General features: G+C 63.8%; 108 protein-coding genes (2 of these 108 running past the window's edge). 55 read left to right on the forward strand and 53 right to left on the reverse strand.

Features of this window, described 5'->3' with window-relative positions:
* Both DFR40_RS00285 and DFR40_RS00290 read left to right on the forward strand, forming a co-directional pair.
* Positions 1-1,396, forward strand: the 3' portion of a protein-coding gene (locus DFR40_RS00285; RefSeq protein ID WP_121456493.1) for a methyl-accepting chemotaxis protein. The gene continues 728 nt to the left of window position 1, outside the view; only the last 1,396 of its 2,124 coding nucleotides appear in the window; its start codon lies beyond the left edge, outside the window; it ends in the stop codon at positions 1,394-1,396.
* A gap of 19 nt (positions 1,397-1,415) precedes the next feature.
* Positions 1,416-6,797, forward strand: a complete 5,382-nt coding sequence (locus DFR40_RS00290; protein WP_121456494.1) for a hybrid sensor histidine kinase/response regulator — start codon at positions 1,416-1,418, stop codon at positions 6,795-6,797.
* Positions 6,798-6,835: 38 nt separating this feature from the next.
* Here the strand turns inward: DFR40_RS00290 and DFR40_RS00295 are convergent, their stop codons facing one another.
* The 14 genes from DFR40_RS00295 to DFR40_RS00360 all read right to left on the reverse strand — a co-directional run bounded on the left by DFR40_RS00295 (position 6,836) and on the right by DFR40_RS00360 (position 20,926).
* Positions 6,836-8,245 carry a cryptochrome/photolyase family protein gene (locus DFR40_RS00295; RefSeq protein ID WP_121456495.1) on the reverse strand — a complete coding sequence of 470 codons (1,410 nt, stop codon included), beginning with the start codon at positions 8,243-8,245 and terminating at the stop codon, positions 6,836-6,838.
* 82 nt (positions 8,246-8,327) lie between these two features.
* Positions 8,328-10,553, reverse strand: coding sequence for a PhoX family protein (locus DFR40_RS00300; RefSeq protein WP_121456496.1), 2,226 nt, complete (start codon positions 10,551-10,553; stop codon positions 8,328-8,330).
* Between the two features lie 79 nt (positions 10,554-10,632).
* Positions 10,633-11,343 (reverse strand): hypothetical protein, encoded by a 711-nt coding sequence (locus DFR40_RS00305; RefSeq protein WP_147431263.1) that lies wholly within the window; start codon positions 11,341-11,343, stop codon positions 10,633-10,635.
* Positions 11,340-11,840, reverse strand: coding sequence for a type II secretion system protein GspM (gspM, locus tag DFR40_RS00310; RefSeq protein ID WP_121456498.1), 501 nt, complete (start codon positions 11,838-11,840; stop codon positions 11,340-11,342). Before gspM ends, DFR40_RS00305 begins: the two co-directional genes overlap by 4 nt.
* The gene (gene gspL, locus DFR40_RS00315) at positions 11,837-12,982 is read right to left on the reverse strand and encodes a type II secretion system protein GspL (protein WP_121456499.1); all 1,146 of its coding nucleotides are present in this window, start codon (positions 12,980-12,982) and stop codon (positions 11,837-11,839) included. Before gspL ends, gspM begins: the two co-directional genes overlap by 4 nt.
* Positions 12,983-12,987: 5 nt before the next feature.
* A complete protein-coding gene (gspK, locus tag DFR40_RS00320; protein WP_121456500.1) occupies positions 12,988-13,941 on the reverse strand; it encodes a type II secretion system minor pseudopilin GspK in 954 nt (317 codons plus the stop codon).
* On the reverse strand, positions 13,922-14,467 hold the full coding sequence (locus tag DFR40_RS00325) for a type II secretion system protein GspJ (protein ID WP_121456501.1): 546 nt from the start codon (positions 14,465-14,467) through the stop codon (positions 13,922-13,924). Before DFR40_RS00325 ends, gspK begins: the two co-directional genes overlap by 20 nt.
* Positions 14,467-14,838: a type II secretion system minor pseudopilin GspI gene (gene gspI, locus DFR40_RS00330; RefSeq protein ID WP_121456502.1), complete on the reverse strand. Its 372-nt coding sequence runs from the start codon at positions 14,836-14,838 to the stop codon at positions 14,467-14,469. The genes DFR40_RS00325 and gspI overlap by 1 nt, the downstream gene beginning before the upstream one ends.
* The gene (locus DFR40_RS00335) at positions 14,835-15,320 is read right to left on the reverse strand and encodes a type II secretion system protein (protein WP_170160117.1); all 486 of its coding nucleotides are present in this window, start codon (positions 15,318-15,320) and stop codon (positions 14,835-14,837) included. The genes gspI and DFR40_RS00335 overlap by 4 nt, the downstream gene beginning before the upstream one ends.
* Positions 15,292-15,726, reverse strand: coding sequence for a type II secretion system major pseudopilin GspG (gene gspG, locus DFR40_RS00340; RefSeq protein ID WP_121456504.1), 435 nt, complete (start codon positions 15,724-15,726; stop codon positions 15,292-15,294). Before gspG ends, DFR40_RS00335 begins: the two co-directional genes overlap by 29 nt.
* A gap of 5 nt (positions 15,727-15,731) precedes the next feature.
* On the reverse strand, positions 15,732-16,934 hold the full coding sequence (gene gspF / locus DFR40_RS00345) for a type II secretion system inner membrane protein GspF (RefSeq protein ID WP_121456505.1): 1,203 nt from the start codon (positions 16,932-16,934) through the stop codon (positions 15,732-15,734).
* A gap of 11 nt (positions 16,935-16,945) precedes the next feature.
* Positions 16,946-18,442: a type II secretion system ATPase GspE gene (gene gspE, locus DFR40_RS00350; RefSeq protein ID WP_170160118.1), complete on the reverse strand. Its 1,497-nt coding sequence runs from the start codon at positions 18,440-18,442 to the stop codon at positions 16,946-16,948.
* Positions 18,439-20,451, reverse strand: coding sequence for a type II secretion system secretin GspD (gene gspD / locus DFR40_RS00355; protein ID WP_121456506.1), 2,013 nt, complete (start codon positions 20,449-20,451; stop codon positions 18,439-18,441). Before gspD ends, gspE begins: the two co-directional genes overlap by 4 nt.
* Positions 20,444-20,926 (reverse strand): type II secretion system protein N, encoded by a 483-nt coding sequence (locus DFR40_RS00360; protein ID WP_121456507.1) that lies wholly within the window; start codon positions 20,924-20,926, stop codon positions 20,444-20,446. Before DFR40_RS00360 ends, gspD begins: the two co-directional genes overlap by 8 nt.
* A 129-nt stretch (positions 20,927-21,055) precedes the next feature.
* On the opposite strand from DFR40_RS00360, the gene DFR40_RS00365 reads away from it, so the two are divergent.
* From DFR40_RS00365 to DFR40_RS00390, 6 genes are all read left to right on the forward strand, one after another.
* Positions 21,056-21,616 (forward strand): YqgE/AlgH family protein, encoded by a 561-nt coding sequence (locus DFR40_RS00365; RefSeq protein WP_121456508.1) that lies wholly within the window; start codon positions 21,056-21,058, stop codon positions 21,614-21,616.
* Position 21,617: 1 nt separating this feature from the next.
* On the forward strand, positions 21,618-22,043 hold the full coding sequence (gene ruvX, locus DFR40_RS00370) for a Holliday junction resolvase RuvX (protein WP_121456509.1): 426 nt from the start codon (positions 21,618-21,620) through the stop codon (positions 22,041-22,043).
* Complete coding sequence (pyrR, locus tag DFR40_RS00375) at positions 22,030-22,536, forward strand: bifunctional pyr operon transcriptional regulator/uracil phosphoribosyltransferase PyrR (protein ID WP_121456510.1); 507 nt, start codon at positions 22,030-22,032, stop codon at positions 22,534-22,536. Before ruvX ends, pyrR begins: the two co-directional genes overlap by 14 nt.
* Entirely contained in the window at positions 22,529-23,488 is a 960-nt protein-coding gene (locus DFR40_RS00380) for an aspartate carbamoyltransferase catalytic subunit (RefSeq protein ID WP_121456511.1), read from the forward strand. The genes pyrR and DFR40_RS00380 overlap by 8 nt, the downstream gene beginning before the upstream one ends.
* A gap of 4 nt (positions 23,489-23,492) precedes the next feature.
* Positions 23,493-24,737: a dihydroorotase gene (locus DFR40_RS00385; protein WP_121456512.1), complete on the forward strand. Its 1,245-nt coding sequence runs from the start codon at positions 23,493-23,495 to the stop codon at positions 24,735-24,737.
* Between the two features lie 144 nt (positions 24,738-24,881).
* The gene (locus tag DFR40_RS00390; protein WP_121456513.1) at positions 24,882-25,157 is read left to right on the forward strand and encodes a ComEA family DNA-binding protein; all 276 of its coding nucleotides are present in this window, start codon (positions 24,882-24,884) and stop codon (positions 25,155-25,157) included.
* 47 nt (positions 25,158-25,204) lie between these two features.
* Here DFR40_RS00390 and DFR40_RS00395 read toward each other — a convergent pair whose 3' ends face one another.
* From DFR40_RS00395 to DFR40_RS00410, 4 genes are read right to left on the reverse strand one after another with little or no spacing between them, the layout of a single operon-like run.
* Positions 25,205-25,495, reverse strand: coding sequence for a DUF167 domain-containing protein (locus tag DFR40_RS00395; RefSeq protein WP_121456514.1), 291 nt, complete (start codon positions 25,493-25,495; stop codon positions 25,205-25,207).
* Between the two features lie 7 nt (positions 25,496-25,502).
* Positions 25,503-26,036 (reverse strand): YggT family protein, encoded by a 534-nt coding sequence (locus DFR40_RS00400; RefSeq protein ID WP_121456515.1) that lies wholly within the window; start codon positions 26,034-26,036, stop codon positions 25,503-25,505.
* The gene (gene proC / locus DFR40_RS00405; protein ID WP_121456516.1) at positions 26,036-26,848 is read right to left on the reverse strand and encodes a pyrroline-5-carboxylate reductase; all 813 of its coding nucleotides are present in this window, start codon (positions 26,846-26,848) and stop codon (positions 26,036-26,038) included. The genes DFR40_RS00400 and proC overlap by 1 nt, the downstream gene beginning before the upstream one ends.
* On the reverse strand, positions 26,845-27,537 hold the full coding sequence (locus DFR40_RS00410) for a YggS family pyridoxal phosphate-dependent enzyme (protein ID WP_121456517.1): 693 nt from the start codon (positions 27,535-27,537) through the stop codon (positions 26,845-26,847). Before DFR40_RS00410 ends, proC begins: the two co-directional genes overlap by 4 nt.
* 56 nt (positions 27,538-27,593) lie before the next feature.
* On the opposite strand from DFR40_RS00410, the gene DFR40_RS00415 reads away from it, so the two are divergent.
* The 5 genes from DFR40_RS00415 to DFR40_RS00435 all read left to right on the forward strand — a co-directional run bounded on the left by DFR40_RS00415 (position 27,594) and on the right by DFR40_RS00435 (position 32,970).
* Positions 27,594-28,637 (forward strand): type IV pilus twitching motility protein PilT, encoded by a 1,044-nt coding sequence (locus DFR40_RS00415; RefSeq protein WP_121456518.1) that lies wholly within the window; start codon positions 27,594-27,596, stop codon positions 28,635-28,637.
* A gap of 28 nt (positions 28,638-28,665) precedes the next feature.
* Positions 28,666-29,802, forward strand: a complete 1,137-nt coding sequence (locus tag DFR40_RS00420) for a PilT/PilU family type 4a pilus ATPase (RefSeq protein ID WP_121456519.1) — start codon at positions 28,666-28,668, stop codon at positions 29,800-29,802.
* Between the two features lie 16 nt (positions 29,803-29,818).
* The gene (locus DFR40_RS00425) at positions 29,819-30,517 is read left to right on the forward strand and encodes a DUF4197 domain-containing protein (RefSeq protein ID WP_121456520.1); all 699 of its coding nucleotides are present in this window, start codon (positions 29,819-29,821) and stop codon (positions 30,515-30,517) included.
* 61 nt (positions 30,518-30,578) lie between these two features.
* Positions 30,579-30,896, forward strand: coding sequence for a hypothetical protein (locus tag DFR40_RS00430; protein ID WP_121456521.1), 318 nt, complete (start codon positions 30,579-30,581; stop codon positions 30,894-30,896).
* Between the two features lie 88 nt (positions 30,897-30,984).
* A complete protein-coding gene (locus DFR40_RS00435; protein WP_121456522.1) occupies positions 30,985-32,970 on the forward strand; it encodes a UvrD-helicase domain-containing protein in 1,986 nt (661 codons plus the stop codon).
* Between the two features lie 98 nt (positions 32,971-33,068).
* On the opposite strand, the gene DFR40_RS00440 is transcribed toward DFR40_RS00435, so the two are convergent.
* Entirely contained in the window at positions 33,069-33,512 is a 444-nt protein-coding gene (locus DFR40_RS00440) for a c-type cytochrome (RefSeq protein WP_121456523.1), read from the reverse strand.
* Between the two features lie 232 nt (positions 33,513-33,744).
* Here DFR40_RS00440 and DFR40_RS00445 point away from each other — a divergent pair, with 232 nt between their 5' ends.
* On the forward strand, positions 33,745-34,257 hold the full coding sequence (locus tag DFR40_RS00445; protein WP_121456524.1) for a CinA family protein: 513 nt from the start codon (positions 33,745-33,747) through the stop codon (positions 34,255-34,257).
* Between the two features lies 1 nt (position 34,258).
* Here DFR40_RS00445 and DFR40_RS00450 read toward each other — a convergent pair whose 3' ends face one another.
* The 3 genes from DFR40_RS00450 to ubiB all read right to left on the reverse strand — a co-directional run bounded on the left by DFR40_RS00450 (position 34,259) and on the right by ubiB (position 39,578).
* Complete coding sequence (locus DFR40_RS00450; protein ID WP_121456525.1) at positions 34,259-34,699, reverse strand: DUF302 domain-containing protein; 441 nt, start codon at positions 34,697-34,699, stop codon at positions 34,259-34,261.
* Positions 34,700-34,770: 71 nt separating this feature from the next.
* Positions 34,771-38,058 (reverse strand): DEAD/DEAH box helicase, encoded by a 3,288-nt coding sequence (locus tag DFR40_RS00455; protein WP_121456526.1) that lies wholly within the window; start codon positions 38,056-38,058, stop codon positions 34,771-34,773.
* On the reverse strand, positions 38,058-39,578 hold the full coding sequence (gene ubiB, locus DFR40_RS00460) for a ubiquinone biosynthesis regulatory protein kinase UbiB (RefSeq protein WP_121456527.1): 1,521 nt from the start codon (positions 39,576-39,578) through the stop codon (positions 38,058-38,060). The genes DFR40_RS00455 and ubiB overlap by 1 nt, the downstream gene beginning before the upstream one ends.
* A 176-nt stretch (positions 39,579-39,754) precedes the next feature.
* Here ubiB and DFR40_RS00465 point away from each other — a divergent pair, with 176 nt between their 5' ends.
* From DFR40_RS00465 to DFR40_RS00490, 6 genes are read left to right on the forward strand one after another with little or no spacing between them, the layout of a single operon-like run.
* Positions 39,755-41,257 (forward strand): GGDEF domain-containing protein, encoded by a 1,503-nt coding sequence (locus DFR40_RS00465; protein WP_121456528.1) that lies wholly within the window; start codon positions 39,755-39,757, stop codon positions 41,255-41,257.
* Between the two features lie 9 nt (positions 41,258-41,266).
* Positions 41,267-41,776: a DNA-deoxyinosine glycosylase gene (locus tag DFR40_RS00470; protein WP_121456529.1), complete on the forward strand. Its 510-nt coding sequence runs from the start codon at positions 41,267-41,269 to the stop codon at positions 41,774-41,776.
* A gap of 48 nt (positions 41,777-41,824) precedes the next feature.
* Positions 41,825-43,588: an arginine--tRNA ligase gene (gene argS, locus DFR40_RS00475; protein WP_121456530.1), complete on the forward strand. Its 1,764-nt coding sequence runs from the start codon at positions 41,825-41,827 to the stop codon at positions 43,586-43,588.
* A gap of 21 nt (positions 43,589-43,609) precedes the next feature.
* A complete protein-coding gene (locus DFR40_RS00480) occupies positions 43,610-44,188 on the forward strand; it encodes an SPOR domain-containing protein (RefSeq protein ID WP_245985554.1) in 579 nt (192 codons plus the stop codon).
* A 12-nt stretch (positions 44,189-44,200) separates the two neighbouring features.
* On the forward strand, positions 44,201-44,842 hold the full coding sequence (locus tag DFR40_RS00485) for a thiol:disulfide interchange protein DsbA/DsbL (RefSeq protein WP_121456531.1): 642 nt from the start codon (positions 44,201-44,203) through the stop codon (positions 44,840-44,842).
* The gene (locus DFR40_RS00490) at positions 44,843-45,616 is read left to right on the forward strand and encodes an SDR family oxidoreductase (protein ID WP_121456532.1); all 774 of its coding nucleotides are present in this window, start codon (positions 44,843-44,845) and stop codon (positions 45,614-45,616) included.
* Between the two features lies 1 nt (position 45,617).
* Here the strand turns inward: DFR40_RS00490 and DFR40_RS00495 are convergent, their stop codons facing one another.
* Entirely contained in the window at positions 45,618-45,815 is a 198-nt protein-coding gene (locus DFR40_RS00495; protein ID WP_121456533.1) for a hypothetical protein, read from the reverse strand.
* 85 nt (positions 45,816-45,900) lie between these two features.
* On the opposite strand from DFR40_RS00495, the gene thiS reads away from it, so the two are divergent.
* The 6 genes from thiS to DFR40_RS00525 all read left to right on the forward strand — a co-directional run bounded on the left by thiS (position 45,901) and on the right by DFR40_RS00525 (position 49,378).
* Positions 45,901-46,104, forward strand: a complete 204-nt coding sequence (thiS, locus tag DFR40_RS00500; protein ID WP_121456614.1) for a sulfur carrier protein ThiS — start codon at positions 45,901-45,903, stop codon at positions 46,102-46,104.
* 13 nt (positions 46,105-46,117) lie between these two features.
* A complete protein-coding gene (locus tag DFR40_RS00505; protein WP_121456534.1) occupies positions 46,118-46,900 on the forward strand; it encodes a thiazole synthase in 783 nt (260 codons plus the stop codon).
* Positions 46,897-47,685, forward strand: coding sequence for a tRNA (guanosine(46)-N7)-methyltransferase TrmB (gene trmB, locus DFR40_RS00510; protein ID WP_121456535.1), 789 nt, complete (start codon positions 46,897-46,899; stop codon positions 47,683-47,685). Before DFR40_RS00505 ends, trmB begins: the two co-directional genes overlap by 4 nt.
* Before the next feature lies 1 nt (position 47,686).
* Positions 47,687-48,649: a recombination-associated protein RdgC gene (locus DFR40_RS00515; protein WP_121456536.1), complete on the forward strand. Its 963-nt coding sequence runs from the start codon at positions 47,687-47,689 to the stop codon at positions 48,647-48,649.
* The gene (locus tag DFR40_RS00520) at positions 48,646-49,032 is read left to right on the forward strand and encodes a YchJ family protein (RefSeq protein WP_121456615.1); all 387 of its coding nucleotides are present in this window, start codon (positions 48,646-48,648) and stop codon (positions 49,030-49,032) included. Before DFR40_RS00515 ends, DFR40_RS00520 begins: the two co-directional genes overlap by 4 nt.
* A 109-nt stretch (positions 49,033-49,141) precedes the next feature.
* Positions 49,142-49,378, forward strand: coding sequence for a toxin-antitoxin system HicB family antitoxin (locus tag DFR40_RS00525; RefSeq protein WP_121456537.1), 237 nt, complete (start codon positions 49,142-49,144; stop codon positions 49,376-49,378).
* A gap of 25 nt (positions 49,379-49,403) precedes the next feature.
* Here the strand turns inward: DFR40_RS00525 and DFR40_RS00530 are convergent, their stop codons facing one another.
* From DFR40_RS00530 to DFR40_RS00550, 5 genes are all read right to left on the reverse strand, one after another.
* Positions 49,404-50,558 (reverse strand): iron-containing alcohol dehydrogenase, encoded by a 1,155-nt coding sequence (locus DFR40_RS00530; RefSeq protein WP_121456538.1) that lies wholly within the window; start codon positions 50,556-50,558, stop codon positions 49,404-49,406.
* Positions 50,559-50,615: 57 nt separating this feature from the next.
* Entirely contained in the window at positions 50,616-51,614 is a 999-nt protein-coding gene (locus DFR40_RS00535; protein WP_121456539.1) for an LLM class flavin-dependent oxidoreductase, read from the reverse strand.
* Positions 51,611-52,540 (reverse strand): DMT family transporter, encoded by a 930-nt coding sequence (locus DFR40_RS00540; RefSeq protein ID WP_121456540.1) that lies wholly within the window; start codon positions 52,538-52,540, stop codon positions 51,611-51,613. The genes DFR40_RS00535 and DFR40_RS00540 overlap by 4 nt, the downstream gene beginning before the upstream one ends.
* A gap of 63 nt (positions 52,541-52,603) precedes the next feature.
* Entirely contained in the window at positions 52,604-53,680 is a 1,077-nt protein-coding gene (locus DFR40_RS00545; protein WP_121456541.1) for an alkene reductase, read from the reverse strand.
* Between the two features lie 83 nt (positions 53,681-53,763).
* A complete protein-coding gene (locus DFR40_RS00550; protein ID WP_028993600.1) occupies positions 53,764-54,345 on the reverse strand; it encodes a TetR/AcrR family transcriptional regulator in 582 nt (193 codons plus the stop codon).
* Positions 54,346-54,517: 172 nt separating this feature from the next.
* On the opposite strand from DFR40_RS00550, the gene DFR40_RS16855 reads away from it, so the two are divergent.
* The 3 genes from DFR40_RS16855 to DFR40_RS00560 all read left to right on the forward strand — a co-directional run bounded on the left by DFR40_RS16855 (position 54,518) and on the right by DFR40_RS00560 (position 56,503).
* Positions 54,518-55,528 (forward strand): DUF3800 domain-containing protein, encoded by a 1,011-nt coding sequence (locus DFR40_RS16855; protein ID WP_147431264.1) that lies wholly within the window; start codon positions 54,518-54,520, stop codon positions 55,526-55,528.
* A 151-nt stretch (positions 55,529-55,679) separates the two neighbouring features.
* On the forward strand, positions 55,680-56,090 hold the full coding sequence (locus DFR40_RS00555; protein WP_121456542.1) for a YidB family protein: 411 nt from the start codon (positions 55,680-55,682) through the stop codon (positions 56,088-56,090).
* 29 nt (positions 56,091-56,119) lie between these two features.
* Positions 56,120-56,503 (forward strand): VOC family protein, encoded by a 384-nt coding sequence (locus DFR40_RS00560; RefSeq protein ID WP_121456543.1) that lies wholly within the window; start codon positions 56,120-56,122, stop codon positions 56,501-56,503.
* Here the strand turns inward: DFR40_RS00560 and hemW are convergent.
* From hemW to DFR40_RS00590, 6 genes are all read right to left on the reverse strand, one after another.
* Positions 56,500-57,714: a radical SAM family heme chaperone HemW gene (gene hemW, locus DFR40_RS00565; RefSeq protein ID WP_121456544.1), complete on the reverse strand. Its 1,215-nt coding sequence runs from the start codon at positions 57,712-57,714 to the stop codon at positions 56,500-56,502. The genes DFR40_RS00560 and hemW overlap by 4 nt on opposite strands.
* Positions 57,715-57,719: 5 nt before the next feature.
* Positions 57,720-58,829: a Fic family protein gene (locus DFR40_RS00570; protein ID WP_121456545.1), complete on the reverse strand. Its 1,110-nt coding sequence runs from the start codon at positions 58,827-58,829 to the stop codon at positions 57,720-57,722.
* 155 nt (positions 58,830-58,984) lie between these two features.
* Positions 58,985-59,572: an RdgB/HAM1 family non-canonical purine NTP pyrophosphatase gene (gene rdgB / locus DFR40_RS00575; RefSeq protein WP_121456546.1), complete on the reverse strand. Its 588-nt coding sequence runs from the start codon at positions 59,570-59,572 to the stop codon at positions 58,985-58,987.
* 70 nt (positions 59,573-59,642) lie between these two features.
* A complete protein-coding gene (gene rph / locus DFR40_RS00580; protein ID WP_121456547.1) occupies positions 59,643-60,359 on the reverse strand; it encodes a ribonuclease PH in 717 nt (238 codons plus the stop codon).
* 12 nt (positions 60,360-60,371) lie between these two features.
* Positions 60,372-61,289 (reverse strand): PP2C family protein-serine/threonine phosphatase, encoded by a 918-nt coding sequence (locus tag DFR40_RS00585; RefSeq protein WP_121456548.1) that lies wholly within the window; start codon positions 61,287-61,289, stop codon positions 60,372-60,374.
* Complete coding sequence (locus DFR40_RS00590) at positions 61,286-62,230, reverse strand: serine/threonine protein kinase (protein WP_121456549.1); 945 nt, start codon at positions 62,228-62,230, stop codon at positions 61,286-61,288. The genes DFR40_RS00585 and DFR40_RS00590 overlap by 4 nt, the downstream gene beginning before the upstream one ends.
* 77 nt (positions 62,231-62,307) lie before the next feature.
* Between DFR40_RS00590 and DFR40_RS00595 the strand changes: the two genes are divergently transcribed.
* Together DFR40_RS00595 and DFR40_RS00600 are read left to right on the forward strand one after the other, a co-directional pair.
* Positions 62,308-63,174, forward strand: a complete 867-nt coding sequence (locus tag DFR40_RS00595; protein WP_121456550.1) for a YicC/YloC family endoribonuclease — start codon at positions 62,308-62,310, stop codon at positions 63,172-63,174.
* 185 nt (positions 63,175-63,359) lie between these two features.
* Positions 63,360-64,637 carry a tyrosine-type recombinase/integrase gene (locus DFR40_RS00600; RefSeq protein WP_121456551.1) on the forward strand — a complete coding sequence of 426 codons (1,278 nt, stop codon included), beginning with the start codon at positions 63,360-63,362 and terminating at the stop codon, positions 64,635-64,637.
* Positions 64,638-64,664: 27 nt separating this feature from the next.
* On the opposite strand, the gene DFR40_RS00605 is transcribed toward DFR40_RS00600, so the two are convergent.
* From DFR40_RS00605 to DFR40_RS00625, 6 genes are all read right to left on the reverse strand, one after another.
* Positions 64,665-65,825: a hypothetical protein gene (locus DFR40_RS00605; RefSeq protein WP_121456552.1), complete on the reverse strand. Its 1,161-nt coding sequence runs from the start codon at positions 65,823-65,825 to the stop codon at positions 64,665-64,667.
* Between the two features lie 75 nt (positions 65,826-65,900).
* Positions 65,901-66,539 carry a hypothetical protein gene (locus DFR40_RS00610; protein WP_121456553.1) on the reverse strand — a complete coding sequence of 213 codons (639 nt, stop codon included), beginning with the start codon at positions 66,537-66,539 and terminating at the stop codon, positions 65,901-65,903.
* 78 nt (positions 66,540-66,617) lie between these two features.
* Entirely contained in the window at positions 66,618-67,112 is a 495-nt protein-coding gene (locus DFR40_RS00615; protein WP_121456554.1) for a siphovirus Gp157 family protein, read from the reverse strand.
* Positions 67,105-68,127: a hypothetical protein gene (locus DFR40_RS16860; RefSeq protein WP_147431265.1), complete on the reverse strand. Its 1,023-nt coding sequence runs from the start codon at positions 68,125-68,127 to the stop codon at positions 67,105-67,107. Before DFR40_RS16860 ends, DFR40_RS00615 begins: the two co-directional genes overlap by 8 nt.
* 2 nt (positions 68,128-68,129) lie before the next feature.
* Entirely contained in the window at positions 68,130-68,447 is a 318-nt protein-coding gene (locus DFR40_RS00620) for a type I restriction endonuclease subunit M (RefSeq protein ID WP_121456555.1), read from the reverse strand.
* A gap of 334 nt (positions 68,448-68,781) precedes the next feature.
* Positions 68,782-69,765: a helix-turn-helix transcriptional regulator gene (locus DFR40_RS00625; RefSeq protein ID WP_121456556.1), complete on the reverse strand. Its 984-nt coding sequence runs from the start codon at positions 69,763-69,765 to the stop codon at positions 68,782-68,784.
* Between the two features lie 80 nt (positions 69,766-69,845).
* Here DFR40_RS00625 and DFR40_RS16865 point away from each other — a divergent pair, with 80 nt between their 5' ends.
* The 11 genes from DFR40_RS16865 (at position 69,846) to DFR40_RS00675 (ending at position 85,452) form a co-directional block, all read left to right on the forward strand.
* Entirely contained in the window at positions 69,846-70,079 is a 234-nt protein-coding gene (locus DFR40_RS16865) for a hypothetical protein (RefSeq protein WP_147431266.1), read from the forward strand.
* A gap of 11 nt (positions 70,080-70,090) precedes the next feature.
* A complete protein-coding gene (locus DFR40_RS00630; protein ID WP_121456557.1) occupies positions 70,091-70,663 on the forward strand; it encodes an HD domain-containing protein in 573 nt (190 codons plus the stop codon).
* Positions 70,660-71,133 (forward strand): hypothetical protein, encoded by a 474-nt coding sequence (locus DFR40_RS00635; RefSeq protein WP_147431267.1) that lies wholly within the window; start codon positions 70,660-70,662, stop codon positions 71,131-71,133. Before DFR40_RS00630 ends, DFR40_RS00635 begins: the two co-directional genes overlap by 4 nt.
* Before the next feature lie 18 nt (positions 71,134-71,151).
* Complete coding sequence (locus DFR40_RS17205; protein ID WP_211329701.1) at positions 71,152-71,952, forward strand: NUDIX hydrolase; 801 nt, start codon at positions 71,152-71,154, stop codon at positions 71,950-71,952.
* Between the two features lie 94 nt (positions 71,953-72,046).
* Complete coding sequence (locus DFR40_RS00645) at positions 72,047-72,232, forward strand: hypothetical protein (RefSeq protein WP_121456559.1); 186 nt, start codon at positions 72,047-72,049, stop codon at positions 72,230-72,232.
* Positions 72,233-72,235: 3 nt separating this feature from the next.
* Positions 72,236-75,430 (forward strand): helicase-related protein, encoded by a 3,195-nt coding sequence (locus DFR40_RS00650; protein ID WP_121456560.1) that lies wholly within the window; start codon positions 72,236-72,238, stop codon positions 75,428-75,430.
* The gene (locus DFR40_RS00655; protein WP_121456561.1) at positions 75,427-76,203 is read left to right on the forward strand and encodes a DUF4391 domain-containing protein; all 777 of its coding nucleotides are present in this window, start codon (positions 75,427-75,429) and stop codon (positions 76,201-76,203) included. The genes DFR40_RS00650 and DFR40_RS00655 overlap by 4 nt, the downstream gene beginning before the upstream one ends.
* 3 nt (positions 76,204-76,206) lie before the next feature.
* Complete coding sequence (locus DFR40_RS00660) at positions 76,207-78,330, forward strand: GmrSD restriction endonuclease domain-containing protein (protein ID WP_121456562.1); 2,124 nt, start codon at positions 76,207-76,209, stop codon at positions 78,328-78,330.
* Positions 78,331-78,414: 84 nt separating this feature from the next.
* On the forward strand, positions 78,415-80,277 hold the full coding sequence (locus tag DFR40_RS00665) for an ATP-binding protein (protein WP_211329702.1): 1,863 nt from the start codon (positions 78,415-78,417) through the stop codon (positions 80,275-80,277).
* A gap of 12 nt (positions 80,278-80,289) precedes the next feature.
* Positions 80,290-82,197: a site-specific DNA-methyltransferase gene (locus DFR40_RS00670; RefSeq protein ID WP_121456563.1), complete on the forward strand. Its 1,908-nt coding sequence runs from the start codon at positions 80,290-80,292 to the stop codon at positions 82,195-82,197.
* Positions 82,198-82,365: 168 nt separating this feature from the next.
* The gene (locus DFR40_RS00675; protein WP_121456564.1) at positions 82,366-85,452 is read left to right on the forward strand and encodes a type III restriction-modification system endonuclease; all 3,087 of its coding nucleotides are present in this window, start codon (positions 82,366-82,368) and stop codon (positions 85,450-85,452) included.
* A gap of 33 nt (positions 85,453-85,485) precedes the next feature.
* On the opposite strand, the gene DFR40_RS00680 is transcribed toward DFR40_RS00675, so the two are convergent.
* Entirely contained in the window at positions 85,486-86,511 is a 1,026-nt protein-coding gene (locus DFR40_RS00680) for a hypothetical protein (protein WP_121456565.1), read from the reverse strand.
* A gap of 88 nt (positions 86,512-86,599) precedes the next feature.
* Between DFR40_RS00680 and DFR40_RS00685 the strand changes: the two genes are divergently transcribed.
* Together DFR40_RS00685 and DFR40_RS00690 are read left to right on the forward strand one after the other, a co-directional pair.
* Positions 86,600-87,865: a competence protein CoiA family protein gene (locus tag DFR40_RS00685; protein ID WP_121456566.1), complete on the forward strand. Its 1,266-nt coding sequence runs from the start codon at positions 86,600-86,602 to the stop codon at positions 87,863-87,865.
* A 22-nt stretch (positions 87,866-87,887) separates the two neighbouring features.
* Complete coding sequence (locus DFR40_RS00690; RefSeq protein ID WP_121456567.1) at positions 87,888-88,199, forward strand: integration host factor subunit beta; 312 nt, start codon at positions 87,888-87,890, stop codon at positions 88,197-88,199.
* 23 nt (positions 88,200-88,222) lie between these two features.
* On the opposite strand, the gene DFR40_RS16870 is transcribed toward DFR40_RS00690, so the two are convergent.
* Both DFR40_RS16870 and DFR40_RS16875 read right to left on the reverse strand, forming a co-directional pair.
* Positions 88,223-88,750: a PIN domain-containing protein gene (locus tag DFR40_RS16870; protein ID WP_147431268.1), complete on the reverse strand. Its 528-nt coding sequence runs from the start codon at positions 88,748-88,750 to the stop codon at positions 88,223-88,225.
* A complete protein-coding gene (locus DFR40_RS16875; RefSeq protein ID WP_147431269.1) occupies positions 88,747-89,466 on the reverse strand; it encodes a hypothetical protein in 720 nt (239 codons plus the stop codon). Before DFR40_RS16875 ends, DFR40_RS16870 begins: the two co-directional genes overlap by 4 nt.
* Positions 89,467-89,849: 383 nt before the next feature.
* Here DFR40_RS16875 and DFR40_RS00695 point away from each other — a divergent pair, with 383 nt between their 5' ends.
* A complete protein-coding gene (locus DFR40_RS00695) occupies positions 89,850-90,590 on the forward strand; it encodes a toll/interleukin-1 receptor domain-containing protein (protein WP_121456568.1) in 741 nt (246 codons plus the stop codon).
* A gap of 189 nt (positions 90,591-90,779) precedes the next feature.
* Here DFR40_RS00695 and DFR40_RS00700 read toward each other — a convergent pair whose 3' ends face one another.
* The 3 genes from DFR40_RS00700 to DFR40_RS00710 all read right to left on the reverse strand — a co-directional run bounded on the left by DFR40_RS00700 (position 90,780) and on the right by DFR40_RS00710 (position 93,353).
* Entirely contained in the window at positions 90,780-91,736 is a 957-nt protein-coding gene (locus tag DFR40_RS00700; RefSeq protein ID WP_121456569.1) for a hypothetical protein, read from the reverse strand.
* Between the two features lie 159 nt (positions 91,737-91,895).
* The gene (locus tag DFR40_RS00705; protein WP_147431270.1) at positions 91,896-93,065 is read right to left on the reverse strand and encodes a hypothetical protein; all 1,170 of its coding nucleotides are present in this window, start codon (positions 93,063-93,065) and stop codon (positions 91,896-91,898) included.
* A 9-nt stretch (positions 93,066-93,074) separates the two neighbouring features.
* A complete protein-coding gene (locus DFR40_RS00710; RefSeq protein WP_121456618.1) occupies positions 93,075-93,353 on the reverse strand; it encodes a helix-turn-helix transcriptional regulator in 279 nt (92 codons plus the stop codon).
* 407 nt (positions 93,354-93,760) lie between these two features.
* Here DFR40_RS00710 and DFR40_RS00715 point away from each other — a divergent pair, with 407 nt between their 5' ends.
* From DFR40_RS00715 to DFR40_RS00740, 6 genes are all read left to right on the forward strand, one after another.
* Positions 93,761-94,591, forward strand: a complete 831-nt coding sequence (locus DFR40_RS00715; RefSeq protein WP_121456571.1) for a hypothetical protein — start codon at positions 93,761-93,763, stop codon at positions 94,589-94,591.
* A 205-nt stretch (positions 94,592-94,796) separates the two neighbouring features.
* Positions 94,797-95,405, forward strand: a complete 609-nt coding sequence (gene gmk, locus DFR40_RS00720) for a guanylate kinase (RefSeq protein WP_121456619.1) — start codon at positions 94,797-94,799, stop codon at positions 95,403-95,405.
* A 20-nt stretch (positions 95,406-95,425) separates the two neighbouring features.
* Entirely contained in the window at positions 95,426-95,632 is a 207-nt protein-coding gene (gene rpoZ, locus DFR40_RS00725; protein WP_121456572.1) for a DNA-directed RNA polymerase subunit omega, read from the forward strand.
* A gap of 20 nt (positions 95,633-95,652) precedes the next feature.
* On the forward strand, positions 95,653-97,803 hold the full coding sequence (locus DFR40_RS00730; RefSeq protein ID WP_245985556.1) for a RelA/SpoT family protein: 2,151 nt from the start codon (positions 95,653-95,655) through the stop codon (positions 97,801-97,803).
* On the forward strand, positions 97,800-99,053 hold the full coding sequence (locus DFR40_RS00735; protein WP_121456574.1) for a D-amino acid dehydrogenase: 1,254 nt from the start codon (positions 97,800-97,802) through the stop codon (positions 99,051-99,053). The genes DFR40_RS00730 and DFR40_RS00735 overlap by 4 nt, the downstream gene beginning before the upstream one ends.
* Positions 99,050-99,808 carry a TatD family hydrolase gene (locus tag DFR40_RS00740; RefSeq protein WP_121456575.1) on the forward strand — a complete coding sequence of 253 codons (759 nt, stop codon included), beginning with the start codon at positions 99,050-99,052 and terminating at the stop codon, positions 99,806-99,808. The genes DFR40_RS00735 and DFR40_RS00740 overlap by 4 nt, the downstream gene beginning before the upstream one ends.
* A 79-nt stretch (positions 99,809-99,887) precedes the next feature.
* On the opposite strand, the gene rpoH is transcribed toward DFR40_RS00740, so the two are convergent.
* A complete protein-coding gene (gene rpoH, locus DFR40_RS00745; RefSeq protein WP_121456576.1) occupies positions 99,888-100,745 on the reverse strand; it encodes an RNA polymerase sigma factor RpoH in 858 nt (285 codons plus the stop codon).
* Positions 100,746-100,829: 84 nt separating this feature from the next.
* On the opposite strand from rpoH, the gene gluQRS reads away from it, so the two are divergent.
* Positions 100,830-101,777: a tRNA glutamyl-Q(34) synthetase GluQRS gene (gene gluQRS / locus DFR40_RS00750; protein ID WP_245985557.1), complete on the forward strand. Its 948-nt coding sequence runs from the start codon at positions 100,830-100,832 to the stop codon at positions 101,775-101,777.
* Here gluQRS and clsB read toward each other — a convergent pair.
* The 4 genes from clsB to DFR40_RS00770 are packed head-to-tail and all read right to left on the reverse strand — an operon-like array spanning position 101,755 to position 105,323.
* Positions 101,755-102,954 carry a cardiolipin synthase ClsB gene (clsB, locus tag DFR40_RS00755; RefSeq protein WP_121456578.1) on the reverse strand — a complete coding sequence of 400 codons (1,200 nt, stop codon included), beginning with the start codon at positions 102,952-102,954 and terminating at the stop codon, positions 101,755-101,757. The two genes, gluQRS and clsB, sit on opposite strands and share 23 nt — an antisense overlap.
* Positions 102,944-103,702 (reverse strand): endonuclease/exonuclease/phosphatase family protein, encoded by a 759-nt coding sequence (locus tag DFR40_RS00760; protein ID WP_121456579.1) that lies wholly within the window; start codon positions 103,700-103,702, stop codon positions 102,944-102,946. The genes clsB and DFR40_RS00760 overlap by 11 nt, the downstream gene beginning before the upstream one ends.
* 10 nt (positions 103,703-103,712) lie before the next feature.
* Positions 103,713-104,810 (reverse strand): quinolinate synthase NadA, encoded by a 1,098-nt coding sequence (gene nadA / locus DFR40_RS00765; RefSeq protein WP_121456580.1) that lies wholly within the window; start codon positions 104,808-104,810, stop codon positions 103,713-103,715.
* Positions 104,811-104,870: 60 nt separating this feature from the next.
* Positions 104,871-105,323, reverse strand: coding sequence for a rhodanese-like domain-containing protein (locus DFR40_RS00770; RefSeq protein WP_121456581.1), 453 nt, complete (start codon positions 105,321-105,323; stop codon positions 104,871-104,873).
* Between the two features lie 46 nt (positions 105,324-105,369).
* Here DFR40_RS00770 and DFR40_RS00775 point away from each other — a divergent pair, with 46 nt between their 5' ends.
* From DFR40_RS00775 to DFR40_RS00785, 3 genes are all read left to right on the forward strand, one after another.
* Complete coding sequence (locus DFR40_RS00775) at positions 105,370-106,524, forward strand: cation diffusion facilitator family transporter (RefSeq protein ID WP_121456582.1); 1,155 nt, start codon at positions 105,370-105,372, stop codon at positions 106,522-106,524.
* Positions 106,525-106,713: 189 nt separating this feature from the next.
* Positions 106,714-108,129 (forward strand): type I glutamate--ammonia ligase, encoded by a 1,416-nt coding sequence (gene glnA / locus DFR40_RS00780; protein WP_121456583.1) that lies wholly within the window; start codon positions 106,714-106,716, stop codon positions 108,127-108,129.
* 111 nt (positions 108,130-108,240) lie between these two features.
* Positions 108,241-108,681: a DUF4124 domain-containing protein gene (locus DFR40_RS00785; RefSeq protein ID WP_170160119.1), complete on the forward strand. Its 441-nt coding sequence runs from the start codon at positions 108,241-108,243 to the stop codon at positions 108,679-108,681.
* Between the two features lie 6 nt (positions 108,682-108,687).
* Here the strand turns inward: DFR40_RS00785 and DFR40_RS00790 are convergent, their stop codons facing one another.
* Both DFR40_RS00790 and DFR40_RS00795 read right to left on the reverse strand, forming a co-directional pair.
* Entirely contained in the window at positions 108,688-111,825 is a 3,138-nt protein-coding gene (locus DFR40_RS00790) for an efflux RND transporter permease subunit (protein WP_121456585.1), read from the reverse strand.
* A gap of 1 nt (position 111,826) precedes the next feature.
* Positions 111,827-112,349, reverse strand: partial view of an efflux RND transporter periplasmic adaptor subunit gene (locus DFR40_RS00795; protein WP_170160120.1) — the 3' portion only. 566 nt of this gene lie beyond the right edge of the window; the window shows 523 of its 1,089 coding nt (coding positions 567-1,089); its start codon lies off the right edge, out of view; the stop codon is at positions 111,827-111,829.

The raw sequence follows: 112,349 nt of genomic DNA on the forward strand, positions 1-112,349 counted from the left end.
CCTCCTCGGCAAGGATACCAACAACTTCCGCGACCTGATGCAGGGCCTGGCGCGTGCCGGCGATGCCGATTCGCGGGCCAAGGTCGAGGCGCTGGAAGCTGCCTTCAAGGACTACGAGTCGGCGATTTCCGGCATCCTCGGCAACATGCAGCCGCTGGTCCTGTCCAAGCAGGCCGGCTCGCGCATCTTCCGTGACAGCGAGGACCTGCTCAAGGCAACCGACGAACTGGCGCGCGGCTATCAGGAAGCGCTCAGCGGCCGGGCCCTGTTCATCGTCGCGATGATCGTGCTGATCGGCGCCGCCCTCAGCGTGCTGACGATGCTGGTGCGCGTCTACCGTGACGATGCCGAGCGGCGGACCCAGGAAGTCGAGAAGCAGCGCGTCGCCTCGGAAAACGCCAACCGCGAGAACCAGGACGCCATCCTGCGTCTGATGAACGAACTCGGCGACCTCGCCGACGGCGACCTGACCGTTACCGCCACCGTGTCCGAGAACATCACCGGCGCCATCGCCGACTCGATCAACTACACCATCGAAGAACTGCGCGTGCTGGTTGGCCGCATCAACGATGCGGCCAACCGCGTCACGGCGGCGACCGAAATTGCCCGTCAGACATCGGCCGAACTGCTCCAGGCTGCCGAGCGCCAGTCGAGCGAAATTCAGGAAGCCGGCCAGTCGGCGCTGGCGATGGCACGGTCGATGAACGAGGTTTCCGGCAACGCCAGCCAGTCGGCGCAGGTTGCGAACCAGTCGCTGATGGCCGCTGAAAAGGGGACGCTGGCGGTGCAGGACTCGATCAAGGGCATGAACGAAATCCGCAACCAGATCCAGGAAACCTCGAAGCGGATCAAGCGTCTCGGCGAAAGTTCGCAGGAGATCGGCGAAATCGTCGAACTGATTTCCGACATTACCGAACAGACCAACGTGCTGGCGCTCAACGCCGCCATCCAGGCGGCGTCGGCCGGCGACGCCGGGCGCGGCTTCACGGTCGTGGCCGAGGAAGTGCAGCGGCTGGCCGAACGTTCCGGCGAAGCGACCAAGCAGATCGCGGCGATCGTCAAGACGATTCAGACCGACACCCAGGATGCCGTCTCCGCCATGGAACAGTCGACTCAGGGCGTGGTCGAGGGCGCCAAGCTTTCCGATGCCGCCGGTCAGGCGCTGGCCGAGATCGGTCAGGTTTCGCGCAATCTCGCCGAACTGATCCAGAGCATTTCCAGTTCGACGCAGAGCCAGGCCAATTCGGCAACCCACGTCGCCCGCCTGATGCAGGACATCCTGCGCGTCACCGAGCAGACCACCGCCGGTACGCAGCGTACCGCCGAGGCGGTCGACGAACTGTCCGCGCTGGCTTCCGAACTCAAGGGCTCGGTTGCCGGCTTCAAGGTCGATTGAGCCATCCACGCGAGAGAGCATGAACGCGGCAACTGAATTCGATTTGGGCCCGCTGACGTGGGTCAAGGGCGAGATCGACCAGGCGCTCGGACGCGCCGAGGAAGCGCTGGCCGAATACGTGGCGACCGCCGACGCAACCCAGCTGAAGTTCTGTCGCACGCACGTGCACCAGGTGCACGGGGCGCTCGACATCGTCGGCCTGAACGGCATCACCGAACTCAGCGAATCGATCGAGGCAGCCCTGCTGGCGCTCGAGGAGGGCGGCCTGGCCGAACCCGCGACGGCGCCGACCGTCGTTCGCGAGGCACTGGGAGCCTTGCGCCAGTATCTCGACGACCTGATCGCCGGCGAGCCGCACCGGCCGCTGCGCATGTTGCCGACCTGCGCCCGCCTGGCCGAATTGCGCGGTTTGCCGCCGGTGCACCCGGGCGACCTGTTCTATCCCGATCTCAGCCTGCGGCCGCCGCGCTCGACGCTGGTGCCGCCGACGCTGGCGCCCGACGAAACCAGGAAGGTCCTGCGCAAGCAGCGGATGCGTTTCCAGAAGGGCCTGCTCAAGTGGCTGACCGAGCCCGAGCAGCGTCCGGCCGGTCGGGCGGCGATGGCCGAGGCGCTGGCGGCGATCGAGGCGATCCAGCCGACGCCGGGTGCCCGTTCGTTCTGGTGGGTGTCGCAGGCTTTCCTCGAGGCGCTCGATGATCCCGAGGTTTCTGCCGATCACCTAGCGCGCCAGCTGTGCGCCCGCATCGACCTGCAGATCCGCCGCCTGCTCGAGGGGTCCGGCAACCTTGCCGAGCGCGTCATGCGCGAGGCCCTGTACTACGTCGCCCGGACGCCGGCCCAGCCCGACTCGCTGATTGCCCAGGCCCAGCAGATCTTCGACCTGCCGGCCCAGCTGCCGGCGACGGCGCCGGTACAGACGCTGCCGAAGGCGCAGGAGCAGGCCTTGCGCCGGCTGCGCGAACTGCTCGTCGGCATCGAGGAGGTCTGGAACAAGTATTGCGCCGGCAGCCCGGCCAGTCTGGCCACCTTCGCCGAACAGGCAAGGGCCTGTGCCCAGGTCACCGGCGAACTCGGCCACACCGATCTCAAACGGCTCGGTCAGGCGCTCGCCGCGATCGCCGGCTGGCTGCAGGAAGATGCCGGCCGCTTCAACGATGGCGTGGCCATGGAAGTGGCGACGGCGATCCTGCTGCTGCAGAATGCGCATGAAAATTTCCGCCGGCTGGGCGGCGATTTCGCGCAGCAGGTCGACCTCATGGTCGATCGCATCCATGCCAGCATTGCCGGCCGTCCGGCAGCCGGCGGCGATGTTCCGCTGCTCGACGAGATGACCCGCCGGGCCCAGGAAAGACTGCTGATTGCCCAGGTCGGTCGCGAAATCCAGAACAACCTGGCGCAGATCGAACAGACGCTCGACGCCTTCTTCCGCAATCCCGCCAAGGGCTTCGAGATGCCCTTGCTGGAAGCACCGCTGAAGCAGATCAGCGGCGCGCTGGCGATGCTCGGGCATTTTTCCGCGGTCAACAGCCTCAAACGCACGATTTCCCGCATCGAGGCCTTTGCCGTCCCGGATTACCAGCCGGTCGACGGCGATTTCCAGGGCGTTGCCGACGAACTGTCGCTGCTCGGCTTCTTCATCGACTCGCTGCAGCATGGCGAGACCAGTTTCGATGCCTTCGTCCGCCGGATGAACGGTGACGAGGCCGGTGCCGCGGCGCTGCGCCAGGAAGCGCTCAGTGTCGAAGCCGAACTCGCGCAGCAGGCGCGCGAGACGCGGGCGCTCGCCGAAGCGCTGCGCGAGACGCCGGACGACGCCCGGTTGCAGGACGAACTGAAGCAGAATCTCGAAGCCATCCAGAAGGATGCCGATCTGGTCGCCGACCGCGAGCTCGGCGAATCGGCCAAGGCCGTGCTGGCGGCACTCGAATCCGGCGAACAGGTCGATGTCGCGCTTTCCGGCTTGCGCGTGCCGCAGGTCGAGGCGCCGCAGCCGTCGGCGGCGACCTTGCAGCTGGCTGGTTCGAGCCATGAGGAAATCGACGCCGAACTGCTCGCCATCTTCATCGAGGAAGGCCACGAGGTGCTCGCCGAGATGGCTCTTCAGAAGGAGCGACTGGCCGCCGATGCGCACGATCTCGAGGCGCTGACGACGATCCGTCGCTGCACCCACACGCTGAAGGGCTCCGGACGCATGGTCGGCCTGGTCGATTTCGGCGAAACCGCCTGGGCCGTCGAGCAGACGCTCAACCTCTGGCTGCGCCAGGATCTGGCGGTGACGCCGGAGTTGCTGGCCCTGATCGATGCCGAGCACGCACTGTTCTCGGCCTGGGTCGAACAACTTGCCAGCGGCAGCGGAACGGCGCCCGATGCCGGTGCCTTGATCGCGCTGGCCGCCAGCTTGCGCGGCCAGGGCGAGGCAGCCGAGGCGCCCCTGCCGGCCGCCGTGCCGACGCCGGTGACGGCGGAGGCGCTGTCCGCCCCGGCCCAGGCAAGCGTTGCCGAGGTCGCAGCGGCGTCGGTCGACGACGGTTTCCCGGAACTCGAAGGCGGATTTGAGCTCGACCTGCCGGAACTCGCCGCCGAGCCGTCAGTGGCAGAGGTGCAGCCAGCCGACGAAGCGTCGGTCGCCGACGAGGCGCCGGCCGACAGCGCCGCGCCGCAGACGCTCTACGACATTTTCCGCGATGAAGCGCGCGGTCACCTGCAGACGCTGGTCGACAGCTTCGCCGAACTCGAACATGCGCCGGCCCAGCCGACGACCTTCGAGATGACCCGGGCTGCCCATACGCTCGGCGGCATTGCCGCGACAGTCGGCCTGATGCCCCTCAACCACCTGGCGATCGCCCTCGAGCATGCGCTCTTGCGCCGCGACGGCGCCGCCCAGCCGGACAGCGTCGAAGGCCTGGAGACCGTGCGTCAGGCGATCCTGACGCTGGCCGAAATGTTCAACGGGCTGGTCGACCAGCAGGCGCCGGAAGAGCAGCCGCAACTGATCGCCGGGCTCGACGAGGTCTATCCCCCGGCGCCGGTTGCCGATGCGCCGGCAGCAAGCGGCGACGGCGAAGGCGGCGCGCGCATCATCCCGTTGCCCGGGCTGAAGCCGCTCGAAGCGGTGATCGACGAACTGCCGCCGGCCGCCGAGCCGCCGCGCCAGCTGACCGACGAGCTCGACGAGCAGCTGTTGCCGATCTTCCTCGAGGAAGCCGCCGACCAGGTCCGCGAACTGACCGAACAGCTGCGCGCATGGCGTGCCGCCCCCGATGACGGTGCACCGGCGCAGGCGATCGCGCGGCTGCTGCATACCTTCAAGGGCAACGCCCGGATGGCCGGGGCGATGAACCTCGGCGAGGCCACCCACTTGCTCGAGGCGCGCGTTCAGGAAGCCCTGCGCGCCGGCAGCGCCAGTGCGGCGCTGATCGACGAGGTCGAGGCCGGTTGCGATGCGCTGGCGCTGGCTGCCGAGCATCTGCGGAGCGGGCCGCCGGAATCGCCGCCGGCCGCGGTCGTCAGCGAGACGCCGGCTGCCGCGGTGCCGGCGGCGACGCCGCTGGCCGAGCCGGAGAGCGAGGCCGAAGGCCAGCGCGCGATGCTGCGGGTTCGTGCCGACCTGATCGATCGCCTGGTCAACGAGGCCGGCGAGCTGTCGATCGCGCGCGCCCGGATCGAAGGCGAGATGCGCAGCCTGAAGACCTCGCTGCTCGACCTGACCGAGAACGTCATCCGCCTGCGCCGCCAGTTGCGCGAGATCGAAATCCAGGCCGAAGGCCAGATCCAGGCGCGCGTCGCCCAGGCGCACGACGGCCAGGCCGAGTTCGATCCACTCGAGCTCGACCGCTTCACCCGCTTCCAGGAGCTGACCCGCTTCATGGCCGAGTCGGTCAACGACGTCGCCACGGTGCAGCAGAACCTGCTCAAGAACCTCGACGACGCCAATGCGGCGATCCTCGCCCAGGCCCGTCTCAACCGCGGCCTGCAGCAGGAACTGATGGGCGTGCGCATGCTGCCCTTCGCCAGCCAGGCCGAGCGGCTGTACCGGATTGTCCGGCAGACGGCGAAGGAGGTCGGCAAGCGGACCAATTTCGACATCGTCGGCGGCCAGGTCGAAATCGACCGCTCGGTGCTGGAAAAGATCATGGCGCCGATCGAGCACATGCTGCGCAATGCCGTCAGCCACGGCATCGAGGCACGTGAGCAGCGGCTGGCGGCGGACAAGCCGGAGACCGGCGAAATCGTCCTGCGTCTGGCCCAGGAAGCCAACGAAATCATCCTCAGCCTGAGCGATGACGGTCGTGGTCTCGACCGCGAGCGCATCCGTGCCCGTGCCGTCGAACTCGGGCTGTTGCCGGCCGAGCAGTCGGTGAGCGACGCGGCCCTGTTCGATTTCATCTTCCAGCCCGGATTCTCGACCGCTACCGAGCTGTCGCAGGTGGCTGGCCGCGGCGTCGGCATGGACGTCGTCAAGACCGCGGTCGCGGCGCTTGGCGGCCGCATCGAGATCGTCAGCGAAAATGGCCAGGGAACGACCTTCCGGCTCTACCTGCCGCTGACGCTGGCGGTCACGCAGACGCTGCTGGTCCGGGTCGGCAGCCAGCTCTACGCGGTGCCGTCGACGATGATCGAGCAGGTGCTCGAGCTCAAGGAAAAGGGCCTGGCGGCGATCCGCGATGCCGGCGAGGCCGAATGGCAGGGCCACCGTTACCCCTTCCACTTCCTGCCGCACCTGCTTGGTGATGCCGGCGCGTTGCCCGAGGCACATCGGCAGTACTGGGTGCTGCTGCTGCGTTCCGGTTCGCAGCGCGTCGCGGTGCTGGTCGATGAACTGCGCGGCAACCAGGAAGTCGTCGTCAAGAACATCGGCGCCCAGCTCGCCCGTGTCGTCGGCATCGCCGGCGCGACGGTGCTCGGCGACGGCCAGGTGGTGCTCATCCTCAACCCGGTGGCGCTGGCCAGCCGCGGCAGCCAGTCGGCGACGGCGAACGCGCCGGTGGTGCCGGTCGAGGCGGCAGCGGCGCCGGTGATTGCCCACCTGCCGACGGTGATGGTGGTCGACGATTCACTGACCGTGCGCAAGATCACCAGCCGCCTGCTGCTGCGCGAGGGTTACCAGGTGGTCGTCGCCAAGGATGGCGTCGATGCGCTCGAGCACCTGATCGACACGCTGCCCGACGTCATCCTCTCGGATATCGAGATGCCGCGCATGGACGGCTTCGATTTCGTCCGCAACCTGCGTGCCGACGAGCGCCTGCGCGACATCCCGGTGATCATGATCACCTCGCGTACCGCCGACAAGCACCGCAACTACGCGCTCGAGATCGGGGCCAACCACTACCTCGGCAAGCCCTACGACGAGGACGAGTTGCTCGGCCTGCTCGCCGGCTACTGCGGAAAAACCGCGTAAATCGGAGGTCGACCGCAAGATTTTGCGGTCGACTGCCGTCAAACCGCCTTTTTCACCACCGCGTAACGCGCCAGTGTCTGCTCGCGCGCCGCGGCGTGGTCGACGATCGGTCCCGGATAGTCGCGGCCGATGACGATGCCGAGCGCTTCCTGCTCGAGCCGGCCCATCGTCCACGGGGCGTGGATGAACTTGTCCGGCACCCGGGCCAGTTCCGGCACGTAGCGGCGGATGAACTTGCCCTCGGGGTCGAACTTCTCCGACTGGGTCACCGGGTTGAAGATGCGGAACCAGGGCTGCGCATCGCAGCCGCTCGATGCCGCCCACTGCCAGCCGCCGTTGTTGGCCGACAGGTCGAAGTCGTTGAGCTGGTCGGCGAAGTATTTTTCACCCAGTCGCCAGTCGAGGCCGAGGTCCTTGCACAGGAAGGAAGCGACGACCATGCGCAGGCGGTTGTGCATCCAGCCGCTGTGGTTCAACTGGCGCATCGCCGCATCCACCAGCGGGTAGCCGGTGCGGCCCTGCTGCCAGGCGGCCAGGCCTTCCGGCCAGTCGGCCCAATTGATGGCGTCGTATTCGGGTTTGAAGGCGCGGTCGACGACCTGCGGGAAGCGGTCGAGAATCATGAAGTAGAAATCGCGCCAGATCAGTTCGTTGAGCCAGCTGTCGGCCTGCTCGGCAAGCGCCGCGGTGACCAGTTCGCGGATCGAGATGGTGCCGAAGCGCAGGTGCACCGACAGATAGCTGACGCCCCTGATCGCCGGGAAATCGCGCAGTGCCCCGTAGCGGCGGATGCGGCCGGCGCGGAACTCGTCCCACAGCTGGCGGGCGCCAGCCATGCCGGGAACGATGCCGAGCTCGCCGAGATCGGTCGGCGCGAAGCCGAGGTCGGCCAGCGTCGGCAGGTTTTCCGGCACTGGTGCGAAGCGACCCGGCGCCGAGAGCGGCGCGTGGTCGGCGGCGCTCAGGCGCTTCAGCCAGGCGTTCTTGTAAGGTGTGAACACCGTGTACGGGCGGCCGGCGCCGGTGAGCAGCTCGTCGCGCTCGAAGATCGCCTGGTCCTTGAACAGCTGCAGGCTGCCGCCGCTTGCCGCCAGCTGCCGGGCGACGGCGGCGTCGCGCGCCTTGGCCGCCGGTTCGTAGTCGCGGTTGGCGTAGACCGCATTCACGCCCAGTTCGGCGGCCAGCCGGGGAAGCTCGTCGGTGGCGCGGCCGTGGCGGACGATCAGCCCGCCGCCGCGGCTGCGCAGCGCGGCGTCGAGTTGCTGCAGGCTGGCGTGGATGAAGTCGACGCGGCGGTCGTTACGCGTCGGCAGCGCGTCGAGGATGTTGCGGTCGAAGACGAAGGCGCAATGCACCGGGCGGCCACTGGCCAGTGCGGCGGCGAGGGCGGCATGGTCGTGGTCGCGCAGGTCGCGGCGGAACCAGACGAGGACGGGCGTGTTTTCCATCGGCCGATTATACGGGCCGCCGCGGTCGACAAAAAAAGGGCCGCGCCGGTCAGGCTGCGGCCCCTGCTGGCAGCGGCGGAGATCAGGCGCCGATCAGGCCGCCGTCGTTCTTGGTGATGACCACTGTCGTCGAGCGCGGCCGGGCAGTACCGCCGTCCGGCCAGTGGCTTTCGTAGTTGGCCGGGATCGCGATGTCGCCGGCGGCGGTGTTTTCACCCGGGTGCTGGATGTTGACGAAGATCGTCTTGCCATCCGGCGTCTCGGTGATGCCGGTGATCTCGCAGCCCTTCGGGCCGACCAGGAAGCGGCGCAGCGTCGCCGGCGTCGCGTCGGTGCCGGCGTAGGTCGTCACCGTCTGGTCGGCGCCGGCGTTGCTCGGCACCGCCACGTTGGTGACGCTGACTGCGCCGCCGTCGCCGTATTTGCCGGGGAGGGCGGCCAGCATCATGCAGTTGGTGACGTCGGTGTAGGCGCCGTCGTCGGTCTGCAGCCACATCAGGCCGGGGACCGCCTGGCTGAACCAGAGGCCGTCCGGGCTCGAGAAGTTGTTGTCGTCGGTCAGGCCGGAGATGTTGACCGAGGCATTGCCGAACTGGTCGTCCTCGGCGCCGAACAGGTAGACGTCCCAGTTGAAGCCGGTCGCCGACGGGTCGCCGCCGCTTTCGTGGATACGCACGATATGGCCGTTCGGGTTGCCGGTGCGGCCCTCGCCGTCGTTGTAGTAGCGCGGGTTGGCGGCGTCCAGGCCCTTCGACTTGCCGCCGGTGGACAAGCCGGTGGTGCCGCGCGACGAGTTGTTGGTCAGGGTCACGTAGATGTCGCCGGTGACCGGATGCACGTCGGCCCACTCCGGCCGGTCCATCGGCGTCGCGCCGACCGCGTCGGCGGCCAGGCGGCAGTTGATCAGGACGTCGGCCTGGTCGGCAAAACCGTAGGCGGCAGCGGCGATCGCCGGATTGGCGATGTTCAGCTCGGTCCAGGTGCCGGAACCGTCGGCGTTGAAGGTGGCGACGTAGAGCTTGCCGTCGTCGAGGTACTTGTTGCCGCTGGTCAGGCCGCCGTTGGCGTCAGCCGGGTCCCAGTTGGCAGTGGACACGTACTTGTAGATGTATTCGTTCTGCGCGTCGTCGCCCATGTAGTAGACGATCGGCTTGCCGGCAACGGCCTTGGCCGGCATCGCGCCCTCGTGGCCGAAGCGGCCCAGCGCGGTACGCTTGCGCGGCGTTGCGGCCGGGGCGAAGGGATCGATTTCGACGACCCAGCCCATGGTGTTGGCGGCGTTGCGGTAATCGGCGGTGGCGTCGGCGCCGCTCGGGGTGACATCCCAGCGGGTGTACAAGCCGACGCCGCTGGTGTCGCCACCGGCCGGGTTGGCCCAGCCGTAGCTGCCGTTGCTGGCGCCGGAACCCATGTAGCGGTTCTGTGCGGCGGCTGGCTTGGCGCCCAGCGTGGCGCTGGCCGGGCGCTTGAAGTAGCCGGCCCAGTTTTCCTCGCAGGTCAGGTAGGTGCCCCAGGGCGTGACGCCGTTGGCGCAGTTGTTGAGCGTGCCGCGGGTGGCGGTGCCGGCGTTCGAGTACGGCGTCACCAGCAGGTCGTCGCCGGCTGCCGGGCCGCTGATCGTCATCTCGCTGGCGGCGGTGTAACGGCGATTGAAGCCGGACAGCGTGTTGACCGAGAAGGTCGCGCCCTTGACCACCTCGATCACCGAAACGCCGTGCGCGTTAACTTCCTTGTCGATCTGGGCGACGACGCGGGCGGCCGAGTTGAAGCCGGCGGCAACGTCGGCGGCGCTGTGCAGGAAGATGCGGGTGATGTTCTCGTGGTTCATGCACAGCAGGCCACGCGCGGCATTGCTCAGGTCCTTGGCCAGGCCGCTGCTGTTGAGGCCGAAATAGGCCATGCCGTCGTGGTGGTCGCCGGCGCGGAACTGGAAGCTGGCGGCGCTGTCCGTGCCGTCGTTGAGGTAGGCGGCGGTGGTGGTGTTGATCGGGTCACCGAGGCGGTAGAGCGCGTTGGCGGTGTAGCCGGTGGGCACGCGCAGCAGGTCGTCGGTGCCGCGGGCGACGGCGGTGAAGCCGAGCTTGAAGGCGTTGCTCTTGTTGCTGCCGCCACCGCTGCTCAGGCAGCCGCTCAGGCCGACGCTCATGAAGCTGCCGGCGGCCAGGCCGAAGCTGCCCTTGAGCAGGTTGCGGCGGGACAGGCGGGCGTCGAGGATGCTGGCGAAATCCGTGTTGCCGGAGACGTTCCTGGAAACGTCGTCACAGCCGTTGGGCGAGTCGGGATGATGCTTGGTCAGTTGCTCGGACATGGGGCTTGCTCTCGATGGGTGGGTAGAAAAGAGGCGCCATTATCGGGAACGCAGATGACGCGCGAATGACCGGCTTGTTTCAATCCAGGCCCAGTGAGACTTTCCAGGCGTCCGGCCGGCCCGGCACCGGCTGGCCGAGCAGTCCGAGATAGGGGCCGAGCGTGCTGCGGACGGTGTCGTCGAGGCTGACCACGGCCTCGATCCGGCCATCGGCGATTTGTCCTTCGCCGGCGATCGCCGGCCGCCGGCCGCCGGCAAAATTGCCGCGCAAACCCTGTCGACCGTCAAATTCCCAGTCGAGCCGGTAGTCGCCGAGCGCCTCGCCGGCGAGCAGCGGGCTGGCCGCCTGCCGCCAGTCGACGCGACCGCCGGCCGCCAGCCTGGGCGGCCAGTCGGCGTCAAGCTGCAGGCGGGTCGGGCCGAGGCGCAGCGTGCCCTGCCATTCGCCAGCCGGCAGCTGCAGCGCCGGCTGGCCGAGGATGGCGGCAGCCGGCACGGCGATGCCGTCGATCTCGATCCGGCGCAGCGCCGGCCAGGCGATTTCGCCGCCGTCGAGGCGCAGGCGCAGGTAGGCGTCGGGGGCGGGCAGGCGCCAGTCGATGGCGCCGAGTGCGAACCAGCGTTCGCCGCTGCGCAGGAACAGCCGGCCGCCGCCGCGCCAGGCGCTGCCGTGGCTGTCGGCAATCCGGCAATGGCCGGCACAGGCCCGTTCGGCAACCAGGGCGACGATCTGTGCCGGCAGCGTCGCCAGCAGTGCCAGCCCGCCGAGCAGCAGCAGGCGCACTCTCATCGGGCGCCGTTGCCGCTGCGATAGACAGCCTCGATGCGGATCCGGCCACCTTCGCCGTGCACCTGGCAGCGCGCCAGGTGCAGCCGGTATTCCTGCTGCATGGCGGCGCTCCAGCGCAGCCACCGGGCCGGCTCGACGTAGCCGCTCAGGCTCAGGCTGCCATCGCCTTGCCAGCGCCCGACGACGTCGGCGCCGAGTTCGCCGAGGCGTGGCGCAAGCGCCCGCTCGACGACGTCGGCCCGGGGTGGCGGCGGGGCTTCGCCAATTTCCCGCCAGGCCGCGCCCAGTGCCGCGACGCGGGCGGCTTCGGCGGCCAGCACGGGGAGCCGGCGGGCCTGTTCGCGCCGGGCCGTGTCAAGCAACCACAGCAATTGCGCCGCGATCGCCACTGCCAGGACGGCGGCCAGGCGGCGCAGTGCCTGCTGTTCGCGCGGCGAGCGCTGGCGCCAGCAGGCACTGCCGCGCTGGCGGAGGGCGTTCAGCCAGGTGGCGTTCATGGCGTCGCTCCGCTCAGCGTGAATTCGCTGCGTCCGCCGCCGGTGCTCGCTTGCCAATGCTGGCCGCGGCGGGCGGCAGCGGCGGCGAGCATGGGCAGCGCCTCGTCGGGCAGCGTCAGGCTGCCGCTGAGGCGGCCGTTGTCGTAGCTCAGTGCCTGCACGCGCGCGGTTTCCGGCAGCTCGCCGAGCGTTGCCGCCAGCATCAGGAAGTCATCGTCGGCGAGCAGGCCGGCGCCCCGGCGCGCGGCGCCGACCGCCTGCGCCAGCTGGCGGGCCGGGTCGACCAGCGGTACGCCGGGCAGCACAGCGCGGAATTCGCTGGCGATCTGCTGGCGCAGTTCGCGGATCTGCCAGGCCTGCCACAGCCACTGGCCGGCGCCGAGGGCGATCACCGCGGCGCCGAGGAAGCCGGCCAGGCGCAAGGCCGGCCTGGCGTGGCGGGCGAGGATGCCGGGCGGGCGCGGCGGCGCCAGTTCGCCGTCGAGGAAACCGGGGCCGGGCGGCAGCTGCAGCGCCGGCGGCGGCCCGCCGATGGTCAGCAGCGGGTGGTCGGTGCCGAGTTCTGCCGCCAGCCGGCGGTCGCGTTCGACGTCGGCATCGAGAACGTGCACTGGCAGCGGGGCAGCGTTCGCCGGCCAGGGCCAGTCGGCGAGCGGGGTGTCGATCGGCAGGGCGATCCCGGGCAGATCGACGCTGTCGCCGCACAACCAGGCGGCCGGGGTGGCCAGCGCCAGCGCCAGCGGCCAGGCCGCCTGCGGTGACCAGCCGAGTTCGCGCAGCAGGCCGACCAGGGCCGCCAGCCGGGCGTGGGCGACGACGCCGACGGCCGTGCTCCCGGCATCCGTCGGGCCGAGCGCGAAGGCCAGCTGCTCGGGGGCTTCGAGCAGGGTTTCCTCGAGCGCCGCGCCGACCACCGCTGGCCGGCGTCCGCCCGGGCCGGGCGGCAGTCGGGCCGGATGCACGGCGACCTGATGGCCGGCGAGCAGCAGGCGGCAGGGGCGCGGGCCGGCCTCGACGGCGCCTGGCCAGGTGGCGGGTTCGCCGCAGCCGTGACGGAGCGGCTGGCCGTCGCCGGGGTCGAGCAGCCAGGGACAGTCGCGGCGGTGTTGCGGCCAGTCGGGCGGAATGATCAGCGTCAGCATCGAAGTCACAAGAGGGTTAGCCAGAGGAGACGGGGCAGCTCGCCGGCGGTGCGGCGGTGGACCAGGGCGAGCGCGCGGCTGCGGGCACGTCCACGGTCGACGCTGACCTGGAGCAGAAAATGGGCGCTGGCGGCGGCGATCGGCAGCAGGCTGCCGGGCAGCCCGGGGTCGCCGAGACGGTTGCGGAAATCGGCGCTGTCGCGGAAGGGCAGGCTGCGCCGGCTGTCGGCGAGGGCGCGCGCGGCGCCCGGCGTGAGGCCGGGTTGCAGCGCCGAGAGCACTTCCGGGCTGGCGGTGTTGACGTTGACCGGCTGCCGTCCGGCGAGCACGCAGACGTGCGGGCGCAGGCGGGCGAGCACGGCCGGGGTGTAGCCGCGCACCCGTTCGAGAATGCCCAGGCTGGCCAGCGGCCGGCCGCTGCCGCTGGCGTTCTCGTAATCGGCGGCCTCGGCGCCGGCGGCACGCCGACTGTCGTCGGCGTCGAGCCAGTCGGCGAGCGTGTCGGCGAGTTCGGGCGGGAGTCCGAGCACGGCCAGCAGGCGCAGGTAGGCGGCATAGGCCTGCAGATCGATGTCGCCGCCTTCGTGACGCAGGTTGTTGAGGTTGAAGCGGCCCTGCAGGTCGACGATGCGGCCGCGGATTTCGGCGCCCTCGTGGCGCAGCGGCGGCAGTTCGCGTGCCCAGTCCTCGAGCAGCGTGTCGGTGGCGCTGTTCGCGGCGTCGGCGGCGAGCAGGCGGCGGCCGTAGGCGATGCCGTTGCGCGCCAGTTCGCCGGCCTGGGCCTTGTCGCGGGCGAGCGCGACGTGCTCGATCCAGGCATCGATGGCGGCCAGCAGCCCGGCGGCGCTGGCGGCGACGATGGCGACCAGCAGCATGGCGCTGACCACGGCCGCGCCGTGTTGCGGTCGGCCGCCTGGCCGCGCGCTTTTTCGCCGCGCGTCAGTCGGCTGCGGCGACATCGAAGATCCTTTCGATCACGCCGCCCTCGGCCAGCGTCAGGCGCAGGCGCAGCGCCCGCGGCAGTCCGGCGCCGGCGGTCGGCGGCCACGCCTCGCGCCACTGGTTGCCGGCGTCGAGGCTGGCCAGCTCGAGGCCGGCGACGCCGTCGAGCAGGCGCCGTCCGGGCCCCGGCGCGGCAGCGTCGACGGCCGGCCAGGCGAGCAGTTCGAGCTGTTGTTCTTGCCAGCGGTAGGTGCTGCGGCGGAGCGCCGCGCCGTCGTCGGCGATGCTGTTCAAGCTCAGTTCAGCCGGTTGCCGCGTCTGGCGCCAGCTGTCGATGCCGGGCAGGACGACCGCCTGGCGGACGTCGCCGGCGATGCGGGCGAGTACCAGGTCGATTTCCTGCCAGCGTGCGGCCTGCTCGCCGAGGCGCGCGGCCTGGCGCGTCGTCGCCTCGAGGCCGCGATAGCCGAGGACGCCGAGCAGCGCCAGCAGGCTGACGGCGACGACGATCTCGATCAGCGTGAAACCCTGCTGGATGCGCATCAGGGACGCTCCAGGTGGCCGACGAAGGTGGCCAGCGGCGGGCCGTCGGCGGCCTCGGCCGGGTGCACGCTGATCTCGAAGCGGCGGAAATGCCCCTGTGCCGCCGGCCTGACCTGCAGCTGCCAGGCGAAGTCGCGGCCGGCCATGCGGCTGTTGCCGCGGTGCGTTCCCGGGGCCGGCCAGGCGCGCGTCGCGTGCAGCCAGGCGGCCTGGTTTTCCGCCACCCAGCCGGCCAGCTGGCGTTCGCGCAGGCCGGCGGCGCTGTCGGCGGCGGTCAATCCGGCCCGGCTGGCGGCGGCCAGACCGAGGGCGAGGATGGCCAGGGCGACGAGCACTTCGAGCAGCGTGAAGCCGCTGGCAGCAGTCTTCATGGCCGTGCCTCGAGGCTGATGCGGCCGCTCGGCTGGCCGGCGATGCGCCAGCGCCCGCCGGCGTCGGCCAGGTCGACGGCGAACAGCGGCGGGACTGCGGCGAAGACGATGCGGCGGACGCCGCCGCGGACCTCGCCGTCGATCTCGACGCGTTCGAGGCGGAAGCCCGGCGGCAGTGGCAGGTGGTTGCCGTCGCTGCCGCTCGCGGCGCGCCAGCGCCCGTCGTCGTCGACCAGCAGGCGGCCGCCGTCGGGCCCGATTTCCCAGGCCCACGGCCGGGCTTCGGTACGTGCCCGGCGCGCGGCGGTGGCGGCCTGCGCCTGCCAGGCCTGGACGGCGGCGCGGCGCTCGCCGGCACGCGGGTCGGGCAGGGTCAGCGCGACGCCGCCGGCGACGATGCCGATCACCGCCAGCGCCACCAGGACCTCGACCAGCGTGAAGCCGGTGTCGGGCCTACAGCGCCCAGTTGCCGATGTCCGCATCCTGGCCCTCGCCGCCGGCGACGCCGTCGGCGCCGAAACTGAAGACATCGATCTCGCCGCGCAGCCCCGGGTTGAGGTACTGGTAGGGCTGGCCCCACGGGTCGCGCGGCAGGCGTTCGACATAGCCGCCGGCCTTCCATGCCTCCGGCAGCGGGGCCTGGCCGGGTTTTTCGACGAGCGCCTGCAGCCCCTGCTCGGTGCTCGGATAGCGGCGATTGTCGAGGCGGTAAAGCTTGAGCGCCTGGAGCAGGCCGCCGATGTCCTGGCGGGCGGCGGCGACGCGGGCTTCGTCGGGCCGGCTCATCACCTTGGGGACGACCAGCGCGGCGAGGATGCCGAGGATGACGACGACGACCATGACTTCGATCAGGGTGAAGCCGGTCTGGCGGAGGTGGTTTTGGGACATGGCGTTCAGTGCAGCAGTTGGTTGATTTCGATGATCGGTTGCAGGATCGCCAGCACGATGAGCAGGACGATGCCGCCCATGGCCAGGATCAGCAGCGGTTCGAGCAGGCTGGTCGCGGTGGCGAGCCGGGCGCTGACCTCGTCGGCCTGCTGGCGGGCGGCTTTTTCGAGCATCTCGCCGAGTCGGCCGGAAGCTTCGCCGCTGCCGATCATGTGCACCAGCAACGGCGGAAAGAGGCGGGAGCGGCCGAGTGCCCGCTGCAGCGTCGCCCCTTCGCGGACTTCGCCGGTCGCGGCCTGCAGCGCCCGCCGCAGCGGCAGCAGCCAGACCACTGCAGTGCCCGCGTGCAGCGCGGTGAGCAAGGGCACGCCGCTGCCGGCCAGGATCGCCAGCGTCTGTGCCAGGCGGGCGCTGTCGAAGGCGACGGCCAGCCGGCCGAGCACCGGCAGCCGCATCAGGCGGGCCTGCAGCGTCTCGCGCCAGGCCTCGCGGCGCCAGGCGCGGCGTCCGCTCCACAGGGCCAGCGCGGCGCCGGCAACGAGCCCGGGCCAGGTCAGGCGCAGCAGGTCGCTGGCGGCGATCAGCAGGCGGGTGAGCAGCGGCAGTTCCTGCCGGCCGTTCTGGAAGACGGCGACCACCTGCGGCACGACGTAGAGCATCAGGGCGCCGACCACGGCGGCGGCGACGACGACCACCAGCGCCGGATAGATGGTCGCCTGCAGCACCTTCTGGCGCAGCGCGCCGCTGCTTTCGAGATTGTCGGCGAGGCGCAGCATGACGCGGTCGAGCTGGCCGCTCTGCTCGCCGGCCGCGACCAGCGCGCAATAGAGGCTGCCGAAGCTGTGCGGATGGCTGGCCAGGGCGCGGTGCAGCGGATGGCCGGCGCGCAGTTCGTCGCGGATGGCGGCGAGCAGCGTCCGCGTCGCGGCCTCCTCGCTCTGCTCGATCAGCGCCGCCAGCGCCGGCTCGACCGGAATGCCGGCGGCCAGCAAGGTCGCCCACTGGCGGGTGAGCAGCATCAGCGCCGCCGGACCAAGGCGCGGCGCCGTCGTCGCCTGACCGGCCCGCGTCTCGCCGGCGACCATCTCGTAGGCGACCAGGCCTTGCTGGCGGAGCTGGCTGCGGGCCTGGCGGGCGCTCTCGGCGTCGATGACGCCGGCGACTTCGCGCCCGTCGGGGGCGATCGCGCGATAGCGGAAGTGGCTCATCGGGAGGGTCCTCAGCCGGCGCGGGTAACGCGCAGCAGTTCCTCGAGCGAAGTTTCGCCGCTGCGCAGCCAGCGCAGCCCGTCCTCGCCGAGCAGGCGCAGGCGCCGTTCGCCGCGCTCGCCGGCCTGTGCCGCTGCGCGCAGCGCCGCCTCGCCGCGGGCCTGGTGGATCAGCGGGCGCAAGCCGTCGTCGACCTCGAGCAACTCGTACAGGCCGAGTCGCCCGAGATAGCCGGTGTGGGCGCAGGCCGGGCAGCCGACCGGATGCCACAGGCGTTCGATTTCCGGCGGTAAACCGGCGTCGACCGTCAGCGGCCCGGGTTGCCGGCAGTGCGGGCAGAGGCGGCGGACCAGGCGCTGGGCGAGCACGCCGAGCAGCGAAGACGATAGCAGGAAGGGCTCGATGCCCATGTCGGTCAGTCGCGTCGCCGCGCTGGCCGCGTCGTTGGTGTGCAGGGTGGCCAGCACCAGGTGGCCGGTCAGGCTGGCCTGGACGGCGATCTGCGCGGTTTCGGCGTCGCGGATCTCGCCGATCATGACGACGTCCGGGTCCTGGCGCAGGATCGCCCGCAGCGCCTTGGCAAAATCGAGCTCGATGCGGGGGTTAACCTGGGTCTGGCCGATGCCGGGCAGGTCGTATTCGACCGGGTCCTCGACCGTCATGATGTTCAGCCGGCGGGCGTCGAGCCGCGACAGCGCGGCGTACAGCGTCGTCGTCTTGCCCGAACCGGTCGGCCCGGTGACCAGCAGGATGCCGTGCGGCTGGCGGATCAGCCGGTCGACCCGGGCCAGCGTGTCGTCGGCCATGCCCAGCCGGGCCAGGTTGAGGCGGGCCGGGTCCTTGTCGAGCAGGCGCATGACCACCCGTTCGCCATGGCTGGCCGGCAGCGTCGACACGCGCACGTCGACGCCGCGGCCGGCGATCCGGACGCCGATGCGGCCGTCCTGCGGCAGCCGCTTCTCGGCGATGTCGAGGCCGGCCATGATCTTGATCCGCGAGACCATCGCCGCATGCAGCGCGCGCTTCGGCGAGACCACGTCGTGGAGCACGCCGTCGAGCCGGAAGCGCACCACCGAGTGGCGCTCGTAGGGCTCGACATGGATGTCGGAGGCGTTCTCGCGCGCCGCCTGGGTGAGCAGCGCGTTGATCATGCGGATGATCGGGGCGTCGTGCTGGCTGTCGAGCAGGTCCTCGACCGGCGGCAATTCCTCGACCAGGCGGGCGATGTCGAGGTCCTGGCCGATGTCGCTGGCGACCTCGGCGGCACTCTGCTCGCCGCCGGCGTAGGCGGCGCCCAGGCGGCGCTCGAACTCCTCGGCGGCGAGGGCGCGCGGGCGCAGCGCCCGGCCGCTGGCGCGGGCGATTTCGGCGAGCGCGGCGAGGGGCGGCCGGCCGTCGGCGGTGAGCCGGTATTCGACCTCGATCGCCTCGGGTCCGGCGACGCCGGCGAGCACGCCGGCGCCCCGGGCAAAGGCGTAGGGCAGGCGGAAGCCCGGCGTGCCGATCACGGACGCTTCCCCGTCGGTGCTGCCGGTTCGGGCAGGCGCGGTGCGTCGCGCTCGCCCCAGGCCGGCGGGTGGTTCTCCTGCTGGCGCTTCTGGGCGTCGAGCAGCTGGCTGTAGCGATCCTCGGTCAGGCCGTCGTAGTCGCGCTCGTCGCGGACGATGCGCGGGCGCAGGAAGACCATCAGGTTGGTCTTCTTGCGGCTGCGGTTCTCGTAGCGGAAGAGGTTGCGCAGCACCGGGACGTCGCCGAGCACCGGCACCTTTTCCTCGTCGCTGCCGAGGTTGTCCTCGATCAGGCCGCCGAGTACCAGCAGCCGCCCGTCGTCGACGAGCACGCTGGACTCGAGCGAGCGCTTGTTGGTCACCGGTCCGGACGCATTGCCGGCAGTGCCCGATTGCACCGAGGAGGCTTCCTGGTAGATCTGGATGTGCACGACGCCGCCTTCGGTGATCTTCGGCTTGACCTTCAGCGTCAGCCCGACATCGCGCCGCTCGTAGGTCTGGAAGGGCGTCACCGAGGTGCTGCCGGCGGTGGTGCTGTAGGCGCCGGTGACGAAGGGCAGGTTCTGGCCGATGACGATCTTCGCTTCCTCGTTGTCCAGGGTCATGATGCTCGGCGTGGACAGGATGTTGGCGCGGACCTCGCTCTCGAGGAAGCGGGCGAGCAGGCCGAGATTGGTGATGGTGCCCAGTCCGGGAACGTTGATGGTGCCGTTGACCACGCCGAAGTTGAGGCCGCCGCCGGTGTTGGCGATGCTGGTCGCGGCCGAGACGATGTTCTGGCCGCTGCCGCCGAACTTTGTGCCGCCGATCACGCGCACGCCCTTTTCGCCGAGTCCGCTGAGGTCCTGCCACTGGATGCCGAACTCGGCGGCGCGTTCGGCCGAGAGTTCGACGATCAGCGCTTCGATGTGCACCTGGGCGCGGCGCCGGTCGAGCATCGCGATGACGTTCTGCAGGTTGGCGAAGATGCCTTCCGGGGCGGTGATGATCAGCGAGTTGCTGGCCGCGTCGGCCTGGATCGTGCTGCCGGGGAGCAGCGCGCTGGCCGGGGTCGCCGGCGCTTCGGCCGCTTTTCCCTGCGTGCTGCTGCCCGGCGCAGGCGCGGCGGCTGCCGGCGCCGCGGCGTTGGTCGTTTCGCCGCCGAGCAGCGCCCGCAGCGTGTCGGCGATGCGCGTCGCGTCGGCGTGCTTGAGGTGGACGACGCGGATGTTGCCGAGTCCGGCTTCCGGCTTGTCCATGGTGGCGGCGATGCCCGCCGCACGCATCAGCAGGCCGGGGTTGTCGGCGCGCAGAAACAGTCGGTTGCCGCGCAAGTCAGTGCTCACCGCCAGCCCGCCGGCGCTGCCGCCGGGAAAGAGCTGCTGCAGGTTGCGGGCGACCTCGAGGGCGGAAACGTGGCGCAGCGTCAGCACTTGCGGATCGTTGGCCTGGGGCACGTCGATCGCCGCCAGGATGCGTTCGATGCGGCGCAGGTTGTCGGCCGATTCGGAAATCAGCAGCGTGTTGCTGGCGGCGTTGGCGGTGATCGACTGGTTGGCCCCGATCAGCGGCTTCAGGGCGTTGACCAGTTGCGGAGCCGATTCGTAGCGGACCTGGAAAACGCGGGTGATGATCTGCTCGCCGCCGTTGCCCGGGTCGCGCACCGGACCCGATTGCATGCGGGCGTCGGCTTCCGGCAGCACGCGCGTGACGTTGCGCCCTTCGACGACGGCGAAGCCTTGCAGGCGCAGGGCGGCGACCAGTGTCTGGTAGGCGACTTCGGGCGTCACCGGACTGCCCGAGACGATGTTGATGGTGCCCTTGACGCGCGGGTCGATGACGAAGTTGCGGCCGGTCATCTGGCCGATCGCCTTGATCGCCGACTCGACGTCGGCGCCGACGAAGTCGATCGCCATCGGTTCGCGCGGCGCAGCGGCGGCGAGCGGCAGCAGGCAGGCGGCGGCGAGCAGGCCGCCAAGCAGGCGGACGCGGGCGGCGGATGCGCGCCGGCAAGGGGAGGTTTCAGTCATCGGGGTGGGGGTCGGGGTTGGGTTGGGCGGCTTGCGGCAGGCTCAGGCGCTGCTCGCCGGCGCTGCCGGCAAGGATGACCTGGCCGCGCTCCACGCGCTGCAGGCGCAGACCGGGCATGATTTCGTCGCCGACCGCGGCGACCAGCAGCCGGCTGTCGCCTTCGCGCCGGAGCAGCGCCCGTGCCTGGGCCGGATCGCCGGAGGCGGCGGTGCCGACCAGCAGCAGGTTGCCCGGCGTCGCTGCGGCCGTCGCGCCGCCGGCGAACTGCAGGCGCTGGGCGAAGGTCTCGGTGACCGCCACCGGCCGGCGTTCGACCGCGACCGCCGGGGCCGGCGTCGGCGGCAGCAGGCCCCAGGCCAGGTCGGCCAGCAGCCAGCAGCCGGCAGCGGCAACCGCCAGCGTCGCCGCCCGGCCGGCGAGGCGGAGCGGCAAGTCGGGCCGGGCGACGAGACGGGAAACGAGGGTGGCAGGCATGGCGTGGGGCGGGGTTGGCGTCAAGCGCCGCAGATTAATGCCGATGCGTTACCGTTCTGTGACGGCGGCCGCCAACCGGGGATGTCGACGGTCGCCGGGGGCGCCGGGTTTTCCTTTAAAATCCCGGCCATGGACAACGTCAACCTGACCGACAACTTCCTGATCGCCATGCCGGCGCTGGAAGACCCCTATTTCGCCAATGCCCTCGTGTACATCTGCGAGCACAACGAGAACGGCGCGCTCGGGATCATCGTCAACCGGCCGATCGACATGGATCTCGCCGGCCTCTTCGAGAAGATCGAGATCAAGCTCGAGCAGCCCGGGCTGGCCCGTCTGCCGGTCTATTTCGGCGGTCCGGTGCAACTCGACCGGGGCTTCGTGCTGCATCGCCCGATCGGTCACTGGCAGTCGACGCTGGCGGTCAACGCCGAGGTCGGCCTGACCAGTTCGCGCGACGTGCTGGCGGCGGTCGCCAAGGAAGGCTCGCCGTCCGAGATCATCGTCTCGCTCGGCTATTCCGGCTGGGATGCCGGCCAGCTCGAGGACGAGCTGGCGCAGAACTCCTGGCTGACGGTGCCGGCCAAGCCGGCGATCCTCTTCGACCTGCCGCCGGAGGAGCGTCTGCCGGCGGCGATGCAGAAATTGGGCATCAGTTTCTCGCAGCTCTCCGACGTCGCCGGGCACGCCTGACGTGGGCACCGTGCTCGCCTTCGATTTCGGCGAAAAGCGGATCGGCGTCGCCACCGGCGAGACGCTGCTCGGCTCGGCGCATCCCTTGACGGTGATCCGCGCCGAATCGAACGACGAGCGCTTTGCCGCGATCGGCAAGCTGATCGCCGAGTGGCGCCCGGAGCAACTGGTGGTCGGGCTGCCGACGCATGTCGACGGGACACCGCATGAAATGACCCGTCTGGCGACGAAATTCGCCGAACGTCTGAAAAAAAGGTTCGATCTTCCGGTTTTCATGGCCGATGAGCGGCTCAGCTCGCTCGATGCCGAGGCGCGCCTGCGCGAGACCGGACGCAACGCCAAGTCGGCCAAGCCGCTGCTCGATGCGGTCGCCGCCCAACTCATTCTTCAAACCTGGTTCGAAAGTGCACCGCATGCATCCCAATGACCGCCTGCCCGATGCCGAAGCCCAGTGCCGGCAACTGGCCGACCTGATCCGTCCGTTGCTGCCGAAGAATCCCGTGCTGGTCGGGATCTACAGCGGCGGCGCCTGGGTCGCCGAGCGCCTGCGCGAGCTGCTCGGCCTGGCCGACGAGATCGGCCTGATCGACGTCTCCTTCTATCGCGACGACTTTGCCGAGAAGGGCCTGCACCCGCAGGTCAAGCCGACGACCATTCCCTTCGACGTCGAAGGCCGCCACATCATCCTGGTCGACGACGTGCTGTACACCGGCCGGACGACGCGGGCGGCGATCAACGAGCTGTTCGACTACGGCCGGCCGGCGGCGGTCGACCTGGCCGTGCTCGCCGACCGCGGCGGCCGCGAACTGCCGGTGGCGGCGACCTGGAAGGTCTGGGACGTCGCCCTCGAAACGAAGCAGAGCCTGGTGCTGGAAAAGCAGGATGACGGTCAACTCGCCTGGAGACTGGAAAATGCATAACCCGCAGTTGAACGACAACGGAGAGCTGACCCATCTGTTGTCAACGGAGGGGCTGCCGCGCGCAATCCTGACGCAGATCCTCGACACCGCCGAGTCGTTCATGGAAGTCTCGGCGCGCGAGGTGAAGAAGGTGCCGCTGCTGCGCGGCAAGAGCGTCTTCAACCTCTTTTTCGAGAACTCGACGCGCACCCGCACGACTTTCGAGATCGCCGCCAAGCGCTTGTCGGCCGACGTCATCAACCTCGACATCGGGCGTTCATCAACGGCCAAGGGCGAGACCCTGCTCGACACCATCGACAACCTCTGCGCGATGCACGCCAACCTGTTCGTCGTCCGCCACGCCTCCTCCGGCGCGCCCTACCTGATTGCCGAGCACCTCCGCCGCATCGGTCGCGACGACATCCACGTCGTCAATGCCGGCGACGGTCGCCACGCGCACCCGACGCAGGGCCTGCTCGACATGTACACCATCCGCCACTACAAGCAGGATTTCTCCAACCTGCGCGTGGCCATCGTCGGCGACATCCTGCACTCGCGCGTCGCCCGTTCCGACATCCACGCGCTGACCACGCTGGGCGTCCCGGAAGTCCGCGCCATCGGCCCGGAAACGCTGCTGCCCAAGCACCTCGACAAGCTCGGCGTGCATGTCTTCCACGACATGGAAGCGGGCCTGAAGGATTGCGACGTGGTGATCATGCTGCGCCTGCAGAACGAACGCATGACCGGCGCGCTGCTGCCGTCGGCCGGCGAGTACTTCCGCCACTACGGCCTGACCCCGCAGAAGCTGGCGCTGGCCAAGCCGGACGCCATCGTCATGCATCCGGGGCCGATGAACCGCGGCGTCGAGATCCATTCGGCGGTGGCCGACGGCGCGCAGGCGGTGATCCTGCCCCAGGTCACCTTCGGCATCGCCGTGCGCATGGCGGTGATGAGCATCGTTGCGGGGAACTGAAGCCATGAACATCGAAATCAAGAACGGCCGCGTCATCGATCCGAAGTTTGCGGTCGACCGCGAAAATACCTCGCTTTTCATCGTCGACCGTCAGATTGCCGCGCTCGGCACGGCGCCGGCCGGCTTCGTCGCCGAGCAGACGATCGACGCCGCCGGCTGCATCGTCTGTCCCGGCCTGATCGATCTCGGCGCCCGCCTCAACTCGATCGAGGCCGAACTGGCAGCGGCGGTGGCCGGCGGCGTGACCAGCGTCGTCGTCCCGCCGGATGCCGATCCGCCGCTCGACGAGCCGGAACTCGCCGACCGCCTGGTGCATCGCGGCGAGGAAATCGGCAAGGCGCGCGTGCTGCCGCTCGGCGCGCTGACCCTCGGCCTCAAGGGCGAACGCCTGTCCGAACTGGCCGGGCTGAAGAAAGCCGGTTGCGTCGCCTTCTCTCAGGCCAAGGCGCCGGTGGTCGACACCGAGGCCCTGCTGCGTGCGCTCGAATACGCCGCCAGCTTCGACTTCCCGGTCTTCCTGCACCCGCAGGACCACTGGCTGTCGCGCAACGGTATCGCCCACGACGGCGAAGTTTCGGCCCGTCTCGGCCTGGCCGGTATCCCGGTTGCTGCCGAGACCATCGCCATCGCCACCATCGTCCAGCTGGTGCGCGACACCGGCTGCCGGGTGCACCTGACCCGGCTGTCGTCGGCGGCCGGCGTCGCGCTGGCCAAGGCGGCGATCGGCGAAGGCCTGCCGCTCAGCTTCGACGTCGGCGTCCATCATCTGCTGCTGACCGAGAACGACATCGGTTTCTTCAACACCCATGCCCGCTTCGCGCCGCCGCTGCGTACCCACGACGACCGTGCCGCGCTGTCGGCAGCGGCGGCTGCCGGCGATGCGGCGATCTGCTCCGACCACACGCCGGTCGGCGCCGACGACAAGCTGGTGCCGTTCGCCGAGGCCAAGCCCGGCGCCACCGGCCTCGAGGTGCTGCTGCCGCTGACCCTGAAGTGGGCCGAGCAGGCCGGTGTCGGGCTGGCCGACGCGCTGGCCCGCATCACCTGCGCCCCGGCCGCGATCCTCGGCCTCGAGGCCGGCACGCTGGCGGTCGGTGCCGCGGCCGATGTCTGCATCTTCGACCCGGCGGCGAACTGGACGCTGACGCCCGACGCGCTCAGGAGCCGCGGCAAGAACTCGCCCTGGCTCGGCTACCCGATGACTGGCCAGGTGTGGCGGACGCTGGTGGACGGCCGCGTCGTCTACTGACGCTGGCCACCGGGATGCGGCCCTTGCGGCCGCATCTTTTTGTCGACGACGCCATTGTCATATTCCAATAGAATATTCCGGCGCACCGGAATGGGCCGGTGCGGCTGTCCCGAAAACGCAGCAATGTTCTGGAGGAATCCGCAGATGAAACGTCTCGCCACCTTTCTCGTCGGCATGCTTGCCGGCATCGGTGCGGCGCTCGCCGCCGTCAATCTCAACAGCGCCACCGTCGCCGAACTCGATGCGGTCAAGGGGATCGGCCCGGGCAAGGCCAAGGCGATCGTCGAGTATCGCGACAAGAACGGTCCGTTCAAGTCGGTCGACGAACTGGCCAACGTCAAGGGTTTCGGTGCCAAGAGCATCGACAAGCTGCGCGCCGAGTTGAGTGTCGGCAACCCGGCGCCGGCGGCGAAAAAATAGGTTTTTGCCGGGTCGACCGTCAGCGGCGGGAAATTCCCGCCGTTTTTTTATGGGGCGAAAGCCGCGATCTGCGCCGGCGTCGCGCCGCGCACCTCGACCACCTTGTGTCGCGAGGTCTGGCCGCTCTTCAGCGTGACCGCCGAGCGTGGCAGGTCGAGGCGGTCGGCGACGAAGCGCAGCAGCGCCTCGTTCGCCTTGCCATCGACCGGCGGCGCCGCCAGCCGGATTTTCAGCGCCTCGCCGTGCAGGCCGGCGCATTCGGTCTTCTTGGCGCCGGGCTGGACGTGCACCGTCAGCGTGGCGCCGCCGTCGGCGGCGATCCGGTACCAGTCGGCCAAGCCGGCCTCAGACGAACATCAGCACGACCTGCAGCAGCAGGATCGCCACCAGCGGCGACAGGTCGATGCCGGAAATGGTCGGGATGAAGCGGCGCAGCGGGTCGAGAATCGGCCGTACCAGCTGGTTGACCGTCGGCGCCACCGGTGAGTAGGGATTGACCCAGGACAGCACCGCCTGCAGGATCAGCGCACCGATCAGGATATAGACGGCGAGGCGGATCAGGCCGCGCACCGCCAGCATCAGGATCATCAGCAGGGTGCCGACGCTGTCGGCGGCGAGCTCGACGCTCGACAGCGAGAGGAGCAGGCCGGCCATCATCAGCTGCAGCCACAGCGCGGCGATCAGGCTGGCCCAATCGACGCCGGCGACGCCGGGAACGATCCGGCGCAGCGGCTTGACTGCCCAGTTGGTGGTCTTGACGACGAAATCGCCGATCTGGCCGGCGAAGGAAACGCGCGCCAGCTGCATCATGAAGCGCAGCAGGAAGAGCGTGCAGAAGAAGCTGACGACGGCGTTGAGCAGGAAGAAGACGGCTTGCATCACTGGCCTCCGAGCAGTTGACCGAGTTCGCGGCCGCGCGCCGCGGCGGCGTGGCAACCGGCGACGATGCCGTCCTTGACGCCGCGGGCGGCCATCGTCTCGAGCGCGGCGGCGGTGGTGCCGCCCTTGGAGGTGACGCGCTCGCGCAGGACCGCGGCCGGCTCGCTGGAGGCCGCGGCCAGGGCGGCGGCTCCGCTGACCGTCTCGATCGCCAGCTGGCGGCCCTGCTCGGGCGTGAAGCCGAGTTCGGCGGCGGCCTGCTGCAGCGCCTCGATGAACAGGAAGACGTAGGCCGGACCGCTGCCGGAAATCGCCGTGACGCCGTCCATCTGCGCCTCGTCGGCGATCCACACGGTGCTGCCGACGGCGCGCAGGACGCGCTCGGCCAGCGCCCGCCCGGCGGCATCGACGGCGGCGGCCGCGCACAGACCGGTGATGCCGGCACCGACCAGGGCCGGCGTGTTCGGCATGCAGCGGACCAGGCGCGGGTGGCCGCCGAGCCAGCGGCCGAGGGCAGCCATGTCGAGGCCGGCAGCGATGCTGATGACCAGCGCGTCGCCGAGCCGGCCGACTAGCGGCGCGACGGCTTCGCGCATCTGCTGCGGCTTGACCGCGAGGATCAGCACGTCGGGCGCGTCGGGCGCGGTTTTTGCGTCGGCGTGGCAGTTGACCGCGTAACTGGCGGCCAGTCGCTCGCGCGCCTCGCTGCCGGGATCGACGACGTGGATGTCGGCGGCCGCGAAACCCTGGCGGAGCATGCCGCCGATCAGTGCGTTGGCCATGTTGCCGCCGCCGAGGAAAAGAATCTTCATGGGGTGTTTCTTTCGCCAAAAATGGCCGTGCCGATGCGCACCAGCGTGGCACCCTCGGCGATTGCGGCCTCGAGATCGTGGGACATGCCCATGGACAGCGTGTCGAGGGCCAGCCCTTCGGCACGCAACTGGTCGAAGAGTTCGCGCAGTTGCCGGAACGGCCGGCGTTGCGCGGCGGCGTCGGCGGCCGGCTCGGGGATCGCCATCAGGCCGCGCAGGCAGAGCCCGGGCAGGCCGGCGACGGCGCGGCAGAGGGCTGCCGCTTCGGCCGGCGCGCAACCGCTCTTGCTGGCTTCGCCGGAGACATTGACCTGGACGCAGACGTCGAGCGGCGCCCGGGTCACCGGCCGCTGCGCCGACAGGCGCTCGGCAATCTTCAGGCGGTCGATCGAGTGCACCCAGTCGAAATGCTCGGCGACCAGGCGGCTCTTGTTGCTCTGCAGCGGGCCGATGAAATGCCAGATGATTTCACGGTCGACCGTCGTCGACAGCACTTTTTCGACGCCTTCCTGGACGTAGTTCTCGCCGAAGGCAAACTGGCCGGCGGCCCGTGCGGCAAGGATGTCGGCCAGCGGCTTGGTCTTGCTCACGGCGAGCAGCCCGACGCTGCCCGGGGCTCGTCCGGCGGCCCGTTCGGCAGCGCTGATGCGGCTCCGGACAGCTTGCAGGTTGTCGGCGATTACGCTCATAATCCATTGGGAATTTTTTCTCGCCGAAGTATACACGGGCTCCAAGGACCAATCGCATGGACATCACCGAACTGCTGGCCTTCAGCGTCAAGAACAAGGCTTCCGACCTGCACCTGTCGTCCGGCCTGCCGCCGATGATTCGCGTCCATGGCGACGTGCGCCGCATCAACCTGCCGCCGATGGAGCACAAGGACGTGCACGGGATGGTGTACGACATCATGAACGACGGCCAGCGCAAGGTCTTCGAGGAAACGCTGGAGTGCGACTTCTCGTTCGAGATTCCCAACCTGGCGCGTTTCCGGGTCAACGCCTTCAACCAGCAGCGCGGTGCTGCCGCCGTCTTCCGCACCATTCCGACCAAGGTGCTGACGCTCGAGGAGCTGAACTGCCCGAAGATCTTCAAGGACATCGCCGAATATCCGCGCGGCATCGTGCTGGTCACCGGGCCGACCGGCTCCGGCAAATCGACGACGCTGGCGGCGATGGTCAACCACGTCAATGAAAACGACTACGCGCACATCCTGACGATCGAGGACCCGATCGAATTCGTCCATGAATCGAAGAAGTGCCTGATCAACCAGCGCGAAGTCGGTCCGCAGACGCTGTCCTTCTCGAACGCGCTGCGTTCGGCGCTGCGCGAGGATCCGGACGTGATCCTGGTCGGCGAACTGCGCGACCTGGAAACCATCCGCCTGGCGCTGACCGCGGCCGAGACCGGCCACCTGGTCTTCGGCACGCTGCATACCTCGTCGGCAGCCAAGACCATCGACCGTGTCGTCGACGTCTTCCCGGCCGAGGAAAAGGAAATGGTCCGCTCGATGCTCTCCGAATCGCTGCGCGCGGTGATCTCGCAGACGCTGCTCAAGACCAAGGACGGCCAGGGCCGCGTCGCCGCGCACGAGATCATGATCGGCACGCCGGCGATCCGCAACCTGATCCGCGAGAACAAGGTCGCCCAGATGTACTCGGCGATCCAGACCGGCCAGTCGGCGGGCATGCAGACGCTCGACCAGTGCCTGCTCGATCTCGTCCGCCGCAACATCGTATCGAGCAACGAGGCGCGCCTGCGCGCCGCCAACAAGGACGCCTTCCCGGCCTGAGGCCCGGGGAGCGACGTCGGGGGAATCCATGGAACGCGATCAGGCAATGAAATTCATGCACGATCTTCTGCGCCTGATGGCGCAGAAGCGTGGCTCGGACTTGTTCATCACCTCCGGCTTCCCGCCGGCGATCAAGATCGACGGCAAGATCACGCCGGTCTCCAACCAGGTGCTGACCTCGCAGCACACCGCCGAGCTCGCGCGGGCGATCATGAACGATCGCCAGGCGGCCGAGTTCGAGTCGACGCGCGAGTGCAACTTCGCCATCTCGCCGACCGGCATCGGCCGTTTCCGGGTCAATGCGCTGGTCCAGCAGGGGCGCGTCGCGGTGGTCTGCCGGACCATCAACATGAGCATCCCGAGCCTCGACGATCTCGGCCTGCCGCCGGTGGTCAAGGACCTGGCGATGACCAAGCGCGGCCTGATCATCTTCGTCGGCGGCACCGGTACCGGCAAGACCACCTCGCTGGCGGCGCTGGTCGATTACCGCAACGAGAACAGCTACGGCCACATCATCACGATCGAGGATCCGATCGAATACGTGCATGAGCACAAGAACTGCATCGTCACCCAGCGCGAGGTCGGCGTCGACACCGACGACTGGGGGCCGGCGCTGAAGAACACGCTGCGCCAGGCGCCGGACGTCATCCTGATGGGCGAAATCCGCGACCGCGAAACCATGGATTACGCCATCGCCTTCGCCGAGACCGGCCACCTGGCGCTGGCGACGCTGCACGCCAACAGCACCAACCAGGCGATCGACCGGATCATCAACTTCTTCCCCGAGGAGCGCCGCCAGCAACTGCTGATGGACCTGTCGCTGAACGTCCGGGCGATGGTTTCGCAGCGCCTGCTGCCGAAGAAGGACGGCAAGGGCCGGGTCGCCGCGGTCGAGGTGATGCTCAACTCGCCGCTGATTTCCGACCTGATCTTCCGCGGCGAGGTCCAGGAGATCAAGGAAATCATGAAGAAGTCGCGCGAGCTCGGCATGCAGACCTTCGACCAGGCGCTGTTCGATCTCTACGACGCCGGCAAGATCAGCTACGAGGACGCCCTGCGCAACGCCGATTCGCTCAACGACCTGCGCCTGCAGATCAAGCTCAACGGCAAGGAAGCCCGCGACCGGGACCTGACTTCGGGTATCGGTCATCTCGACATCGTCTGACGCCACGGAGAATCCCATGTCCGCCCTGTTTTCACGTTGCCTGCCGGCGATTTTTGCCCTGTTTTGCCTGTTGACCGTAAACGGCGTCCGCGCCGCCGGCCTCGATGCCGTCTCCAATGCCGATGCCGGTACCGGCGTGCGCGAGGCGCTGGCCAAGGGCGCCGAGTTCGCGGTCGGCTCGCTTGGCCAGAAGAACGGCTTCCTCGGCAACGAGAAGGTCCGCATCCCGCTGCCCGGCGGCCTCGAGAAGGCCGAGTCGGCGCTGCGCATGCTCGGCCTCGGCAAGCAGGCCGAGGAACTGCGCGAGACGATGAACCATGCGGCCGAGAATGCCGTTGCCGAGGCCTTGCCGATCCTCAAGGATGCGGTGCGCAAGATGACGCTGCAGGACGCCAAGGCCATCCTCACCGGCGGCGACGACAGCGTCACCCAGTACTTCCGGCGCAGCTCGAGCGAGGCGCTGACGGCCAGGTTCCTGCCCATCGTCAGGAAGGCGACCGCCCGCCTGCAGCTGGCCGAGCAGTACAACAAGTTTGCCGGCAAGGCCGCCAGCCTCAGCCTGATCGACAAGAAGGACGCCGACATCGACAACTACGTCACCAACAAGGCGATGGACGGGCTCTTCCTGATGATCGCCGAGGAAGAGCGCAAGCTGCGCGAGAATCCGCTCGGTGCCGGCAGCGCGATCCTGAAGAAGGTCTTCGGGGCGCTCTAAGCGCCTGTCGCGATTAAAGTTTTCCGGCGGGGCTGCCGTAGATCGGGTCAGGAGCCCGATCATGAAAACGTCCCGCCTGATTTCGACCACGCAGCAGCACTCGCCGGAAGCGACGGCGCGGGCGATGCTGGCCCGGGCGCAGGCGGTGCGCCGGGTCGAGCCGATGGAGGCCGCCAGCAACGATCGCGAACGCTCGCTGCAACAGGATCTCAACGAGGTTGATCCGCGCTCGGTCGGACCCTATCAGGGCAACGAACGCCGCCAGGACGACGCCCGTCAGCTGGCGGCGCAACTCGCTGGTCTCGGGCCGCTCGGCTTGCTGCTGCTGAACATGAACACGCGCAGCCGGCGGCCGGGAAAAATCGACGAGCTGGCCTGAAGCCGGTCGACGGCTACGGTAAAATGCGCGGCCGTGTCGCGGCCGTTGCCCGACCTCCCGCAGCCACCGATCGGAAACCCCTGCCGCCATGTCCGGCCTCAATCCCCAGCAACGCGAAGCGATCCACTATCTCGACGGTCCCCTGCTCGTCCTGGCCGGCGCCGGCTCGGGCAAGACGCGCGTGATCACGCAGAAAATCGCCTACCTGGTCGAGGATTGCGGTTTCCAGCCGCGCAACATCGCCGCCATCACCTTCACCAACAAGGCCGCCAAGGAAATGCAGGAGCGCGTCGGCAAGCTGCTCTCGCCGGCGCAGGCCAACCAGCTGCAGATCTCGACCTTCCACTCGCTCGGCGTGCGCATCCTGCGCGAGGAAGCCAAGGCCCTCGGCTACAAGCCGCGCTTCTCGATCTTCGATGCCGCCGACTGCGCCGGCATCCTCGCCGATCTGGCGAAGACCGTGGACAAGGCGACGCTGTACCGGCTGCAGGCGGTCATCTCCAACTGGAAGAACGCGCTGGTCAGCCCGGAAGCCGCGCGGCGCCTGGCCGACAACGAGCACGAAGTCCTCGCCGCCGGCGTCTACCTGTCCTACGAGGCGACGCTCAAGGCCTACCAGGCGGTCGATTTCGACGACCTGATCGGGCTGCCGCTGAAGCTGTTCACCGAGCATCCGGCGATCGCCGAGAAATGGCAGAACCGGCTGCGTTACCTGCTGGTCGATGAATACCAGGACACCAATGCCTGCCAGTACCAGCTGCTCAAGCAACTGACCGGCTTGCGCGCCCAGTTCACCGCCGTTGGCGACGACGACCAGGCGATCTACGGCTGGCGCGGCGCCGACATCGACAACCTGAAGAAGCTGCCGGCCGAGTTCCCCAAGTTGAAGGTGATCAAACTCGAGCAGAACTACCGGTCGACCGTCAGGATCCTGAAAGCGGCGAACAACGTCATCGCCCACAACGAGAAGCTGTTCGACAAGAAGCTGTGGTCCGAGCTCGGGCACGGCGAGCCGATCCATGTCGCCCGCTACCGCGACAACGAGGACGAGGCCCGCGCCGTGGTCATGAAACTGCAGGCGCACCGCTTCGAGAACCGCGGCAAGTTTCGCGATTACGCCATCCTCTACCGCTCCAACCACCTCGCCCGGCTGTTCGAGACGCTGTTGCGCGACGACCGCATTCCCTACCTGCTCTCGGGCGGCCAGTCATTCTTCGACAAGGCCGAGATCAAGGACATCACCAGCTACCTGCGCCTGCTCGCCAACGAGGACGACGATCCGGCCTTCATCCGCGCCGCGACCACGCCCAAGCGCGGTATCGGTGCGGCGACGCTGCAGGCGCTCGGCACCTATGCCGGCGAGCGGCATGTCTCGCTCTACGCGGCCGCCTTCGAGGAAGGTTTCGCCCAGCGCATCCAGGCCCGCCAGCTCGAGCCGCTGCTCGAATTCTGCCGCTTCATCGAGCGCATGCAGCAGCGTGCGGCATCCGAACCGGCGCAGCAGACCTTGCCCGACCTGCTGGCGGCGATCGACTACGAAACCTGGCTCTACGATGCCGAAGAGGAGCGCACCGCGCGCACCCGCTGGGGCAATGTCTGCGAGTTTGCCGACTGGATCCGGCGCAAGGGCGAGGCCGACGGCAAGACGCTGATCGACCTGGTCCAGAGCATCGCCCTGATCAACATGCTCGACAAGCAGAAGGACGAGGAATACGACGCCGTCCAGCTGTCGACGCTGCACGCCTCGAAGGGGCTGGAGTACCACCATGTCTTCCTGGTCGGCGTCGAGGAGGGCATCCTGCCCCATCGCGAATCGCTCGACGCCGCCAAGCTGCAGGAGGAGCGGCGGCTGATGTATGTCGGCATCACCCGGGCGCAGTACTCGCTGCACATCAGCTACTGCCAGAAGCGCAAGCAGGGGCGCGACCTGATCGACTGCGAGCCGTCGCGCTTCATCGACGAGATGGGGCGCGACGACCTGCGTTTCTCCGGCGATCGCGACACCGTGCCGGACAAGGCCACCGGCAGCGCCCGGCTCGACGCAATGAAGGCGATGCTCGCCGGCAAGCGCTGATTTTCGGTCGGTTTTCACGGTCGACCGCAAGATTCGGCAGAAAACCAGGCAACAAAAAAGGGAGGCCTCGGCCTCCCCTTTTTTTCGCTGTCGGTCGCTTACTTGACCTTGCTCAGGATGTAATCGACGGCGCCCTTGATCTCGTCGTCGGACAGCGCGGCAGCGCCACCCTTCGGCGGCATCGCGCCCTTGCCGTTGAGTGCCGAGGTGTACAGTGCGGCGGCACCGGTGGCGACGCGCGGCGCCCAGGCGCCCTTGTCATCAAGCTTCGGTGCGCCGGCCGCGCCGGAGTTGTGGCAGGCGCCGCAGACGCTGTTGTACACCGTCGGGCCGTCCTTCGGCGCGCCGGCTTCGGCCGGGGCGGCCTTGGCCAGTTCGAAACGGGCGACCGGCTGGATGCGCAGTTCGGCCTCGTCGGCGCCGGTGGTGCTGCCGGCCGACTGGAAGGACTTGTTGGTCAGCGGAAAGATGATTGCGATCAGGACAGCGGCGACGATGATCGTCACCCACATGATGCTCTTGGAAGAGTGTTGCTCGGCCATGCTGAAGACCCCGTTTGCGAAATGGACAAAGTCGCCAATTATAGCGTTCGGCTTATAATTGCGCGCAAAAAAAACCCCGCCGGGGGGCGGGGTGGGAAATTCTCGAATGGGGGGTATTCGAGAGGAGGGGTTCAATGCCCTTGCAGTTTAGGTCTGCGGGCGCCAGGGGTCTGTCGGACTTTCGTGCCCGTTCTGTAACCGAATGTAGTCAGCATGGATCAGGATGTTGCCCATGGACGATCGCACCCGTTCTCTCGAACCCCTGGCCGCCCGGCTCGGGGCCTTGCTGCTCGACGGCGGCGCCTGGCTGGCGACGGCCGAATCGTGCACCGGCGGCTGGGTCGCCGAGACGGTGACCGCGATTGCCGGCAGCTCGGCCTGGTTCGACCGCGGTTTCGTGACCTATTCGAATGCCGCCAAGACCGAGATGCTGGGGGTGCCGGAAACGACCCTGGCCCGCCATGGCGCGGTTTCAGAAGCGACGGCGCGAGCGATGGCCCAGGGCGCGCTGGCGCACAGCCGCGCCGACTGGGCGCTGGCGATCACCGGCATCGCCGGTCCGGGCGGCGGCTCGCCGGAAAAACCGGTGGGCACCGTCTGCTTCGCCTGGGCCGGGCGCGAACGCGGCTGTTGCGCGCAAACCCTGCGGCTGGCCGGCGACCGGGCGGCGGTGCGGGCGCAGGCGGTGGCGCACGCGCTGCGCGTGCAGATCGACCTGCTCGCCGGGGCGCCGCTGAGCGCCTGAGTCAGCGCGCCGCTTCGTCGACGATGTCGCGGAGCAGCTTTTCCAGTGCGTCGGCGCTCTTGCCACCCGGCTTGCGATAGGCGATCCAGGTACCGCCGGGCGCTTCGGCCAGCGTATAGACGGCGATCGTGAACGGGCAGTTGACGATGTCCTGCGGGTCGGCCTCGACCATCTGCCGCGACAGGCTGGCCGAGCAGAACTCGACGACCTCGGCGTGGCGGTAGACGCGGCGGGTGGCGCCGAGGTCGCCGGCGGTGCGCTCGAGCATCTCGCCGATGCGGCCGGTGTAGTTGATCACCAGGCCGCGGTTTTCGATCGCGGTGACGACCGCGTCGCGGGCGTCGGCGAAATTGTCGGCGGTCGGGCGGGCACTGCGCCAGTCGGCGGCCTGCAGCGGCAGGGAACAGGCGATCAGCAGGGCGGTCAGGAAAGGCAGGCGCATGGGTTTTTCCGGTAGGGAGGACGGCGCATTGTACGGTCTGACGGTCGACGGCCGGAAACGGGCAAAAATGCTCAGTCCGGGAGCGGCGCGAACAGCGCGGCGAGGTCGTCGTCGCCGAACTTGACCTCGACCCCGCTGTCCTCGGAGAGGATGCCGGCGGCCAGTTCGGCCTTGCGTTCCTGCAGCGCCAGGATCTTTTCCTCGATGCTGCCGCTGACGATCAGCTTGTAGACGAACACCGGCTTGTCCTGGCCGAGCCGGTGGGCGCGGTCGGTGGCCTGGTTCTCGACCGCCGGGTTCCACCACGGATCGTAGTGGATGACGGTGTCGGCGGCGGTCAGGTTGAGGCCGACGCCGCCGGCCTTCAGGCTGATCAGGAAGATCGGGACTTCGCCTTCCTGGAAGCGGCGGATCGGCGTCTCGCGGTCGACCGTGTCGCCGGTCAGCTTGGCGTAGGGCAGGCCGGCGACGTCGAGTTCCTGCTCGATCAGCGCGAGCATGCTGGTGAATTGCGAGAAGAGCAGGATCCGCCGGCCTTCGTCGACCAGTTCCGGCAGCATCGCCATGAGCAGGTCGAGCTTGGCCCGCTCGCTGACCTTGCGCGCCGACGTGGCGCGGACCAGGCGCGGGTCGCAGCAGACCTGGCGCAGCTTGAGCAGGGCGTCGAGGATGACGATCTGGCTGCGCGCGAAACCGCGCTGGGCGATCTCGTCGCGGACCTTGGCGTCCATCGCCGCGCGTACCGTCTCGTAGAGGTCGCGCTGGCCGCCTTCGAGTTCGACGCTGCGCACGATCACCGTCTTCGGCGGCAGCTCGCGGGCGACGTCTTCCTTCTTGCGGCGCAGGATGAAGGGGCGGATGCGGCGGGCGAGCAGTTCGCGGCGGTCGGTATCGCCCTGCTTCTCGATCGGCGTCCGCCAGTGGCGGGTGAACTGCTTGCTGCTGCCGAGGAAGCCGGGGAGCAGGAAGTCGAACTGGCTCCACAGTTCGCCGAGGTGGTTTTCCAGCGGCGTGCCGGTCAGGCACAGGCGATGCCGCGCGTCGATCTTGCGCACCGCTTCGGCGCTGCGGCTCTGGGCGTTCTTGACCGTCTGCGCCTCGTCGAGGATGAGCAGGTGGTAGCTGTGCTGCATCAGCTCGTCGGCGTCGCGCCAGAGCAGCGGATAGGTGGTCAGGACGACGTCGTGGCTGGCGATCTCGGCGAAGCGCTGCTTGCGCTCAGGGCCGTGCAGCGAGAGCACGCGCAGGTCGGGGGCGAAACGCGCCGCCTCGCTCTTCCAGTTGAAGATCAGCGAGGTCGGCAGGATCACCAGCGCCGGCCGGTCGAGGCGGCCGCCTTCCTTTTCCAGCAACAGGTGGGCCAGCGTCTGGGCCGTCTTGCCCAGGCCCATGTCGTCGGCGAGGATGCCGCACAATTTCTGCTCGCGCAGGAACTGTAGCCAGGCCAGGCCTTCCTTCTGGTAAGGGCGCAGTTCCAGGCGCAGGCCCTGCGGCGGCGCGATGTCGACGATGCCCTGTGCCGCCTGCAGGCGCTCGGCCAGGGCCAGCACGTCGTTCTGGCCGCGGAATTCCCAGCGGCTGGTGTCGGTCAGTTCGCTCAGTCGTGGTGCGTCGAAGCGCGACAGGCGCAGCGTCGGGCCGCCGCCGAAGCCGTCGAAGAGGTCGATCAGCGTCATCGCCAGCGGCTTGATGCGGCCGGCCGGGACGCGCAGGCGCTTGCCGGCCGGGGTCAGCAGTTCGATGCCTTCGTCGTCGGGAATGCGTGCCAGTTCACCGCCTTCGAGCCAGCGCGGGTCGCGGCGGAAGAGCGTGGCCAGCAGCGGCGCCAGCGGCAGCCGCTGGCCCTCGACGAGGATGCCCATGTCGAGGTCGAACCAGCCGTCCTCGGTTTCGATCAGTTCGGCGTCCCAGGCGTCGACTTCGACGACGTGGTGACGGAAGTCCTCGGGAAACTCGACTTGCCAGCCGGCCGCGCGCAACTGGGCGAGGCCGCCCTGCATGAAGGCGACCCAGGCGTGCTCGTCGGCCAGGCCGTGGATGCCGTCAGGCGGGCTGCCGAAGGTGTTCAGGGTGTTCGCCGGGATCTTCTGCAGGCCACTGCCGGCGAGCGCGGCCAGGGCTCTTGCCTCTTCCTCCGGGCGGCGCTGGATGCGCACCGTTTCACCTTCGGGCAGGGTGACGAACTCGTTCTTCTCGTCCGGCCGCAGGTCGGCATCGCCATAGCGGAAGATCACGTGGGCGACGTCGAAGGGGCCGCCGCCGAAACTGTACGGATAGCCGCGCCAGGGGCGGTGGCCGTGGGTGTGCAGGGTTTCCAGCTGGAGCACCGGCTGCAGCGGCGTCGCGATCAGGCGCAGGCGGGCGCCGGCATCCTCGGCTGGCAGCGGCAGATCGGGCGCCAGTTCGGAGAGCGCGTCGGCAACCACCGCGGCTTCCTTGGCCGACAGCGGCGGCAGGCTGAACAGGCGATTGACCACGGCCGGGTTGCCGGTCACCGTCAGCGGCCCGCATTCACCCTCGTTCAGATCGACATACCACGGCGGGTCGACCGCGATGATCAGCTCGGTCGGCGGCTCCGGCTTCAGGTAGGGGCGCTGGAAACCCTGGCTGTCGATCTGCCAGCCGACACCGGCCGGGCGGGCGTCGCCGGCGTGCAGCGGCAGGGTCAGGTCGGCTTCCGGATAGAGGCGATGGGTTTCCGCCATCCGCGCCAGGATTTCGGCACCGTGCTTCGGTCCCAGGCCGTAGGCGCGCAAGCCGCTGTCGTGGCCGCGCTCGGCCCAGATCAGGCGGAGGATGCCGAGGTCTTCCTCGGTGACGAACTGCGGCGGCGTCACCAGCGCGCGGTCGACCTTCCACCATTCCTCGGCGCTTTCCGGGTACTTGCCCTTGCGCAGCTCGATGCCGAAGCGGCGCCGGTCGGCGGTCCATTTGAGGATGTAGTAGAGCTGCTGGCGGGCGCTGGCCGGGCGTGCCTTCTTCTTGGCGACGGCGATCGAGGCGCGGCGCAGGTCTTCGACCCAGGAAAGGACGCTGCTGCTGACCCGGACCTTCGGATTGCGCTCCTCGATCCCCTTCAGCAGCAGCGCGGCGATGTGCTTGCAGCGTTTGCCGACCGGGCAGGTGCAACTGGCAATCAGCTGGCCGCCCTTGCCCTTGCCCTGCGGCGCGATCAGCGCCTCGACGCGGTACGGCTGGCGGGCCGAGCCGGGGACCAGGGCACGCAGTTCGCCGGCCTCGACGGTGAAGTCGCGGATCAGGTCGACATAGGGTCGGCCCTTGGTGATTTCGGCTTCGCCGAGCCAGTCGGCGATGTCGTCTTCGCTGTAGCTCTCGGCCAGATCGATTGGCGTGCGCATCAGAAGTAGCGGCTGGCGAAGAGCAGCACGAGTGCGGCGCTGATCGCGGCCAGCCAGAGGTTCTGGCGGCGCTGCACGGCGATCAGGCGTTCGAGTTGCGGCTGCAGGTCGGGCGCTGGCGGCGCCGCCAGGCGTTGGTGCACCAGGCGCGGCAGTTGCGGAATGCTGCGCGCCAGGTAGGGCGCTTCCTGCTTGAAGGTCTTGAGCAGGCCGCGCCAGCCGACCTGTTCGCTCATCCAGCGTTCAAGGAAGGGCTTGGCGGTCTTCCACAGGTCGAGTTCGGGGTCGAGCTGGCGGCCGAGGCCCTCGATGTTGAGCAGGGTCTTCTGCAGCATCACCAGCTGCGGCTGGATCTCGACGTTGAAGCGGCGCGAGGTCTGGAACAGCCGGAGCAGGATCTTGCCGAAGGAAATGTCCTTCAGCGGGCGGTCGAAGATCGGTTCGCAGACGGCGCGGATGGCCGCCTCGAACTCGTCGACCCGCGTTTCCTTGGGCGCCCAGCCCGATTCGATGTGGGCTTCGGCGACGCGCTTGTAGTCGCGGCGGAAGAAGGCGAGGAAGTTCTGGGCGAGGTAATTCTTGTCGCTATCGGTCAACGTGCCGACGATGCCGAAATCGAGTGCGATGTAGCGGCCGTCGGGGGCGACGAAGATGTTGCCGGGATGCATGTCGGCGTGGAAGAAGCCGTCGCGGAAAACCTGCGTGAAGAAGATCTCGACGCCGGCGGCAGAGAGTCGCGAAAGGTCGATGCCGGCGGCGCGCAGGCGCTCGGTCTGCGAGATCGGCGTGCCGTGCATGCGCTCCATGACCATCACGGTCGACGTGCAGAAATCCCAATAAACCTCGGGCACGATGAGCAGCGTCGAATCGGTGAAGTTGCGCCGCAGCTGCGAGGCGTTGGCCGCCTCGCGCATCAGGTCGAGCTCGTCGCGCAGGTATTTGGCGAATTCGGCGACCACCTCGCGCGGCTTCAGGCGCTTGCCGTCGGCCCACAGCTTTTCCAGCAGCAGGGCACCGCTGTCCATCAGGGCGAGATCGTGCTCGATCACCGAGAGCATGTTCGGGCGCAGGATCTTCACCGCCACCTCGTGGCCGCCGTCTTCCGGCTTCAGGCGGGCGAAATGCACCTGCGCGATCGACGCCGAAGCGACCGGCACCGGATCGAATTCGGCAAACACCTCGCTGGCCGGGCGGCCGTAGGCCTTCTCGATCTCTGCCAGGGCCAGCGCCGAGTCGAAGGGCGGCACGCGATCCTGCAGCTTGGCCAGTTCGTCGGCGATGTCGGCCGGCATCAGGTCGCGGCGGGTGGACAGCACCTGGCCGAACTTGACGAAGATCGGCCCGAGCGCCTCAAGCGCCAGGCGCAGCCGTTCGGCACGCGGCGCCGAGAGGTTGCGCCAGAACTGCAGGGCGTTGGCCAGCCGGGCCAGGCGGCCGGACGGCTCGTGTTCGAGCACCATCTCGTCGAGCCCGAAACGGCTGGCGACGGCGGCGATCTTGAGCAGGCGGAAGAGGCGCATCGGGGTGTCCGGCCGGGATTTGGTCAAACGGGCATGTTAACACGGCAGGACGACGGCGGTGGCGGGCGCGTTCGCAATGCGGCATTTACTTCACGGCGGGTCGGGCGATTCGGATACACTTTCCTCATAATTTAGCGGCACGCCGATGTGTCGCCAGAACGATCGTCAATGCACACATGGCCGAGACAAGAAATCCTTCCGAGATCGCCAGGGAAGCCCTGAAGCGGCTGGCCGAGCGGCATCTGGCGCCGACCCCGGCGAACTTCCAGGCCTGCTACAACGAGATCGCCAACCTGCCCAACATCGCGGCTTTTCCGGAGCCGCCGCTGCGGCAGCTGGCGGCCAGCCTGAGTCCGCGCGGCGAAGCCCAGGGCGTCCACCTGGCGCGGCTCGATGCGGCGATTTCCGGGCGTACCTGGCAAGGCGTCCAGGAGTCGCTGCTCGCCTTCATCGCCGCCGGCACGCCGGCGCCCGGTAGTGGCGGCCAGTTGCCGCACGAAGTCGCCGCCGCGCTGCGGCAGCTGCTCGAGATCCTGTTGCCGGCTTTCGGCCGCGACGATGCCAGTTTTGCCGCCGCGGTCGACGAATTGCTGGCCGCCCTGCGTGTCGCGCCCTGCGAGTTCGCCCGCCTCGAGACCGTGCTCGCGCAGTTGTCGGCGCTGGCGCCGGCGGCGGTCGACGAGCAGCTGGAAATCCGCGATTCGCTGCTCAATCTGCTGCACCTGATCATCGCCAACATCGGCGAACTGAGCATCGACGACGCCTGGTTCAAGGGCCAGATCGACGGCCTGCTCGCTGCCGTCGAGCCGCCGCTGACGCTGCGCCATCTCGACGAGATGGAGCGCCGCCTGCGCGACGTCATGGAAAAGCAGAGCCGGGCGCGGGCGCGTTCGGTCCAGGCGCAGGAGGAAATGCGCCAGATGCTGGCGATGTTCATCGAGCGCCTGGCGTCGATGAACGAATCGAGTTCGGTCTTCCAGGGGCGGATCGAGGACAGCGCGCGCCAGATCGAGAAGGTCGAGCGCATCGAGGACCTGGCGCCGCTGCTCCGCGGCGTCGTCGATGCGACCCACGCGATGGCCGAGGAAACCTCGCGTTCGCGCGAGCAGCTGCGTTCGCTGCAGGACAAGGTGCTGGCGACCGAGGCCGAGCTCATCCAGCTGCACCGCGAGCTCGACAACGCCAGTTCGCTGGCGCGCCACGATCCGCTCACCGACACGCTCAACCGCAAGGGCCTGGACGAGGCGCTCGAGCGCGAGATCGCCGCGATGCGCCGGCGCAATTCGGCGCTGTCGCTGTCGCTGCTCGACATCGACAACTTCAAGCGGCTCAACGACCGCCTCGGCCACGAGGCCGGCGACAACGCGCTCATCCACCTGGCCCGCATCGCCCGCTGCTGCATGCGCCCGACCGACACGCTGGCGCGCTACGGCGGCGAGGAGTTCGTCATCCTGATGCCGGACACCACCGTCGACCAGGGCATCGAGGCGATGGTCCGGCTGCAGCGCGAGCTGACCAAGGCCTTCTTCCTGTCGGGCAAGGACAAGGTGCTGATCACCTTCAGCGCCGGCGTCGCCCAGCTCGGCGAGCACGAAACCGGCAGCGAGGCGATCCGCCGCGCCGACCTGGCGATGTACCAGGCCAAGCGGGCCGGCAAGAACCGCGTCTTCGGCGCCTGAGCCGCGCCGATGTCGGCCGTCCAGGGCTTTCCGCCGGTGGCTGCGGCCGATGCCCGGCTGCTCATCCTCGGCAGCATGCCCGGCTGCGCCTCGCTTGACGCCGGCCGTTACTACGCGCACCCGCGCAATGCCTTCTGGCCGATCGTCGGCGAGCTGCTCGGCTTTGCGCCGGAACTGCCTTACGTGCAGCGCCTGCAGGCCTTGCAGGCAGCCGGCGTCGCGCTGTGGGACGTGATCGCCGCCTGCGAACGGGCGGGCAGCCTGGATGCCGACATCGTCGCCGGCAGCGTGCACGCCAACGATTTTTCGGCTTTTTTCGCGGTTCACCGTCAGATTCGCGATGTTTTCTTCAACGGTGCCGCTGCCGAGCAGGCCTTTCGCCGCCATGTCCTGCCCGGGCTGGCGCTGCCCGGCCTGCGCCTGCACCGGCTGCCGTCGACCAGCCCGGCGCATGCCGCGCTCGACCGGGCGGCCAAGCTCGCCGCCTGGTCGGCGATTGTTGCGCTGCCGAATAAATAGGCATCGGCAGCGTATAATCCCGCTTTTGCTAATTTCCGCCGCAGATCCATGGCCCAAGACGTCAAGACCCAGCTGACCGCCCTGTTGCAACAGGCGCTGGCCAGCGTCGCCCCGAGCGCAACCGACACCACCATCCAGCTCGAACGCCCGCGCGACCCGTCGCACGGCGATTTCGCCACCAACCTGGCGATGCAGCTGGCCAAGGCGCTCAAGAAGAATCCGCGCGAAATCGCCCAGCAGCTGGTCAACGAGCTGCCGCCGTCGCGCCTGGTCACGGCGGCGGAAGTCGCCGGCGCCGGCTTCATCAATTTCCGTCTCGACGCCGGCACCAAGACCGATGTGGTCAAGGCCGTACTGGCGGAAAACGAGAATTTCGGCCGGTCGACCGCCGGCGGCTGGCAGAAGGTCCAGGTCGAGTTCGTCTCGGCCAATCCGACCGGCCCGCTGCACGTCGGCCACGGCCGCGGCGCCGCCTACGGCGCCTCGCTGTCGAGCCTGCTGACCTTCGCCGGCTGGGACGTCACCCGCGAGTACTACGTCAATGACGCCGGCCGGCAGATGGACATCCTCGGCCTGTCGACCTGGCTGCGCTATCTCGAACAACACGACGTGGTCGTGCCCTTCCCGCCCAACGCCTACCAGGGCGCCTATGTGCGCGAGATGGCGGCGCAACTGAAGGCAGCCCATGGCGACAAGTACGTGCGTGCCGCCGACGCGGTATTGGCCGGCACGCCGGGCCTGCCGGAAGCCGGTCGCGCCGACGACGAGGCCAAGCAGCAGCGCGAACTGCATCTCGACGCGCTGATCGCGCGTGCCAAGGAACTGCTCGGCGCCGACTGGGACTATGTGCACCAGCACGCGCTCAACGAACAGCTGGCCGACTGCCGCGACGACCTCGAGCAGTTCGGCGTCGAATTCGACGTCTGGTTCTCCGAGAAGGCGCTCTACGACACCGGCCTGGTTGCCCGCTGCGTCGACCTGCTCGAGAAGAAGGGCCACCTCTACGTCCAGAACGGCGCCCGCTGGTTCCGCTCGACCGCCTTCGGCGACGAGAAGGACCGCGTTGTCCAGCGTGAGAACGGTCTGTACACCTACTTCGCCTCCGACATCGCCTACCACCTGAACAAGTTCGAGCGCGGCTTCGACAAGGTCATCAACATCTGGGGCGCCGACCACCACGGTTACATCCCGCGCGTCACCGGCGCGATCAAGGCGCTCGACCTCGACAGCGACAAGCTGCAGGTGGCGCTGGTCCAGTTCGCCGTGCTCTACCGCAACGGCCAGAAGGCCTCGATGTCCACGCGCTCCGGCGAGTTCGTCACCCTGCGCGAGCTGCGCGGCGAAGTCGGCAACGACGCCTGCCGCTTCTTCTACGCACTGCGCAAGTCGGACCAGCACCTCGATTTCGACCTCGACCTGGCCAAGAGCCAGACCAACGAGAACCCGGTGTATTACATCCAGTACGCGCACGCTCGCATCTGCTCGGTGGTCAACCAGTGGGCCGGCGACATTGCCAGCCTGACCGACGCCGACCTCTCGCTGCTGAGCAATCCGCGCGAACTGGCGATCGCCAACCAGCTCGGCCAGTTCCGCGAAGTCATCGAGACCGCGGCGCGCGAACTGGCGCCGCACATGATTGCCTTCTACCTCAAGGACCTGGCTGGCGAATTCCACGGCTGGTACAACGCCGAGCGCATGCTGGTCGACGACGAGAAACTGCGCGACGCCCGCGTCGCCCTGGCGGCAGCAGTGCGCCAGGTGATCCGCAACGGCCTGGCGATCCTCGGCGTCAGTTGCCCCGAATCGATGTAAGGAATGACCATGAGTCGCGACATGAAACCCCGCAAGCCGGCCCCGGCGAAGAAGAAATCCGGCGGCGGCACGCTGGTCGGCATGTTCATCGGGCTGGTGCTCGGCGTCTGCATTGCCGCCGGCGTCGTCTGGTACATCAACAAGGCACCGCTGCCGTTCAACGCCAACGTCCAGAACACCGAGGCCAAGCCGGCGCCGGTGCAGCCGGCACAGCCGATGGCGCTGCCGGGCAAGCCGGGCGACCCGGTGCCGGAGAAGCGTTTCCAGTTCTACGACATCCTCCCGGGCAAGGCCGACGCCGTCCCCGACAAGGCTGCGACCGCGCCGGAACCGGCCAAGGCCGAGCCGGCCAAGGAAGCCGCCAAGGAAAGCAAGGCACCGCTCTTCCTCCAGGCCGGCTCCTTCAGTACTGCCCAGGACGCCGACAACCAGAAGGCCAAGCTCGCCTTCATGGGCATCGAATCGGCGGTCCAGCAGGTGATGATCGAGGATCGCACGCTGTACCGCGTGCGCATCGGGCCGTATTTCAAGCTCGAAGAATTGAACAAAGTCCGCTCCGAGCTTGCCAAATCCGGCATCGAAGCTCAATTGTCCAAGTAAAAGGAGTCACGCATGGAATTTGATCGTCGGCGTTTCGTTTCCGCCGCCCTTGCCCTCGGCGCTGCTGCTGCCGCCGGCCCGGTTGCCGCCCAGTCGGCTGGCCGCGAGTTTGCCGTCCTCAACCAGGCCCAGCCGACCGACGAGCCGGGCAAGGTCGAAGTGCTCGAGTTCTTCAGCTACGGCTGCCCGCACTGTGCCGATTTCAATCCGCTGCTGACGCTGTGGGCGGCCAAGCTGCCTGCCGACGTCGTCCTGCGCAAGGTCCCGGTCAGCTTCGGCCGCGCTGCCTGGGGTAATGCCGCCAAGCTGTTCTACGCGCTCGAAGTCACCGGCGACCTGAAACGCCTGGAAGCCGACGTGTTCAAGGCGATCCACCAGGAACGCACCAACCTTTTCGACGAGAAGACGATCACCGCTTGGGTGACGGCACGCGGTGTCGATGGCAAGAAATTCACCGAGGCCTTTGGCTCCTTCGGCGTGCAGAGCAAGCTGCGCCGCGGCGACCAGCTGGCCCACGCCTACAAGATCGAAGGCGTGCCGGCGCTGGCCGTCGATGGCAAGTTCCTGATCGCGACGCTGCCTTTCGACCAGCAGCTGGCCGTCGCCGACAAGCTGATCGCCCGCGCGCGCAGCGAGAAAGCCGGCAAGAAGTAATTGACGCTGAAGGTCTTCATCACGGGCGCCTCGTCGGGTATCGGCGAGGCGCTTGCCGTTTACTACGCGGAAAACGGCGCCCGGCTCGGCCTCGCCGCGCGCCGCGCGGATTTTCTGGCGGCGCTCGATGAACGCCTCGGCGGCGGCCACGCCTGCTATCCGCTCGACGTCACCGATGCCGCGGCGCTGCAGGCAGCGGCCGCTGATTTCATCGCCCGTTTCGGTGCTCCCGATATCGTCATCGCCAACGCCGGCGTCTCGGCCGGCACCTTGACCGAGTGTGCCGAGGACCTGGCCGTCTTCCGCCGGGTCATGGACATCAACGTCTTCGGCATGGCCGCGACCTTCGCCCCGTTCATCCCGGCGATGAAGGCGGCCGGCGGCGAGCGCCGCCTGTGCGGGATCGCCTCGGTCGCCGGCATCCGCGGACTGCCTGGGGCGGAAGCCTATTCCGCGTCGAAGGCGGCGGCGATCGCCTACCTCGAGAGCCTGCGCCTGGAATTGCGCCCGCAGGGGATCAAGGTGGTGACCATCGCGCCGGGCTACATCGAGACGCCGATGACCGCGGTCAACCCCTACAAAATGCCATTTTTGCTGCCGGCGCCGGAAGCCGCCCGGCGCTTTGCCGCGGCCATCGCGCGCGGCGTCTCGTACACCGTGATCCCGTGGCCGATGGGCGTCGTCGCCAAGCTCTTGCGGCTGCTGCCGAACTGGCTCTACGACCGCTTGTTCACCGCGGCGCCGCGCAAGCCGCGCGGGCTGCTGCGCGACTGATTCAGTGCGTGCCGGCGTGCAGCAGGATGTCGGCGGCTTCGGCGCTGACGCCGCTGTGCTCGGCAAAGCAGCCGTCGAGCGGACACTCGCGGCCGGGCGGGCAGTCGTGTTCGCGGGCGCATTCGCCCTGGGTTTCGTCGGTCAGGACCATTTCGCGGACGGCTTCGCAGCGGGCGATCGGGGCATCAAAGATGGACATGGCGGTCTCCTCGTGAGCGTTATGACTTCAGTATAGACAATGCGTCGCCGAATCCCAGCCGGACAGTCCTGTTAAAATGCCGGCCATGCCCGAACTCAAGATCAACGGCGAAAGCCGCCATTTCCCCGACCCGCTGACCGTTGCCGGCCTGATCGAGCAGCTCGGCTACGCGGGCAAGCGCATCGCCGTCGAGCGCAACGGCGAGATCGTTCCGAAGAGCCAGCACGCCGCGACCGCTCTGGTCGCCGGCGATCAACTCGAAATCGTCGTCGCCGTCGGCGGCGGCTGAACCGGAGAACTCCATGCATCAACTGACCATCGCCGGCAAGGCGTACCGTTCCCGTTTACTCGTCGGCACCGGCAAGTACAAGGATTTCGCCGAGACCCGCGCGGCCATCGACGCCTCCGGCGCCGAGATCGTCACCGTCGCCGTGCGCCGCGTGAACATCGGCCAGGACGCCAGCCAGCCCAGCCTGCTCGACGCCGTGCCGCCGTCGCAATTCACCATCCTGCCCAACACCGCCGGCTGCTATACCGCCGACGACGCCGTGCGCACGCTGCGCCTGGCGCGCGAGCTGCTCGACGGCCACCCGCTGTGCAAGCTCGAAGTCCTCGGCGACCCGACCAACCTCTTCCCGAACATGCCGGAAACGCTGAAGGCTGCGGAAACCCTGGTCAAGGAAGGTTTCGAGGTGATGGTCTACTGCGCCGACGATCCGATCCAGTGCAAGATGCTCGAAGAGATCGGCTGCGTCGCGGTGATGCCGCTCGCCTCGCTGATCGGCTCCGGCATGGGCATCGTGAACCCGTGGAACCTGCGCCTGATCATCGACAACGCCAAGGTGCCGATCATCGTCGATGCCGGCGTCGGCACCGCGTCGGACGCCACCATCGCCATGGAACTGGGCTGCGACGGCGTGTTGATGAACACCGCCATCGCCCATGCCAAGGACCCGGTGCTGATGGCCAGCGCCATGAAGAAGGGCATCGAAGCCGGCCGCGAGGCTTTCCTGGCCGGCCGCATGGCCCGCAAATACTACTCGGCCGACCCCTCGTCGCCGACCACCGGACTGATCGGTTCATGAGCGACGACCTGCTGATCCACCCCGCCGCCGAAGGCGACGAAGGCGAATACACCGCCGGCCGCCACGGCCACATCAAGAGCTTCGTCCGCCGCGCCGGCCGCATGTCGGAAGCGCAGCAGCGCTACTACGAAACGATGCTGCCGAAGATCGGCATTGCCTATCAGCCGTCGAACATCGACCTGACGGCGGTGTTCGGCCGCAACGCGCCGAAGATCCTGGAAATCGGTTGCGGCATGGGCGAAACCACGGCGCGCATCGCCGAGGCCCACCCGGAAAACGACTACTTCGGGCTGGAAGTGCATGTGCCCGGCGTCGGCGCGCTGTGCAAGCTGATTGCCGAGAAGAACCTCAACAACCTGCGCATCGGCAACCACGACGCGGTCGAAGTGGTGCGCGACATGCTGCCGGAAGGCTCGCTCGACGGCATCCACATCTTCTTCCCGGATCCCTGGCACAAGACGCGGCACAAGAAGCGCCGCCTCATCCAGTCGCCCTTCGTCGCGCTGCTCGCCTCGCGCCTCAAGCCGGGCGGCTATTTCCACTGCGCCACCGACTGGGAAAACTACGCGCTGCAGATGCTCGATGTGCTCGGTCGTGAGCCCAGCCTGGACAACAGCGTCGCCAATCCCGCGCCCGAGGCGCTGGCGACCGCGCTGGAAGCCGATACCGCCGCCGGTCTGGCCGGCTTCGCCCCGCGTCCGGATTACCGGCCGCTGACCAAATTCGAGAACCGTGGCCTGCGTCTGGGCCACGGTGTCTGGGATCTCGTATTCAGGAAACGCTGACATGTGGTTCAAGAACCTGCAGATCTACCGCCTGCCGACGCCGTGGGCGATCGACCTGGCCAAGCTCGACGAGCAACTGGCGCGCGGTGAATTCACCCGCTGCCCGTCCAACCAGCCGATGTCCCGTGGCTGGGTGTCGCCGCGCAAGGACGGCGCGCTGATCTACGCCAACAACCGCCAGTGGCTGATCGCACTGGCCGTCGAGCAGCGCCTGCTGCCGTCGTCGGTGGTCAATGAAACGGCGCAGGAACGCGCCGAGCAGATCGCCGACCAGCAGGGCTACCCGCCCGGCCGCAAGCAGATGAAGGAAATCAAGGAGCGCGTCACCGAAGAGCTGATGCCGCGCGCCTTCACCCGCAAGCGTACGAGTTTTGTCTGGATCGACCCGACCAACGGCTGGTTTGTCGTCGACGCCGGCAGTATCGCCAAGGCCGAGGAAGTCATCGAACACCTGCGCCACTGTCTCGACGAGTTGCCGCTGAAGGCGCTGCACACGCAACTCTCGCCGCAGTCGGCGATGGCCGACTGGCTGGCCGGCGGCGATGCGCCCGCCGGTTTCACGGTCGACCGCGATTGCGAGCTGAAATCGGTCGCCGAGGAAAAGGCCGCCGTGCGCTACGTCCGCCATCCGCTCGGCGACGAAGTCGGTGCCGAGATCAAGGCCCACCTCGCCGCCGGCAAGCTGCCGACGCGCCTGGCGCTGACCTGGGACGAGCGCATCTCCTTCGTCCTCACCGAGAAGCTGGAGATCAAGCGGCTGGCCTTCCTCGACATCCTCAAGGAAGAAGCCGAGAAGAGCGCCGAGCGCGCCGACGAGCAGTTCGACGCCGATTTCGCGCTGATGACCGGCGAACTGGTGCGCTTCCTGCCGCAACTGGTCGAAGCCCTGGGCGGCGAACAGGTCGAAGCCGAGACGCCGGCTGCGGCCCCGGTCGCCGCCGGCACCCCGCCGTGGGAAGCCTGAAGCCCAGCGACGCCTGTCCCTGCGGCAGCGGCAAGCCTTACGCCGCCTGCTGCGGGCCCCTGCACGCCGGTGAAAAACCGGCGCCGACGGCCGAGGCGCTGATGCGCTCGCGCTACGCCGCCTACGTCCTCAAGCTCGAAGACTACCTGCTGGCGACCTGGCACGCGTCGACGCGGCCGAGCGAACTCGACCTCGCCGCCGACGACAGCAAATGGCTAGGCCTGGAAGTACGCGCTCACCAACTTCAGGACGAGACGCACGCGACGGTCGACTTCGTCGCCCGCTACCGCATCGCCGGGCGCGGCCACCGGCTGCACGAACTCTCCCGTTTCGTCCGCGAGGACGGGCGCTGGTACTACGTGGACGGCGAGTTCCTGGCCTGAGGGCGCAGCGCTACGAAATACGGCCGGCAAGCTTGCGCAGCGATATCATGCAAGTTGTTCTGGATTCCAATTTGCCGGCCGCATGCCTGCTCCTGAGGGAGGAGACACCATGAGCCAACTTGCCCTGCGCCTGCCCGATTCCCTGCACGAACGCGCCCGCCTGCTCGCTCAGCGCGACAACACCTCACTGAACCAGTTCATCGCGCTGGCGGTTGCGGAGAAAGTTTCCGCGCTGGAAACCGCCAGTTTCTTCAGCGAACGCGCAGCCCGGGGAAACCTGGACGAGCTGCGCGCGATTCTCGACAAAGTGCCTGACGTCGCGCCGCAGGCCGGCGACGAACGCTGAATCCGTCCCGGCACCCGGCGCAGTTTCAGGCGCAAGCCGCGCGCACGATCCTTTCCGTCTTCGCTTCGTCGATCCCGGCATGGCCGCCGAGCGCCATCTTGCCGTGGGCGCGCAGGCCGGCGAGCACCCGGTCGGCGGCATCGGCTTCGTTGATGCCGGCGTCGCGCAGGTGCAGCGGCATGTTGACGCTGCGGTAGAAGGCTTCCATGGCGGCGATGGCGTCTTCGGCGCTCGGCGCGTTGAGGCCGAAGACTTCGCGGCCGAATTGTTCCAGCTTGTCCCGCTTGTATTCGATCAGTTCGCGCAGCAGCGCCGGCTGGATGATCGCCAGCGTGCGGCCGTGGTCGATGCCCCACAGCGCGGTCAGTTCGACGGCGATGCGGTGCGTCGCCCAGTCCTGCGGCACGCCGACGCCGATCACCCCGCACAGCGCCTGGTTGGCCGCCCACATCAGGTTCTGTTGCCAATCGGGCTCGGCGTGCCGGTCGAAAGTCGCGCCCAGCTTGACCAGCGCCTTCATCACCGCCTCGGCGTAACCGTCCTGGACCAGCGCGCCGACCGGGTAGGTCAGGTATTGCTCGCAGACGTGGACGAAAGCATCGACGATGCCGTTTTCCAGTTGGCGCAGCGGCAGGCTGCCCATCACTGCCGGGTTGAGCACGGCGAAGCGCGGCCGTGCCGGCGGCACGAAGAAGGCGCGCTTGTCCTGTGTCGCGGTGTTGGTGACCACCGAGCCGGCGTTCGATTCCGAACCGGTGGCCGGTAGCGTCAGCACGACGCCAACCGGCAGCGCCTGCTGCGGCTGGTGCTTGCCGATCACGATGTCCCAGCCGTCGCCGTCGTAAAGCGCAGCGCAGGCGACGTACTTGGCGCCGTCGGCGACCGAACCGCCGCCGACGCCGAGGATGAAGCCGATTTTTTCGCGTCGGACCAGGTCGACCGCCAGATTCAGCGTCGCCAGCGTCGGGTTGGCCTCGACGCCGCCGAACTCGACCACGTCGCGCCCGGCCAGCGCGGCGCGGATGCCGTCGTAGACGCCGTTCTTCTTGATCGAGCCGCCGCCGTAGAGGAGCAGCACGCGCGCCTCGGCCGGCAGCAGCGCCGGCAACTGGGCGAAGCTGTCGGGGCCGAAGACAATGCGCGTCGGGTTGTGGTAATCGAATGCGAACAGGTGGCTCATGCTTGTCTCCGTTTTGGCTTCAGTTTTGCGGTCGACCGCAGGATAGGCGGAAAAATCTCAGGCGCAGGCAGCGGCGGCGATGTCGAGCGCGCGCAGGCGCAGCGCCGGGTCGAAGATGTCGCAGACCAGCATCAGCTCGTCGGCCTGCGTCGCCTGGCGCAGCGTGCTCAGTCCTTCGCGCACGCGGTCCGGCCCGCCGATCACGGCGGCGCCGAGGAAATCGCCGATGCCGGCTTTCTCCTGCATCGACAGCCCGGCGAGGAAGCCGGCCACGGGCGGCGGCAACGGCCGACGGTCGCCGCGCAGGATGCCGAGCACGCGCTGGAAGATGCTGGTGGCGAGGAACTCGGCCTCGTCGTCGGTTTCGGCGGCGACCAGAGGCACGCCGACGATCACGTAAGGTTGGGCCAGCGTCGGCGACGGCCGGAAATTGCCGCGATAGACGGCCAGCGCCTGGTGCAGCAGGGCCGGCGCGAAGTGCGACGCGAAGGCGTAGGGCAGGCCGCGCTCGGCGGCGAGGCGGGCGGAGAACAGGCTGGAACCGAGCAGCCAGATCGGCACCTCGGTGCCGGCGCCGGGCATGGCGACCAGCGGCTGGCCGGGCTGGGCCGGGGCGAGCAGACGCTGCAGTTCGGCGACGTCACGCGGGAAATCGTCCTCGCGCTCGATACGCTCCCGGCGCAGGGCGTGCATGGTCAGACGGTCGGTGCCGGGGGCGCGGCCGAGGCCGAGGTCGATCCGCCCCGGGTAGAGTTCGGCAAGCGTGCCGAAGGCCTCGGCGACGACCAACGGCGCGTGGTTGGGCAGCATGACGCCGCCGGAACCGACGCGGATGGTCTGGGTGGCGCCGGCCATGTGGCCGACCAGGACGGCGGTGGCCGAACTGGCGATGCCCGGCATGTTGTGGTGCTCGGCCAGCCAGTAGCGGGCAAAGCCGAGCTTTTCGGCGTGGCGGGCGGCGTCGGTGGCGATCCGCAGCGCCTCGGCCACGCTGCCTCCCTGGCGCACGGCCGCCAGGTCGAGCAGCGACAGTTTCACATCGGCGAGCGGATTCATGCCTTTTCCTCCTGCAGACGTTGATTGATGGCGGCGACCGCCGGGCGTCGGCTGGCGATCCAGCCGAGCAGCGAGAGTAGCGCCAGGCCGCCGCCGATGAGCAGGATGCCGGCGACTTCGGCGCTCTTGAAGGCCTCGCCGAAAGTCAGCCGCGACGACAGGATGGCGACCACCGGCGTGCCCAGCACCGACAGGCTGGCTTCCCAGGCCGGTACGCGGTCGAGGATGTAGATCCACAGCCACCAGCAGAGCGCCGTGCTGAACACCGCCATGAAGCCGAGGATGCCGGCGTAGCTCCAGGTCCAGTCGGTCGGCCGTTCCGGCACGACCAGCGCCAGGATGACCAGCGGAATCGAGCCGAGCGCCATCTGCCACGCGGTCAATGTCAGCAAATCGACTGGCGTCTGGCCGCGCAGGCGCTTGACCAGGATGGTGCCGATTGCCCAGCAGATGGCGGCGCAGAGGCCGAGCGCCGGGCTCAACAGGCCGCCGTGCATTTCCCACGGTTCGATGATCAGCAGCAGGCCGATCAGTGTGCACGCGGCGGCAATCCACTGCGTGCCGCGCACCCGTTCGCCGAGGATCGGCCAAGCCAGCAGCAGCGTCCAGATCGGCATGGTGAAGATCAACACCGCCGTCTTGCCCGGCCCGCCTTCGACCAGTGCCCAGGTCTGGAAGATCATGAAGCCGGCGACCTGGGTCAGCGCGATGCCCAGCGTCGCGCCGGGGGCGGTCAGCGTCAGCTTGCGGCCGGTCAGGCGCAGCGCGATGAACAGCGCCGCAGCGCTGCCGATGCAGCGCTCGGCGGCGAAGGCGAAGGGCGGCGAATATTCCAGCCCGTGCTTGGCCAGCACCCAGGTGTAGCCCCAGATCGAGGAAAGGACGATCAGCGCCAGGATCGGACGCCAGCGGTCGGAAGCGTTCATTGTTTTCTCTGTCTGGCGCGGCGGCATCTGCGCACCGCCGCGCCCGGGGTTGGGCGTGGGCGCTTACGGCAGCGTCGGATAGTCGGTGTAACCCTCGGCCCCGCCGCCGTACAGCTTGTCGGCGCGCAGCTCGTTCCACGGCGCGCCTTCGCGCAGGCGGCGGACGAGGTCCGGGTTGGCGATGAAGCCGCGACCGAAGGTGACCAGGTCGGCGCCGCCGTTGGCGATCACCTGCTCGGCCAGCGCCTTGTCGTAGCCGTTGTTCACCAGCCACGGCCCCTTGAAGGCGCGGCGGGCGGCGGCGTAGTCGAAGCTGGCCGCCGGCGTGCGCGTGCCGCCGGTTTCGCCCTCGATGATGTGCAGGAAGGCCAGGCCGTAGCCGGCCAGCTTGTCGACGACGTAGCCGTAGAGCGCCTGCGGGTTGCTGTCGAGCGGCGCCGTGAAGGTGGTCAGCGGGCTCAGGCGGATGCCGGTGCGGCCGGCGCCGATCTCGCCGACGATGGCGTCGACCACCTCGAACAACAGACGGGCGCGGTTCTCGATGCTGCCGCCGTAGGGGCCGCTGCGGTCATTGACGCTGTCGCGCAGGAACTGCTCCAGCAGGTAGGTGTTGGCAGCGTGGATCTCGACGCCGTCGAAGCCGGCGGCGATGGCGTTGCGTGCCGCCTGGCGGTAATCCTCGACCAGACCGGGCAGCTCGTCGTCACGCAGGGCGCGCGGCGCCGATACCGGCACGAAACCGTCGCGGGTGAAGGTGCTCGCTTCGGCGGTGCGGGCGGTGGCGGATACCGGTGCGGCGCCGTCCGGCAGCAGCGACACATGCGAAATGCGGCCGACGTGCCACAACTGCAGCACGATCTTGCCGCCCTCGGCATGCACCGCGTCAGTCACGGCGCGCCAGGCGGCGACCTGCTCGGCCGACCAGATGCCCGGGGTGTCGAGGTAACCCTGCGCCATCGGCGAAATCGGGCTGGCTTCGGCAATGATCAGGCCGGCGCTGGCGCGCTGGCGGTAATACTCGACGGTCAGCGGGCCGGGGCAGTTGCCGGCAACGGCGCGATTGCGCGTCAACGGCGCCATCACGATACGGTTGGCGAGGGCGATGTCGCCGATCTGGATCGGTTCGAACAAAGTGGGCATGTCGATTCTCCTAGGGTTGATTAGACCGGTCGTCTAGTTTCTTGCGTCAAAAAATGGCCGTCGACGGACGGCCCGGAAATCAATTAGCGGCTCAACAACTGCCGGGTGAACTGCAGAGCATTCTCCAGCGGCTGCGCCTGGCGCTGCAACTTCGCCAGCAGGCTGGCGCCCAGCCACAACTGGTACAGCGTCTGCGCCGTCGCGGCGGCATCGAGCGGCGGGATCGAACCGTCGGCCATGCCGGTTTCGAGCAAGCGGGCAATGCGGCTGACGATCTGCCCGGTGCCGTCGCGCAGCGTCTCGCGCATCGGATCGGACAAATCCGCCACCTCGCCGCCCAGCTTGACCACCAGGCACTGCTGCTCGGCACACGCCGCCTGCTTGTCCAGCCAGCGCTGCCAGTAACACGCCAGCCGCTCCTGCGCACTCAGCGCCTCGGCCGCAAACAGCGCATCGAGATCGGCCAGGTAACGCGCGAAGTAATCCTCCAGCAAGGCCTGCCCGTATTGCTCCTTGGACTCGAAGTAATGGTAGAACGACCCCTTGGGCACCCCGGCCGCAGTCAGAATCTCGTTCAACCCGACACTGGCAAAGCCCTTGCCAGCAATGATGCGCTGGCCGGTTTCAAGGACATGCTGGCGGGTGTTGTCGTGACGGGTTTTCATGGGGAGGGATTGTGCGCTTGATTAGACCGGTCGTCTAGTGGTTTTTGATGGGGCTGCAGTTCGGCCTTTGCGGCCATTAGCTTATTGGCGTAAGTCGGTCGGCAATGCACTCATCACCTACCGTCAACATTTTGCTAAACACTTTCCGTGGTTGTCGTTAGCATATCCGTATATGTTCATCTTCCTTGACGAATCCGGGACCTTCCTTCACTCACCTGTGCGAGACTCATGGTGTGTAGTTGCGGCTTATGTAATTCCTGAACACCTACGGCGCAAAGTTGATGCTCTCATGCTCCGCGTCCGCAGAATGGGCAACAACGGCGCGGAAACGAAGCTAAAACATCTCTCAGACGAACAGTACGTTTGGTTTCTGTCTGAACTGAAAAAGCTGGGAGGGGTGGCCTTTGCGGTTGCCGTAGATGTCGGCCTCCACAGCCCTTCGGAAATTGAACGCCACAGAAATGGGCAAGCAGACAAAATCGTCGAACACAGGGAAAAGATGATCCATGAAGCAGCAAGGCAAGGTCTAACAGATTTATCGAACCAGATTCGGTCGTTGCCATTGCAGCTATACACACAACTTAGGTGTCAGTTGCAGATTTTTCACAAGATTATTGCAACAGCTTCTCTGTATTTCGTGCAAAGACATCCACCGGCTCTGGGCCACTTTAGATGGCGTCTGGATCAGAAAGCGAGAGTTCCGACTGCCTATGAAAACGCCTTTCGCAAAATTCTTCCCGCCATCCTCCAAACGATTTCGCTTGAAGAGCCGATGATCATGCTAAAGGGAGGAGACTACTCTCACTTTGAGCGGTTCAATTACCCAACGGGAGAAGAGCCTACATACCTTCAGGATCATTACGGTATTGAGGCTCGGGGTGGTGGTGATGTGATCAACATTGGACAAGTCGTGAGAGAGGATTTTGAGTTGGTTGATTCCGCTGGATGCGCTGGTGTTCAGGTGGCCGATCTACTATCCAGTGGGCTGCGCCGTCTTCTACGTGGCGGCTTTTCTAATCCAGAAACTGTTGCCCAACTACTTGGGAGCAACATGGTGCAGGAAGTGAGGAATCAAGTCCCTGTGATGTTGGTTAGCCTCGACAAAACAGCAGATGTGTCTAGTGGCGTGGCACATCTCCTACGGATAATTTCGGCTTCTACGCGGCCCATGCTGACACAATAGCTGTCTGCATTGAACGGAAGTATTGGCCGACGAGCAGCCCCTGAAACGTACGCATAGCTGTTTTCGACTGGTTCCGTCACCACATCACAATTCTTAACCCACTCTCTACCCCTCCTCGGTACGATGACCTTTTCCCCCTCAGGAGCAAATCATGGGTCTTCTCGATCAGGTAGTCGGCGGGCTGGCCGCCAATGCACTCGGTGGCAAGGGTAACGGGCTGGCCGAGATGGCCATGCAGTTGGTCAATCAGTATCCGGGCGGCCTCGGCGGTCTGGTGCAGGCTTTTCAGCAGGGCGGGCTGGGCGAGATCGTCAATTCCTGGGTGTCGACCGGGCAGAACCTGCCGGTGTCGGGCGATCAGTTGAGTTCCGTGCTTGGCAGCGACTTCCTCGGCAAGCTGGCCGGGCAGGCCGGGGTGGCGCCGCAGGAGGTGGCGAACGGGCTGGCCGATTTTCTGCCCGGGCTGGTCGATCAACTGACGCCGGGCGGCAAGCTGCCGGAAGGCGGCGACCTGCTCAGCCAGGGGCTGGGCATGTTGAAGAAGGGCGGGCTGTTCGGCTGAGGCCGGGCGGCGTCTGCCGGGAGCGTCCGATGAAATTCGGCTACACCATCCTTTACGTCGACGACGTCCGCCGGACGCTCGACTTCTACGTTGCCGCCTTCGGGCTGAGCGTGCGCTTTCTGCATGAGAGCGGCGATTTCGGCGAGCTGGAGACCGGCGGCACGGCGCTCGCCTTTTCCTCGCGGGCGCTGATGCGCCAGCTGGGCAAGCAGCCGTCGGCGCCGGTCAGCGGCGCGCCCAGTTTCGAGATTGCTTTCGTCTGCGACGATGTCGCGGCGGCGGTCGACCGCGCGGTGGCGGCCGGGGCGCGCCTGGTGCAGGCGCCGGAGGCGATGCCCTGGGGGCAGACGGTGGCTTACGTGGCTGACCAGGAGGGTTTCCTGGTCGAGCTGTGTACGCCGGTCGGCGGCTAGAGGAAGCGTTCCAGCAAGACGTTGAGGAAGCGCCGGCCCTTGGCGGTCGGCGCGATCTTTTCCGGGCCGATGTCGAGCAGACCGTCGGCCTGCGCCGCCTTGAGTTGCGGCAGGATGGCGGCGAGCGGCCGCGAGGTGCGCAGTTCGAACAGGCTGGGGGCGAAGCCGTCGGCCAGGCGCAGCGCGTTCATCATGAATTCGAAGGGTAGTTCGGCGGCGGCGACGTTGTGCTCTTCCTGGATCGGCCGGCCAGCGCGGACGTTTTCCAGATAGGCCTTGGGGTGCTTGTGGCGCATCTGGCGCAGCACGCGGTCGTGCAGCGTCAGCTTGGAATGGGCGCCGGCGCCGATGCCGAGGTAGTCGCCGAAATGCCAGTAATTGAGGTTGTGCAGACACTGCCGGCCGGGCTGGGCGAAGGCCGAGGTCTCGTAGTTGGCATAGCCGGCGGCGGCCAGCCGGGCTTCGATGGCTTCCTGCATGTCGGCGCACAGGTCGCCTTCGGGCAGGTCGGGCGGGAAGGCGGCGAAGTGCGTGTTCGGCTCCAGCGTCAGCTGGTAGCAGGAGAGGTGCGGCGGCGCGAAGGACAGCGCGGTGTCGATGTCGGCGAGCGCTTGCTCCTGCGTTTGATAAGGCAGGCCGTACATCAGGTCGAGGTTGAAGCGCTCGAAGTGTTCGCCGGCCAGTTGCGCCGCGCGCTTCGCTTCGGCGCTGCCGTGGATGCGGCCGAGCGCCTTGAGGTGCTCGTCGTTGAAGCTCTGGATGCCGAGCGACAGCCGATTGACCCCGGCGGCGCGAAAGCCGGCGAACTTGCCGGCCTCGACCGTGCCGGGATTGGCTTCGAGCGTGATTTCGGCCTCCGGCGACAACATCGCCAGCGCCCGGAAGGCGCCGATCAGCTCGTCGATGGCGCCCGCCGACAGCAGGCTGGGCGTGCCGCCGCCGAAAAACACCGTCTGCACCGGCCGCCCCCAGATCAGCGGCAGCGCCGACTGCAGGTCGGCGATCAGCGCATCGACGTACTCCCGCTCGGGAATCTCGCCGCCGTTCTCGTGCGAGTTGAAGTCGCAATACGGACACTTGCGCACGCACCACGGGATATGGACGTAGAGCGAGAGGACCGGGGATTTGCGGAATTCGAGCGGATTTTCGGGGTTTTGCACGGTCGACCGTGAGGTTTCGGCAAAAATCGGGATGGTGCGGGGTGGGGGCATGAGGTTCAGTCGGTTTCGCCTTGGGAGAGCAGGTCGACCAGGGGAACGTTGATGAAATAGAGATGCTTGCCCTGGCTATGTTCGCGGACCAGGCCGGCGTCCGCCAGTTGGCGCAGATAGCGGGCGGCGGTCTGGCGGGTGACGTTGAGGTCGCGCTGCACGAACTCGATGCGCGTGTATGGGTGGCGGAAGAGGTTGTTGAGCAGGTCCTGCGAGTACAGCTTGGGCAGCTCGCGGCGCATGCGCTGCTTGGTTTCCGCCATCAGGCTGCGCATGTCGCCGACCAGGCGGACGGCGCGGCGGGCGGTTTCGGCAACGCCCTGCAGCATGAAGCTGACCCAGGCCTGCCAGGCTTCGCCATTCGGTGTTTCGTCGCGTACCGCTTGCAGCAGGCGGTAATAGTCGCCCTTGTTGCGATTGATGTAGCGCGACAGGTAGAGCACCGGCGAGTCGAGCAGGCCGGCCTGGACCAGATGCAGCACGCAGAGGATCCGCCCGATGCGGCCGTTGCCGTCGCTGAACGGGTGGATGCTCTCGAACTGGTGATGGATCAGCGCCATCCTGACGATGGGGTCGAGATCGTCGCCCGCGTCGTCGTTGATGAAGCGCTCCAGCGCCTGCATGTGGGCCTGCACGCTGCCGCCGTCCTGCGGCGGGACGAACACGGTTGCCCCGGTGCGCTCGTTCTTCAGCACCGTGCCGCCGCTGGTACGAAACGCCTCGCTGCTGTTCTTGAGTAACTGGAACATCGAAATCAGCGTGCCGTTGCCGAGAATGCCCTGCTGCTGGCGCATGCGCTCGTAACCGTGCATCAGCGCCTCGCGGTAGCGCGCGACTTCCTTGGCCGATGGCGAAATCCATTCGGCGATGTGGAGGTCGGCCTGGAACAACTCGTCCTGCGTCGTCACGTAGCTTTCGACTTCCGAACTGGCCTTGGCTTCCTGCAGTGCCAGGGTGTTGATCAGGATCGCCTGGTTCGGGATGCTGGCTGCGCAGCCCTTGAGTTCCGCCAGGTGCCGATGTGCCGCAACCAGCGCCCGCAGCAGTTCCGGCGTCTGAAAATTGACGCCGGCCGGAGGCAGGTCTGGAATTTGATAGTGCGTTTGCAGACTCATGACGAGACTTTGAAATTCAGGTGGCGAAATAACACGACCGTGATGTCGTGTTAAAAAAACGCTCTATTTTTAACACGACATCACGGTCGTGTTAAAAATTTCTCAACTCCGTGTCGCTTCGTTGGTGAAGCGTTGGGATGCTCCCTGGGGAGACGTCAGAGTTCCGGCAGCCGCTCGATCAGTTTCTGCATCGCCCGGCCGCGGTGCGAGACGCGGTTCTTCGTGTTGGCGTCGAGTTCGGCGGCGGTTTTTCCGAATTCCGGTACGAAGAACAGCGGGTCGTAGCCGAAGCCGCCGTCGCCGCGGTATTGGTCGACGATTTCGCCGTGCCATTCGCCTTCGGCGATGATCGGTTGCGGGTCGTCGGCGCTGCGGCAGAGGACCAGGCAGCTGACGAAGTGGGCGCGGCGGTCAGCCTTGCCGGCGAGGTCGGCGAGCAGCTTTTCGTTGTTGCGGGCGTCGGATTTCGGTTCGCCGGCATAGCGCGCCGAGATCACGCCGGGGGCGCCGCCGAGGGCCTTGACGCACAGGCCGGAGTCGTCGGCCAGCGCCGGCAGGCCGCTGTGCTGTGCGGCGTGGCGGGCTTTGGCCAGCGCGTTCTCGACGAAGGTGCAGTGCGGTTCTTCGGCTTCCGGGATGCCGAGCTGGCCTTGCGGGATGACTTCGAAGCCGAGCGGCGCGAGCAGCGCGTTGAGCTCCTTCATCTTCTTGGCGTTGTTCGAGGCGAGGACGAGTTTTTGCATGGCGGGGGAATCCGGGCGTCGGAAATGGGCGGAATCTGACGGTCGACCGTCAGATTCCGGGAAAAACAGCTCAGCTGGCGAGCGCGCTTTGCTGTTCGGCGACGAGTTGGCGGATGCCCATCTGGGCGAGGTCCATCAGCACGTTCATCTGTTCGCGGGTGAAGGGTTCGCCTTCGGCCGTGCCCTGGACTTCGACGATGCCGCCCTGGCCGGTCATGATGACGTTCATGTCGGTGTCGCAGTTGGAGTCTTCCGGGTAGTCGAGGTCGAGCACGGCGCTGCCTTCATAGATGCCGACCGAGATCGCGGCGACGTGGTCCTTGACCGGGTTGGCCGCCAGCTTGCCGGCCTGCACCAGCTTCTCGCAGGCTTCGTAGAGGGCGATCCAGGCGCCGGTGATCGAGGCGCAGCGGGTGCCGCCGTCGGCCTGCAGGACGTCGCAGTCGAGGGTGATCTGGCGTTCGCCGAGGGCCTTGAGGTCGGTCACGGCGCGCAGGCTGCGGCCGATCAGGCGCTGGATTTCCTGGGTGCGGCCGGTCTGCTTGCCCTTGGCGGCTTCACGCGACGAACGGGTGTGCGTGGCGCGCGGCAGCATGCCGTATTCGGCGGTGACCCAGCCCTGGCCCTTGCCGCGCAGGAAGGGCGGCAGGCTTTCCTCGACCGAGGCGGTGCACAGCACGCGCGTGTCGCCCATTTCGATCAGCACCGAACCTTCGGCGTGACGGGTGAAATTGCGGGTGATCTTCACGGTGCGGAGCTGGTCCGGCTGGCGTTGGCTGGGGCGCATGGGGTGTGGTCCTTATTTTTTCGGGTTGTATTTGTCGATGGCGGCGCGGATTTCCTCGATCGCTGCCTCGATCTCGTCGTCGGAGAGGTCGCTCTTGTAGCTCGGATTGCGGCCGAACTCGTCGAGCTTGGTGGTGACTTCGCCGACCGGCATGGTCTGGGTCGAGATCGCGCTGCTCGCTGCTTCGACGTAATTGTCTTCCCAGCGCACCGCGACCACCGACAGGTTGTCGCCGTGGGCGCCGCCCTTGACTTCGGCCTGGGCGACCAGCATCGGCACCGCCTGCAGCAGGTTGGCGCCCTTCAGCGCGACCGCCATCAACTCGCCGGAAACCACGCCCCACAGGCCGTCGGTACACAGCAGCACGATATCGCCGTGCTCGAGCGGCGTCTTGCGCGAGAAATCGATTTCCGGCGTCGCCGGGCTGCCCAGGCAGCTGTAGATCTTGTTGCGGTCGGGATGGCGCTCGGCCTGGGCCTCGGTGATCAGGCCCTCCTCGAGAAGCAGGCGGATGCGCGAGTGATCCTTGGTCTGGGCAATGACCCGGCCGTTGCGCATCAGGAACAGCCGCGAATCGCCGGCGTGCGCCCAATAGGCGACGTTGTCCTGGATCACGCAGGCGACGCAGGTGGTGCGCGGCGAATCCTCGAGGCGGTGGCGGGCGGCGTAGTCGAGGATGGCGTGGTGGGCGTTGCTCATGCCTTTCTGCAGGAAGCGGAAGGGGTCGTCGAGCTGCGGCCTGGCTTCGCGCTGGAAGGCGTTGGCCAGCGACTGGACGGCGATCTGGGCGGCGATCTCGCCGTGGTGGTGGCCGCCCATGCCGTCGGCGATGACCATCAGCAGGGCATCGCGCGAATAGCAGTAGGTGGTGCGGTCCTCGTTGTTGTCGCGGCCGCCCTGGCGGCTGTCCTGGTAGATCGTGAATCTCATCGCGGGCTGCTCCGGAAGCGGTCGACGAAGCGCCCGATCCAGCCGCCGCTGCGCACGTGCGGCGGATGGATGTCGGCCACCAGCGCCTTCTGCAGGGTGAATACGCTCTGCGGGCGGTAGAGGTGGTTGAGGTTGAGGCACCAGTCGATGATCTCCAGCAGGCGATCCGAGAACTGGCCTTCCCAGCGCACCATCGCCGGCGTCAGCGTGTCCTTCTTCAGGCGCTCGTCGGCCGGCTGCGGGGCCGAGCCGGCGAGGCAGGCGTACATCGAGGCGCCGACGCTGTAGATGTCGCTCCACGGCCCGAGTTCCTTGCGGTTGCCGTAGTGCTCGGGCGAGGCGAAGCCGGGCGTGTACATCGGCTTGAGCATCGGCTGGTCGCTGGCCAGGGTCTGGCGGGCGGCGCCGAAGTCGATCAGCACCGGCGAGTTGTCGCCGCGCAGGTAGATGTTCGACGGTTTCAGGTCGAGGTGCAGCAGCTTGTGCGAGTGCACTTCGCGCAGGCCGTTGAGCATGCGCGTGAATACGCCGCGGATGAAACGTTCGGAAACGTGGCCCTGGTGCTTGTGGATGAATTCCTGCAGGGTTCTGCCGCGCTCATATTCCATCACCATGTAGACGGTTTCGTTGGCGCGGAAGAAATTGAGCACGCGGATCACGTTCGGATGCGACAGCCGGGCCAGCGCGCGGCCTTCCTCGAAGAAACATTTCATGCCGTAGCGGAAGGCCCCGAGATGCTCCTCGCTGATGATCGGGCGGACGTCGCCCTTGGCGCGCAGGGCCAGGCTGTTGGGCAGATATTCCTTGATCGCGACCTGGCTGCCTTCGGGATCGTGGGCGAGGTAGACGATGGAAAAACCGCCGAGCGAGAGCTGGCGTTCTATCGTGTATTCCTCTAGCTGGTGGCCGCCAGGCAGCGGGTGGTTGGCTTGTTGCGCCATCGATCTCGCGGTTATGATGCAATCGCAGGCATTGTCGGGCGTGTCGTCCGACCTGTAAAGCTGGAGAAGAAGCCCCGATGATTTGCAGCATGACCGGATATGCAGTGAAAACCCGCGACCTGGCGCGCGGTACGCTGCAATTGGAAGTAAAAAGCGTCAATTCCCGCTATCTGGATTTCCACTTTCGCATCGTCGACGACCTGCGTGCGATGGAAATGCCGCTGCGCGAGCTGCTCGCCGCCCGCCTCAACCGCGGCAAGGTCGAATGCCGGCTCTCCTTCCACCCGGCGGCGGCTCGTGGCGATCAGCTGCAGCTCAACGGCGAACTGCTCGGCGCGCTGCGCGAGCTCGGCGCCCAGGTCCGCGCCAGCCAGCCCGACGCGGCGCCGCTGTCGGTCAATGAAATCCTCCGCTGGCCGGGGATGTTCGGCGAGCAGGGGATCGATTTTGCCGCGCTCGGTCCGGACGTGCTGGCGCTGGCCCGCGAGGCCCTCGACGACTTCACCGCGACGCGGGCCCGCGAGGGTGAAAAACTGGCGGCGATGATCGTCGACCGTGTCAATGCCATGCGCGCCATCGTCGCCGACGTCGCGCCGCGCATTCCCGAAGCCCAGGCCGCCTTCGCCGACAAGCTGCGGCAGCGCCTGCAGGACGCCCTGGGCAACGCCAGCGACGACCGCATCCTGCAGGAAGTCGCCGTGTTCGCCACGCGCATCGACGTTGCCGAGGAACTGTCGCGGCTCGGCGCCCACCTCGGCGAAGTCGAGCGGGTGCTCAAGGCCGGCGGCGCCTGCGGCAAGCGCCTCGATTTCCTGATGCAGGAGCTCAACCGCGAAGCCAACACGCTCGCCTCGAAGTCGGCAGTGACCGAAGTCTCGCAGGCTGCGATGGAGCTCAAGCTGCTGATCGAGCAGATGCGCGAGCAGATCCAGAATCTGGAATAGTGCATCACGTCATTTCATGTGATCTCATGGCATCACGCCACCCTTCAACGAGCCGCTATTCACGCGGCTTTTTTATTTTATGGCGTTGCAGGTTGTCGCATGAAAGCGCAGAATTTGTGTGCACCCCTCTGTGAACACCGGGGTGCACATAGGCACAAAATAGGGGTGCACACGGAGAGGGATTCATGGGCAAGCTGACAGATGTACAGATCCGGTCTTGGATCAAGCTGGGGGAGCGATTCGAGCAGCGCGGGGATGGGGATGGTTTGTACCTCTGTTACCGCGAGAGCTATGCCATCCCTGTCTGGAAATTCCGCTACCGCCTGGCAGGAAAGCAGCGGATCATGAATATTGGCAGCTATGGTCAGCTATCACTGGCGGATGCTCGAAAAACCGCAAAGGAAATGTCGGCGCGTGTCGCCCTTGGGTATGACGTGGCTGGCGAAAAGCAGGACCGCAAGCGTGAGGCCATCGCTAAAATTGAGGCGGAAAAGAACGCTTGGACTGTTGCGAAGCTGGCCGACGAGTATTTCGAGCGAGTCATCTTGGGGCGCTGGAAACACCCCAACATCGTGCGGTCTAGGATCGAGAACGACATCAAGCCGGTCCTCGGTAAGAAAAAAGCGGAAGATGTTCGGCCCCGTGACATTGACGAGATGCTTCAGATCATTATTAAGCGGGGGGCTCCGACCATAGCAAACGATGTTCTCCGGTGGTGCAAACGGATGTTTGACTTCGGGATCAAGCGACATGTCCTTGAACACAATCCCGCTGCGGCGTTTGACCCATCAGATGCAGGCGGCAAGGAGGTTGCGCGTGACCGTTGGCTGAACCGTGAGGAGATTGCTGCTCTTTTCCAGGCCATGAGAGAAAAAGCAGGCGCTTTCACCATCGAGAACCACTATGCGGTGCGTCTTCTCTTGCTGCTTGCGGTACGAAAAGAAGAGTTGATTGCTGCGCCGTGGCGCGAATTTGATCTGGAGAAAGGGGTTTGGCATTTGCCGGAGGAGCGAACTAAAACGAGCGTGGGAATTGATATTCCTTTACCTCCGCTGGCATTGGAAACCTTGCATGAATTGAAGCGGTTGGCTGGTGGTAGTGCTTATGTATTCCCCGCGCGCAAAATGCAAAATCGGATGATTCCGCACATCGACCTGAACACACTTAACGCCGCTCTTTCCAAGCACATCAAACCGAAACTAAAGGATGTGCCGAACTTCACTATCCACGACTTTCGTCGGACTGCACGGACCCATCTTGCGGCATTGGGTGTTGATCCGTTTGTCGCCGAACGTTGTCTTAATCATAAGCTGAAGGGGGTAGAAGGGATCTATAACCGACATGATTATTTTGATGAGCGGAAGAAGGCTTTAGAGATGTGGGCGCGACTCCTGTCGGCTTTAGAGGATGGTCGCGCTGATTACAATGTTGTGCCTTTGAAGAAAGAGATTGCCGCCGCCTGAATCGGAGGGGCTTTGGGCGGCAGGATTTTATAAAAGGGGGTTGTTGTCCTGAGGCTTAATCGAAGGGGGACTGCGTCTCAACCCCTTGACTGCCCCCCTAACCAGCTGAGTTACCCATTCAGCCAGTTCAGCAATCGTCATCGGCGGCGTCATCTTCATGTCTTCCTGCAAGTCGAGGCTGGCAAAAAAATATGGCTCGTTCGATGCTTCCCAGTGCTGCTCGGTCAAGTTTTCCTGAAGCTTCTGAAACAGCGGTAATGGCAAGGACGTTTCGTGCTGAATCAGCATTTCAAGCTGCAGTCCTTTCTCCCACGATGACTGGCGAATACTGGCCGACGTTGTTCCTGGTACGGTTTCACCAAATAACGAACGATCCGGGAGAATCATCAATCCCGCTTGCTCGAATCTAAGCCGTTGCCGCTCGTCGAGGATCAGTTGCCAGTTGAACTCGCGCAACACTTCCTCCCTGAGTTTTGCTTCCAGTTCGTTCTTCAGCATGTTCCAGGCAATCAGGCGAAGCTCAGGGTTGTCGTCGGTCGCCATTGCCAGCTTTTCGTAGTACCAGATCGTCACGTCGATGGTGCTCAGTGATTCACCCACCAGCGGTGAAATCCTGCCAAACGTATCGACCAGTACCTTTTCAGAAATACGTTTGCCGACGACGCGCTTGGCAAAGTTGATGACCCAGACGTCGGGCTTCAGGGCATCAATGCCACACCGGATTCTGAGCCATTCCCAGACGGCAATTCCTAGCCCTTTCACCTTACCCTTGAAATCACCCTCAAATGTGGCTGTCTTGATCCAGGCATGAAGGGAGGGTTGGTCGGTAACGCCAATCGACTCGAAGAAATCCAGCAGTCGTCGCAGCAGCTCAATGCGTGTCCAGTGCCGGTTGGACCAAAGAAACATCGCGGCTGCTTCATTGCCGTTCCTGTCGTTGGGAAACTTGGCAAGCAAGGCTTTCAATTGATGGTGGTCATTGATGTGCTGCTGCCTTTGCACCTGCAACTGAAAGAAATTCAGCGCATTGATGACCACAGGCTCCTGAATATGAAAGTTCAGCACGGTGTGCATCACGTCTTCAAGATAGTCGGTTTCCCATTTGGTTGGTCGTATGAACGGCAGGCCCGCAACGGCAACTGCCAGCTTGGTAAATTCATCATCAGTCAGTTCGATTTGTTTTTTCATTTTTAAGACTCCAGATAAGGAAACGGCCAGCGCGATGGCTGGCCGAGTGGTTCAAGGGTTATTGAGAGGAATTGATTAGTCGAGAATGGCTACCGCTTCACGCATGGTCGGTATCAAGCACAGGGCATCACACAACAGGACTTTCATGGCGGTGTTGGCTGACTCGTAGCGAAGCCAACCCCGTCGACCTGCATTGAGTGTGATGGTCGCGTTCCAGGGCAGCATCGGCAGTGGGGGTATGGCAGGATCGAGCAGCAATAGCTTTTCCTCGGTGTTGCCTTCGCGTTTGCCAATACCCACGGCCAGCGCCCAGTGATCCAGGCTGAGTGCCGGGTTCTGAATGCCAACAATGCACAGGCCGTCGACATACAACGTGGCCGCTACATCGTTAGCCGGGTGCTTGTTGATGACCGTGCACGACACATGGTCTCGATAGGGCTTCAGGAAGGATGCTAAACGATGCGGTTTGCTGCCTTTGAAGTAGTAGGGCGATGCAGATCGCCAGAAACTGCCCAAAGCATTTTTACGCTTGGCTTTGCTCAAACCCAATTCCTTGCGATGTACCAGGCCCAATATCATCAAGGCCATCAGCATTGAGTGGTGGCCGCAAGCACCGTCCAAATCGCTTTGCTGCAAATGCAGCGGTGCATCATCGACCATGGGGCCTTCTAGGGTGGCCGTGAGCTTCGGATGCCACCGATAAACGTGGCTCATTGACGTTTCTCCAGGCAATAAAAAGCCTCGGCACCAACGAATGGCACCTTGGCCTTCTGAGTTGTTAAGGGATTGCTGCTACTTGATGGACAGCCGCCGACCACGCTCCAGGTGAGCGCCGGGAATGATTTCGCCATCGAGCAGGGCTCTGCGTACTTCGTCCTTACGAACGCTGATGATGGTTTCCTCGACTTTGAAAGTGTTGGGAATGGCATCCTCATCATCGAGTACAGCGCGTGGAGGGCAGTCACACACTTTGACGACGAACTCAGGCGACGACACTTCCGAAATGCCTGTCGCCAGCAAGTTCGACAACAAGTACTGCCGCATCCATTCGAGACGGTTTTCGAGGCTTTTGCGTCTGACGCTCATGCGTTTTTCAGCAGCACGAACCATGTCAGTTTCCCCCTCGAACTGGAGAATCATGGCGGCAACGTTCCATGCTTTTTCTTCGATTTCACCGGAGGCACCTTCGAGCGTATCGGCAATCACTTCGTCGGGAAGCTCCTGGTCGACCATGGCTTTGGCAAGAGCCAAATATTCGTCGGCCAACCTGTATAGGGGCTTATTCATTATTTCCTCCCTGAGCGTTGGCAAATGTTTTTTCAGCTTCTGCCCAGCTTTCGAGCCGTTTCAGTAGGGTCAAACATTGTTTGCCGGAAAGCTCATCAAGCTGAGTGACATTGCCTTTGGTGGTTTTGTATAACCACGCCAACACACGCTTCTCGGAGAACTTGAATTTGGCGATTTGCTGTCGCAATGCAGCAAGTTCCTCACGGCTGATGGTTGTATCGGTTGCAACAGTTGCAGTCGTTGCTACGTTTTCCGCATTCGGCTGCAACGGTGGTGGTGCTTCGTCAACCAGTGGCTTGTCCTCAAGGTCCTGGGAGTAGCACTCCGATAATCCTGCAAGCCTGAGCGTTGCGTCTATGTGGGCACTTTTCTCCACCATCTTTAGCGTCTTATTTGCATCCCCATAATCCTGGCTGAGATTACGCGCACCGACACCTTCTGCAACAACGCGACCTTGGGCATCTCTCAGTTCGCAGCGCAACATAACGGTGGTTAGCGTCGTACCGTTCAACACAGCTTGCTCGTAGTCGGGTAGCGATGGGTAATGCACGGTCATGCCCAACATGCCGGTGATTTTCTCGGCGCCCGGCTTGAATAGCGATGGATTTTTCGACCAGTGATTTGGATCGCCACAATCCTTGAGCCTGCCTTGCTTGGCGAAGGAACAGCGATCCTTGCTGACCACATGAATACGGCCATAGTCGACACCATCCACAAGTGCTGACCGTAGCCATTCCATTAGTAGTTCGCGGTTTTGTTTGCGCCGTTCCAACCCTGCCGCAAAATGTTCTGCTGGCAAATCTAACGGCGAAACCGTGATGACACCATGAGTAGTTGAGCGTGGCACAGCGGCCGGGGCTGGCAATTGCTCGATGACCACGGGCTCCTGCTCGACGGCAATCGGTGTTTCATCTTCATCAGCAAGACGACGAATCACACGTCGGCCATTTCGACTGGCTTGTTGAGCAGCAGCGGCTTGAACATGACTATCACGAAGTTTGTCTGCAATCGCCATGGCTAATACTCCTCCGGAAGTAAAAGCGTTGTCGTTGACCGATCCGCTTCGGTGATGATCCAAAGCTTCTGACTGGAACCGATTTCATAGCTAGACAGCAAACGGTAGCCATATCGCAATGCTGCTACATTGGCTTGCACGTCCTCTGGGTCGAGATCGCCCCAATCCCCTTGCCAGTGACGCGCAATGAACTCGAAGGGGGATAGTTCCAGTGCCTGCAGTAGGGCTACTGCGCCGGGTGTGGCATACGTTTTACCGAGCGGGAAAAGTGTTTTCTCGGGTCGGCGATTGATAAAGCTGGGATGGCAAATGGCGGCCATGGTAGCTTCTCCTTGTGGTGAGGCTTCATCACACGGTTCGCACGAATGACCGTCGCCAAACTGAAATTCGTGCGAACCACCAGCACATGCTGCCCCCTGCCGACGAGCGACATAGCGTTGAAGCGAAGGAATGAAGCAAAACCAACCGGCGTGACTTGACCTGAGCGGTATTGCTCATGCTTGAAGTCGGTGAATTGGCTTGTTTCGGGGGGATGCCGACAGGTCGGCTAGAAGTAGCAAACGCCTTTGCGAAGGCGTCCATTGACAGCGATGTGCGTTTTTAGCTTAGCGCCAACACATTCGATTTGTCAACTAATCGTTTGAAATCAGTCTTTTACTGACATTCTGTATTGGCATACACGGAAGACATTCGTTCTGTTTCGGCACGGACTTCATTTCTAAGGAATGCGGGTTCAATGACTTCCACGTGATGTCCCAAACGGAGAATATCCATGGCGATTTCCCTGCTATCAGAGAAAGGCACTCGCAACGTGTAGGTGCCATCGGGATCAAGTGATCCAACCTGATTAGGATGCCACTCCTCATCCGCCACCCAGCGGCTCGACGCCTCAGAAAACCTGAGTACGGCGATTTGCACATCCTTGCCACCATAGATGCCGTATCCGGCATCAAACTGCTCATTTAGGTCATCCTGGCTAATGTCTTGAGCATCTTGACCGAGCAGTTCCACCGTTTCAAACGCATCAACCGAAAACCTGCGAAGGGCTTGCCGAGCATGGCACCATGCTTCCAGGTACCAGTTGTTTCGGTAGAAAACGAGGCGTTGAGGTGAAAGCAGCCGATCCAGGCGCTCATCCTTTTCCCTGGAATAGTGCAGAACCTTGATTCGCTTTCGTTCAAGTAGTGCTCTCGAAATCAGGCTGAAGTATTTGCTGCCTTTACGTCGGATGCCCGTACGTACCAACCGAATCCGTTGCGTCACTTGATTGAACGACTGTTGATCTCTGCCCAAGATTGCCTCCAGGCGGGAAAGCAGCGGCTGAACATGCGGGGTAAGAAATCCTGGCTCCAATTCGGCCAAGAGGCTGTGCATGGTCAGGAGCGCACAGGTTTCCTCGGCGCTAAACCACAAGCCAGGTAATTCATAGGCTGGACCAGTATTTGGTGTGCTGAAACGATAGCCGCCCGCATCGCGGTCATAAACAATCGGTGCATTGAAACGTTCTTTGAGAAACGCTAGGTCGCGCTTCAGTGTAGCCCAGGAGATTTGCAGTGCGTCGAGTAGCTGCTGGCGCGACATGATCTTGTTGGACTGAAGCAACTGGTCGATTTTGTAAAAGCGTTCTGTCTGGCTCATATGATTTCCTGGGCTCACGATATGAGCCTTTCGGCTGTCATACTGCCTACTGAATTTTGGTAACACAAGGAGGGAATTCGATGACGACTACGATCCTGCTTGCCGCTGCATCTTGTTTGATGATTAGCAATCCAGACCAACGGGCCTACTGCAAAGCACTGGAGTCAGGACGGCAAACCGATTGCACGGCCATTGCCGATTACGCCCTGAGAACGCGATGCAAAACCAAACTCGGCGGCGAACCGGCCAACTGCTACACCATTTCGGATACCGAGCAGCGAACACTCTGCTTGGCAAAAGCAAAACGAAGCTGAAAGGAACCTCGATGCTGACTGAAAAATTCGCCGCAGCGGTCAATATGGCAGCGACCGCCCATGCCAAGCAGGTTCGCAAGGGTAGCAATACCCCTTACATCGCCCACCCACTCGGTGTTGCCTCGTTGGTATTGGAGTTTGGTGGCGACGAAGAGCAGGCGATTGCTGGGTTGTTGCACGATGTGATCGAGGATGGTGGCCCGCAATTCATTGAACCTATCCGAGAGCAATTTGGCGAGCGGGTTTTGTCGATGGTCGAAGCATGTACCGATGGCATCCCCGATGCAAAAGGGGTGAAAGCCCCATGGCGAGAGCGTAAGGAAAAATATCTGGATCACCTTGGGGCAACCGCTACCGATGCCCTGCTGGTCTCCGCGGCTGACAAGCTCTATAACGCTCGGGCCATCCTGGACGATTTGCTTGATCCATCTGTCGGACGAGCCGTTTTTGAACGTTTTTCGGCCAGCAAGGAGGAAACGCTGTGGTACTACCGTGAACTAGGAAGGATTTTCAGTGATCGGCAAAGCCCTGTAGCGCATCGCCTGAATGCAACCGTGATCGAAATTCAACGATTGGCCGCTTGAATATGGATCACTGTTCGCACTGCCACGCCATCCTTGGAGAGCAGCGGGTACTGCTGGATCGGCGTATCGAGGTCATGACTTTCTCGGGTGACATACCCAAGGCAACCGTCCTGGGTTGTGACGATGGCTACGCTTTCTGTAGCCAGGACTGCTGGCACAAGCATCAGCCGACCATTATTGAGCAGTTGAAGCTGACACAAACCTACCCCGTATTCGATGTGCTCAGCGACTGCTGCCGCTGTGGTGCCCCGGTTGATCGCCGACAGGCATACGTGATGTATGCCTTGATGGAAGCAACGCTGGAATCGAAACCTTGGCTCAAGAGTTGTTCTGTTGAGTCAGACGAGGAGTTTGCGGTGTTGTGCCAGCAATGCGAGTTTCCCAATTTCGATAGTGCGGAACATGACACCGAGGAATGTGGGCCTGAGTTGATTACTGCTGGCAACGTGGTGTGCGAGAAGACTGAATAATCTTGGGAGGATAAGAATATGTGGCTATTCACTACCATCGGCTTTTTCAGCGCCGTTCAAAAGCCTGGCACAGATTTCATCACGATCCGTGCTCGGGTTCGCAACGATCTGGATAATCTGCGAGAGAAGTATCTTCCCGATCTATCTCCGACCATTGCCAAGGCTGGGACAGATTACCCATGGAGGGCAACAGTTGCTCATGCCAAGTTCGCCGAAGCCCTCAGCAAAATTGCCTTGGATATTGACTACGGCAACTTCAAGGATGAGGTTGCCAAGCAACAAGGAAAATCACGCGCCCATCGCTATGGCAAGGTCTGGTCAGCTTTGTACGACATGCTGGAAGAAGCGCCCAAGAAGGTGCTGAACTGGAGTAACCCGATTCCCCCTGGAAAGAAGGTGGCCTACGGTGGTGTGGTGTTCGATAGCAAAGGCAATGTGTTGTTGCGCGAGCCCAAAAACCACTACGACGGTTATGTTTGGACCTTCCCAAAGGGGCGTCCTGATCCTGGTGAGACGCCTGAGCAAACTGCACTACGGGAAGTGAAGGAAGAAACCGGCGTCGATGCAACGATAGTTGGCATCCTGCCTAGCGATTACCTGGGCGGTACGACGGTCAATCGCTACTTCATCATGCGCGGCCCTGATGGGGCAGGGTTTGTTGCCGCCGATGACCCTGAAACTGCCGCTGTGAAGTGGGTCGGAATTGATGAGGCTGCTGATTGCATCAATAAGACAAGCAACCTTACTGGCAGGGCTCGGGATTTGAACGTGCTCGCAGATGTTCGGCAATTTAAAATTGCTGAGAAAGCAGGAGATTAACTACAGCCATATTGCTACTGTCCGATGAATTTATTTGGCATTGTTTGTTGTTTCAAATGGCAGTACATTGGCAGTCTTGCCAACGAGGCCCGCCATGCCACGCCAAAAGAACGAAACGCTGACTATCAGGACGACTGCCGAGATTAAAGACTTGTTGCGTCAGGCAGCGGAGCGCGAGCATCGCTCCCTGGCCTCCATGATCGAGGTGCTGGTTAGGGATTACTCCAAGAAGGCCAAGCTGCAACCGTCTGCGGCATCGCAGAACGCAGGGGAGAACTAGCTCATGCGGTTGCTCAAAAACACAGGCGCTGATCGCGTCATCGACCTGCTTGATCCGAAGCTGCAGAAGGACGGTCAACTCGATATTGTGACCCCGGAGTTCTCGCTGTTCGCGTTCTCGGCGCTGCAGGCCAAACTGGCGACAATCAGGCAGAGCAACATCGTTATTCCTTCCATTGATGGCGAACTAAGGTTGATGGGTAACGAAGCAGACCGACCGGCCAGGAACCAGTTGTTGTCGCGTTGGCTGGCGAAGCGATGTGCGGAGTGGGCCAAAGGAAAGGCCGAGATTCGCGTTGCCAGAGGCAAGGTGCCGCAAGGTGTGGCGGTCGTTCGTGACTCGAATGGCGCTGCCCAGCAAGTGGTGATGGGCTCCTTCGGGCTAACCAGCGATGGCCTGGGAATTACCCCCGGTAACCCCCTTAACCTCATCCAGGCATCCGATACGGCTGATGAAGCTGCGATGTTGAGCCAATGGTTCGACATGCAGTGGAACAGCCTCCCTCACGATGAAGCCAGCAAGCAGGCGTTTATCGAGTCGTTGGAAACGCTGGCTGCGGACTGCCCGCCATTTACGCTCTACGCGCTGATTCTTTCCCATCTCTTCAGCCATGCCGAAGATGAAATGGATGAGGAGCGCATCGTCAAATCGGCCACCGGCATCCGCAATACGCTGGTCTGGAAGAAGCTGTACAAGTTCCAGCGTGATGGCGTCGTCGGTGCCATCGATAAGCTGAACCGGTTTGGCGGCTGCATCATTGCCGACAGCGTTGGTTTGGGGAAAACCTTCGAGGCCTTGGCAGTCATCAAGTATTTCGAGCTTCGCAACGACCGGGTGCTGGTGCTATGCCCGAAGCGTTTGCGCGACAACTGGACGCTCTACAAGGCCAACGACAAGCGCAATGTACTGGCTACCGACCGCTTTAATTTCGACGTACTCAACCACACAGACCTTTCGCGGGAAGGTGGAACGTCGGGCGATATTGACCTTGCCCATGTGAATTGGGGTAACTACGATCTGGTGGTCATCGACGAGTCGCACAACTTCCGCAATAAGGCCACGCACAAGGGCCGCGAATCCCGCTATGACCGACTGATGCGCCGGATCATCCAGGAAGGCGTCAAAACTCGTGTGCTGATGCTGTCGGCCACGCCAGTCAATAATCGCCTTGCAGATCTGCGAAACCAGATCGCCTTTGCCACCGAGGGCGACGACACGGCATTGATGGAACATGGCATCGCCAGCATCGAGGCCACGACGCGTAAGGCGCAAGCGCAGTTCAACCGCTGGCTAAGCCTCGATGACGAGGAGAAAACACCCAGTCGCCTTGTTGAAATGCTGGGTTTCGACTACTTCACGCTGCTGGATCACCTGACCATTGCGCGCTCTCGCAAGCACATTCAGAAATACTACGGCACGACGGAGACTGGCTCCTTCCCGGTGCGACTGCCTCCGATCAACATCAAGCCCGATGTGGATCGTGCTGGCGAATTCCGCTCTATTCGTGACATCAACCTGGAGATTCGTCGGCTGAATTTGGCGGCCTACGCACCACTTCGCTACGTTCTGCCGCACAAGCAAGCTGACTACGACGCCAAGTACAGCACCCAGATTCGGGGCGGCGAAAGCTTCTTCCGGCAGGTTGACCGTGAAGAAAGCTTGATCCACCTGTTGCGCGTCAATGTCCTGAAGCGCATGGAAAGCGCCGTGTCGTCCTTCACGCTCACTGTTCAGCGGCAACTCAAGGATGTGGAAGCTACGCTGGCACGTATCGAGGCCCACGATCCCGAGATAGAGGAACTGGACATTGCCGATGTGGATATCGACGATCCTTCGTTTGAAAGCCTCCTGGTTGGTCGCAAGGTCAAGGTGCTGCTGACTGACGTTGATCTACTGCGCTGGCGGCATGACCTGATCGAAGACCGCAATCGCCTCGCTGCTCTTTATGCAGCAGCCAAGCAGGTTGATGCGGCTCGGGATGCCAAATTGACCGCTTTGCGCGAAGTCATAGCCCACAAGTGCCAGCATCCAACCAATGCAGGCAACAAGAAAATCATCATCTTCACGGCATTTGCCGATACCGCAACCTACCTGTACGAACAGCTATCGGCCTGGGCTAAAGCTGATCTTGGCATTGAAAGTGCCTTGGTGACTGGCTCAGGACGGAACCAGACCAGCCTGCCACATCTCCGCAAGGATCTTGCGTCCATCCTGACCGCCTTCTCGCCACGATCCAAGGAGCGCCCCGCCGATCTGGCGCACGAAGGCGAGCTGGACTTGTTGATCGCCACCGATTGCATCAGCGAAGGCCAGAACTTGCAGGACTGCGACTGGCTCATTAACTACGACATTCACTGGAACCCGGTTCGCATCATCCAGCGGTTTGGCCGTATCGACCGCATCGGTTCGCCCAACGAGCGTATTCAACTGGTGAATTTTTGGCCGAACATGGAGCTGGACGAGTACATCAATCTCGAACAGCGGGTCAGCGGTCGTATGGTCTTGCTCGACATTTCGGCAACCGGCGAAGAAAACCTGATTGAACAGCAGTCCGGCAACCCCATGAACGACCTGGAGTACCGCCGTAAGCAACTGCTCAAACTGCAAGACACGGTGATTGACCTGGAAGATCTGTCTTCCGGCGTGTCGATTACTGATTTGACGCTGACCGACTTCCGTATCGACCTGGCGCAGTACCTCAAAGCACATCCCGGTAAACTCGAATCCCTGCCACTGGGTGCTTGCGCCGTAACCACCAGCATGGATGCTGACATTACGCCAGGTGTTGTTTTTTGCCTGCGGGCCGAAGGGGCCGCCGCACAGAAGATTACCGATGCGGGCTACCCGTTGGCCCCGCATTTCCTCGTTCATGTCAGCGAAGCGGGATCAGTTGAGCTTCCCTACACACAGGCAAAGCGCATCCTGGATTGGCTCAAGCGCGTCAGCCTGGGCCGTGACACCCCTGACTCGGCGGCCATCCACCGCTTCGACAAGCAGACCAAGCAGGGTGCAGACATGGCTTCTGTGCGGCAATTGTTAGCGGCTGCCGTAGCCTCGATTGTCGGCAAGAGTGAGGAACGGGCGATAGCCAGCCTGTTTTCGCCGGGTGGAACCCATGCCTTGAAAGGTGAATTCGCTGGCAGTAACGATTTTGAGGTTGTTGCCTACATGGTGATCCTGCCGGAGCAGTTGGCTTGACCGTCAGTTTCGATCTTCCTCGTCTCGTTACAGCTTTGGGCTACCCAGAGAGTGCTGCGGTCAACCAGCGTATTCCCAAGAAAATGCTGGTCGAAACGGGGGTAGCGGCGGCAGCGGATAAACGCGCCATTACCGACGGCATCGACGAGATTCATTGGTTGGCAGCACTGAAGCCGGTAACGGTTGGGATACCGGCCTATCAGGATGAGGCCCGTGATTACCTCGAAATTGCCATCCTGAGCATCAAGCTGCGCCCGGAAGCCAAGGCCAGCCGTATCGCCGAACTGGTCCATCGTGCCATTCCCTATCCCACATTCCTGATGGCGCACTCCCAGGGTGGTATCAGCATCTCGCTGGTGCATAAACGCTGGGCGCAAAACGAAGCTGGGAAGACTGTGCTGGACGGCGATGTACTTGAGGCCAACCTGCGTTTTTCAGACCGACCCGGCCTGGTTCAAAGCTTTTTCGATGCCCTGTCGCTGGAAAAGCAGCCGCGCCTGTCTCTTCACGCGCTTTATCAAGGCTGGATAGACGCATTGATAGCTTGGCAGGCTTCAGCTTTAACGGGGTGTTTTGAACTGAGCACTTCCGCCGCTCACGCAGCTATGCGCCGTGCGGCCCTACATCAGTTCCGCGAACTGGACGCGAAGATTGCGAGCTTGCGCTTGTCAGCCAGCAAGGAAAAACAAACTGCCCGCCAAGTGGCTGCCAACCTCGAAATTAAAGCGTTGCTGGCCGAGCGCCAGCGTGTTGCCGACAATATTAAGGGATAAAAAATGAAGGCTACTGAAGCCAATTTGCTGACGTTTTTACAAAAGTCGCCTCAGTTTGCGATACCGATCTATCAGCGTAATTACTCATGGACCAGCGCCCAGTGCCGCCAACTTTGGGCCGACCTGCTACGTGCAGGGCGAAGCGCCAACATTAATGCCCACTTTATCGGGGCAGTGGTTTATGTCAAACGAGGTCAAGAAAATGTGGTGGCACAAGAACCGCTGATGGTTATCGATGGGCAGCAACGTTTGACGACCAGCACATTGCTGATTACTGCCCTAGCCAAGCATTTTGAAGACAAGGGCATTCCAGAGTTGTTGGAAGCCTTTTCAGCCAAAAAGCTCCGCAACTACTATCTGCTCAATCCCTACGAAGACGGAGAGCGTCACTACAAGCTGATCCTTTCGGAGACCGATAAAGACACGTTGCTGGCGATTTTGAATAATGCGCCGATGCCTGCTGAAGCTAGTCACCGTATTGTCGAAAACTACGAACTCTTCCAGGAACTCATCGACGCGCACCACTCTGAACTGGAAGCCATTTGCCGAGGTCTTTCCAAGCTGGTGATTGTGGATGTTTCACTTGACCGCTCACAAGACAACCCGCAGCTAATCTTTGAGAGCATGAACTCCACCGGACTGGAACTCAGTCAGGCGGATCTTATTCGCAACTACATCTTGATGGGGCTTGAGCAAAAGCTGCAAACGGACCTATATAGGACGTACTGGCGACCCATGGAGAAAGCATTCGGGCAGACAGCCTACGGAGTGCATTTTGACCCCTTTATGCGTCATTACTTGACCGCAAAAACTGGGGAAATCCCAAATGTGCGCGAGGTCTACACCGCATTCAAAAGCTTTGCGGCCAGTTTTAAAGGCGATATCACCAGCCTCGTCGCAGACATCCACTCATACGCCACTTATTACTGCGCCATGGCCTTGGGTGCAGAGCAAGATAACGCACTCAAGCAAGCCTTCCATGACCTCCGCGAGTTGAAGGTTGATGTAGCCTATCCTTTCCTTCTCGATGTCTATCATGATTTCAAGCAGGGGCGGCTGTCCGCTGAAGAAGTGCTTGCCATTGTGCGACTGGTAGAAAGTTATGTGTTCCGGCGAGCGATTTGCGCGATACCCACAAACTCGCTGAACAAGACATTTGCGGGCATGAGCCGCACCCTGAAGAAAGACCGTTATTGGGAAAGTGTGAAGGCTGCATTTCTTTTGTTGCCTTCCTATCGCCGCTTCCCCAGTGATGAAGAATTTCAGCGCGAAGTTAAGTTGCGTGATCTGTACAACTTCCGCAGCCGCAGCTACTGGCTTCGCCGCCTTGAAAACCATGGCCGCAAAGAGCGAGTGGTGGTTGAAGACTACACCATCGAGCACATCATGCCGCAGAACGAGGCGCTATCGCCCGAGTGGCAAGCCGAGCTTGGAACCGAATGGCAGCGAGTACAGCAAACATGGCTACATACCCTGGGCAACCTTACCCTGACGGGCTACAACAGCGAATACAGCGACCATTCTTTTGCCTACAAGCGCGATCAGGTCACAAGCAAAGAGGGTAAGAAGATCGGTTTCAAGTACAGCCCCTTGAATTTGAACGAAGGGCTTGGGGCTGTTGAAAAGTGGGATGAAGAAGCTATCAAGGCCCGTGCAAGCAGATTGGCGGGTGAGGCAGCCAAGGTTTGGACTGCACCACAATTGGCTGCTGATGTGCTCGATGCTTACCGCCCCGTGGCGGGAACAGTGGGGCAGCAATACACCATTGCCGATCACCCACATTTGCTTTCCGGCGCGATGCAAGGGCTCTTTGACGCTCTCCGCAAAGCAATCATTGCGCTTGACCCTTGTGTGAGCGAGGAGTTCTTGAAGCTTTACGTGGCTTACAAGGCAGAAACCAACTTTGTCGATGTGGTTCCACAAGCCAAGCGTTTACTGCTTGTGCTTAATCTGGGCATTGAAGACATCGAAGACCCCAAGAAGCTGTGTCGTGATATTTCAAACATTGGCCGGTGGGGCAATGGTGACGTAGAGGTTGGTCTGTCCAACATCGACGATCTGCCTTACGTGATGGGTCTGATTCGCCAATCGTTCGATCATCAAATGGGCGGGCCGCAGGATGCATGACTTCGCTATTGCACGAAATGCAACTTCAATCTGCTCACGAACAACTGTAAAGACTGCTTTTAGAGCAGAAATAGCGAGCAAAAAATGATGCGAAGTGCAGAAGACCTCTTACAGGAACTGATTTCCCTCGATGAGTCCCACCGAATCGAGGCCAAACGCTGTACGCAGGTGGATCGTTCGGTGATGGAAACGGTTTGCGCCTTTTCCAACGAGCCGGGGCTGGGTGGTGGCTACCTATTGCTTGGTGTGGTTCGTGACGAGCAAGATTTCTTCAAGAACGCCTATACCGTTTCCGGCATCAGCAACCCAGATAAAATCCAATCGGATCTGGTCAGCCAATGCGCCAGCGTGTTCAACAGGCCAATTCGGCCACGGGTTTCTGTTGAGGAGCTGAATGGAAAAACGGTGGTTGTGGTGTATGTACCTGAAGCTGCCGCCACCGATAAGCCCGTTTACCTGACGAACTTTGGTCTACCGAGAGGCGCATTCCGCCGCATAGGCCCAACCGATCAAGAAGGCTCAGAGGACGATCTGATCGCCCTGTATAGCGGCCACCAGATGGACACCTATGATGGGGCTGTCCTGTCGGATGCCGATTTGGACGACATTGACCCTCAGGCTTTGGAGGATTACCGCGCTCAGCGCAAGCAAATCAATCCGGATGCCGAAGAATTGTCCTGGTCCAATGGGGATTTGTTGCGATCTCTCGGGTGTGCCAAAAAAGAAGGGGAAGTGCTGAAGCCAACTGTGGCGGGTATTCTCCTGTTCGGTACGTCCATGGCGTTGCGGCGTTGCTTCCCGATGATGCGTATCGACTATATCCGCGTTCCAGGCAGAAAGTGGGTGGAGAACCCCGAACACCGTTTTGACACGCTGGAAATTCGTGCGCCGATGTTCACGGCAATTCGCCGGGCGACGAATACCGTGCGCGATGAACTACTGCAATCCTTCTCTTTGCCCGAAGGTGCATTAGCTAGAGAGGACGAATCAACGCTGCCCCAGCGGGTGATTCGTGAGGCGATTGTTAATGCGGTCATGCACCGCAGCTACCGGATTCACGGTGCCATCCAGATTATTCGCTACGCCAACCGGCTTGAAATCCGGAACCCCGGCCATTCGATCAAGGCAGAGGAACAACTGGGGGAACCCGGCTCAGAAACACGTAATCCACGTATCGCCGCCGTGCTGCATGAGGTCAATATTGCGGAAACCAAGGGCAGCGGTATTCGTGCCATGCGTGAAATGATGCTGGCGAATGATCTTTTGCCTCCCACATTTGAATCGTCACGACGCCCCGACCAGTTTGTCGCCACCTTCCTCTTCCATCATTTCCTTGGGCCGGATGATTTGGCTTGGCTGCGTCGTCTAACCACTGAAGCCATTTCAGACGAAGAGGCTCGTGCGCTGGTTTTTGTCCGGGAGCTTGGAGCTATCGACAATGCGGCTTACCGGGCCATCAACAGTACGGACACCCTAAATGCATCGGGCCATCTTCGCCGCTTGCGCGACTTGGAACTGTTGCAGATGAAGGGTAGCGGTAGCCGGACTTATTACATTCCCGGCCCGAAATTTGTGGCCAACCAAACGCCCAGCAGTGACAATACACACCAGCTCGCAACGAATACACACCAGTCGTTGGCCAATACACACCAGCTTTTGCAAAATCCACTCCAGGGTAATGCAACGCCTTCCGAAGATCTGATGGCTCGTATTCGTAGTGCAGGTAGCAAGCCACGCCGGGACGTACTCAGGAGCATCATCGTTGATCTCTGTGCTTGGCAGCCATCCAGTGCTCGTGAGTTGGCTGGTTGGTTGGGACGTACTGACCACAAGCACTTGGTGCGTGAACATCTGACACCGATGGTCCGTGATGGGCTACTTGAATACACCATTCCGGAAATGGAAAACCATCCGGATCAACGCTACACCACTGTCAACGATGAATAAGCCGTGAATACCATGCAAAAAATCGAAGCCAATAGCCCCGAAGCACAGTCGGCCAATATCGTCGCCGACAACCTGGCCCAACTGAAAGCCCTGTTTCCCGAACTGGTGACGGAAGGCGCGAATGGCCCGGCGATCAACGTCGATGTGTTGAAAGCATTGGTGGGCGATCAAGCCGTGACTGATGCCGATGAAAAATACGGTCTGAACTGGCATGGCAAAAAGAAGGCACGGCAGATTGCGCTGACCCCAAGCACCGGCACCCTGCGCCCCTGCCCGGAGGAAAGCGTTGAATGGGAAACGACGCGAAACCTCATGATTGAGGGCGACAACTTGGAAGTGCTGAAGCTGCTGCAGAAGAGCTATGGCAACAATGGCGGGCAGGTCAAACTCATCTACATTGACCCGCCGTACAACACCGGCAAAGACTTTGTTTATCCCGATAACTTTCAGGACAACATCAAAAACTACCTTGAGTTGACCGGGCAAACGAAAGACGGCGCGAAGCTCACCACCAATACCGATGCCAGTGGCCGTTTTCACACCGATTGGCTGAACATGATCTATCCGCGCTTAAAGTTGGCGAAGAATTTGTTGCGTGACGATGGTGTTGTGTTCGTCAGTATTGCCGACCACGAAATACACAATCTCCGGGCAGTGATGAATGAGGTATTCGGTGAAGAAAATTTCGTTGCAGCAGTAATTTGGCAGAAGGTTTTTTCACCCAAGAATTCGGCACGGCACTTTTCAGAAGATCACGATTACATCGTTGTTTATGCGAAAAACGCAGAGACTTGGACTCCACGACTGCTTCCGCGTACTGAGGAGATGGAAGCGCGGTACGCAAACCCAGACAATGATGAGCGTGGCCCGTGGACTTCTGGTGACCTTTCTGCACGAAATTTCTATGGTGAAGGGACATACCCAGTTACCTGTCCATCAGGGCGCGTAATTGATGGACCTCCTCCTGGAACATATTGGCGTGTCTCCAAAACGAAATTTGAGGAGATGGATCGTGATGGACGGATTTGGTGGGGGGCAGATGGCGGCAATATGCCCCGTCTGAAGAGATTTCTCTCAGAGGTGAAATCGGGCAGGGTTCCCCAGACATTATGGACTTACGAAGAGGTTGGTCACACGCAAGAAGCCAAAAAGGAATTGATTGCCACTGTCAATTTTCCAAATTCCGATGTGGTATTCGATACGCCGAAACCCACCCGGCTACTGCGCCGTATCCTGCAGATTGCAACTTCACCAGAGAGCAATGACCTGATCGTTGATTTCTTTGCTGGTACGGGCAGCACTATGGATGCGGTGTTTCAGCAAAATGCCGAGGACGGCGGAAATCGTCGCTGCATCCTCGTTCAACTGCCTGAGCCTTTGCCTGGGGCTGAGAGTGCTGGTTGGATCTCGATTGCCGACATTACCAAGGCCAGACTCATAGGAGCTGGCAAGCGGGTCAAGGAAAACAGTCCGCTGTTCAAAGGTGACGTGGGGTTCCGCGTTTTCAAACTCGACACCTCCAACATCCGCGCCTGGAATCCCACGGTCAACGACCTGAAATCCTCGCTTTTCGACCATCTCGAACACCTTGAGGCTGGCCGAAACAGCGATGACATCCTCTACGAAATCCTGCTCAAGCTGGGCCTGGACCTTTGCGTTCCCATCGAAAAGCGTGAAATCGCCGGCAAACAGGTCAATAGCGTCGGCGCGGGTGTGCTGATGACTTGCCTGGTCGAAAGCATCAAGGCAGTCGAGGTAGAAGCCCTGGCGCTGGGCATGATGGCCTGGCGTGAGGAACAGGGGACGGTCGGTGATACCACGGCGGTCTTCCGCGACAGCGCCTTCGAGAACGATGTCGCCAAGAGCAACCTGGCCGCCATCCTTGAACAGTACGGCATCAAGCAAGTGCGGAGTCTGTAGTGATTCAGTTGTTCGGTTTTTCCGAACAACTGCCGTGCGACACGAGGTGGCGCATAGCTAATGGTGCCTTGGTTTTAGACAAGGATTTAGACGGAAAACGTCGTAGCCAATTGATTTATGTGTTGTCTAGGATCGACACGACAAGTTGAAATTAGACAAGGACGCTGCATGAAACTGCATTTTGAATCTGATCTGCCCTACCAAATCGAAGCTATCGAGGCCGTCTGTGACTTGTTCCGGGGCCAGGAGGTTTGTCGTTCCGTTTTCACGGTCACGGCCCAAGCCTTGAGCGGTGAAGGCACTCAGCAAAGCTTTGAAGGCAAGCAATTCACCGAAAGCGGTGGTATCGGCAATGCCCTGCAACTGATCGTCGATGAGGAATTGAATGAGAACCTGCAGCAGGTGCAGCTTCGCAATGGCTTGCCGCCCTCGTTGCCGCTGGAATCCAAGCAACCGCTCGATTTCACGGTGGAAATGGAAACAGGCACGGGCAAGACTTACGTCTACCTTCGGACCGTGTTCGAGTTGAACCAACGGTATGGCTTCACCAAGTTTGTGGTGGTGGTGCCGTCAGTGGCGATCAAGGAAGGTGTGAACAAGACGCTGCAGATCACCCGCGAGCATTTCGAGGGGCTGTACCCCAGCGCCAAGGGCTACGAGTTCTTTCGGTATGATTCCGACAAGCTTGGCCAGGTCCGTAACTTTGCCACCAGCCCGAACATTCAGATCATGGTCATCACGGTCGGGGCGATCAACAAATTCGGTGACGAGGCGGCAGCACAGGCGGAAGAGTCTGACGAGAGTAGGCGCCGTGAGAAGTCGAAGAACAAGATGTACCGGGCCAGTGAGAAAACGGGCGGTGAGCGCCCCATCGACCTGATTCGGCAGACCAGCCCGATCCTGATCGTGGATGAGCCGCAAAGCGTTGACGGTGGTATCGACGGCAAGGGAAAGAAGGCGTTGGCGCACATGTTGCCGCTTTGCACCCTGCGTTATTCAGCGACGCACGTGGAAAAGCACAACATGGTGTTCCGTCTGGACGCCGTGGATGCCTACGAGCAGCGGTTAGTGAAGCAGATCGAGGTGGCTGCGGCCACCGTGCAGGGCGGTAACAACAAGCCCTACGTGAAGCTGCTTGCGGTCAACAACAAGCGAGGGGTGATTTCAGCCAGCATCGAAGTTGACCGTGAGAACGCGGCTGGTGTGGTGCGTCGGGACGCGATTACCGTTCAGGATGGTTTCGATCTGGAGCAGGAAACCGGGCGAGCCTTGTATGCCGGCATTCGCATCGGGGAAATCCGCGCCGGTAGCGGCAAGAAAAGCAGCGACCAGTTTCTGGAACTGAAGGTGCCGGGCAACGAGGTATTTCTGCGTGTCGGCGAAGCCTGGGGCGACGTGGATGCCAGCGCCGTGCATCGGGAGATGATTCGTCGCACCATCAAGGAACACCTGGACAAGGAAAAGCGCCTGCGGCCCCTGGGGGTGAAGGTGCTGAGCCTTTTCTTCATCGACGAAGTGGCGAAATACCGGCAATACGACGAGCAAGGCAACCCGGTGAAGGGCGAATACGCCACGATCTTCGAGGAAGAGTACAAGCGTTGGGCGCGTCACCCCGATTACCAGAGTCTGTTTGGTGAAATCGACCTGGCGACGGCTGCCGATGAGGTGCACAACGGTTATTTCTCCATCGACAAGAAGAAAGTCGGCGGTAAAACGGTCGAAATGGTCAAGGACACGAGCGGCACAACGGCTGCCGACGACGATACCTACAACCTCATCATGCGCGACAAGGAAAAATTGCTCTCCTTCGAGTCGCCGCTGAAATTCATCTTCTCGCACTCCGCGCTGAAGGAAGGTTGGGATAACCCGAACGTCTTCCAGATTTGCAACTTCTCAACCCGCGAAACCGAGCGGTGGCGTCGGCAAACGATTGGCCGCGGGCTGCGCCTGTGCGTCAATCAGAAGGGTGAGCGGCTGCGTGGTTTCGAGATCAATACGCTGACCGTCATTGCCACGGAAAGCTATGAGCAGTTTGCCGAGAACCTGCAGAAGGACATTGAAAAAGACACGGGGATTCAGTTTGGCGTGGTGCATGACCACGAATTCGCCGGGATTCCTGTGACTGCTGATGGCGGAGAAGTGTCGCCCTTGGGCTTCGAGGCATCCAAAACCTTGTGGGGCCACCTCCAGGCGCAGGGTTATATCAGCGACAAGGGCAAGGTCCAGGATTCGCTGAAAACAGCGTTGAAAACGGGCGGCCTGCAACTGCCTGCCGAATTCGAGGCGCAACGCCATCAGATCGTGGCGGTACTGAAAAAGCTTTCCGGCAAGCTGGAGGTCAAGAATGCCGATGATCGCAAACCGATTGCGGTCAGAAAATCGGTACTGCTCAGCCCGGACTTCAAGGCCCTGTGGGATCGCATCAAACACAAGACCACCTATCGCGTTCAATTCGACAACGAAAAGCTGATCGAACGCTGTATCCAGGCGCTGGATGATGCCCCGCCAGTTTCCAAGACCCGCCTGCAGTGGAAAAAAGCAGGGATGGCGATTGGCAAGGCAGGTGTCGATGCTTCGCTGTTGTCGGTATCGGAACCGATCGCCTTGTATGAGTCCGATATTGAGTTGCCCGATGTGCTGACGGAACTGCAAGACAGAACCCAACTGACACGCAAGACGATTGCCCGAATCCTGACCGAGAGCACTCGGCTGAACGATTTCAAGCGAAATCCTCAGCAGTTCATCGAACTGGCCTCGGACGCAATTAACCGTTGCAAGCGCCTTGCCTTGGTCGATGGCATTAAATACCTGCGCCTCGGTGACGAGCACTACTACGCTCAGGAGCTATTCGAGTCGGAAGAGGTGTCTGGTTACTTGCAAAACATGGTGCTCAATACCGAAAGGTCGGTGTACGAGCATGTCGTTTACGACTCGGCCATCGAGCGTGACTTTGCCGAGTCTCTTGAGAAGAACGAGGCGGTCAAGGTCTATGCCAAGCTGCCCGGCTGGTTCAAGGTGCCGACCCCGCTAGGGACTTACAACCCCGACTGGGCTGTGCTGGTGACGCTGGACGGGCAGGAGCGCCTGTACTTCGTCGTCGAAACCAAGGGTAGCTTGTTTGACGATGAACTTCGGGATCGGGAAGGGGGCAAGATCAAGTGCGGTGCCGCGCACTTTACGGCTCTGGCGAGCGAGGCGGATGCTGCGCGGTATGTTGTTGCCCGCTCGGTCGAGGATGTATTTGCCAAGGTATGAGCGATCAGGCTAAGGTTTCCGGAAGAAAGCTTGTTAGTCCAGCCTTACCCCTTGCTTGGTCGCACGATCAAACGAAAACACATGTTCTCGCGGATTTTCTTCGCAGCGTCCGACGATCCGCTTGGGATGGGTTGGCTCTCCCCGCTCCAGTTTGACCATCCATCCACAGATTGGGCATGTAGCAGAATATCGGCTGACATGAATCGTGCTCGCCGTATCGGGGTCTCTGGCTCGGTTGATTTCGATGGTCGCCCCGAACTCCTTCCAGGCCAGTGCCCAATCGGGTGCAATCACGATTCGATCCTCGAATAGCTGAAAAATACCGATGAAGTGCCGATAGGCAATCCACGGGAAGCCAATACCGAGGGCGACTAGCAAAAGGTCTTGGCCGGTGACAGGCTGCGTCCGATACCAAAGCACCAACCATATCAAGAACTCAAAGCAAACGGCGATTATCAGGAATAGGAGCTGCCAAGTGAGGTAGCCATACCGTTTCGATGGCGTCCATTTCAGACCTTTGGCAAACAGGAATTGGCCGAAGGTGGAAAGTTTCAGCGATAAGTCGCGCTTGTAATGAATGCCGTCCGCCTGTGCAGGGATCGCTGGCATGACTTCTGTCATCGCACTACCTGAGGTCTCGGGCAGTGGCCGGGATGCCATTCGGTAATACGCCGGTTTCCCATTCTCTTTCTGGACGATGGGATAGGTATCCAGTCCTGCATTCCGGCTCATTTCGATGAGGGCTGGCTCGATCTCCGGGAGGTAGCGGGTTTCGATTTCCTTCCAGATCGGGCTCAACCATTGCGATGGCTCCTGGTTCGGATTACCACCCAGATCGGTATAGATTGCCTTGGTGCTTACTCGGGATAGCTTGTTTTCCTGGGACGCAGAACGCAGAGCCTCCTGCGCCAGGTAGGCCATGATTTTGCCTGCCCAAATCTGCCGTCTATCTTCCGGGATCGCTGCGATGAGGATTTCGGCGAGTTGCTTGATGTGATTGATGCTGCCTTCCTCAGAATTTTCCTCAAGCAATTGATCTATAAGCTTATTGCCCACCATAAAGCGACCCTCAACTTACCCTTTCTGACTGCAGAAATACGCTGCTCAAGCCTAGCTTGGCTCCTGTCACATCAGGAGGCTGAGCAGAATGAGCAAAGAAAGCAACGGGAAGCATGGTATTCCATTTGGTTGGCATGTGCCGACTCAACGCATGGTTACAGCCCGCGAGGTTGCCAATGGACGTGGCTGCAACTGCGTTTGCATTGCCTGTGGAGCACGGCTTCAAGCGCGACAGGGGGAAATCCGCATTTGGCATTTTGCTCACGATAGCGAAACACAGTGCCAGGTTGCTGCTGAGGCGGCGATTCATCACATGGCAAAGCAATTGATCGCTGAGCGAGGCGCAATTTATCTACCCCACAGGGAGAGATCGAAGGAAATCCACGGGAAGCGAAGAGTTTGGTCCGAGACTATTTGCACCGATGTACAGCAGCCGGGTTTGCACCGCCTGGACGGCTGCCAAGTTGAGAAAACAATCGCCATTCCAGCAGCGCCAGGAGCGACGCTTCGCCCAGACCTGCTTGCAATACTGAACGGCTTACCCCTTGCAATAGAAATCCTCAACACCCATGCCGTGGAACCTGAAAAAGCCACCTGGTTAGAAGAGCATGGATATTCAGTGCTCGAAATCGACGTGCACGACATCGGTTTGCTGCCCCCGGATCAAATGCTGAATGCCCTTGAAGTTCGCTTGTTCGAGACTGCGGACTATTCCTCCTGGCTTTGTCACGCGGCAGATCAGGAAGCAATTCAGACCTTGCAGGACATTGAGGCTGAAGTCCGTGCCAAAAGACAGGCAGAGGAAACGATCCTGCTGGCTCAACTTGAAGCAGCAGAAGCAGCCCAAAAGCGCAGGGAGGAGTTCCTTCGTCAAGTACGCGACATTGATGCCCTGAAGATTCGTGTTGGTGGCTGTACGGTTCGGATCGGCAGGAACTTCGAGCGAGTTTCGCTGAAAGTGTATGGATACGCATCGGATGAGGTTTTTGAAGCAACGAAATCACTGGCCCGCGAGCATGGGGGCCGATTCAACCCGAAAGCCAGATGCTGGGAATTTTTCCGAGACGCAGAAACAGAAAGCTTCTTCGATCAGCTATGTGAGAAGGCACAACAACGCCTGGTTGGTTCCTTCTGGGTCTCTGAGCCGCCCAAGCAGCAAGCAGTAGCCAAGGAAACGATCACTCCCCTGGCTGAACGTCCGTTACCAGTTTTTTTTGATGATCCCGCACTGCAAGAAGCATTCGATGAGCGGGCGGCAATTCTGGAGTTCGATGCTGGCTACGAGCGGCAGCTTGCCGAGCAAATAGCTTTCACTGAGGTCAAAGCTTCTACTACCGCCATGAACCGACCATGAAGGGCTAAAGTAAAATTCGCGGATGACCCGATCCGAATTGACTGCCGCACTGGCCCAGCGTTTCCCTCAACTTGTGCAGAAAGATGCCGAAATGGCCGTCGCAGAGATCCTGGGAGCGATTGCGGCGGCGTTATCAGCAGGAAATCGGGTTGAAATTCGCGGCTTTGGCTCTTTCTCCCTCAACTACCGGCCTCCGCGTACCGGCAGAAATCCGAAGACAGGTGAAAAAGTGGCTGTCCCTGGCAAATACGTGCCCTACTTCAAGGCTGGCAAGGAATTGCGTGAAGTGGTGATTGCAGCGTCGTCAGACAGGACTGGCAAAGTGATTAAGTGATCCAGTTGATCGGCCAGAACGAGTTATTTATTTGTAACTACTAATTCAAGTTTGGCCTGCTTAGCACTTTCCGGTAGTTCAAGGTCCTGAACTCTCTTGGCATCCATCCCAACGCGAAGAGCATTATTGCGGACACCTTCATCTCCCGAAATTACCAAGGTCGCACCGTTCGCTTTCCCAATAGCGACAATCTGCCGGTCGATTTTTACCTTCTGCCAAGGGGAGATACTGCCGTCTTTTTTGTCCCCTCCGCCAAGTGCTGCACGATCAAGTAAGGCACATTCAAAAGCAGATGCTCTATCAAACGGAGCAACATACACAAATGTTTTGCGCTCTAAACGATTAAAGCTCTCTACACCAGCCATATCCGCACCTACGAGATATTCAGCAGCGGCAGGCATCGGAATTATGATTCGCGATTTGGATTTCTCCGCCAATGAGAATAGGTGCTCAATACGGCTCCTGTCATCATCTGATGTGCTCGGGTGCACATAGGCAACTAAAAAGTTGGCATCAATTAGAAAACACTTATGAATCCCTTTTGCGCTCACTGTAGGCCCCGTAATTCCGTCCACTCCGTTTGAGGGTCTGCAAACTCCAGCCAGCCATTGTCTGGTACTTCAGCGATATACCGAAAAACCTCAGAAGGCACCATGTCGTCTAGGTCTTCAAAACTGGTAACGATGCATTTGCCGGATTCTGGAATCCAACCAGAGTCAGTTCGTACCCACTGCCCGTGAAGGTTCAATCGAACCGAGCCTTGCCGGAAACGAAGTACCAACTCTCTCGCCAACGCCTCATCTCGAATTACTAGGCGCATATCCCGATCAAAGTAATCGCGAAGATGAAGATGCATGGTGTCATCAGCACCAACGAGACCTGTAACGATCCCATCTATGGAGCCGTGTTGAAAAACCCTCGATACCTGCTCACTGTCCGCAGGGTTCCCCTTGAACAGGTAAATAACCTTTGACGACGAATCAAGCAACTCGGCTTCAGGTATCCCATCTTCACCCAACAGATTTTGAATTCCTTGAAGGACTTTCGCGGCACGGCTTTTGGGGTCGCTTTTAGCTTGAACAATTCGTGCGAAGGTATTGTTGGTTCGGTTTTCAGGGATGGCTGCTCGAATCCCAACACTGGCGTTCTTAATGCCCTTAAAAACGGGCATATTGTCTTGTCCAAGAAGTTCGGCAAATTGACGAATATATTCACCCAACCGATCCATAGGGAAGCGGTGGGGGTTTCGCTGCGGAATACGCAGCATGTATGTCCAATTTACACGTGGCATATTTTCATCATACCTGATCGAAATTTGCTGTCACCCCCTGAAGCCCGCAAGTCGACGGCGATGGCTCTAGCCTAGGCACCTTGAGGTCAGCGGCAGTAAGGCTGGAAAGCCCTTGCAGATGAAAATGGAACGGCTATCGCCGAGCTACACCACAGCACTGGAAAGTGCTGCCGGCGGTGAGTGCGAGGTAGAGCTGAGGGACGGCAATCGGCCACTGAGGTCATGCAAGCCCGCTGCCGGACTGACCGCAACATATCGAAAAGCGGTCGCAGGACTAGGGGAACTGTTCAATTCCAAAGCGCGAGCGTCGGCCAACTGTGATTGATAGGGTAGACTGCTCAACTCTAGGGGGAATCAGCATGACCAAGCCATACCACGTATTCATTTCCTATGCGACGGAGGATGAGGCATATGCCAATGAGCTGGCCGGTACGCTCCAGTGGCTAGGCTTGTCGGTTTGGTTCGCGCCCATTGCGTTAGAGATTGGTGGCAAGTTGCTGGATTCAATCAACGCAGGCCTGATGGCCTCGCAATACGGCCTGTTGCTCCTCTCCCCAGCGTACGTATCCAAGAAGTGGACAAGCTACGAGTTGGATGTGTTGCACCGTCAGCACATTGAGGAGGATAAGAAGCTACTGCCTATCTGGCATGGCGTAGACAAGGCGCAACTGGACAGCTGGAACCCTGGTCTGTCAGGGATCGTTGCGTTGCGGAGCACAGAAGGCCCGAGCACCATCGCCAAGAAGGTTGCCAACGTGGTCTATCAAGGGTGCCCCATCGTGGGCGTTGATCCGTCCTATGAAAATCCACAATGGCGATTTCTTCAGGGGCGTGGAGAGCTTTACTTGAACAACCGCGATGGCGGTGCGTTCAATATCTTCCATGCCGCCACATTTCCTGACAGTGCCTACCCGATCCACGTCCATGAACGTCCACACAGCCGCCGAGATATTGTGCTGGCGGTCGCTAAAGCCTTGTACTACCGCAGCTACGATGAGTTGAGCCTAATGGATGGCGACCGCGAACGCATGAAGGCCATCTGCAAGCAGCACGGCTTTGACCTCGACGCACCAGGATTTGACCCAGCGATCTACGGTTAGCTTCTGAAAGGAAGATGCCTGCTCTCGAAATCCTCAAGCGTCTGCTCCTGGCCTAATGGCGGTCAGTCGGGAGTAGTGCCAAGTCGACCGCTTGTTGCAGTTGTTGCATGAATTGCAGCCATTGAGTGCAACAAAGAAAAAGCCGCCGTTAAGTGAATAACGGCGGCTTTGCATGGCAGTTACTGGCCCTTAAATATTCTCTCCCATACGCTGTAGCATTGCGGTGGCAGTATGGCGGTTGAACGCCAGTGGCTTAAGCTTTTCTGGCAAGACTGGCTGACTAGTGAGTTTGAAGTTGTTCATCTGATGATTTCCGATCCTCAGTTCCCGCAACAATTGCTTACCCCAATATCCATACATATTCCTTCCTGGCAAATCCCACACGAGAGGGTTGTGCATGGTGCCCGTCTTCAGGTTCTGGTCGAACAACTCAATCTCAACCACAAGCGTAGTCCTGGCGTGTTCGAGAAGCTGATCGCTGATTCGCTCCCGCTCAAAGACTTCGTTATCGTCGTCGCCAAAGTCAAACAAGCAAGGGTCATCCGGGACAAAGAATCGAACCCTCATCCCGCTGTAAAGACGGATCTCCCAAATCATGTCACGCAAACTTCCGGAGCAGGTAGGGGTGGAATAGCTCCGTCCGATGCCCTCCCCTGAGTGAACATTGCTGTCCAGATGATTTACAAGAGTGAACATGGCGTCTCGGGCAGCGTCATGCGTATCAAAAGTAGCGTGAAGCACCTGTTTTACGTGATCCAGCTTAGCGTGATACGGGTTAAACAAGTGGATGAAAGGATCGTTTTCGTAGCTTTCATACCAAGCTTGGCGTAGGGCCTCGAACGCAACTCGCCGTGACGTGTCCATATCATTCCCAGTCAAGATGGTGTGGCCAAACAAGTACTGCGACGGTGATAGGGATACCCGAAATCCCTTGAACTCCCACCCGTTGCTGTTTTTCGAGAAGCTAGGCCGAACCTTATAAATGGCCTCCGTATCGGGTGAGCGGTAATCATCAGGGTCAAAGCCAAACGTCGGCCGCTCCTTTTCGTTGCCCTTTGTGGCGAGTACTCGCTGCAACTGGTACTGGAATTCGTCGACAGTGAATTGTTCAATATTCGGGGAAAACGTAATGTTGATTTGCTTCATGAGTTTTATCCTTCGGAAGGCCAAGCCTGCTGTGCAGGGATGGCTTGGCATTGGTGTTCATTAATGGCTGTAGAAGTCGTTTGAGTCAGCCCATCAGATCGGAAATTTCGCTGGTTTCGTCTTCCGACTCCTTCCTGCGACTAGCCATTGAGCTTTTCGCTATGCCTGGTTTGCCACCTGGAGGTAAGCCGGTTCGTTCAACAGTTTGCAAGGGGCAAACAGGGGGTGGCTGGCAAGCCCGATAAGGAACTCCACCCAGTGTTTCTCCGGCTGCCACCAAGAACAGGGTGGGGCGACGAGGTGTCCTTTAAGGCAATCCTGCAAGGTCTTATCGCCAATCAGTTGAAGTACCGCAGTTGCTCCAACATAGGCAGTCAACGCTGTCGCAATCCTAAGAAAGTCATCCTGCTCAGCATCCTTGGGGAGTTCGGCAATGCTGAGCATCCGCAAGGGGTTCTCATAGGCGGGTAGCTCTGCCAGCGTTGTTACCTCTTCGCCAAGCTTGCGCCGCACCCTGGGCTTGGCCTGCACTTCGACACGAGTAACGTCTTCGCTGCCGCTTACACCGATGACTTCAGATCGTTCGTCAGCCTTGTCGTAGACGGTGGCGTGTTTCTCGCTGGTGTTATGTCCGACATATTCGGTACCCTGCTGGTATAGGCGAGTCAGCCCTTTCTGAAAGAACTTCAAAAAGAACCCTGACTGGGTTGCCCTGCTGGGGACAGGAATGATGCTGGCGATGTTGATGCCGTGAACGTCTACGGCAGCATCGAACATGCTGGCCTTGGCCCGGCCCACAAACGAACACCACGGCTCACCCAGCAGGTAGGAGACCAAGCCTTGAATCAGTTGGCTCTGGCCCGAGTCAAGCTTGCTCGGATTCACGTGAAGGAGGAAATACCCGGCATTCCCAATGGGCTTGTATCGAATTTGCGCGATAGCCTTGTCGCCGTCGTAAATTACCCGGCCCTGTCTATACGGCATCATCTTCGGGGCATTCTTCAACTTCAGTGGGCCTGAGTATTTCATCAGGCGACTCTCGAATTCGATTTGATCCGACTCGTCAATATGTGCCGTTAAATTCAAGCCATCACATACAACTGTGGTTAATACAGTATGTACTGCATTAGCAATCAGTGATGAATCATGGCTAATGCCAGTGTTGATATATTCGGTATTGCTTACATTGCTATGGCTAGAATTGGTTATATTGATTGAGTTGACTGGCTTATTAGTACGACACGATTCGCTATCGCCACTACGCTGCTTGGCAGCCCTATTGCTGATGTCAATCTGCTGACCGTGTTTAATTGATTGCTTCATATTCATGGCAGCTCCTTAAGCAGCCAAGCTGGCACGAAGTTCACCAACGTTCCAGGCGGTGACACGCGATCCGAACTTGCGCGGCACAGGCACTGCTCCCGTTTTCACGTTGCGCCAAACGGTTGCTGCTGAGCAGGCGTACAGCGCCATCACTACGGGGAGGCGAACGTGAGCCTCGTTAGGGAGGCGACTGAACTGTTCCAACAGTTGATGAACGATTGCCCGCCGTGCTTCCGCACGTTGACGAGCCACCAGCTTCTCTTCCTCGGCGAGGACTTTTTCCTTGTTGACCATCACGGCCATCTCCTAAAAGAAGTTAGCCAGCGACCAGCGTTGTGCCTGTCGATCTAGCTGCTGGTTGTTCACAGCTAGAAAAATCGACTAGATGGCCCTGACGGCCAGATGCATCCAGCCCCTCAAAAGAATGCATTCTTGGGCTAAACTTTTTCAAAATAGGGAGGAAATGGGAGGATGGTTGTGTAAGATTTCAGGAGGCGCGATGGACTTGTTTGATCGCTACACGAATGCGCTGGAAAGGGTGATTCGTGTGGGGTCCCACGTGACTGCCGCTAAAGCAGCATGTGGGGGGCTACGAGAAGGCCCGCAGGTTTAGCAGTGACTCAAGGGACTGTTTCCTGCCTGAGTGACGTAGGGGGATACAGGGCGCTTACGACTATCAGGACGAAGGCAGGGTTGGTTCTATGGCGAACAAGTCAAAAGTATTTCCACTCGATTTCGACGCGCAAGAATGGACTTTAGAGGCGGCTTTGCCGTGGGTTTTCTTTGGTGACTTCAGAGACAAGGAGTCCTGGACGGATCTTACCGATTTCGCCATCAAGTTCATGGTCGGTGATGTTGATGAGCGGTCAAACAGCATACACCTCAAGCCGTACACCCGAGAGTTACAGAAGCACTTCAGAGAACATGGAGTGATGCGGCGTCATACAGCTTTTTCCCCTTTGGTTTGGTGCCGACTAGCAATTCAGTTCTGGTTAAAACTCGGTGGTCGTCAGGAGGCTTTCATGTCAGCAATGACCAAGTGGGTTAGAAAGCAGAATAAAGGGGGAATGGCGTTCGTCGTTTATCGCTGTGCCAGTACTGGCAAGAAAAGGAGGATGCCGATGGAGGCTTTCCTTTTCGGCAGGGAGCTCCCCGACCTAATGTCAACCGAATGGGAGTACAAGCAGAAGGCCGTCAGCTCCCCCAAGCTGAATGGGAAATCCTTGTGTAAGGGGGCGCGTATTGATGAGGATAAGGTTGGTGCCAACCTTCTTGGGGCACTGAGGTCTGCCGTCGCTGATTTGGCAAAGGGGACAAGGAATAAATCTTCGCTTCTCCGTCGCCTTGATCCAGAGACAGGGAAGTATAGGTACCGAGGGGGACGTGAGGATTTGTTGGGTGAAGTCTGCCTTCAAGAAGATGGAGCCAAAGGAAAGTGGAGGTTCAAGAATGGGGGGGGCGGTCCGTACGCGACATCGGCGCTGCTTAAAGCGGTATCGATGGTGGCTATCTGCCGCAAGTCTTGGCCGTGAAAGGTCAGGTTTCTAAATGCGGGCTACCCAGCAGGGCCTGATAGAATCCGAGACATTGTTGACCTTAGAAATTGACCCATGAAAAACGTGCACCTCTGCGTGAACCCCTTTCAAATGTCGAGTAATGAGAAATCAGTAGTGGCGGGCATTCGTGCCCGCCACTACTGATTCAGATCCACCTCGAATGACGCCGACGGAGCCCAGCATGACCGGCAATCTCTATGTCGTCGCAGCGCCCTCGGGTGCCGGCAAGACCACGCTGGTGCGCATGCTGCTCGAGCGCGAGCCGGCGGTGCACCTGTCGATTTCCTTCACCACCCGGGCGCCGCGTCCAGGCGAGGAAAACGGCCGCGAATACCATTTCGTCGCGGTCGACGCCTTCCGGGCGATGATTTCCCGCGACGAGTTCCTCGAGTGGGCGGAAGTGCACGGCAACTTCTACGGCACCTCGAAGAAATGGATCGGCGACCAGCTTGCCGCCGGCCACGACGTGCTGCTCGAGATCGACTGGCAGGGCGCGCAGCAGGTGCGCAAGCTGTTCCCCGACGCCATCGGCGTGTTCATCCTGCCGCCGTCGATGGCCGAGCTGACGCGGCGCCTGACCGGTCGCGGCACCGACGCCGCCGACGTCATCGAGCGCCGCCTGGCCGCCGCCGAGGCGGAGATGCGCCATGTCGGGGAATTCGACTATGTTATTATTAACGACCAACTGGACCAGGCCCTGGACGACTTGCGCGCGATCGTGCGCAGTTCCCGCCTGGATTTGGGCAGACAGCGGGCACGTCATCCGGCCCTGTTTGCCAAGCTGCTTTGAAGAATTGATGAGGTTTTAACATGGCCCGCGTGACCGTCGATGATTGCCTGAAGAGGATCCCCAACCGTTTCCAGATGACCCTGGCTGCCGCCCACCGCGCCCGCCAGATCGCCAACGGCGCGACGCCGCTGGTCGAGGTCGACAAGGACAAGCCGACCGTCATCGCCCTGCGTGAAATGGCTCTCGGCAAGGTCGGGCTGGAAGTCCTCAACCGCGGCCAGGCCTGATTTTCCGGGCGGTGAAGCCTGTGGACCCCGCGCCTTCACTTCCGCCCAACTACGAGGAAGCCGCCTACCGCGTCTTCCTCGACAGTCTCGATTATCTGCCCCCGGCTGACGTCGACCGCATCAAGTCGGCCTACGCCTTCGCCGCCAAGGCGCATGCGCACCAGAAGCGCATGTCGGGCGAGCCCTACATCACCCATCCGCTTGCCGTGGCCGGCGCCGTCGTCGAATGGTGCATGGATGCCGACGCGGTTTGTGCAGCGCTGCTGCACGACACGATGGAGGATACCGGGGCGACCAAGCAGGAGCTGGCCGAGAAATTCGGCAAGGAAGTCGCCGACCTGGTCGACGGCCTGTCCAAGCTCGACAAGATGGAATTCGCCTCCTACCAGGAGGCGCAGGCCGAGAATTTCCGCAAGATGCTGATGGCGATGGCGCGCGACCTGCGCGTCGTCATGATCAAGCTCGCCGACCGTCATCACAACATCCAGACGATGTCGGCGATGCGTGCCGACAAGCGCGTCCGGATCGCCCGCGAGACGCTCGAGATCTATGCGCCGATCGCCCTCCGGCTCGGCCTCAACAAGCTCTACCGCGAACTCCAGGACACCTCGTTCCGGCTGATCCATCCGCATCGTGCCGAGGTCCTGGCCAAGGCGCTGCGTGCCGCCAAGGGCAACCGCCGCGAACTACTCACGCGAATCCAGGAAGGCATCTGCGACAAGCTCGCGCACGCCGGCCTGACCGCCGAGGTCTTCGGTCGCGAGAAGAGCCTGTACTCGATCTTCTGCAAGATGAAGGACAAGCACCTGTCGTTCTCGCAGGTGCTCGACATCTACGGTTTCCGCGTCGTCGTCGACAACGTGCCCAGCTGCTACCTGGCGCTTGGTGCGCTGCACAGCCTGTACAAGCCGGTGCCCGGCAAGTTCAAGGACTACGTCGCGATTCCCAAGGCCAACGGCTACCAGTCGCTGCACACGACGCTGATCGGGCCGTACGGCACGCCGGTCGAAGTCCAGATCCGTACCCGCGAGATGCATCAGGTCGCCCAGGACGGCGTCGCCTCGCACTGGCTGTACAAGGACGGCAACGAAAGCAGCGCCGAGTTGCAGATCAAGACGCACAAGTGGCTGCAGTCGCTGCTCGAGTCGCAATCGGGCAATTCGGCGGAGTTCTTCGAGGACGTCAAGGTCGACCTCTTCCCCGACGAAGTCTATGTATTCACGCCCAAGGGCAAGATCATGGCCTTGCCGCAGGGGGCGACCGCGGTCGACTTCGCCTACGCGGTGCATACCGATGTCGGCAATCACTGCTCGGCGGCGCGCATCAACCACGAGTTGGCGCCGCTGCGCAGCGAACTGAGGAACGGCGACCTGGTCGAGATCATCACCGCGCCGGAGGCGACGCCGAACCCGGTGTGGCTGAGCTACGTGCGGACCGGCCGGGCGCGCAGCAAGATCCGGCATTTCCTGCGCACCACCCAGCACGAGGAATCGGCCCGGCTTGGCGAGCGCCTGCTGCGCCAGGAGCTGCTCTCGCTCGGCGTCGTCCCGATCTCGATTCCCGAGCCGGCCTGGCATTCGCTGGTCAAGGCCAGCGGCCAGCACACGCTGGAAGAGGTCTACGCCGACATCGGCCTGGGCAAGCGCCTGCCCTCGGTGGTCGCCCGCCGCCTGCTGGCGCGTGAGGACATGGCGGCGGCAGTGCCGGGCGGACTGACGCTGGCGATCCACGGCAACGAAGGCATGGCGATCCAGCTGGCGCCCTGCTGCCAGCCGATCCCCGGCGATCCGATCATCGGCTCGATCCGCAAGGGCAGCGGCATGGTCATCCACACCCACGATTGCGCGGCGATCCGCAAGTCGCGCACCAGCGAGCCGCAGAAGTGGATCGACGTCGAGTGGGAGCCCGAGGAAGGCAAGCTGTTCGAGTTGCGCATCCGGGTCGAGGTCAAGAACAAGCGCGGCGTTCTCGCCCAGGTCGCGGCGGCGATCGCCGAGGCCGGTTCGAACATCGAGCACGTGGCCATGGATGCCGATCCGGAACGCCTGTTCACGCTGCTCCACTTCACCATCCAGGTTGCCAACCGCAACCATCTGGCGGCCGTCATGCGCGGCATCCGCCAATTGCCGGAAGTCAGCCGGATCGTCCGCGAAAAGGGAGGCGAGGCTTGAGGATACTGGTCCTCGGCGCCGGCGTCGTCGGCACCACCAGCGCCTGGTATCTGCGGGCGGCCGGCCACGAGGTCACGGTCGTCGACCGCCAGCCGGCGCCGGGGCTGGAAACCAGCTTTGCCAACGGCGGCCAGATTTCCGTTTCGCACGCCGAGCCCTGGGCCAATCCGCATGTCCTGCCGCGTCTGCTGAAGTGGCTTGGCCGGCGCGACGCGCCGCTGCTCTGGCACTGGCGACCCGACGCCCGCCAGTGGCTGTGGGGCCTGCGCTTCCTGCGCGAATGCCTGCCCGGGCGGACCGAGGCCAACATCGCCGCGATCGTCGGCCTGGCGCTCTACAGCCGGCAGCAACTGCAGCAGTTGCGCAGCGACCTCGGCCTTGAATACGACCATCTGCAGCGCGGCATCCTGCACATCTACACCGACCGCGACGAACTCGCCGCGGCGATGACTGCGGCCCGCGTCATGGCCCGTCACGGCCTCGATCGCGAGATCGTCGATGTCCAGACCTGCCTGGCGATCGAGCCGGCACTCGCCGGCGCCGCCCATCTGCTGGTCGGCGGCGACTACACGCCGTCCGATGAGTCCGGCGATGCCCATCTGTTCACCCGTGCGCTCGCCGAGCGGGCGGCGGCCGCCGGCGTCGTCTTCCGCTACGCTACCGAGATCGAGCGGATCGCCTCGCGCGGCAACCGGGTTGCCGGTGTGGTCGTCGGCGACAGCCAGGGGCCGGCCCTGCTGACTGCCGACGCCTACGTGCTGGCGCTGGGCAGCTATTCGCCGCTGCTCGCCCGGCCGCTCGGCATCGGCCTGCCGATCTGCCCGGCCAAGGGCTATTCGGCGACGCTGACGCTGGCCGATACGGCTGCCGCGCCCAGCGTCAGCATCACCGACGACGAGCGCAAGCTGGTCTTCTCGCGCCTCGGCAACCGCCTGCGCATCGCCGGCACCGCCGAGTTCGCCGGTTACGACCTCGGGCTCGACGCTGTTCGTTGCCAGGCGCTGATCGATCGTACCCGGCAGCTTTTCCCGCGTCTCGAGATCACCGGCGAGCCGACCTACTGGTGCGGGCTGCGCCCGGCGACGCCGTCCAACCTGCCGTGCATCGGCCGTTCGCGCCTCGACAACCTGTGGCTCAATACCGGCCACGGCACGCTCGGCTGGACGATGGCCTGCGGTTCGGCGGCGGCGCTGGCCGACCTCGTCGGCGGCCGGCGGCCGGCGCCCGAATTCCCCTTCCTGCGCGGATGATCGATACCCACTGCCACCTCGATGCGGCCGAATTCGCCGCCGATCGGGCGGCGGTGCAGGCGGCGGCGCAGGCCGCCGGGGTCGATGCGATCCTCGTGCCGGGGGTCACGGTCGATGCCTTTCCCGGGCAAAAAACCGTCGTCGCCGGCTGTCCGGGGGCGCTTGCCGCCTACGGCATCCATCCGCTCTACGTGCCGGCGGCAGCCGACGGCGACCTTGCCGTGGTCGGCGACTGGCTGGCCCGTGAGCGCCCGGTCGCGGTCGGCGAGATCGGGCTCGACGGCTATGTCGCCGGCGCCGACATGGCGCGCCAGACCGCGTTTTTCGTCGCCCAGCTGCAACTGGCCCGCGAGTTCGACCTGCCGGTGATTCTCCATGTCCGCCGGGCGATCGACCCGGTGCTGCGCGAGTTGCGCCGCTGGCGCGTGCGCGGTGGCATCGCCCATGCCTTCAACGGCAGCCGCCAGCAGGCCGACGAGTTCCTCAAGCTCGGCTTCAAGCTCGGTTTCGGCGGTGCCGCGACCTATGCCGGATCGACGCGCATCCGCGCCCTGGCGGCGACCCTGCCGGCCGAGGCGATCGTGCTCGAGACCGACGCCCCGGACATTCCGCCGGCCTGGCTCAACCGCGGCCGCAACACGCCCGGCGAACTGGCCCGGATCGCCGATGCGATCGCCGGCTTGCGCGGGGTCAGCCGGGCGGCGCTGGTCGCCCAGGCCGACGCCAACGCCAGGGCGGTGCTCGGCGGTTTTTGAGGCAATTTGACGGTCGACCGTCAAATACCAATGAAAACGGGCGCTCGCGGCGCCCGTCGTGCTTGTCGGCCGGCCCGTCTCAGGCGGCGAGCAGGCCGCGCATCTTCTGCAGCGCCTTGGCTTCGATCTGGCGAATGCGCTCGGCCGAGACGTCGAACTCGGCGGCCAGTTCGTGCAGCGTTGCCGCTTCGCCCTCCGCCAGCCAGCGGGCTTCGACGATGCGCCGGCTGCGCGGGTCGAGGGCGGCCAGCGCCTGCTGCAGGCCGTCGCTCTCGAGCGCCGCGCGGGCCTTGTTCTCGAGCATGCGCGTCGGTTCGTAGCGGTTGTCGGCCAGATAGTCGATCGGCGCGAAGGCGTCGTCGCCGTCGTCCGGGTTGCCTTCGAGGGCGAGATCGCGGCCGGACAGCCGGGTTTCCATCTCGACCACTTCCTCGCGCTTGACGCCGAGGCGCTCGGCGACTTCGGCGGCCTGGCTGCCGGAGAGCGTGTCCACGCCCTCGTAGTCGGCCTTCAGGCTGCGCAGGTTGAAGAACAGCTTGCGCTGCGCCTTGGTCGTGGCGACCTTGACCAGGCGCCAGTTCTTGAGCACGTATTCGTGGATCTCGGCCTTGATCCAGTGCATCGCGAACGAGACCAGGCGGACGCCGCGCGACGGATCGAAGCGCTTGACCGCCTTCATCAGGCCGATGTTGCCTTCCTGGATCAGGTCGGCGTGCGGCAGGCCGTAGCCGAGATAACCGCGGGCGATGGAGATGACGAGACGCAGGTGCGAAAGGACGAGCTGACGCGCGGCATCGACATCGCCGTCGTCGCGGAAACGCTCGGCCAGCCGCGTCTCTTCCGCCTCGGACAGCATCGGGTAACGGTTCGCCGCCTGGATGTAGGCGTCGATGTTGCCGACGGCAGAGGGAACGGGAAGCGCCAGGGCATGGGTCATAGCGTAGAATCCTCCTTCATCTGATGGAACTATTTTAGCACTCGCTGCTTGAGAGTGCTAAGTATGCGAGCGAGTTTCCGGAACGTGTGTAACAAATTTCAACCGCCTGCCCCGGCCCCGGAAACGCCGCACTATCGCGGCCGCTTCGCGCCGTCGCCGACCGGTGCGCTGCATTTCGGTTCGCTGATCGCCGCCCTGGCCAGCTGCCTCGATGCCCGCGCCCACGGCGGCGAATGGCTGGTGCGCATGGAGGACGTCGATGCCGAGCGCAACGTCCCCGGCGCCGCCGACGAGATCCTGCGCACGCTCGAGGCTTTCGGTTTTGCCTGGGACGGCGAAGTGCTCTGGCAGAGCACCCGCGACGACGCCTACGCGGCGGCGCTGGCCGAGCTGGTCGCGGCCGGGCTGGCTTATCCCTGCGCCTGCTCGCGCAAGGAAATCGCTGCCCGGACAACGCGGCCGGCGATCGACGGCGGCCTGATCTATCCCGGTACCTGCCGCAACGGCCTGGCACCGGGCGCGGCAGCCCGGGCCTGGCGGCTGCGCGTCGACCAGGCGCCGCTGGCCTTCGTCGACCGCCTGCAGGGCGAGGTCGCCCAGCAGCTCGAAGACGCTGTCGGCGATTTCGTCCTGCGCCGTGCCGACGGGTTGTTCGCCTACCAGCTGGCGGTGGTCGTCGACGATCATTTCCAGGGCATCACCGACGTCGTTCGCGGCGCCGACCTGCTCGCCTCGACGCCGCGCCAGGTCTGGCTGCAGCGTTGCCTCGGCTACCCGACGCCGCGTTACGCGCACCTGCCGGTGGCGACCAACGCGGCCGGCGAGAAGTGGTCGAAGCAGACGCTGGCGCCGGCGCTGGAATGCGGCAAGGCAGCGGCCGAACTGGTGCGGGCGCTGGCCTTCCTCGGGCAGCCGGTACCGTTCGAGCTGGGCCGGGCGACGGTCGCCGAGGTCTGGAACTGGGCCTTCGCCCACTGGTCGTTTGCCGCAGTTCCCCGGCAGGCGGCGATCAGCGCTCCGGCGGCGCCTTGACCCGGTCCTCGGCCCGCCAGTGGCGGTCGCCGTAGCCGGCGATGCCGACCAGCAGGCGGACGATGCCGTAGCTCAGCCAGCGCAGCAGGCGCGACGACCAGGCCTGGCCGAGGATGTCCTCGGCCAGCATTTCGCGGCTGCCGTCGCGCATCGCGGCGTCCAGGCTGGCACGCAGTTCGCCGGCGAAGCGGCGGTCGCGCACGACCAGGTTGGCCTCCTTGGCCAGCAGCAGGCTGAACGGGTCGATGTTCGACGAGCCGACGGTTGCCCATTCGCCGTCGATGACCGCGACCTTGGCGTGCATGAAGCTTTTCTCGTACTCGAAGATGCGGATGCCGGCCTTGAGCCCGGCGGCATAGAGCGTCTGCGTCGCGTAGCGGAGCAGCGGGTGGTCGGTCTTGCCCTGCAGCAGCACGGTGATGCGCACGCCGCGGCGGGCGGCGGCGAAAAGCGCGCGGCCGAAGCGGATGCCGGGCAGGAAGTAGGCGTTGGCGATCAGGATCTCGGTCGCGGCGGCGTCGATCGCGTCGATGTAGGCATTCATGATGTCGGCGCGGTGGCGGATGTTGTCGCGGATCAGGAAGGCCGCCTGCTGGTCGCCGACGGCCGCGCAGCAGGGTTTGATGATGGGCGCCAGGCGGAAGCGGCGGCGGAAGTTGGCCCAGGTGACGATTTCCCACATCCGCCGCGCCGCGTGGTGCACCTGCGCCAGCACCGGACCTTCGATGCGCACCGCGTAGTCGTAGCGCGGGCGCATGTCTTCCGGTGCGTTATCGTCGTCGACGATGTTGATGCCGCCGACGAAGGCGACGCGTCCGTCGATCACCGCCAGCTTGCGGTGCAGCCGGCGCAGGCGGTGGCGCTGGAAATGGAAGCGGCCGATTTCCGGTCGGTAGAACAGCGAGCGGACGCCGGCCTCGGCGAGTTGCGGGCGGAAGTCCTCGGCGAAATTGCGGGCGCCGAAGCCGTCGACCGTGACATTGACGATGACGCCACGCCGGGCTGCTGCGCACAGTGCCGAAGCGACTTCGTGGCCGACGGGGTCGTCGGCGAAGATGTAGCTTTCCAGGTAGATCTCGCGCTCGGCGGCGGCGAGCGCGGCGAGCAGCGCAGGGAAGTACTCGCGCCCGGATTCGAGCAGCGTCAGGCGGTTGCCGGCGACGAAATCAGGCGCCATGCCTCGTCAGGAAGGCCGAAAGCGCCGCGTGGTCGGAAATCGCCGACCATGGTGGGCCGTAATGCACCGCCGTTTCGCGGACCGCGAAGCCGCGCACGTAGATGCGGTCGAGCCGGAACATCGGCATCGCCGCCGGAAAACTGCGCACCGGACGGCCGCCGACGGCCTGCGAGAAGACTTCCTGGAGGCCGAGGCGGCGGGCCAGATGCTCGCAGGCGCGGCTGCGCCAGTCGTTGAAATCGCCGGCGACGATCAGCGGCGCATCGGGATCGTCGAGGCGGTCGAGGTAATCGGCCAGCGCGTCCATCTGGCGCCGCCGCGAATGCCCGAACAGCGACAGGTGCACGCACACGCAGTGCGCCGCCGGCCCCTGCGGCAGCTCGATCCGGCAGTGCAGCATGCCGCGCTTCTCGAACTGCAGATGGGTCACGTCCTGGTTGTGCGCGTGCAGGATCGGGAAGCGCGACAGGATCGCGTTGCCGTGGTGGCCGTGGTCGTAAATCATGTTGCGGCCGTAGGCCGACTGCCAGACCTCGTCGGCGAGGAACTCGTGCTGCGGCCGACCCGGCCAGTCGGCATGCCGCTCGGCGTGGCCGAGGTGCAGGCCCTGGACCTCCTGCAGGAAGACGATGTCCGGGTTGAGGTGGCGCAGCCGCTCGCGCAGCTCATGCACCATCATCCGCCGGTTGAACTGCGAGAAACCCTTGTGGATGTTGTAGGTGGCGATGTGCAGCGCGGGCTGGCTCATGGTGCGGCGGTCAGGAGATCGCCAGCATGCGGTCGAGCGCCAGGCGGGCGAACCTGACCTCGTGTGCCGGCACCTTGATCTGGTTGACCACCTTGCCCTCGACCAGGTTTTCCAGCGTCCACGCCAGGTGCTGCGGGTCGATGCGCTGCATCGTCGAGCACATGCAGACGGTGGTCGCCATGAACTGGACGATCTTGTCCTGCGGCAGCACCTCTTTCGCCAGGCGCTCGACCAGGTTCAACTCGGTGCCGACCAGCCAGCGCGTGCCGGCCGGGGCTTCCTTGATCGTCTTGACGATGTGCTCGGTCGAACCGACGTAATCGGACGCCGCGCAGACCTCGAAATTGCACTCGGGGTGAGCGATCACTTTCCCCTCCGGGTACTTGGCGCGGAAGGCGTCGATGTGCGATTTCTGGAACATCTGGTGCACCGAGCAGTGGCCCTTCCACAGCAGGATTTTTGCCTTTTTGACCTGGTCGACCGTCAGACCGCCCATTTCCAGGTCGGGATCCCAGACGACCATCTCGTCCATCGGGAAACCCATCTGGTGGCCGGTCCACCGGCCGAGGTGCTGGTCGGGGAAGAACAGCACCTTGGGCCGCTGCGCGAAGGCCCACTTGGCGATCGTGCCGGCGTTCGACGAGGTGCACACGATGCCGCCGTGTTCGCCGCAGAAGGCCTTCAGGTCGGCCGCCGAGTTGATGTAGGTGACCGGCGTGACCTCGTTGTCGACATCGATCACCGAGGCCAGCTCGCGCCAGCAGCGTTCGACCTTGGCCAGGTTGGCCATGTCGGCCATCGAGCAGCCGGCGGCGAGGTCGGGCAGGATGGCGATCTGGTTCGGCGCGGTCATGATGTCGGCGACTTCGGCCATGAAATGCACGCCGCAGAAAATCACGTATTCGGCATCGGTTTGCGCCGCCAGCTTGGACAGTTTCAGCGAATCGCCGGTGAGGTCGGCGTGCTGGTAGACGTCGGCACGCTGGTAGTGGTGGCCGAGGATCACGGCGCGCTTGCCGAGCTTGGCGCGGGCGGCGCGGATGCGTTCCTGGCAGGCGTCGTCGGAGAGTTTGTTGAACGGGTCGAAGGAGATGGTCGCGGTGTGCATGCTGTTTCCGGTGAATCGCGCGGTCGACGCGCCGTTGAGGCAAAAAATGGGCGGGCGGGATTATCCCTGATGCCAGGGCAGTCCGGCACGTCGCCAGCCACCGACGGTGTTGCGGTGGCCGTTGGCGTCCTTGTCGCCCTCGAAGCCCTCGAGGACGTTGTAGCAGTTGGTGTAGCCGGCTTCGCTGGCGGCCGCGGCGGCGCCGATCGAGCGTACGCCGCTGCGGCAGACGAACATCACCAGCGCTTCCGGATCGACCTGGCGGGTCAGTTCGGCGAGGAAATGCGGGTTGCGCACGCCGCCCGGGTACTGGTTCCATTCGATCTCGACGGCACCGGGAATGCGGCCGACCCAGTCCCATTCGGCACGGGTGCGGACATCGACGAGGCGGGCGCCGGGGGCGGCCTGCCAGATTTCGAAGGCCTCGTGCGGCGTCAGTTCGCCCTGGTAGGGGCGTTCGAGATCGCGGGCGCGGATCTGCGCGAGGTCGAGTATTTCCCTGAGTTTGCCCATCTTGGATCGCTGCTAGAATCGAAGTCCACAGTATAGGGCAGAGTCGATGAGAGACGTTCATTCCGCGCCGCAGGCGCGCGCTGGCGAGGCACAACGGGCGACCTGGGTGAGCGTCGTGGTGAACCTGGTGCTGACCCTGGCCCAGTTGCTGGTCGGCTGGCTGGCGCATTCGCAGTCGCTGGTCGCGCACGGCCTGCATTCGTTTTCCGACCTGCTGTCGGATTTCCTGGTGATCTGGGCCAGCCGCCAGAGCGCGGTGCCCGCCGATCGCGCCCATCCCTACGGCCACGGTCGCGTCGAAACGGCGGCGACGCTGGTCCTTGGCGTTTCGCTGATCGCCATCGGCGCCGGCATCCTCTGGGAATCGGGCAGCCGCCTGCAGGCCGGCGTCGAGGCGCCGGCCGTCGGCTTGCTCGCCTTCTGGATCGCCGTGCTCACCGTCGTCGCCAAGGAGGGGCTCTATCGCTACCTGATCGGCGTCGCCGAAAAACTGCGTTCCCAGCTGTTGACCGCCAACGCCCTGCATACCCGGGCCGACGCCGCTTCGGCGCTGGTCGTCGTCGTCGGCATCGGCGGTGCCCTGCTCGGCTGGACCTTCCTCGACCTGCTGGCGGCGGCGCTGATGGGTTTCATGATCCTGCGCATGGGCGCCGAACTGGCCCGCGATGCGATCAAGGAACTGATCGACACCGGCCTCGACGAAGTCCAGGTCGCGGCGATCCGGGCGACGCTGGCGGCGACTCCCGGCGTGCTTGGCGTGCACGCGCTGCGGACGCGGCGCATGGCGCACCAGGCGCTGGTTGACGTGCATGTTCAGGTGGCGCCGATGATCAGCGTCTCGGAAGGCCACCGCATTGCCGAAGCCGCCCGCGCCCGGGTGCTGCGCGAACATCCCGAGGTGCTCGACGTGCTCGTCCATGTCGACCCCGAGGACGATCTCGAGCCCGACCTGGCGGCGATGCGCCTGCCCGGCCGGGAAACCCTGCTGCCCTTGCTGCAGCCCCTGCTCGCCGATCTGCCGCCGCCGGAGCGCGTCGTCCTGCATTATCTCGGTGGTCAGGTCGAGGTCGATCTCTATTTCGCCCAGTCCAGCCTGGCTTGTGCCGGGGCCTTGAGCGAGGCCGAAGCACGCCTGGCCGGGCGGCTGGATGAGCTGCCGATGGTGCGTGCGCTGCGCCTCAATTGCGTTTCTGCACCATAATTGTGCGTTGTGAATTGGTGGGCATCGTTTTGGTGCATTTCTTTTCCTGGCGCCGCCGATAGGCCCTTGTGGCACAATGCAAATTCCCGCGATCGGTGTTTGGCACGCTTTCTGCTAATTGTGGTCGCTGCGATTTACTGATTTTCGCCGGCTGTGCCGGCGGGCTGTTTTCTTAGGAGACTAACGCGTATGGCAACCCCGCAAGACGTGATCAACATGATCAAGGAAAACGACGCCAAGTTCGTCGATTTCCGTTTCACCGACACCCGTGGCAAGGAACAGCACGTCACCGTGCCGATTTCGCACTTCGACGAAGACAAGTTTGAAAACGGCCACGCCTTCGACGGCTCGTCGATCGCCGGCTGGAAGGGCATCCAGGCTTCCGACATGCTGCTGATGCCGGATCCGTCCACCGCCTACATCGATCCCTTCTTCGACGAAACCACCGTCGTCCTCACCTGCGACGTCGTCGATCCGGCCGATGGCCGTGGTTACGACCGCGACCCGCGCTCGATCGCCAAGCGCGCCGAAGCCTACCTGAAGTCCTCCGGCATCGGCGACACCGCCTTCTTCGGTCCGGAACCCGAATTCTTCATCTTCGACGGCGTCGAATGGTCGGTCGACATGTCCGGCTGCTCGCTCAAGATTCATTCCGCCGAGGCGGCCTGGAATTCCGGCGAGAAGAACGACGGCAACGGCGCCACCGGTCACCGTCCGGCGGTCAAGGGCGGCTACTTCCCGGTTCCGCCGGTCGACAGCCTGCACGACATCCGCTCGGCCATGGTCCTGACCCTCGAATCCCTGGGCGTGCCGGTCGAAGTGCATCACCACGAAGTGGCCAACGCTGGCCAGTGCGAAATCGGTACCAAGTTCAGCACGCTGGTTCAGCGCGCCGACTGGACCCAGATCCAGAAGTACGTGACCCACAACGTCGCGCACCAGTACGGCAAGACCGCCACCTTCATGCCGAAGCCGATCGTCGGCGACAACGGCTCGGGCATGCACGTGCACCAGTCGGTCTGGAAGGATGGCAAGAACCTGTTCGCCGGTGACCAGTACGCTGGCCTGTCCGAACTGGCGCTGTTCTACATCGGCGGCATCATCAAGCACGCCAAGGCCCTGAACGCAATCACCAACCCGGGTACCAACTCCTACAAGCGTCTGGTTCCGCACTACGAAGCGCCGGTCAAGCTGGCCTACTCGGCCAAGAACCGTTCGGCCTCGATCCGCATCCCGTTCGTTGCCTCGACCAAGGCCCGTCGTATCGAAACCCGCTTCCCGGATCCGATCGCCAACCCGTACCTGTGCTTCGCCGCCCTGCTGATGGCCGGCCTCGACGGTATCCAGAACAAGATCCACCCGGGCGATCCGGCTGACAAGAACCTGTACGACCTGCCGCCGGAAGAGGATGCAAAGATCCCGACCGTCTGCGCGTCGCTCGAGGAAGCCCTGGAAAACCTGGACAAGGATCGCGAGTTCCTGACCCGTGGCGGTGTCTTCTCCAACGACTGGATCGATGCCTTCATCGCCCTGAAGATGGAAGAAGTGAACAAGATCCGCATGACGACCCACCCGGTCGAATTCGATCTGTACTACAGCTGCTGATCGACGCAGTCATGGCAAAAAGGGCGGGGATTCCCCGCCCTTTTTTTGTCCACCGCGCGGTCGCTTCGTCGTTAACCCGGTAAACTGCAAAGCTCTCGAGGATCCATGACGATGACACGTAGCCTGCTTGCCCTGCTTTGTGCGCTGGCGCCGATGGCGCTGTCGGCGCAGACGATCTACCGCTGCACCGATGCTGCCGGCGGCGTCCTGATTTCGAATAGCCGCGTCAACAAGAACTGCCTGGCGATTGCCAGCGAGGAATCGCCGGCTGCGCCTTCGCGTCCGGCGGCGAAAGCCTCGGCCAACCCGACCCCGGCCGGTTTTCCGCGCATCCAGGAAGATACCCAGAAATCGCGCGACAACGATCGCCGGCACATTCTCGAGCAGGAGCTCGCCGGCGAGCAGCGCAAGCTGGACGAGGCGCGCAAGGAGTTGGCCGCGCAGGATGCGGCACATGCCGGTGCCGAGCGCACGGCGCCCTACCGCGACCGCATCGCGCAGCACGAGCGCAACCTGCAGGCGCTGCAGAAGGAACTCGCCAACCTGCGCTGAAGCCGTTCAGCGACGGACCTTGTACCAAGCCGCGTAGAGGGCAGGCAGGAAGAACAGCGTCAGCGCGGTGGCGACGATCAGGCCGCCCATGATGGCGATCGCCATCGGCCCGAAGAAGTCGTTGCGCGACAGCGGAATCATCGCCAGTACCGCCGCCGCCGCCGTCAGCGCGATCGGGCGCAGGCGGCGTACCGTCGATTCGACGATGGCTTCGGCGCGGGCCTTGCCGGCGGCGAGGTCCTGCTCGATCTGGTCGACCAGGATCACCGAATTGCGCATGATCATGCCGAACAGTGCGATCGTCCCGAGCAGCGCCATGAAGCCGAAAGGCTGGTTGAACAAGAGCAGGAAGAGGACGATGCCGATGATCCCGAGCGGCGCCGTCAGCAGCACCATGATCACCCGCGATACGCTCTGCAGCTGGATCATCAGGATGGTGACGACGGCGAGCAGGAACAACGGGACGCCGGCGATCACCGAGCCCGAGCCCTTGGCCGACTCCTCGACGCTGCCGCCGGCGGCGATCCGGTAGCCTGCCGGCAGGCGTGCCTGCAACGCATCGATGTCGGCCTGCAGTGCCGCGACCACGGTCGCCGGCTGGGTTTCCCCATAGAGATTGGCACGCACGGTGATCGTCGGGACGCGGTCGCGACGCCAGATCAGACCGGGCTCGAACACCGGTTCCAGGTGCGCGACCTGGGCCAGGGGCACGCTGCGGCCGCTGGCGGTCGGCAGCATCAGGCCGGCCAGCGCCGAAGGGCGGTCGCGCTCGTCGGCGCTGGCGCGCAGGACGATGTCGATGCTCTTGCTGCCCTCGCGCAGGCTGCTCACCGTGTAGCCCTGCAGCGACATGCCGAGCAGGCCGGCGATGTCCTGGCTGGAAACGCCGAGCAGGCGTGCCTTGTCCTGGTCGATCTCGACGGCGATCGATTTCGACAGTTCGTGCCAGTCGAAATTGACGTTGGCCAGTCGTGCGTCGCTGCGCATCAGCGCTGCCACCTCGTCGGCGGCCTGGCGCAGGGTCGCCGGATCCTCGCCGGAAACGCGATACTGGACCGGATAGCCGACCGGCGGGCCGTTCTCGATCCGGGCGACGTTGGCACGCACGCCCGACGGATCGTTTTTGTAGTGTTCGATGAGTCGACCGCGCAAGGCTTCGCGGGCGGCGATATCCGGGGTCGCGATGATCAGCTGGCCGACGTTGGTGGCCGGCAGCTGCTGGTCGAGGCTGAGGAAGTAGCGCGGCGCGCCGCTGCCGATCCAGGCGATGTAGTGGCTGAAATCGTCGTGCGCGGCACGGTCGGCCGCCAGCCACGTCTCGAGTTCGCCGACCGCACGCTGCGTGGCGGCCAGCGAGGCGCCTTCCTGCAGGCGCAGTTCGACGTTCAGTTCGAGCCGGGTCGAGTTGGGGAAGAACTGCTTCTGCACCTTGCCCATGCCGAACAGGGCCAGTGCGAAGAGCAGCAGGGTGGCGCCGATGACCTGCCAGCGGTGGGCGACGCACCAGGCGACGAGCTGGCGGAAACGCTGGTAGAAGGGCGTGCCATAGACGTCGTGATCCTCGGCGTGGGCCGGGCCGTAGGCGCCGAGGCGGCGGGCCAGGCGCTCGAGCCGCGGCCAGCGTGCGGCGAGGCGGGGCGAGCCTTGCGGCGAACGCGGGTCGGGCAGCAGCTTGTAGCCGAGCCAGGGGATGGCGACGACGGCAGCCAGCCACGAGATGAGCAGGGCAATCGCGTTGATCTGGAAAAAGGCGAAGGCGTATTCGCCGGTCGACGATTTGGCCAGCGCGATCGGAATGAAGCCGGCGACGGTGACCAGCGTTCCCGACAGCATCGGACCGGCGGTACTGGTATAGGCGAAGGAGGCGGCGCGGGTGCGCTCCCAGCCCTGTTCCATCTTCACCCACATCATTTCGACGGCGATGATCGCGTCGTCGACGAGCAGGCCGAGGGCGAGGACCAGGGCGCCGAGCGAGACCTTGTGCAGGCCGACGTCGAGCCCGTCCATGGCCAGGAAGGTGGCGGCCAGGACCAGCGGGATCGAGATCGCGACGACCATGCCGGTGCGCAGGCCGAGGCTGATGAAGGTGACGGCGAGGACGACGATGACCGCCTCGGCCAGGGCCTTGACGAAGGCGTCGATGGAGCGGGTGACGGCGGCCGGCTGGCTGACCGCTTCGCCGATCTCGACGCCGACCGGCAGGGTCGGGCGCAGCTCGGCCAGGCGTTTCTCGAGGGCGCGGCCGAGCGCGATGATGTCGCCGCCCGGCGCCATCGAGACGCCGATGGCCAGTCCCGGCTGGCCGTTGAAACGGACCCGGGTGGCCGGCGGCTCGCTGGTGCCGCGGCGGACGCTGGCGATGTCGCCGAGGCGGAAGGTTTTCCCGCCGGCACGGATCAGCGTGTCGGCAACCGCCTGCTCGCTGCTGAAGGCGCCGCCGGGGCGGAGCTGGATGCGTTCGTCGGCGAGCTCGAAGAAGCCGGCGCCGGCGACCGCGTTCTGCTCGGCCAGCGCCTGCGCGATCGTCGCCGGCGCGACGCCCAGCGTCGCCAGCTTGGCGTTGGCCAGTTCGACGAAGATCTTTTCGTCCTGGATGCCGAAAATCTCGACCTTGCCGACATCGCGCACGTGCAGCAGCTCGTCGCGGATGCGTTCGGCCTGGTCCTTGAGCAGCGGCTCGCTGAGGCCTTCCCCGGTCAGCGCGAAGATGTTGCCGAAAACGTCGCCGAACTCGTCGTTGAAGAAGGGGCCCTGGATGCCGGTCGGCAGCGTGTGGCGGATGTCGCCGATCTTCTTGCGCACCTGATAGAAGACTTCCGGCATCTGCTTCGAGCGCAGGCTGTCCTTGGCGAAGAACAGCACCGTCGATTCGCCGGCGCGCGAGTAGCTGCTGACGCGGTCGAGGTAGGGCAGTTCCTGCAGCTTCTTCTCGATGCGGTCGGTCAGCTGCTGCTCGACCTGCTGCGCCGTGGCACCCGGCCACATCGTCCGGATCACCATCGCCTTGAAGGTGAAGGGCGGATCCTCGGCCTGGCCGAGCCGGCCGTAGGCGACGATGCCCATCAGGGCCAGGGCGAACATGAAGTAGCCGACCAGCGTGCGGTGGTGCAGCGTCCAGTCGGAGAGGTTGAAGCGCTGGCTCACGTCAGTGCTGGGCGGCCGGTGGCGGCGCGATCTTCGCGTGTACCGCCTGGCCTTCCTGGAGACGGCTGATGCCGGCGATGACGACGCTTTCGCCGGGATGCAGGCCGTCGCCGAGCAGGGCGCCGTCCTCGCGGAAGGCGGCGACGCGGACCGCGCGTCTGGCCAGCTTGCCGTCGGCGACGACCCAGACGAAGGCGCCATCGCCGCGGTCGCCGAGGGCGCTGAGCGGAACCAGCACGCCGCTGCCGGCGCTTTCGGCCGGGGCGACGCGGGCGGTCATGCCGAGGCGGACCTGGGGCGGCGGCGCGAGCAGGCGGATGCGTGCCGGGTAGGTGCGTGTCTGGGCGTCGGCGACTGCGCCGAGTTCGCGCAGTTCGCCGGCGATTTCGGTTTTCGGGTCGGCCCAGAGGTTGACCGTGAACTTGCCGGCGCGGCGGATTTCCTCGACCCGGCTTTCGGGGACGGCGATCAGGACTTCCTTTTCTTCCGGGCGGGCGATCCGGAACACCGGCTGGCCGGCGGCG

It is taken from the genome of Azonexus fungiphilus, assembly GCF_003634965.1.
GTDB lineage: Bacteria > Pseudomonadota > Gammaproteobacteria > Burkholderiales > Rhodocyclaceae > Azonexus > Azonexus fungiphilus.

What these genes read in the sequence shown, in the direction of transcription:
- DFR40_RS00290 (WP_121456494.1), top strand. Translation starts at nt 1,416, where the DNA reads ATGAACGCGGCAACTGAATTCGATTTGGGCCCGCTGACGTGGGTCAAG.
- DFR40_RS00295 (WP_121456495.1), bottom strand. Translation starts at nt 8,245, where the DNA reads ATGGAAAACACGCCCGTCCTCGTCTGGTTCCGCCGCGACCTGCGCGAC.
- DFR40_RS00300 (WP_121456496.1), bottom strand. Translation starts at nt 10,553, where the DNA reads ATGTCCGAGCAACTGACCAAGCATCATCCCGACTCGCCCAACGGCTGT.
- DFR40_RS00305 (WP_147431263.1), bottom strand. Translation starts at nt 11,343, where the DNA reads ATGAGAGTGCGCCTGCTGCTGCTCGGCGGGCTGGCACTGCTGGCGACG.
- gspM (WP_121456498.1), bottom strand. Translation starts at nt 11,840, where the DNA reads ATGAACGCCACCTGGCTGAACGCCCTCCGCCAGCGCGGCAGTGCCTGC.
- gspL (WP_121456499.1), bottom strand. Translation starts at nt 12,982, where the DNA reads ATGCTGACGCTGATCATTCCGCCCGACTGGCCGCAACACCGCCGCGAC.
- gspK (WP_121456500.1), bottom strand. Translation starts at nt 13,941, where the DNA reads ATGTCGCCGCAGCCGACTGACGCGCGGCGAAAAAGCGCGCGGCCAGGC.
- DFR40_RS00325 (WP_121456501.1), bottom strand. Translation starts at nt 14,467, where the DNA reads ATGCGCATCCAGCAGGGTTTCACGCTGATCGAGATCGTCGTCGCCGTC.
- gspI (WP_121456502.1), bottom strand. Translation starts at nt 14,838, where the DNA reads ATGAAGACTGCTGCCAGCGGCTTCACGCTGCTCGAAGTGCTCGTCGCC.
- DFR40_RS00335 (WP_170160117.1), bottom strand. Translation starts at nt 15,320, where the DNA reads ATGCGGACATCGGCAACTGGGCGCTGTAGGCCCGACACCGGCTTCACG.
- gspG (WP_121456504.1), bottom strand. Translation starts at nt 15,726, where the DNA reads ATGTCCCAAAACCACCTCCGCCAGACCGGCTTCACCCTGATCGAAGTC.
- gspF (WP_121456505.1), bottom strand. Translation starts at nt 16,934, where the DNA reads ATGAGCCACTTCCGCTATCGCGCGATCGCCCCCGACGGGCGCGAAGTC.
- gspD (WP_121456506.1), bottom strand. Translation starts at nt 20,451, where the DNA reads ATGACTGAAACCTCCCCTTGCCGGCGCGCATCCGCCGCCCGCGTCCGC.
- DFR40_RS00360 (WP_121456507.1), bottom strand. Translation starts at nt 20,926, where the DNA reads ATGCCTGCCACCCTCGTTTCCCGTCTCGTCGCCCGGCCCGACTTGCCG.
- DFR40_RS00365 (WP_121456508.1), top strand. Translation starts at nt 21,056, where the DNA reads ATGGACAACGTCAACCTGACCGACAACTTCCTGATCGCCATGCCGGCG.
- pyrR (WP_121456510.1), top strand. Translation starts at nt 22,030, where the DNA reads ATGCATCCCAATGACCGCCTGCCCGATGCCGAAGCCCAGTGCCGGCAA.
- DFR40_RS00380 (WP_121456511.1), top strand. Translation starts at nt 22,529, where the DNA reads ATGCATAACCCGCAGTTGAACGACAACGGAGAGCTGACCCATCTGTTG.
- DFR40_RS00385 (WP_121456512.1), top strand. Translation starts at nt 23,493, where the DNA reads ATGAACATCGAAATCAAGAACGGCCGCGTCATCGATCCGAAGTTTGCG.
- DFR40_RS00390 (WP_121456513.1), top strand. Translation starts at nt 24,882, where the DNA reads ATGAAACGTCTCGCCACCTTTCTCGTCGGCATGCTTGCCGGCATCGGT.
- DFR40_RS00400 (WP_121456515.1), bottom strand. Translation starts at nt 26,036, where the DNA reads ATGCAAGCCGTCTTCTTCCTGCTCAACGCCGTCGTCAGCTTCTTCTGC.
- proC (WP_121456516.1), bottom strand. Translation starts at nt 26,848, where the DNA reads ATGAAGATTCTTTTCCTCGGCGGCGGCAACATGGCCAACGCACTGATC.
- DFR40_RS00410 (WP_121456517.1), bottom strand. Translation starts at nt 27,537, where the DNA reads ATGAGCGTAATCGCCGACAACCTGCAAGCTGTCCGGAGCCGCATCAGC.
- DFR40_RS00415 (WP_121456518.1), top strand. Translation starts at nt 27,594, where the DNA reads ATGGACATCACCGAACTGCTGGCCTTCAGCGTCAAGAACAAGGCTTCC.
- DFR40_RS00420 (WP_121456519.1), top strand. Translation starts at nt 28,666, where the DNA reads ATGGAACGCGATCAGGCAATGAAATTCATGCACGATCTTCTGCGCCTG.
- DFR40_RS00425 (WP_121456520.1), top strand. Translation starts at nt 29,819, where the DNA reads ATGTCCGCCCTGTTTTCACGTTGCCTGCCGGCGATTTTTGCCCTGTTT.
- DFR40_RS00430 (WP_121456521.1), top strand. Translation starts at nt 30,579, where the DNA reads ATGAAAACGTCCCGCCTGATTTCGACCACGCAGCAGCACTCGCCGGAA.
- DFR40_RS00435 (WP_121456522.1), top strand. Translation starts at nt 30,985, where the DNA reads ATGTCCGGCCTCAATCCCCAGCAACGCGAAGCGATCCACTATCTCGAC.
- DFR40_RS00440 (WP_121456523.1), bottom strand. Translation starts at nt 33,512, where the DNA reads ATGGCCGAGCAACACTCTTCCAAGAGCATCATGTGGGTGACGATCATC.
- DFR40_RS00445 (WP_121456524.1), top strand. Translation starts at nt 33,745, where the DNA reads ATGGACGATCGCACCCGTTCTCTCGAACCCCTGGCCGCCCGGCTCGGG.
- DFR40_RS00450 (WP_121456525.1), bottom strand. Translation starts at nt 34,699, where the DNA reads ATGCGCCTGCCTTTCCTGACCGCCCTGCTGATCGCCTGTTCCCTGCCG.
- DFR40_RS00455 (WP_121456526.1), bottom strand. Translation starts at nt 38,058, where the DNA reads ATGCGCACGCCAATCGATCTGGCCGAGAGCTACAGCGAAGACGACATC.
- ubiB (WP_121456527.1), bottom strand. Translation starts at nt 39,578, where the DNA reads ATGCGCCTCTTCCGCCTGCTCAAGATCGCCGCCGTCGCCAGCCGTTTC.
- DFR40_RS00465 (WP_121456528.1), top strand. Translation starts at nt 39,755, where the DNA reads ATGGCCGAGACAAGAAATCCTTCCGAGATCGCCAGGGAAGCCCTGAAG.
- DFR40_RS00470 (WP_121456529.1), top strand. Translation starts at nt 41,267, where the DNA reads ATGTCGGCCGTCCAGGGCTTTCCGCCGGTGGCTGCGGCCGATGCCCGG.
- argS (WP_121456530.1), top strand. Translation starts at nt 41,825, where the DNA reads ATGGCCCAAGACGTCAAGACCCAGCTGACCGCCCTGTTGCAACAGGCG.
- DFR40_RS00480 (WP_245985554.1), top strand. Translation starts at nt 43,610, where the DNA reads ATGAAACCCCGCAAGCCGGCCCCGGCGAAGAAGAAATCCGGCGGCGGC.
- DFR40_RS00485 (WP_121456531.1), top strand. Translation starts at nt 44,201, where the DNA reads ATGGAATTTGATCGTCGGCGTTTCGTTTCCGCCGCCCTTGCCCTCGGC.
- DFR40_RS00495 (WP_121456533.1), bottom strand. Translation starts at nt 45,815, where the DNA reads ATGTCCATCTTTGATGCCCCGATCGCCCGCTGCGAAGCCGTCCGCGAA.
- thiS (WP_121456614.1), top strand. Translation starts at nt 45,901, where the DNA reads ATGCCCGAACTCAAGATCAACGGCGAAAGCCGCCATTTCCCCGACCCG.
- DFR40_RS00505 (WP_121456534.1), top strand. Translation starts at nt 46,118, where the DNA reads ATGCATCAACTGACCATCGCCGGCAAGGCGTACCGTTCCCGTTTACTC.
- trmB (WP_121456535.1), top strand. Translation starts at nt 46,897, where the DNA reads ATGAGCGACGACCTGCTGATCCACCCCGCCGCCGAAGGCGACGAAGGC.
- DFR40_RS00515 (WP_121456536.1), top strand. Translation starts at nt 47,687, where the DNA reads ATGTGGTTCAAGAACCTGCAGATCTACCGCCTGCCGACGCCGTGGGCG.
- DFR40_RS00525 (WP_121456537.1), top strand. Translation starts at nt 49,142, where the DNA reads ATGAGCCAACTTGCCCTGCGCCTGCCCGATTCCCTGCACGAACGCGCC.
- DFR40_RS00530 (WP_121456538.1), bottom strand. Translation starts at nt 50,558, where the DNA reads ATGAGCCACCTGTTCGCATTCGATTACCACAACCCGACGCGCATTGTC.
- DFR40_RS00535 (WP_121456539.1), bottom strand. Translation starts at nt 51,614, where the DNA reads ATGAATCCGCTCGCCGATGTGAAACTGTCGCTGCTCGACCTGGCGGCC.
- DFR40_RS00540 (WP_121456540.1), bottom strand. Translation starts at nt 52,540, where the DNA reads ATGAACGCTTCCGACCGCTGGCGTCCGATCCTGGCGCTGATCGTCCTT.
- DFR40_RS00545 (WP_121456541.1), bottom strand. Translation starts at nt 53,680, where the DNA reads ATGCCCACTTTGTTCGAACCGATCCAGATCGGCGACATCGCCCTCGCC.
- DFR40_RS00550 (WP_028993600.1), bottom strand. Translation starts at nt 54,345, where the DNA reads ATGAAAACCCGTCACGACAACACCCGCCAGCATGTCCTTGAAACCGGC.
- DFR40_RS16855 (WP_147431264.1), top strand. Translation starts at nt 54,518, where the DNA reads ATGTTCATCTTCCTTGACGAATCCGGGACCTTCCTTCACTCACCTGTG.
- DFR40_RS00555 (WP_121456542.1), top strand. Translation starts at nt 55,680, where the DNA reads ATGGGTCTTCTCGATCAGGTAGTCGGCGGGCTGGCCGCCAATGCACTC.
- DFR40_RS00560 (WP_121456543.1), top strand. Translation starts at nt 56,120, where the DNA reads ATGAAATTCGGCTACACCATCCTTTACGTCGACGACGTCCGCCGGACG.
- hemW (WP_121456544.1), bottom strand. Translation starts at nt 57,714, where the DNA reads ATGCCCCCACCCCGCACCATCCCGATTTTTGCCGAAACCTCACGGTCG.
- DFR40_RS00570 (WP_121456545.1), bottom strand. Translation starts at nt 58,829, where the DNA reads ATGAGTCTGCAAACGCACTATCAAATTCCAGACCTGCCTCCGGCCGGC.
- rdgB (WP_121456546.1), bottom strand. Translation starts at nt 59,572, where the DNA reads ATGCAAAAACTCGTCCTCGCCTCGAACAACGCCAAGAAGATGAAGGAG.
- rph (WP_121456547.1), bottom strand. Translation starts at nt 60,359, where the DNA reads ATGCGCCCCAGCCAACGCCAGCCGGACCAGCTCCGCACCGTGAAGATC.
- DFR40_RS00585 (WP_121456548.1), bottom strand. Translation starts at nt 61,289, where the DNA reads ATGAGATTCACGATCTACCAGGACAGCCGCCAGGGCGGCCGCGACAAC.
- DFR40_RS00590 (WP_121456549.1), bottom strand. Translation starts at nt 62,230, where the DNA reads ATGGCGCAACAAGCCAACCACCCGCTGCCTGGCGGCCACCAGCTAGAG.
- DFR40_RS00595 (WP_121456550.1), top strand. Translation starts at nt 62,308, where the DNA reads ATGATTTGCAGCATGACCGGATATGCAGTGAAAACCCGCGACCTGGCG.
- DFR40_RS00600 (WP_121456551.1), top strand. Translation starts at nt 63,360, where the DNA reads ATGGGCAAGCTGACAGATGTACAGATCCGGTCTTGGATCAAGCTGGGG.
- DFR40_RS00605 (WP_121456552.1), bottom strand. Translation starts at nt 65,825, where the DNA reads ATGAAAAAACAAATCGAACTGACTGATGATGAATTTACCAAGCTGGCA.
- DFR40_RS00610 (WP_121456553.1), bottom strand. Translation starts at nt 66,539, where the DNA reads ATGAGCCACGTTTATCGGTGGCATCCGAAGCTCACGGCCACCCTAGAA.
- DFR40_RS00615 (WP_121456554.1), bottom strand. Translation starts at nt 67,112, where the DNA reads ATGAATAAGCCCCTATACAGGTTGGCCGACGAATATTTGGCTCTTGCC.
- DFR40_RS16860 (WP_147431265.1), bottom strand. Translation starts at nt 68,127, where the DNA reads ATGGCGATTGCAGACAAACTTCGTGATAGTCATGTTCAAGCCGCTGCT.
- DFR40_RS00620 (WP_121456555.1), bottom strand. Translation starts at nt 68,447, where the DNA reads ATGGCCGCCATTTGCCATCCCAGCTTTATCAATCGCCGACCCGAGAAA.
- DFR40_RS00625 (WP_121456556.1), bottom strand. Translation starts at nt 69,765, where the DNA reads ATGAGCCAGACAGAACGCTTTTACAAAATCGACCAGTTGCTTCAGTCC.
- DFR40_RS16865 (WP_147431266.1), top strand. Translation starts at nt 69,846, where the DNA reads ATGACGACTACGATCCTGCTTGCCGCTGCATCTTGTTTGATGATTAGC.
- DFR40_RS00630 (WP_121456557.1), top strand. Translation starts at nt 70,091, where the DNA reads ATGCTGACTGAAAAATTCGCCGCAGCGGTCAATATGGCAGCGACCGCC.
- DFR40_RS17205 (WP_211329701.1), top strand. Translation starts at nt 71,152, where the DNA reads ATGTGGCTATTCACTACCATCGGCTTTTTCAGCGCCGTTCAAAAGCCT.
- DFR40_RS00645 (WP_121456559.1), top strand. Translation starts at nt 72,047, where the DNA reads ATGCCACGCCAAAAGAACGAAACGCTGACTATCAGGACGACTGCCGAG.
- DFR40_RS00650 (WP_121456560.1), top strand. Translation starts at nt 72,236, where the DNA reads ATGCGGTTGCTCAAAAACACAGGCGCTGATCGCGTCATCGACCTGCTT.
- DFR40_RS00660 (WP_121456562.1), top strand. Translation starts at nt 76,207, where the DNA reads ATGAAGGCTACTGAAGCCAATTTGCTGACGTTTTTACAAAAGTCGCCT.
- DFR40_RS00665 (WP_211329702.1), top strand. Translation starts at nt 78,415, where the DNA reads ATGATGCGAAGTGCAGAAGACCTCTTACAGGAACTGATTTCCCTCGAT.
- DFR40_RS00670 (WP_121456563.1), top strand. Translation starts at nt 80,290, where the DNA reads ATGCAAAAAATCGAAGCCAATAGCCCCGAAGCACAGTCGGCCAATATC.
- DFR40_RS00675 (WP_121456564.1), top strand. Translation starts at nt 82,366, where the DNA reads ATGAAACTGCATTTTGAATCTGATCTGCCCTACCAAATCGAAGCTATC.
- DFR40_RS00680 (WP_121456565.1), bottom strand. Translation starts at nt 86,511, where the DNA reads ATGGTGGGCAATAAGCTTATAGATCAATTGCTTGAGGAAAATTCTGAG.
- DFR40_RS00685 (WP_121456566.1), top strand. Translation starts at nt 86,600, where the DNA reads ATGAGCAAAGAAAGCAACGGGAAGCATGGTATTCCATTTGGTTGGCAT.
- DFR40_RS00690 (WP_121456567.1), top strand. Translation starts at nt 87,888, where the DNA reads ATGACCCGATCCGAATTGACTGCCGCACTGGCCCAGCGTTTCCCTCAA.
- DFR40_RS16875 (WP_147431269.1), bottom strand. Translation starts at nt 89,466, where the DNA reads ATGCTGCGTATTCCGCAGCGAAACCCCCACCGCTTCCCTATGGATCGG.
- DFR40_RS00695 (WP_121456568.1), top strand. Translation starts at nt 89,850, where the DNA reads ATGACCAAGCCATACCACGTATTCATTTCCTATGCGACGGAGGATGAG.
- DFR40_RS00700 (WP_121456569.1), bottom strand. Translation starts at nt 91,736, where the DNA reads ATGAAGCAAATCAACATTACGTTTTCCCCGAATATTGAACAATTCACT.
- DFR40_RS00705 (WP_147431270.1), bottom strand. Translation starts at nt 93,065, where the DNA reads ATGAATATGAAGCAATCAATTAAACACGGTCAGCAGATTGACATCAGC.
- DFR40_RS00710 (WP_121456618.1), bottom strand. Translation starts at nt 93,353, where the DNA reads ATGGTCAACAAGGAAAAAGTCCTCGCCGAGGAAGAGAAGCTGGTGGCT.
- DFR40_RS00715 (WP_121456571.1), top strand. Translation starts at nt 93,761, where the DNA reads ATGGCGAACAAGTCAAAAGTATTTCCACTCGATTTCGACGCGCAAGAA.
- gmk (WP_121456619.1), top strand. Translation starts at nt 94,797, where the DNA reads ATGACCGGCAATCTCTATGTCGTCGCAGCGCCCTCGGGTGCCGGCAAG.
- rpoZ (WP_121456572.1), top strand. Translation starts at nt 95,426, where the DNA reads ATGGCCCGCGTGACCGTCGATGATTGCCTGAAGAGGATCCCCAACCGT.
- DFR40_RS00740 (WP_121456575.1), top strand. Translation starts at nt 99,050, where the DNA reads ATGATCGATACCCACTGCCACCTCGATGCGGCCGAATTCGCCGCCGAT.
- rpoH (WP_121456576.1), bottom strand. Translation starts at nt 100,745, where the DNA reads ATGACCCATGCCCTGGCGCTTCCCGTTCCCTCTGCCGTCGGCAACATC.
- clsB (WP_121456578.1), bottom strand. Translation starts at nt 102,954, where the DNA reads ATGGCGCCTGATTTCGTCGCCGGCAACCGCCTGACGCTGCTCGAATCC.
- DFR40_RS00760 (WP_121456579.1), bottom strand. Translation starts at nt 103,702, where the DNA reads ATGAGCCAGCCCGCGCTGCACATCGCCACCTACAACATCCACAAGGGT.
- nadA (WP_121456580.1), bottom strand. Translation starts at nt 104,810, where the DNA reads ATGCACACCGCGACCATCTCCTTCGACCCGTTCAACAAACTCTCCGAC.
- DFR40_RS00770 (WP_121456581.1), bottom strand. Translation starts at nt 105,323, where the DNA reads ATGGGCAAACTCAGGGAAATACTCGACCTCGCGCAGATCCGCGCCCGC.
- DFR40_RS00775 (WP_121456582.1), top strand. Translation starts at nt 105,370, where the DNA reads ATGAGAGACGTTCATTCCGCGCCGCAGGCGCGCGCTGGCGAGGCACAA.
- glnA (WP_121456583.1), top strand. Translation starts at nt 106,714, where the DNA reads ATGGCAACCCCGCAAGACGTGATCAACATGATCAAGGAAAACGACGCC.
- DFR40_RS00785 (WP_170160119.1), top strand. Translation starts at nt 108,241, where the DNA reads ATGACACGTAGCCTGCTTGCCCTGCTTTGTGCGCTGGCGCCGATGGCG.